Source organism: Paenibacillus sp. lzh-N1, from assembly GCF_002872435.1.
Lineage (GTDB): Bacteria > Bacillota > Bacilli > Paenibacillales > Paenibacillaceae > Paenibacillus > Paenibacillus polymyxa_C.
Genome location: NZ_CP025696.1, coordinates 2,620,515 through 2,735,857 on the forward strand (window position 1 = coordinate 2,620,515; position 115,343 = coordinate 2,735,857).

Annotated in this window: 105 protein-coding genes, 1 pseudogene and 1 riboswitch (2 of these 107 cut by a window edge); of the genes and pseudogenes, 75 read left to right on the top strand and 31 right to left on the bottom strand. The window is 46.7% G+C overall.

The genetic code is table 11. The features are described 5' to 3' along the window. The 3 genes from C0638_RS11785 to C0638_RS11795 form a co-directional block, all read right to left on the bottom strand. Positions 1-63, bottom strand: the 5' portion of a protein-coding gene (locus C0638_RS11785) for an ABC transporter ATP-binding protein (protein ID WP_058711512.1). It extends 615 nt beyond the left edge of the window; 63 of the gene's 678 nt are visible here — the first part of the coding sequence; its start codon is at positions 61-63; its stop codon lies beyond the left edge, outside the window. A gap of 107 nt (positions 64-170) precedes the next feature. Further along, a complete protein-coding gene (locus C0638_RS11790) occupies positions 171-1,091 on the bottom strand; it encodes a sensor histidine kinase (RefSeq protein ID WP_058711511.1) in 921 nt (306 codons plus the stop codon). After that, the gene (locus tag C0638_RS11795; protein ID WP_058711510.1) at positions 1,092-1,769 is read right to left on the bottom strand and encodes a response regulator transcription factor; all 678 of its coding nucleotides are present in this window, start codon (positions 1,767-1,769) and stop codon (positions 1,092-1,094) included. It lies immediately after the preceding gene. Positions 1,770-2,030: 261 nt separating this feature from the next. On the opposite strand from C0638_RS11795, the gene C0638_RS11800 reads away from it, so the two are divergent. Genes C0638_RS11800 through C0638_RS11820 form a run of 5 tightly spaced genes read left to right on the top strand, consistent with a single transcriptional unit; the run spans position 2,031 to position 6,446 of the window. Beyond that, complete coding sequence (locus C0638_RS11800; protein ID WP_058711509.1) at positions 2,031-2,984, top strand: ABC transporter permease; 954 nt, start codon at positions 2,031-2,033, stop codon at positions 2,982-2,984. Next, positions 2,974-3,924 carry an iron chelate uptake ABC transporter family permease subunit gene (locus C0638_RS11805; protein WP_044786281.1) on the top strand — a complete coding sequence of 317 codons (951 nt, stop codon included), beginning with the start codon at positions 2,974-2,976 and terminating at the stop codon, positions 3,922-3,924. Before C0638_RS11800 ends, C0638_RS11805 begins: the two co-directional genes overlap by 11 nt. Beyond that, the gene (locus C0638_RS11810) at positions 3,918-4,676 is read left to right on the top strand and encodes an iron ABC transporter ATP-binding protein (protein ID WP_013373133.1); all 759 of its coding nucleotides are present in this window, start codon (positions 3,918-3,920) and stop codon (positions 4,674-4,676) included. Before C0638_RS11805 ends, C0638_RS11810 begins: the two co-directional genes overlap by 7 nt. 12 nt (positions 4,677-4,688) lie before the next feature. Beyond that, the gene (locus C0638_RS11815; protein WP_058711508.1) at positions 4,689-5,669 is read left to right on the top strand and encodes a siderophore ABC transporter substrate-binding protein; all 981 of its coding nucleotides are present in this window, start codon (positions 4,689-4,691) and stop codon (positions 5,667-5,669) included. A 33-nt stretch (positions 5,670-5,702) separates the two neighbouring features. Then, positions 5,703-6,446: an alpha/beta hydrolase gene (locus tag C0638_RS11820; protein WP_058711507.1), complete on the top strand. Its 744-nt coding sequence runs from the start codon at positions 5,703-5,705 to the stop codon at positions 6,444-6,446. A 99-nt stretch (positions 6,447-6,545) separates the two neighbouring features. Here C0638_RS11820 and C0638_RS11825 read toward each other — a convergent pair whose 3' ends face one another. Beyond that, a complete protein-coding gene (locus tag C0638_RS11825) occupies positions 6,546-7,982 on the bottom strand; it encodes a DUF4179 domain-containing protein (RefSeq protein WP_058711506.1) in 1,437 nt (478 codons plus the stop codon). Then, on the bottom strand, positions 7,975-8,502 hold the full coding sequence (locus C0638_RS11830; RefSeq protein WP_058711505.1) for an RNA polymerase sigma factor: 528 nt from the start codon (positions 8,500-8,502) through the stop codon (positions 7,975-7,977). Before C0638_RS11830 ends, C0638_RS11825 begins: the two co-directional genes overlap by 8 nt. A 219-nt stretch (positions 8,503-8,721) precedes the next feature. Here C0638_RS11830 and C0638_RS11835 point away from each other — a divergent pair, with 219 nt between their 5' ends. Next, the gene (locus C0638_RS11835; RefSeq protein ID WP_058711504.1) at positions 8,722-9,633 is read left to right on the top strand and encodes an aldo/keto reductase; all 912 of its coding nucleotides are present in this window, start codon (positions 8,722-8,724) and stop codon (positions 9,631-9,633) included. 157 nt (positions 9,634-9,790) lie between these two features. After that, the gene (locus tag C0638_RS11840; RefSeq protein ID WP_058711503.1) at positions 9,791-10,117 is read left to right on the top strand and encodes a thioredoxin family protein; all 327 of its coding nucleotides are present in this window, start codon (positions 9,791-9,793) and stop codon (positions 10,115-10,117) included. Positions 10,118-10,243: 126 nt separating this feature from the next. On the opposite strand, the gene bacA is transcribed toward C0638_RS11840, so the two are convergent. Then, entirely contained in the window at positions 10,244-11,041 is a 798-nt protein-coding gene (gene bacA, locus C0638_RS11845; RefSeq protein WP_082689652.1) for an undecaprenyl-diphosphate phosphatase, read from the bottom strand. 128 nt (positions 11,042-11,169) lie between these two features. Continuing rightward, a complete protein-coding gene (locus C0638_RS11850; RefSeq protein WP_102163502.1) occupies positions 11,170-12,534 on the bottom strand; it encodes a hemolysin family protein in 1,365 nt (454 codons plus the stop codon). A gap of 224 nt (positions 12,535-12,758) precedes the next feature. Between C0638_RS11850 and C0638_RS11855 the strand changes: the two genes are divergently transcribed. The 28 genes from C0638_RS11855 to C0638_RS11990 all read left to right on the top strand — a co-directional run bounded on the left by C0638_RS11855 (position 12,759) and on the right by C0638_RS11990 (position 50,545). Further along, positions 12,759-13,559 carry a DUF1836 domain-containing protein gene (locus C0638_RS11855; RefSeq protein WP_040102844.1) on the top strand — a complete coding sequence of 267 codons (801 nt, stop codon included), beginning with the start codon at positions 12,759-12,761 and terminating at the stop codon, positions 13,557-13,559. A gap of 205 nt (positions 13,560-13,764) precedes the next feature. Next, positions 13,765-14,706, top strand: a complete 942-nt coding sequence (locus C0638_RS11860) for a glycosyltransferase family 2 protein (protein WP_016820344.1) — start codon at positions 13,765-13,767, stop codon at positions 14,704-14,706. 39 nt (positions 14,707-14,745) lie between these two features. Beyond that, positions 14,746-15,699 carry a glycosyltransferase family 2 protein gene (locus tag C0638_RS11865; protein WP_102163504.1) on the top strand — a complete coding sequence of 318 codons (954 nt, stop codon included), beginning with the start codon at positions 14,746-14,748 and terminating at the stop codon, positions 15,697-15,699. A gap of 73 nt (positions 15,700-15,772) precedes the next feature. Next, positions 15,773-17,152, top strand: coding sequence for a lipopolysaccharide biosynthesis protein (locus tag C0638_RS11870; RefSeq protein WP_102163506.1), 1,380 nt, complete (start codon positions 15,773-15,775; stop codon positions 17,150-17,152). Further along, entirely contained in the window at positions 17,127-18,101 is a 975-nt protein-coding gene (locus C0638_RS11875; protein WP_040102847.1) for a polysaccharide pyruvyl transferase family protein, read from the top strand. The genes C0638_RS11870 and C0638_RS11875 overlap by 26 nt, the downstream gene beginning before the upstream one ends. Before the next feature lie 287 nt (positions 18,102-18,388). After that, on the top strand, positions 18,389-18,970 hold the full coding sequence (gene def, locus C0638_RS11880) for a peptide deformylase (protein WP_016324730.1): 582 nt from the start codon (positions 18,389-18,391) through the stop codon (positions 18,968-18,970). A 125-nt stretch (positions 18,971-19,095) separates the two neighbouring features. Continuing rightward, on the top strand, positions 19,096-20,886 hold the full coding sequence (locus tag C0638_RS11885) for a cache domain-containing sensor histidine kinase (protein WP_102163508.1): 1,791 nt from the start codon (positions 19,096-19,098) through the stop codon (positions 20,884-20,886). Beyond that, positions 20,879-22,528, top strand: coding sequence for a response regulator transcription factor (locus C0638_RS11890; RefSeq protein ID WP_058711497.1), 1,650 nt, complete (start codon positions 20,879-20,881; stop codon positions 22,526-22,528). Before C0638_RS11885 ends, C0638_RS11890 begins: the two co-directional genes overlap by 8 nt. Before the next feature lie 401 nt (positions 22,529-22,929). Next, entirely contained in the window at positions 22,930-24,336 is a 1,407-nt protein-coding gene (locus C0638_RS11895) for a cytochrome ubiquinol oxidase subunit I (protein WP_025674770.1), read from the top strand. Beyond that, entirely contained in the window at positions 24,323-25,336 is a 1,014-nt protein-coding gene (gene cydB, locus C0638_RS11900) for a cytochrome d ubiquinol oxidase subunit II (protein WP_058711496.1), read from the top strand. Before C0638_RS11895 ends, cydB begins: the two co-directional genes overlap by 14 nt. Continuing rightward, complete coding sequence (gene cydD / locus C0638_RS11905; protein WP_058711495.1) at positions 25,336-27,090, top strand: thiol reductant ABC exporter subunit CydD; 1,755 nt, start codon at positions 25,336-25,338, stop codon at positions 27,088-27,090. The genes cydB and cydD overlap by 1 nt, the downstream gene beginning before the upstream one ends. After that, on the top strand, positions 27,071-28,870 hold the full coding sequence (cydC, locus tag C0638_RS11910) for a thiol reductant ABC exporter subunit CydC (RefSeq protein WP_058711494.1): 1,800 nt from the start codon (positions 27,071-27,073) through the stop codon (positions 28,868-28,870). The genes cydD and cydC overlap by 20 nt, the downstream gene beginning before the upstream one ends. A gap of 145 nt (positions 28,871-29,015) precedes the next feature. Then, entirely contained in the window at positions 29,016-29,432 is a 417-nt protein-coding gene (locus C0638_RS11915; RefSeq protein ID WP_025674777.1) for a cupredoxin domain-containing protein, read from the top strand. A 340-nt stretch (positions 29,433-29,772) separates the two neighbouring features. Beyond that, positions 29,773-30,786: an ABC transporter permease gene (locus tag C0638_RS11920; protein ID WP_058711493.1), complete on the top strand. Its 1,014-nt coding sequence runs from the start codon at positions 29,773-29,775 to the stop codon at positions 30,784-30,786. A 15-nt stretch (positions 30,787-30,801) separates the two neighbouring features. Further along, complete coding sequence (locus tag C0638_RS11925; RefSeq protein WP_058711492.1) at positions 30,802-31,704, top strand: carbohydrate ABC transporter permease; 903 nt, start codon at positions 30,802-30,804, stop codon at positions 31,702-31,704. A 61-nt stretch (positions 31,705-31,765) separates the two neighbouring features. Continuing rightward, entirely contained in the window at positions 31,766-33,460 is a 1,695-nt protein-coding gene (locus C0638_RS11930) for an ABC transporter substrate-binding protein (protein WP_058711491.1), read from the top strand. 104 nt (positions 33,461-33,564) lie between these two features. Next, positions 33,565-36,036, top strand: coding sequence for a glycoside hydrolase family 95 protein (locus tag C0638_RS11935; RefSeq protein ID WP_058711490.1), 2,472 nt, complete (start codon positions 33,565-33,567; stop codon positions 36,034-36,036). Next, positions 36,033-37,379, top strand: a complete 1,347-nt coding sequence (locus C0638_RS11940) for a GH1 family beta-glucosidase (protein ID WP_025674786.1) — start codon at positions 36,033-36,035, stop codon at positions 37,377-37,379. Before C0638_RS11935 ends, C0638_RS11940 begins: the two co-directional genes overlap by 4 nt. Positions 37,380-37,599: 220 nt before the next feature. Beyond that, positions 37,600-37,848 (top strand): hypothetical protein, encoded by a 249-nt coding sequence (locus C0638_RS11945; RefSeq protein ID WP_058711489.1) that lies wholly within the window; start codon positions 37,600-37,602, stop codon positions 37,846-37,848. A gap of 355 nt (positions 37,849-38,203) precedes the next feature. After that, complete coding sequence (cyoA, locus tag C0638_RS11950; protein ID WP_058711488.1) at positions 38,204-39,184, top strand: ubiquinol oxidase subunit II; 981 nt, start codon at positions 38,204-38,206, stop codon at positions 39,182-39,184. Between the two features lie 25 nt (positions 39,185-39,209). Continuing rightward, positions 39,210-41,186, top strand: a complete 1,977-nt coding sequence (locus tag C0638_RS11955) for a cbb3-type cytochrome c oxidase subunit I (RefSeq protein ID WP_013373105.1) — start codon at positions 39,210-39,212, stop codon at positions 41,184-41,186. Then, a complete protein-coding gene (gene cyoC / locus C0638_RS11960) occupies positions 41,186-41,794 on the top strand; it encodes a cytochrome o ubiquinol oxidase subunit III (protein WP_013373104.1) in 609 nt (202 codons plus the stop codon). Before C0638_RS11955 ends, cyoC begins: the two co-directional genes overlap by 1 nt. Beyond that, positions 41,795-42,130, top strand: a complete 336-nt coding sequence (gene cyoD, locus C0638_RS11965) for a cytochrome o ubiquinol oxidase subunit IV (RefSeq protein WP_013373103.1) — start codon at positions 41,795-41,797, stop codon at positions 42,128-42,130. It begins immediately after the preceding gene. Between the two features lie 177 nt (positions 42,131-42,307). Further along, a complete protein-coding gene (locus tag C0638_RS11970; RefSeq protein ID WP_199771169.1) occupies positions 42,308-43,432 on the top strand; it encodes an NADH:flavin oxidoreductase in 1,125 nt (374 codons plus the stop codon). A gap of 101 nt (positions 43,433-43,533) precedes the next feature. Next, complete coding sequence (locus tag C0638_RS11975) at positions 43,534-43,902, top strand: ArsR/SmtB family transcription factor (RefSeq protein ID WP_007432172.1); 369 nt, start codon at positions 43,534-43,536, stop codon at positions 43,900-43,902. Positions 43,903-44,089: 187 nt separating this feature from the next. Continuing rightward, on the top strand, positions 44,090-46,516 hold the full coding sequence (locus C0638_RS11980; RefSeq protein ID WP_058711486.1) for a heavy metal translocating P-type ATPase: 2,427 nt from the start codon (positions 44,090-44,092) through the stop codon (positions 46,514-46,516). 304 nt (positions 46,517-46,820) lie between these two features. Then, the gene (locus tag C0638_RS11985) at positions 46,821-48,257 is read left to right on the top strand and encodes a hypothetical protein (protein ID WP_058711485.1); all 1,437 of its coding nucleotides are present in this window, start codon (positions 46,821-46,823) and stop codon (positions 48,255-48,257) included. Positions 48,258-48,562: 305 nt separating this feature from the next. After that, positions 48,563-50,545, top strand: a complete 1,983-nt coding sequence (locus tag C0638_RS11990; protein WP_058711528.1) for a heavy metal translocating P-type ATPase — start codon at positions 48,563-48,565, stop codon at positions 50,543-50,545. A gap of 160 nt (positions 50,546-50,705) precedes the next feature. On the opposite strand, the gene C0638_RS11995 is transcribed toward C0638_RS11990, so the two are convergent. Further along, positions 50,706-52,229, bottom strand: a complete 1,524-nt coding sequence (locus C0638_RS11995; RefSeq protein ID WP_058711484.1) for a DHA2 family efflux MFS transporter permease subunit — start codon at positions 52,227-52,229, stop codon at positions 50,706-50,708. A 9-nt stretch (positions 52,230-52,238) separates the two neighbouring features. Next, the gene (locus tag C0638_RS12000; RefSeq protein ID WP_058711483.1) at positions 52,239-52,874 is read right to left on the bottom strand and encodes an HlyD family secretion protein; all 636 of its coding nucleotides are present in this window, start codon (positions 52,872-52,874) and stop codon (positions 52,239-52,241) included. A gap of 134 nt (positions 52,875-53,008) precedes the next feature. Here C0638_RS12000 and C0638_RS12005 point away from each other — a divergent pair, with 134 nt between their 5' ends. Together C0638_RS12005 and C0638_RS12010 are read left to right on the top strand one after the other, a co-directional pair. After that, on the top strand, positions 53,009-53,563 hold the full coding sequence (locus tag C0638_RS12005; RefSeq protein WP_058711482.1) for an NAD(P)H-dependent oxidoreductase: 555 nt from the start codon (positions 53,009-53,011) through the stop codon (positions 53,561-53,563). Positions 53,564-53,573: 10 nt separating this feature from the next. Further along, positions 53,574-54,035, top strand: a complete 462-nt coding sequence (locus C0638_RS12010) for a hypothetical protein (RefSeq protein WP_013373095.1) — start codon at positions 53,574-53,576, stop codon at positions 54,033-54,035. An 82-nt stretch (positions 54,036-54,117) separates the two neighbouring features. Here the strand turns inward: C0638_RS12010 and C0638_RS12015 are convergent, their stop codons facing one another. After that, a complete protein-coding gene (locus tag C0638_RS12015; RefSeq protein ID WP_013373094.1) occupies positions 54,118-54,849 on the bottom strand; it encodes a ZIP family metal transporter in 732 nt (243 codons plus the stop codon). A 281-nt stretch (positions 54,850-55,130) separates the two neighbouring features. On the opposite strand from C0638_RS12015, the gene trxB reads away from it, so the two are divergent. Both trxB and C0638_RS12025 read left to right on the top strand, forming a co-directional pair. Continuing rightward, on the top strand, positions 55,131-56,072 hold the full coding sequence (gene trxB / locus C0638_RS12020; RefSeq protein ID WP_016820315.1) for a thioredoxin-disulfide reductase: 942 nt from the start codon (positions 55,131-55,133) through the stop codon (positions 56,070-56,072). Positions 56,073-56,130: 58 nt separating this feature from the next. Next, positions 56,131-56,361 carry a glutaredoxin family protein gene (locus C0638_RS12025; protein ID WP_013373091.1) on the top strand — a complete coding sequence of 77 codons (231 nt, stop codon included), beginning with the start codon at positions 56,131-56,133 and terminating at the stop codon, positions 56,359-56,361. 83 nt (positions 56,362-56,444) lie between these two features. Here the strand turns inward: C0638_RS12025 and C0638_RS12030 are convergent, their stop codons facing one another. Further along, positions 56,445-57,617 (bottom strand): ROK family transcriptional regulator, encoded by a 1,173-nt coding sequence (locus C0638_RS12030; RefSeq protein ID WP_025674804.1) that lies wholly within the window; start codon positions 57,615-57,617, stop codon positions 56,445-56,447. Positions 57,618-57,751: 134 nt separating this feature from the next. On the opposite strand from C0638_RS12030, the gene xylA reads away from it, so the two are divergent. Beyond that, entirely contained in the window at positions 57,752-59,068 is a 1,317-nt protein-coding gene (gene xylA, locus C0638_RS12035) for a xylose isomerase (RefSeq protein WP_013373089.1), read from the top strand. Positions 59,069-59,124: 56 nt separating this feature from the next. Further along, entirely contained in the window at positions 59,125-60,648 is a 1,524-nt protein-coding gene (xylB, locus tag C0638_RS12040; RefSeq protein WP_040102866.1) for a xylulokinase, read from the top strand. 86 nt (positions 60,649-60,734) lie between these two features. Here xylB and C0638_RS12045 read toward each other — a convergent pair whose 3' ends face one another. Genes C0638_RS12045 through C0638_RS12055 form a run of 3 tightly spaced genes read right to left on the bottom strand, consistent with a single transcriptional unit; the run spans position 60,735 to position 63,256 of the window. Further along, positions 60,735-60,911 (bottom strand): FeoB-associated Cys-rich membrane protein, encoded by a 177-nt coding sequence (locus C0638_RS12045; RefSeq protein ID WP_082689609.1) that lies wholly within the window; start codon positions 60,909-60,911, stop codon positions 60,735-60,737. A gap of 36 nt (positions 60,912-60,947) precedes the next feature. Next, positions 60,948-62,957, bottom strand: a complete 2,010-nt coding sequence (gene feoB / locus C0638_RS12050; protein ID WP_058710433.1) for a ferrous iron transport protein B — start codon at positions 62,955-62,957, stop codon at positions 60,948-60,950. Beyond that, positions 62,948-63,256 (bottom strand): FeoA family protein, encoded by a 309-nt coding sequence (locus tag C0638_RS12055; protein WP_230493726.1) that lies wholly within the window; start codon positions 63,254-63,256, stop codon positions 62,948-62,950. Before C0638_RS12055 ends, feoB begins: the two co-directional genes overlap by 10 nt. A gap of 217 nt (positions 63,257-63,473) precedes the next feature. Here C0638_RS12055 and C0638_RS12060 point away from each other — a divergent pair, with 217 nt between their 5' ends. Both C0638_RS12060 and C0638_RS12065 read left to right on the top strand, forming a co-directional pair. After that, positions 63,474-64,601, top strand: coding sequence for a transglutaminase domain-containing protein (locus tag C0638_RS12060; RefSeq protein ID WP_025674823.1), 1,128 nt, complete (start codon positions 63,474-63,476; stop codon positions 64,599-64,601). A gap of 49 nt (positions 64,602-64,650) precedes the next feature. Further along, the gene (locus tag C0638_RS12065; protein WP_040102871.1) at positions 64,651-66,027 is read left to right on the top strand and encodes an MFS transporter; all 1,377 of its coding nucleotides are present in this window, start codon (positions 64,651-64,653) and stop codon (positions 66,025-66,027) included. Between the two features lie 125 nt (positions 66,028-66,152). Here C0638_RS12065 and C0638_RS12070 read toward each other — a convergent pair whose 3' ends face one another. The 4 genes and pseudogenes from C0638_RS12070 to C0638_RS12085 form a co-directional block, all read right to left on the bottom strand. Then, positions 66,153-67,619 (bottom strand): amino acid permease, encoded by a 1,467-nt coding sequence (locus C0638_RS12070; RefSeq protein ID WP_013373076.1) that lies wholly within the window; start codon positions 67,617-67,619, stop codon positions 66,153-66,155. Between the two features lie 134 nt (positions 67,620-67,753). Further along, a riboswitch (Lysine riboswitch) is annotated at positions 67,754-67,956 on the bottom strand. A 120-nt stretch (positions 67,957-68,076) separates the two neighbouring features. Beyond that, positions 68,077-69,210 (bottom strand): virulence factor, encoded by a 1,134-nt coding sequence (locus tag C0638_RS12075; RefSeq protein WP_016324726.1) that lies wholly within the window; start codon positions 69,208-69,210, stop codon positions 68,077-68,079. A 242-nt stretch (positions 69,211-69,452) separates the two neighbouring features. Then, a pseudogene (locus C0638_RS12080) lies at positions 69,453-70,684 on the bottom strand (MFS transporter). An 86-nt stretch (positions 70,685-70,770) separates the two neighbouring features. Then, positions 70,771-71,325 carry a MarR family winged helix-turn-helix transcriptional regulator gene (locus C0638_RS12085; RefSeq protein ID WP_058710434.1) on the bottom strand — a complete coding sequence of 185 codons (555 nt, stop codon included), beginning with the start codon at positions 71,323-71,325 and terminating at the stop codon, positions 70,771-70,773. A gap of 357 nt (positions 71,326-71,682) precedes the next feature. Here C0638_RS12085 and C0638_RS12090 point away from each other — a divergent pair, with 357 nt between their 5' ends. The 4 genes from C0638_RS12090 to C0638_RS12100 all read left to right on the top strand — a co-directional run bounded on the left by C0638_RS12090 (position 71,683) and on the right by C0638_RS12100 (position 75,393). Continuing rightward, positions 71,683-73,029 (top strand): cytochrome ubiquinol oxidase subunit I, encoded by a 1,347-nt coding sequence (locus C0638_RS12090; protein WP_013373071.1) that lies wholly within the window; start codon positions 71,683-71,685, stop codon positions 73,027-73,029. Further along, a complete protein-coding gene (locus tag C0638_RS12095; RefSeq protein ID WP_040102874.1) occupies positions 73,026-74,057 on the top strand; it encodes a cytochrome d ubiquinol oxidase subunit II in 1,032 nt (343 codons plus the stop codon). The genes C0638_RS12090 and C0638_RS12095 overlap by 4 nt, the downstream gene beginning before the upstream one ends. A gap of 6 nt (positions 74,058-74,063) precedes the next feature. After that, entirely contained in the window at positions 74,064-74,174 is a 111-nt protein-coding gene (gene cydS, locus C0638_RS26165) for a cytochrome bd oxidase small subunit CydS family protein (RefSeq protein ID WP_014278118.1), read from the top strand. A 208-nt stretch (positions 74,175-74,382) separates the two neighbouring features. Then, entirely contained in the window at positions 74,383-75,393 is a 1,011-nt protein-coding gene (locus C0638_RS12100; protein WP_025674835.1) for an MBL fold metallo-hydrolase, read from the top strand. 116 nt (positions 75,394-75,509) lie between these two features. Here C0638_RS12100 and isdG read toward each other — a convergent pair whose 3' ends face one another. Genes isdG through C0638_RS12120 form a run of 4 tightly spaced genes read right to left on the bottom strand, consistent with a single transcriptional unit; the run spans position 75,510 to position 78,638 of the window. Beyond that, positions 75,510-75,860, bottom strand: coding sequence for a heme oxygenase (isdG, locus tag C0638_RS12105; RefSeq protein ID WP_025674837.1), 351 nt, complete (start codon positions 75,858-75,860; stop codon positions 75,510-75,512). A 1-nt stretch (position 75,861) separates the two neighbouring features. Next, positions 75,862-76,653, bottom strand: a complete 792-nt coding sequence (locus tag C0638_RS12110; protein WP_013373067.1) for an ABC transporter ATP-binding protein — start codon at positions 76,651-76,653, stop codon at positions 75,862-75,864. Then, a complete protein-coding gene (locus C0638_RS12115) occupies positions 76,650-77,648 on the bottom strand; it encodes a FecCD family ABC transporter permease (RefSeq protein WP_173364590.1) in 999 nt (332 codons plus the stop codon). The genes C0638_RS12110 and C0638_RS12115 overlap by 4 nt, the downstream gene beginning before the upstream one ends. A 9-nt stretch (positions 77,649-77,657) precedes the next feature. After that, positions 77,658-78,638 carry an ABC transporter substrate-binding protein gene (locus tag C0638_RS12120; protein ID WP_013373065.1) on the bottom strand — a complete coding sequence of 327 codons (981 nt, stop codon included), beginning with the start codon at positions 78,636-78,638 and terminating at the stop codon, positions 77,658-77,660. A 398-nt stretch (positions 78,639-79,036) separates the two neighbouring features. On the opposite strand from C0638_RS12120, the gene isdC reads away from it, so the two are divergent. The 8 genes from isdC (at position 79,037) to C0638_RS12165 (ending at position 89,870) form a co-directional block, all read left to right on the top strand. After that, the gene (gene isdC, locus C0638_RS12130) at positions 79,037-79,552 is read left to right on the top strand and encodes a heme uptake protein IsdC (protein ID WP_058712532.1); all 516 of its coding nucleotides are present in this window, start codon (positions 79,037-79,039) and stop codon (positions 79,550-79,552) included. Positions 79,553-79,624: 72 nt separating this feature from the next. Beyond that, entirely contained in the window at positions 79,625-80,092 is a 468-nt protein-coding gene (locus C0638_RS12135; protein ID WP_013373063.1) for an NEAT domain-containing protein, read from the top strand. Positions 80,093-80,124: 32 nt separating this feature from the next. Then, the gene (locus C0638_RS12140) at positions 80,125-80,622 is read left to right on the top strand and encodes an NEAT domain-containing protein (RefSeq protein ID WP_013373062.1); all 498 of its coding nucleotides are present in this window, start codon (positions 80,125-80,127) and stop codon (positions 80,620-80,622) included. 99 nt (positions 80,623-80,721) lie between these two features. Next, the gene (locus C0638_RS12145; protein ID WP_058712533.1) at positions 80,722-85,089 is read left to right on the top strand and encodes an NEAT domain-containing protein; all 4,368 of its coding nucleotides are present in this window, start codon (positions 80,722-80,724) and stop codon (positions 85,087-85,089) included. A 157-nt stretch (positions 85,090-85,246) separates the two neighbouring features. After that, a complete protein-coding gene (gene isdE / locus C0638_RS12150) occupies positions 85,247-86,206 on the top strand; it encodes a heme ABC transporter substrate-binding protein IsdE (protein WP_058712534.1) in 960 nt (319 codons plus the stop codon). A 14-nt stretch (positions 86,207-86,220) separates the two neighbouring features. Then, entirely contained in the window at positions 86,221-87,204 is a 984-nt protein-coding gene (locus tag C0638_RS12155; protein WP_013373059.1) for a FecCD family ABC transporter permease, read from the top strand. Then, positions 87,194-88,027, top strand: coding sequence for an ABC transporter ATP-binding protein (locus C0638_RS12160; protein WP_058712535.1), 834 nt, complete (start codon positions 87,194-87,196; stop codon positions 88,025-88,027). The genes C0638_RS12155 and C0638_RS12160 overlap by 11 nt, the downstream gene beginning before the upstream one ends. A gap of 214 nt (positions 88,028-88,241) precedes the next feature. Beyond that, positions 88,242-89,870 (top strand): ABC-F family ATP-binding cassette domain-containing protein, encoded by a 1,629-nt coding sequence (locus tag C0638_RS12165; protein ID WP_013373057.1) that lies wholly within the window; start codon positions 88,242-88,244, stop codon positions 89,868-89,870. 181 nt (positions 89,871-90,051) lie between these two features. Here C0638_RS12165 and C0638_RS12170 read toward each other — a convergent pair whose 3' ends face one another. Next, on the bottom strand, positions 90,052-90,237 hold the full coding sequence (locus C0638_RS12170; protein WP_007432127.1) for a hypothetical protein: 186 nt from the start codon (positions 90,235-90,237) through the stop codon (positions 90,052-90,054). Positions 90,238-90,713: 476 nt separating this feature from the next. Between C0638_RS12170 and C0638_RS12175 the strand changes: the two genes are divergently transcribed. Then, entirely contained in the window at positions 90,714-91,583 is an 870-nt protein-coding gene (locus C0638_RS12175) for a cation diffusion facilitator family transporter (RefSeq protein ID WP_058712539.1), read from the top strand. A 188-nt stretch (positions 91,584-91,771) separates the two neighbouring features. Next, entirely contained in the window at positions 91,772-92,962 is a 1,191-nt protein-coding gene (locus C0638_RS12180; RefSeq protein WP_102163510.1) for a C40 family peptidase, read from the top strand. Positions 92,963-93,091: 129 nt separating this feature from the next. On the opposite strand, the gene C0638_RS12185 is transcribed toward C0638_RS12180, so the two are convergent. Beyond that, positions 93,092-93,259 carry a DUF1328 domain-containing protein gene (locus C0638_RS12185; RefSeq protein ID WP_013373051.1) on the bottom strand — a complete coding sequence of 56 codons (168 nt, stop codon included), beginning with the start codon at positions 93,257-93,259 and terminating at the stop codon, positions 93,092-93,094. A gap of 261 nt (positions 93,260-93,520) precedes the next feature. On the opposite strand from C0638_RS12185, the gene C0638_RS12190 reads away from it, so the two are divergent. The 11 genes from C0638_RS12190 (at position 93,521) to C0638_RS12240 (ending at position 105,567) form a co-directional block, all read left to right on the top strand. Continuing rightward, on the top strand, positions 93,521-94,042 hold the full coding sequence (locus tag C0638_RS12190; RefSeq protein ID WP_058712537.1) for a DUF948 domain-containing protein: 522 nt from the start codon (positions 93,521-93,523) through the stop codon (positions 94,040-94,042). A 50-nt stretch (positions 94,043-94,092) separates the two neighbouring features. Continuing rightward, positions 94,093-94,611, top strand: coding sequence for a hypothetical protein (locus tag C0638_RS12195; protein WP_058712538.1), 519 nt, complete (start codon positions 94,093-94,095; stop codon positions 94,609-94,611). Positions 94,612-94,708: 97 nt separating this feature from the next. Further along, positions 94,709-95,050 (top strand): YflT domain-containing protein, encoded by a 342-nt coding sequence (locus C0638_RS12200; protein WP_013373048.1) that lies wholly within the window; start codon positions 94,709-94,711, stop codon positions 95,048-95,050. A gap of 235 nt (positions 95,051-95,285) precedes the next feature. Continuing rightward, the gene (locus C0638_RS12205; RefSeq protein ID WP_058712409.1) at positions 95,286-96,470 is read left to right on the top strand and encodes a PP2C family protein-serine/threonine phosphatase; all 1,185 of its coding nucleotides are present in this window, start codon (positions 95,286-95,288) and stop codon (positions 96,468-96,470) included. Beyond that, positions 96,454-100,170 (top strand): response regulator, encoded by a 3,717-nt coding sequence (locus C0638_RS12210; RefSeq protein ID WP_102163512.1) that lies wholly within the window; start codon positions 96,454-96,456, stop codon positions 100,168-100,170. The genes C0638_RS12205 and C0638_RS12210 overlap by 17 nt, the downstream gene beginning before the upstream one ends. An 80-nt stretch (positions 100,171-100,250) precedes the next feature. After that, a complete protein-coding gene (locus tag C0638_RS12215) occupies positions 100,251-101,120 on the top strand; it encodes a CheR family methyltransferase (protein WP_025675409.1) in 870 nt (289 codons plus the stop codon). Between the two features lie 19 nt (positions 101,121-101,139). Then, positions 101,140-102,810, top strand: coding sequence for a response regulator (locus C0638_RS12220; protein ID WP_025675411.1), 1,671 nt, complete (start codon positions 101,140-101,142; stop codon positions 102,808-102,810). A 100-nt stretch (positions 102,811-102,910) separates the two neighbouring features. After that, positions 102,911-103,249, top strand: coding sequence for an STAS domain-containing protein (locus tag C0638_RS12225; RefSeq protein WP_013373043.1), 339 nt, complete (start codon positions 102,911-102,913; stop codon positions 103,247-103,249). Between the two features lie 18 nt (positions 103,250-103,267). Further along, a complete protein-coding gene (gene rsbW / locus C0638_RS12230; RefSeq protein WP_013373042.1) occupies positions 103,268-103,720 on the top strand; it encodes an anti-sigma B factor RsbW in 453 nt (150 codons plus the stop codon). Continuing rightward, positions 103,717-104,490, top strand: coding sequence for a sigma-70 family RNA polymerase sigma factor (locus C0638_RS12235; protein WP_013373041.1), 774 nt, complete (start codon positions 103,717-103,719; stop codon positions 104,488-104,490). The genes rsbW and C0638_RS12235 overlap by 4 nt, the downstream gene beginning before the upstream one ends. Positions 104,491-104,607: 117 nt before the next feature. Next, a complete protein-coding gene (locus C0638_RS12240) occupies positions 104,608-105,567 on the top strand; it encodes a magnesium transporter CorA family protein (RefSeq protein WP_058712411.1) in 960 nt (319 codons plus the stop codon). 113 nt (positions 105,568-105,680) lie between these two features. Here the strand turns inward: C0638_RS12240 and C0638_RS12245 are convergent, their stop codons facing one another. The 4 genes from C0638_RS12245 to C0638_RS12260 form a co-directional block, all read right to left on the bottom strand. Then, positions 105,681-106,151: a DUF5665 domain-containing protein gene (locus C0638_RS12245; protein ID WP_044786240.1), complete on the bottom strand. Its 471-nt coding sequence runs from the start codon at positions 106,149-106,151 to the stop codon at positions 105,681-105,683. A gap of 96 nt (positions 106,152-106,247) precedes the next feature. Next, the gene (locus C0638_RS12250; RefSeq protein WP_013373038.1) at positions 106,248-106,649 is read right to left on the bottom strand and encodes a YtxH domain-containing protein; all 402 of its coding nucleotides are present in this window, start codon (positions 106,647-106,649) and stop codon (positions 106,248-106,250) included. A 42-nt stretch (positions 106,650-106,691) separates the two neighbouring features. After that, positions 106,692-106,949: a GlsB/YeaQ/YmgE family stress response membrane protein gene (locus C0638_RS12255; protein ID WP_013373037.1), complete on the bottom strand. Its 258-nt coding sequence runs from the start codon at positions 106,947-106,949 to the stop codon at positions 106,692-106,694. A 140-nt stretch (positions 106,950-107,089) separates the two neighbouring features. Further along, positions 107,090-107,803: a phosphatase PAP2 family protein gene (locus C0638_RS12260; protein ID WP_058712412.1), complete on the bottom strand. Its 714-nt coding sequence runs from the start codon at positions 107,801-107,803 to the stop codon at positions 107,090-107,092. 231 nt (positions 107,804-108,034) lie between these two features. Between C0638_RS12260 and C0638_RS12265 the strand changes: the two genes are divergently transcribed. Continuing rightward, the gene (locus C0638_RS12265; RefSeq protein WP_058712413.1) at positions 108,035-108,754 is read left to right on the top strand and encodes a pirin family protein; all 720 of its coding nucleotides are present in this window, start codon (positions 108,035-108,037) and stop codon (positions 108,752-108,754) included. A gap of 158 nt (positions 108,755-108,912) precedes the next feature. Here C0638_RS12265 and C0638_RS12270 read toward each other — a convergent pair whose 3' ends face one another. Next, positions 108,913-109,140, bottom strand: a complete 228-nt coding sequence (locus C0638_RS12270; RefSeq protein ID WP_013373034.1) for a DUF1128 domain-containing protein — start codon at positions 109,138-109,140, stop codon at positions 108,913-108,915. Positions 109,141-109,260: 120 nt separating this feature from the next. Between C0638_RS12270 and yyaC the strand changes: the two genes are divergently transcribed. Continuing rightward, positions 109,261-109,854 (top strand): spore protease YyaC, encoded by a 594-nt coding sequence (gene yyaC / locus C0638_RS12275; protein ID WP_013373033.1) that lies wholly within the window; start codon positions 109,261-109,263, stop codon positions 109,852-109,854. A gap of 88 nt (positions 109,855-109,942) precedes the next feature. Beyond that, positions 109,943-110,737, top strand: coding sequence for an alpha/beta fold hydrolase (locus C0638_RS12280; protein WP_013373032.1), 795 nt, complete (start codon positions 109,943-109,945; stop codon positions 110,735-110,737). A 100-nt stretch (positions 110,738-110,837) separates the two neighbouring features. On the opposite strand, the gene C0638_RS12285 is transcribed toward C0638_RS12280, so the two are convergent. Then, entirely contained in the window at positions 110,838-111,404 is a 567-nt protein-coding gene (locus C0638_RS12285; protein WP_058712414.1) for a pyridoxamine 5'-phosphate oxidase family protein, read from the bottom strand. A 399-nt stretch (positions 111,405-111,803) separates the two neighbouring features. On the opposite strand from C0638_RS12285, the gene C0638_RS12290 reads away from it, so the two are divergent. Together C0638_RS12290 and C0638_RS12295 are read left to right on the top strand one after the other, a co-directional pair. Continuing rightward, entirely contained in the window at positions 111,804-112,460 is a 657-nt protein-coding gene (locus C0638_RS12290) for a DUF6483 family protein (RefSeq protein WP_013373030.1), read from the top strand. After that, positions 112,447-113,661 carry a class I SAM-dependent methyltransferase gene (locus C0638_RS12295; protein ID WP_040102893.1) on the top strand — a complete coding sequence of 405 codons (1,215 nt, stop codon included), beginning with the start codon at positions 112,447-112,449 and terminating at the stop codon, positions 113,659-113,661. Before C0638_RS12290 ends, C0638_RS12295 begins: the two co-directional genes overlap by 14 nt. An 80-nt stretch (positions 113,662-113,741) precedes the next feature. On the opposite strand, the gene C0638_RS12300 is transcribed toward C0638_RS12295, so the two are convergent. Next, positions 113,742-114,065: a hypothetical protein gene (locus C0638_RS12300; RefSeq protein WP_013373028.1), complete on the bottom strand. Its 324-nt coding sequence runs from the start codon at positions 114,063-114,065 to the stop codon at positions 113,742-113,744. Positions 114,066-114,210: 145 nt separating this feature from the next. Here C0638_RS12300 and C0638_RS12305 point away from each other — a divergent pair, with 145 nt between their 5' ends. Both C0638_RS12305 and C0638_RS12310 read left to right on the top strand, forming a co-directional pair. Next, positions 114,211-114,825 (top strand): undecaprenyl phosphate transporter UptA, encoded by a 615-nt coding sequence (locus C0638_RS12305; RefSeq protein WP_013373027.1) that lies wholly within the window; start codon positions 114,211-114,213, stop codon positions 114,823-114,825. Position 114,826: 1 nt separating this feature from the next. Beyond that, positions 114,827-115,343: the 5' portion of a thioredoxin family protein gene (locus C0638_RS12310; protein WP_013373026.1), read on the top strand. The gene runs 53 nt beyond the window's last position; the window shows 517 of its 570 coding nt (coding positions 1-517); its start codon is at positions 114,827-114,829; its stop codon lies beyond the right edge, outside the window.

A 115,343-nucleotide genomic window follows, 5' to 3' on the forward strand; every position in this document is an offset into this window, starting at 1 on the left:
ATGAACAGCGGTATCCCCGTTACCATAATACTTCTTCAACTCCTGAGTTTTTAACAGAGTCATTCATTTCTCCTCCATGAAAAATAGTCTGTACACCAATACTTCGCAATACAGACTTTACCATATCAATCTTTCTACAATCTTTCTGAAATCTAACAGTGTTGTAAGAATTACTTGTCTATGGGGAGAAAAATCGAGAAGGTGGAACCACGGCCTCGGCGTGACCATAGTTTGATGTATCCGCCCCCAGCCGAAACAATTTCTCTTGCTAAAAATAGTCCAATCCCGACACCTTCTTGCGAGATTACAGTTTGTGACCGATAGAAGCGCTTGAAAATCTTACTGTGTTCTTCCTCAGCAATCCCAATGCCATTATCAGTAATATCAATTCGGCAGAATAAATCATAAGCACTCACTTTAATGAATATATTCCCGCTAATTTCTGTATATTTGACGGCGTTGTCCAAAATATTATAGATCGCCTCAACCGTCCATTTTAAATCAAAACAGGCCTGGATTTCTTCTTTACTCTCCATAGTAATCGAAATCCCTTTAGCGTTTGCCTTCGGCATAATTTGTTCCAGTGCAGTAGTTAGTAGCTTCTGAACTGACTCCTGCCTTGACGACAATTTAATAATCCCTGTTTCAAGCCGTGATGTTTTTACTAAGGAATGGATCAGGAAATGAAGCTTTTCGGCTTGTGTGGATAAAGCCTTTACACAAGTGGAGCCTTCCGGTGGCAAATCATATTCATTAAGCAGTTGTGAGTAGAGGATGATGTTAGCAATAGGTGTTTTCGTTTGATGCGAGATGTCAGAAATGAGCTCGTTTATTTTATTTTTTTCTGCCAACAAATTTTTCGAGGAAACGGAGCAAATGGAAAGAAATTGCGCAAGCTTGGCCTCTACTGCTGATAAGACGGATTCGTCAAAAACACGCTCTGAAAACTCGCCACTAATTGCAGTTTCAATCATATGATCCATAGTCTTCATTGTTTTATGTACGTTCTTACGATAGAGAAGAATGGTAACCCCGGCTATGAAAAGAGCAGTAATAGCAATTCCAAAACACGCATAATTCAGGGTCGTCATTCATTTCACCGCCCAAGTGTATCCGATACCGTACACAGTCTTAATGTACTGAGGAGAGGAAGGAAGGTCCTCCAGCTTGTCACGTAGCCTTTTTATGGTGACTGACAAGGCATTTTCGCCCACATACTCAGCGCCATCTGTCCAGATGCTGTCTACCAAATGATCACGGGTAATGATCTTCCCACGATGATCAATTAAGAGGCGAAGCAATTTCTGCTCCGTTTTGCTTAGCTCCACAGGTGTACCCTTTTTAGCAAACGCCATCTTATCAAATGAAAAAGAAAAAGCATCTATCTGAATGGTTTCTGCAAGAATACGCTTGTTCTTTTTTAACTGGACGTCTACTCGTGCCCTTAATACCATCAGACTGAAGGGCTTAGTGATATAGTCATCGGCGCCCAATTCCAAACCAGTTACAATATCTGTTTCCATATCATGTGCAGTTAAAATAATGACCGGCAAAGTTGTTGTTTTACGAATATCGGTTAAAAAATCTAGTCCGTTTCCATCTGGCAAATTTAGATCAAGAATCACTAGGTCAAAAGCAGCGCTTGCCAATTGTTCTTTTGAAGTACTAAGGTCATGTGTTTGCACAAATTCGTTGTTAGGTCCTTTAAGAGCGAGAGTAATGCCATTACTCAAAGCTAAATCATCTTCAACGATTAATATGCGGTTCATCTTTTTCCTCCTATATGCTTTCACAACTAAATATAGCTGGACTCACGGGCTCTCTTTCTAGTTTACTGGATTTTGCTCGTATTTGCTCACTGGTTATCGCACGGCTGTTTGGTCATGCTTAAAACAATTCAAAGAATTTGACAGATACAATATCACTGCTATAATTTATCCTAGTTGTTTTTGATAATGATTATCATTATTGGAGGGGAGGACAGGGCCGAAGCTTGGTACGAGTTATTGGACAGGCTCCCTTAGTTAGAGATGAAATTGCGCTATTTAATATTAGCTTTTCTGGTACTGGCCTTCGCCTCGGTGTTCATCGGTGTTCATGATGTGACTCCACTTGATTTGTTCCACTTAACCAACGATCAAGCGCAGGTGCTCCTGATTAGCAGATTTCCACGTTTGATCAGCATCATTATCGCAGGGGCGAGTATGAGTATCTGCGGGCTGATTATGCAGCAGCTTACCCGGAATCGGTTTGTTTCGCCCACCACCGCAGGGACGATGGATGCGGCACGATTAGGTGTGCTGATGGCCATTATGGTGTTTGGAACGGCGGGATTTTGGACGAAGATGCTGACGGCTTTTGGATTTGCTCTAGGGGGAACGCTGATTTTCATGAAGATATTGGATAAAATCCGTTTCAAGGACCCGGTATTTATCCCGCTTGTTGGTCTGATGTTTGGGGGCATTTTAAATTCGGTGACGACTTTTTTTGCCTACAAATATAATCTGATCCAGGGCATTTCTTCGTGGATGCAGGGGGATTTTTCTCTAATCATGAGTGGCCGCTACGAGATGCTGTATCTTAGTGTTCCTTTGGTTGCGTTGGCGTACATATATGCGAATCGTTTTACAATTGCAGGTATGGGTGAGGATTTTGCAGCCAACTTGGGCGTACATTACAAGCGCACCGTCAATGTGGGTTTGGTGATCGTGGCTTTGGTGTCCTCTGTTGTCATCTTAACCGTCGGGACAATTCCCTTTTTGGGGCTGGTTGTACCCAATCTGGTCAGTATGTACATGGGGGATAATCTGAAAAAGAGCCTGGCTCATACAGCGATCTTGGGCGCCGTTTTTGTGCTGTTTTGCGATATTTTGGGACGGGTGATCATTTACCCATATGAAATTTCTGTAGGGCTTACGGTTGGTGTGATCGGGAGCGCGTTGTTCTTGTATTTGCTGCTGAGGAGAAGGGCTTATGAATCCTAAATTAAAAATCGGAATATTAGCCGCTGCCGCGCTTGTGTTGATTGCTGCTTTTGTGTTTATCGATCTTCCGCACACCTGGCATTACGCGTTGCCGCGACGATTGAAAAAGGTCGCAGCTTTCATTCTGACAGGTGGCTCCATTGCTTTTGCGACCGTTATTTTCCAGACGGTTACGAATAATAAGATTTTGACTCCGGGTATTATCGGGCTGGATTCACTGTATATGCTGATTCAGACGACGATTATTTTTGCATTGGGTTCCGTCCCATTGATTTCGACCAGCAAAGAATTAAACTTTTTGCTGTCAGTGGGGATGATGGTGTTGTTCGCGGGATTGCTATACAAGTTAATTTTCCGCAAGGATGGACGGGGTATTTATGTACTTCTGCTGATCGGTCTGGTGTTCGGGACGCTGTTTAACAGTCTGTCTACCTTTATGGAGGTACTGATTGATCCGAACGAATTTGCGAAAATTCAGGACAAGAGCTTCGCCAGCTTTAGTAATGTAAACACCGAACTGTTATGGCTTTCTGTATTCGTGCTTGTGCTCGTATTTGCTTATGCGTGGAGATTTATTAAGTACCTGGACGTGCTGTCGCTCGGACGGGAGCATGCGATTAATTTAGGTCTCCCTTACAGTTATATCATCAAAAGATTGCTGATTATTGTAGCGATTCTCATCTCCATATCTACGGCACTTGTTGGACCGATCACGTTTCTCGGATTAATTGTGGCCAATGTGGCTTATCAGGTGATGAAGACGTATCAGCACCGTTATATTATCCCGGCCTCCATTTGTGTCAGTGTCATTGCGTTGGCAGGATGCCAACTGCTGGCGGAAAGAGTATTCGATTTATCGACAACAGTCAGCGTCATTATTAACTTTATCGGGGGGGTGTACTTCCTGTACCTTTTGCTGCGGGAGAATAAATCATGGTAGAAGTCAAAAACGTAACCAAACGCTACGGGAATAAAAATGTGGTGGAGCAGGTGTCCGTCACTATACCTAAAGGCACCATTACCTCCTTTATTGGACCTAACGGCGCTGGGAAAAGCACCTTGTTGTCGATGATCAGTCGCCTAACAGATAGTGATGAGGGAGAAATCCTCATTGACGGACAGGCCGTGAGCCTGACCAAAAGTGAGGAGCTAGCCCGGAAGATATCCATTTTAAAACAGACCAATGATGTCAACATCCGCTTAACCGTGAAGGAGCTGGTCAGCTTCGGCCGTTTTCCGTATTCCAAGGGCAGATTGAACAGCGAGGATCGCAAAATGGTGGAGCAGTCTATGGCCTACATGGGACTGGAGGATATGAAGGACAAGCATATTGATTTGCTCAGTGGGGGACAGCGGCAGCGGGCGTTTATTGCTATGATTCTGGCACAGGACACGGAATACATACTGCTGGATGAGCCGCTGAACAATTTGGATATGAAGCATTCGGTTCAGATTATGAAGACGCTGCGCAATTTAGTGGATGATCTGGGCAAAACGATTCTGGTGGTGCTTCACGACATTAACTTTGCTTCCTGCTATTCGGACCATATTGTCGGGATGAAGAATGGCAGATTGCTGAAACAAGGAACGGCTGACGAGATGATAGATAGTCAGGTATTAAAGGATTTGTACGATATGGATATTCCGATTCAACAGATCGGTGATCATAAAATTTGTGTGTACTTCACTTAGGGGGAATGTAAAATGAAGAAAAATTTGATGTTATTAACACTGATGCTTGCACTGGTACTGATCGTATCGGCCTGTGGCAAAGCGGCTCCGGCAACACAGGAAGCGACTGGCGATGGCTCCTCAACTGCAACAACGGAATTCAAAACTGTATCGGTCAAACACGCACTGGATGAAAACCCGGTCCAAGTCAAAGTCAATCCGAAGAATGTCGTTGTTTTTGATTTTGGTTCATTGGATACGCTCGATAAGCTGGGCGTAGACGTTGCGGCGGTAGCGCAGCAGGATCTTCCTACGTATTTGAACAAATATAAAGATTCCAAATATGCAAGTGCGGGCACGCTGTTTGAGCCGGATTACGAGAAAATCAGTGATCTCTCTCCTGAACTGATCATCATTGGTGGCAGACAAGCTGATGCATATAAAGAGTTGAGCAAAATTGCACCCACGATTTCGATGGCTGTAGACACCAAGGATTATATCAATTCCTTTAAGAAAAACGTTGAAACGCTGGGGCAAATCTTCGACAAAGAGGAAGCTGCCAAACAGGAACTGGCTGCGATTGATAGCTCCATTAAGGCTGTACATGACAAGGCTGTAGCGAGCAAGGCTAAAGGATTGATCGTACTGACAAATGAAGGAAGCCTGAGTGCATACGGCTCACAATCCCGCTTTGGTATCATTCATGATGCTTTTGGCGTAACTCCTGTAGATCCTGGCATTAAAGTATCGACGCATGGACAAAAGGTTTCTTTTGAATATGTACAGCAAAAAAATCCAGATTATATTTTTGTCGTTGACCGTGGGGCTGTAGTGGTCGAGGAAGGCAAGGAACAGGTTACAGGTAAACAAACCATTGAGAATGAACTGGTGAAGAAAACCAATGCATATAAAAACGGTCATATTGTATACCTGGATCCTAACTACTGGTACCTGTCAGGTAATGGTCTGGAATCCGTATCTGAAATGATCAAGGAAATAGATGCTGCACTGTAATGCATACATTTACATCATGGGGGACTATGTAGGATGAAAGGTCATGTAGATGAAATTTCATTAGATGGGTATCTTGTGCACATCTATACACCTCCCGTATCTGTGAATCATAATGAGCTGTATCCTGTGCTGTATGTACAGGATGGCAGCTCTTTATTTCTAAGCGGGTTGGATGAGCTGGAAAGAGGTTTTTCTACGGGAGAGCTGCCCCGTGTAATGCTGGTGGGCATTCAGCCTGTGAATCGGCTGGATGATTATACGCCTTGGGAGGCAGCTGCTTTAGTAGAGGGAAGACCTGCTTTTGGCGGTGGCGGAGATGCGTATCTGACGTTTGTAGTTACAAAAGTAATGCCATACGTCGAGGCAAAATATCCAGTGCAAACTGGGTTGGAGCATACAGGGATGATTGGTGCTTCGTTGGGTGGACTGATTTCCATGTATGCAGCCTTCCGTTATCAGCATATATTTGGACGTATTGGTTCGATCTCGGGTTCGTATTGGTTTCCCGGTATGATCAATTATATGCAATCTGCATCATTTGCCACTGTAATGGCTGGGACACATCGTGTATACATCTCTGTCGGGACCCGTGAGGGCGAAGGGAAGACGAATGTGCAAAAAGACATGGTACCGTTGACCCTCCAGGCACACGAGGTGCTGCTTGCGCATGGTTTTACGGAACGTGAGGTACGACTGATCAAAGTTGAGGGAGCCGTGCACCACATAGATCACTTTCGGCACCAGTTTCCCCGTGCCGTTAAGTGGTTGCTTGAATAATGTTTTAAGATTGGTTTTTAATCATAAACGCCAAAGGAAGAGATATGGCATCTCGATCCTTTGGCGTTTATTTAGATAGCATTCGGATGAGTGGCTGATTTAACGTATCTGAATTTCCAGAGGCTGCGGAAATCCCCGGGAATGTCCTCCATAATCCACGATCTCAAAAGTAAGTGGCTGCGGATACTGCTCATGGTTTGAGATTACAAATCCGTCCAGGCCGGTACCTGCATCAGCCAGTATATGTCGCTGTCCCCTGCCGTCAATGAACGTATTTGCCATTCGAAAATAGAGGCCGCCTGAGTTTTCCGTAAACTGGTATCTTAAATACAAACGAAGTCGCTGATGTGTCGGATTATTAATATATTGATCGAGTTTAATGTGTTTATCCGGAGATTTAACGATTGTTTTGGTTATCGTATTAAGAGTAATAAATACGCTTTTATCCGGTTTCAATCGAAGGCTACTAATATTGAGCCAAATCTGTTTATGCTCTGAGAAAAAGCTGCTTGTAAAGTAATAGATTTGTCCTTGCTTGGTCGTAATGGTGCGATCGTATTTCAGTAGGTTTTCATAGGATGGATGGGCAGAACGGTTAACTTGGCTGGAAACCAGACTCATAAAAAGATCCGTATCTATAATCTCCCGTCCCCCTGTAGGTTTAAAGCGAATCTCCACATCCGTTCTTAACGGTGTCCTGATGAGCCGCCGCAGCTCGATATGCTGGTCTTCGACGGCAATGTCCCGGTTGAGATCTTTCACTTCGCGCAGTGCAGCATCCGGTCCTGGCTTCAAAGTCAAGGGAATGCTAAAGTGTTCTGCCTGGGGCTTGACAGAAGAACCTTGCCGGGCCTGAGCCTGCCAGACTGCGGACAAGGTTAGTGCGTTGGGGATTTGCCCCGGCTGTTCAAAATCAAAGACCATAACGTTGGAGACCACGGTCTGATCAGGACCAGCCTTGCTGCGGGTATCCCAAGTAAAGGAACCATCTAACGGCTTGCCATCCGAACCAAGCAGCCGTGGTTTGACATTGCTTTGCAGCTGCAAGGGGGATTTGGAGCCTTTATTTTCAGCCGTATATAAAATAATAATCCGCTGGCTATCCGCAGCCATTCCATCAATGGTTACCTTATAATCTCCGGATATAAAGCTTTGTTCTACTGGCCAATAGATATCATGTGCTACTGCTTGCTGAAGCGCGAGTGTAAAGTTGTCCTGCTCACCGAAAAGACGACTTACATAAGTCGGGATTTCATGGTGTCGTTGCACCGGCTTTGTCGCCGTTTGCGGTGTCAGCCAATGCCAGGTTCCCCAGATTCCGCCCCCGATACACAAGGCGAGCAGAACAACGGCTATAATTTTTAGCCTGCCTGCAGGTATGGACCAAAATCCTGTGCCCCGAAGGGGTTTATCTCTATTAGCCCGCTGTATACCACGCCGCATAGCCAGATTCATCGCTTCGGCAGACACTTGTTGGGCAGCTTGTTTGGCCTCCTGTACCTGCTGCTTGAACCACAACTCCTCTTGATCAGCCATGCTGTATTTCACCTCCATGATGGATTTTGTGCCGCAGCTGCTTCAGCCCTTGATGCAGCCAGGTCTTGATGGTTCCTTCTGATCTGCCAAGTACCTTCGCAATTTCGGGTACGGTCATGTCATCGTAATATCTCAGCAGGAGGGCTTGCCGATATTTGGGTTTAAGGCGGCTCAGGGCTTGCTGCATGTCCAGCTTGCTGTCACTTACCATTTCGGCAACCCCTTCCGTGACAAGAACAGGAATCTGGGAACGGCGCCGTTTTTGCCGCTTGAGTTCTTCCATACAGCAGTTCATCAGAATACGGATGATCCATGGAATCAGCGCCGCGGGATCCCTCAATTTGCTGCATTGGGACCATGCACGGTAAGTGGCTTCTTGAAGCATATCCAGTGCATCTGCTTCATTACGCAGGTAGCTGTATGCAATGCCGTAGAGTCGTCGGTTGTGTCTGGTGATCAAGGTGAAAAATGCATCCTCATCCCCTTGGCATGCGGACTCTGCAAGTTCTTTGTCTTCCATGCGGACCTCCCTTTTTTATCTGCCATGTCCGGCCGGTTCATGGGCATCTATAGATAAGGATGGATTGAAGAGCCCAAAACGTTTTATTTTTTTACTGGATGAATTTACCTCCGTACTAATGAGCCGGTTCAAGTTTGGTATGGGCCGCTTGAATACGTATAATAAAGAAATATCCAATATCTGATGTTACATAATAACGAACGTAAGGGGGAGACAACAATGAAGAAAAACCGCCTGGGATCTTCGGATTTGCTGGTAGGTGAGATTGGCTTGGGATGTATGTCGGTCGGTACGGAGGAGCAGCAAGCCGTTTACTTGATTCATGAAGCGTTAGACAGGGGTGTAAATCTGTTGGATACGGCCGATTTGTACCAGCATGGACGCAATGAAGAAATTGTGGGGGCAGCCATCCGTGGACGGCGACAGGATGTTATCCTGGCGACCAAGGTCGGCAATCGGCGTATACCGGGACAGGAGGGCTGGGGATGGGACCCGTCCAAGAAATATATCCTGTCCGCCGTTAAAGAGAGTCTGCGCCGCCTGGGAACGGACTATATCGACCTGTATCAGTTGCACGGAGGGACGATTAACGATCCGATCGATGAAACCATTGAGGCTTTCGAGCAACTGCAGCAGGAGGGTGTCATCCGCTACTATGGTATTTCCTCCATTCGCCCGCATGTTATCCGTGAATATGTGGAACGCTCGAATATCGTTAGTGTTATGAATCAGTATAGTTTACTAGACCGGCGTGCAGAGGAAGAAGTATTGTCTTTGCTGCAGGAGCGGGGAATTAGTGTGATTGCACGTGGACCCGTGGCGAGCGGTGTATTGGCTGACAAGGGGGAAGAAAAGGCAGCGAAGGGATACCTAGACTACGAAGAAGCAGAGCTACTGGACGTGCGCAAGCAATTAAAGGCATTTGCAGGACCGGAGCGTAGTATGGAGCAGACGGCAATCCGTTATAGCCTGTCCCATACGGCTGTCGCTGCTGTGATTCCGGGTGCAAGCTCTTTGGGACAATTGGAGCATAATATTTCTGCAGCAGATATTGTACCGCTAACTGAGCACGAGCGAGAGACGCTACAGCAAATCAGTCGAGCCAATCGTTATGACGCGCAATACCGCTGACCCGAGCCATAGTAGGATAAGTGAAGTATACGCTCGAACATGTACTCATTCCAGTTGCAATATATACAAGAATCATTACAATATAGGAATAAGCCTGATTTATCATTCATATGTGAATGTGAAGATATTATCAATTCACTCTAGGAGGGACCAATAAATGGAACGCATCGAATCTGAGCAGCAATATCAGGATTTAATTAATGGTGACGGTCTAACTGTCGTGAAATTTGATACCAGCTGGTGTCCAGATTGCAAGACGCTGGATAAATTTATGGACGGCATTATGAAGGAGAACGCGGATAAGCGTTTCTTTGCGCTGGATGCCGAGAACTTCCAGCCGATTGCCGAAGAAAATCAAGTACGTGGCATTCCGAGCCTGCTCGTGTTCCGTAATGGCGAGAAAATTGCTCATTTGCACAGCAAATACGCCAAAACGCCAGCTCAAGTTTCGGAATATCTGACTACGCTGGAATCTAAACAGTAATCAGTACGCATGGTAGATCTAGATCAGGATGATCTACCCAAGCAGCGAAATAGCAAAAGGGATATCCAAGGCTGACCTTAAGGCCACTTGGATATCCCTTTTTGGTTGTAGGATACCAAACAATGATTACAAAATAATAAAAAAGAACACAGCTGCCAGCACGAAACGATAGATGGCAAACGTAGTCAAGCTCAAGCGTTTGAGCAGACCGAGGAACGTTTTGATTGCCAGCATACCGACGATAAATGAAGTAATAAAGCCGGCTGCGAACACCGGGAAATCACTCATAGACAGATGATCCATACTTTTAATCATATCAATCCCTGATGCACCCAGCATGACTGGAACAGATACGAGGAATGTAAATTCTGCGGCTGCTGTATGGCTTACACGTGCAAATAGGCCCCCAGACATAGTTGAGCCTGAACGAGAGAAGCCTGGCCACAGAGCTAGGACTTGAAACACACCGATGGTAAAGGCTTGTTTGTACGTGATCTCATCCAACGTATGTGATCTAATAGGCGGATGGAATTTTTCAGCCGCGATCATGAGCAAGCCCCCGATGACCAAACTGTACAAAACCGTTTCAGGACCAAACAAGTATTGCTTGATTACATCACGGAACAGTACACCAATTAATCCCGCAGGGATCATGGCTAAAATAATATGTAACAGGTTTAGACGTGGCTGGGATGAGATTTTGCGTCTGAAATCAAACAGGCTGAGGAACCTGCGCCAGTATAATACAACGACCGCCATCACAGCACCTAATTGTACGATAACCTCAAATGTTTTGACCGTATCATTCTCGGTGTTCAACCCTAGAAGATCAGCCGTAAGAATCATGTGACCCGTCGAAGAGACCGGCAAAAACTCTGTCAGCCCTTCAATAATCCCCATAATAATAGATGATAAAATATCCAATTTATTAGCTCCTCCTTACACGCATGTAGGGCAAACAACCTGAGTCGTTTGCCCTAAAAATATGTCATTTCAGTAGGAGTGAACGCAAGTGCCAAGTGCAGTATGCTGGTCGCTCAGATCACAAAGGTTCACTCCTGGGAAGAAGTGTCCGACTCCATTTCCGAGATCGGGGGTTTGTGGTGTAAAATAATCTCCACCCGACGAATACGATTTTTACCCATTTCACGAATGATAAATTTCACATCATCTTCTATGAATTCCTTGCCCTGTCTCGGTTCCGGAACCCGGCTATACACCCACCCTCCGACAGTATCCACGTCTTCATCGTCCAATGCCAAGCCCGTCAGATCACTCAGATCGGAAAGCATCACTTTACCATCCATCAAATAACTGTTCTCCGTCAGTTTCTCGATTTCCTTCCGTTCATCCTTATCAAATTCGTCCCGGATTTCGCCAACAATCTCCTCCAAAATGTCCTCAATGGTAATCAGACCAGAGGTTCCACCATATTCATCGACCAGGAGAGCGATATGAACCTGCTCCTTCTGCATACGTTTCAGTAGCGTGTTGACGGGAATAACTTCCGGAACGGTCAGGATCGGTTGAATCAGGCTATCGAAAACAAGCTCGGGATTGCGATCATACTCAAGGAATAGCTGCTTGGTATTAATCATACCAATGATCTGATCCTTGCTGTCTGTCGCTACCGGAAAACGGGTATACTGTTCTTCGTGAATAGTCTGCATGTTTTCTTTGAGCGAGCGATTCGTAAACAAGCATACCATATCTGTACGTGGCACCATAATTTCTTTGGCAACGGTCTCGTCAAAAGCGAAGATACGATTCACGTAGCCATATTCGGTGTTATTGATCTTACCACTTTCCACGCTTTCGGACAAAATGATCTGAATTTCTTCCTGAGAGTGCGCTTCTTCATGCTCACTAGCCGGTTGAAGACCAAACAGACGAACCAGGCGATTGGCCGAGCCGTTAAGGAGCCAGATAAACGGATACATAATCCGGTTAAACCACACGATGACTGGAGAGGTTAACAAGCTGACAGCTTCCGCTTTGCGGATCGCCAATGTTTTGGGAGCCAGTTCCCCGATTACCACGTGCAGGTAAGTTACAATGACAAATGAAATAATAAAGGCCAGGATATGTGAAAACTCCCCATTGATGTTGAGCTGTTGAAAGAGAGGCTCCAGCAATTTGACTACAGTCGGTTCACCGAGCCAACCGAGTCCTAACGCTGTAATCGTAATACCAAGCTGACAGGCGGACAGGTAGCCGTCCAGATTATTGACGACTTTTTGTAGCGCCAGTGCGTTTTTACGGTTCTCCACGACCAGCTGATCTACCCGGCTGGAACGGATTTTAATAATCGCAAACTCGGTAGCCACGAAGAAAGCACTAAATAAAATCAACACCGCAAACAAAAATAGACTGACACCTATACCCATATAATTTTCACTCATCCCTTTTTCGTTCAATTTTTTAAGGAACTCTGTTTTGAGTTCACTTGAACTTATTTTAAGAACTTAAAAGAAAATATACAAGGTTCATATGGAATCGTAGCAGGTCACCTACCTCTAATTTACACGAAAAATAAGGCATAATAGAACCCGCACGGCTCATTGCTTCACTTTACAAGCCTAGTTTAAGGGCGTATGATGAGTTCGAATGAACTTGAAATGTAACAAAGGGAGGAAAGCAGATGGAGTCTTTTACCCTCACTCGCCGTGATATGGCCCATTTGCTGCTGGCCATGGAAGGTCGCAGCGATTTGCAGCCTTTGGCTGTTCTCCAAGACGCTTGGAGGCGCACTCATAGCCATCTTGCCCGTTCCGGTAGCACCATGCCGACATTTCTATATACCGAAGTGACGCCTGTGCTGGACAAAATCATCAAGGGCAAGCACAGCGCAGCCTTTTCGCTGCAGGAAATTGTTTCTCTAGGCCAACTGGTGGAATATAGTCATGTCTCACTCGCCTCTATGCAAAATTGGGTCAAACGTGATTTTAAGGAGTTTCTCGGCGCTCCGAAGATCGGCAAAAAATACTCAGTCAACCAGGCAGCCATATTGCTTATCGTGGAAGATTTAAAATCATGTCTTGATTTTGAGTCCATCCGTCAGCTATTTTATATCCTGTTCCAACAGCCTGAAGATGATACGGATGATCTGATTCAGCCGGTCGATTTGTACGCTGCATATTCAACTTTATTTGAAGAACTGGATGCGAACGGAGACCAACTGCTTGATGTGACAGGAGCAGGGTATGCCAAAGACAACGGAAATTCTGCTACAGGACAGAAGCGGCAGGAAGCTGCGACAGAAGAACTGCTGGTACAGGCTGCAGATCAATATACTTGTCGTTTACAGCACTTGACCCCCAACCAGTGTGAAGCAGTGCGTAATACTTTGCTGGTAGCAGCGGTATCGGTGCAAAATAGTTATTTTTTGTCGATGGCGCGTCGGTATGTGAATGCGACATTATTTTTGGATTTTCAAGGATAGATTAGGATTGGCGCAAGAGGCCGATCCTATTTTTTTTGCTCTTTTTTGAGGATTGTCTACCCTTTTGGAGACTGAAAAAGTATACAAAAGAGGTATATACACTCAAACGCTGTCAAAGATACAATAAACATATATAATCCAGCAATTGGAAAAACTTTGAATATCTCTTCCAAAGCATCTGGATACACACACAGGAGGTAATGGCATGTCCGATGTCTCCATCATCATTTGTACCCGCAACCGGATCGAAGACCTGACACGCTGTATACAATCTATTGCTGCACAACAGCAATTGGAGCATACAGCTGTAGAACTGCTGATTGTTGATGACGGCGATATTTCCGACCAACAGATTGAACAGTACCGTCACATGGTATCCGGATTGCCTCAAGGTGTTCTCAAATATTATAAAAAAAGTCGTCCCGGCGTTTGGTTATCCCGCTATGAGGCCTTGTCTCTCGTACGGTATGATATTGTGCTGTATTTTGACGATGATGCTGAACTGGACGATAAACTCTATATCCGGCGCTTGCTCGATACCTACGAACAGGATGAAACGATTGTAGGTGTTGGAGGGATTGCAAAGGGACTACATTCAAGCCGGGCAGGAAAGCTGCTTGGCGTTTTGACTTTTCAGATGTCTTCTTCCCTTGGCAAGCTCTCACCCAGTAGTCTGGCAGGTTCTTTGCTGCGTTGGAGCGAAGCAACTGAGACTTTTGACACTGAATTTTTCCATGGCTGCAATATGTCATTTCGGAGGGATGCGCTTCGGGACATGAAGCCGTATCCGTGGATGACCAGCTATGCGGTGGCTGACGACTTGTACATGTGCCAGTTAGCGAGCCGTTACGGCAAACTGGTGATTAATCCTGACTTAAAAATCATCCATCATGAATCTCCAAGCTCGCGCGATAAGGCGGGCAAAGTAGCCAAGGCGACAGCAATTAACCACTATTATTTTCTTGCCCTGAAAAAGGCGGGATTTATCCAGTATGGAGCTCTTTTATGGACCTTAACCTACTTGATGCTCAAAGAAACGCTGCGCCGTAATTTTAACGCAGCAGATGGATACAAGCAGGGGGTGTTGTTCATTCTGAACCCGCGTAAGCAAAAATATAACGAATATTTAGGCCCGGCGGTTCAGTAATCTGCTTTATACACATTGACAGGATAAAGGGGGAGTATGATGTTAAGCTTGTCCATTGCTCTGTGCACCCGCAATCGGGTTGACGATCTGACCCGATGCATCAATTCAATTGCCATGGGGGGAGCACCAGAGGCATGTGAAACCGAGCTGTGGATTATTGATGACGGAAAACTGCCAAAGCATGTGCTGGAACGTTATGAGCGTCAGTTGGGCAGAGCGGGAATTGCCTACCGATATCATCGTAAGGAGCAACCCGGACTATGGTTATCACGTGTAAAGACGGTGGAGCTTGCCCAAGGTGACATCATTTTGTTCCTTGACGATGATGTTGAGCTGCCGAGCAACTACTTGAATGAGTTAATGCGCACCTATGAGGCGTATCCGCAGGCAGCTGGTGTTGGAGGCATAGCACAGGGAATGAATAACAGTTTCATGGGTACGATTCGCTGCTTGCTTTCGTTCCAGCAATCCTTGTCCAAAGGAAGATTGTCCCTCAGCGGTCAGTCTGGCTCGATGTACAACTGGCATAAGGCCAAGAAGACGTTTAAGACCCAGTTTTTTCATGGTTGTAATATGTCATTTCGCCGTGATGCGATTCTAAGTCTGGAGCCGGTACCTTGGTTGCAAAGCTATAGCGTCGGCGAGGATTTATTACTTTCCCGTATCGCCATGAAAAGCGGTCCATTGTATATTAATCCGGCGCTTACACTGCTTCATCACGAATCGCCATCCTCGCGCGACAATATGGAACAGGTTACTTATATGCGGGTGATGAATCATATTCATCTACTGCGTGACGAGGGGGCTGGGCCGATCGGTTATGCAGCACTATATTGGACGACGTTGTATCAGATTTTGAGGGAAAGACCCAAAAAAAATCATAAAGCCATTCAAGGCTATAGAAGAGCACTGAAAGAGATTTTCTCAAGTACGAAGGAGCCTGTTAGCGGAGGACAGTTGTCTGAGCGCAATTCCAAAAAAACGGTGGGCTGATGGAGGTGCGTCAAAAGACGCGATGTGAGCATAGAGACGAGAGGCTTAATAAGGAACAGGAGTTGGACGTAACATGAGCACATGGACAGCAGCAAGGAAAGTATTCACGGGTGACAGTCTCGCCAAAACGATCATGCGCACGAGCTTTAATAATTTTTTTGTGCTAATCGTCACGACCCTGACTTCCATCCTGACCGCACGTATGCTCGGAGTAGAGGGGAAAGGTGAACTGGCGGCTGTTCTGTTCTGGCCTACGCTGATCGGCAGTGTATTGAGCTTCGGCTTGCCAACATCGTTAATTTATAACCTCAAGAAGAAAACAGGCACGACGGAAGAACTGCTGGCGTTGTCGCTCTGGATTCAGTTGCCTGCCAGTCTGTTGGCGGGAGCGGTGGCCTGGATATGTATGCCGTTGTGGCTGAATGGCTATGGTGCAGACATCATCCAACTGTCGCAGATTTATTGTGCGGCAGCAGTACCGTTAGCGGTGCTTACAGCACTCACGACGGCATTATCGCAAGGACTGGATCGATTTAGCGTATATAACGGCCTGTTGTTTTACTATCCGTTACTGAATTTCATCGGTCTAGTGACCCTGTGGCTGATGGGCTTACTCAATGTGCAACTGGCGGGGGCAGTGAATTTTGCTGCGAGTTTCCTTGCGCTCATGTGGGCGTTCCTCCGTTTGCGCAAGCATATGAATTTGCGCGCATTTCGTCCGTTGACCAGCCGCCAAGTGCTGCGCCCTTATTATAGCTATGGAGCACGGGTGTATGGGATGGAGTTGATGGGGACGCTGTCCACACAAACGGACAAAATCGTCATTGTGGCGCTGCTGTCGCCCAAAGCGTTCGGTCTGTACTCTGTTGTCTACGCCTTGTCCCGTGTGTTCAATGTGGTGCAAAATGCCGTCACTAATGTAACCTTCCCGAAGGTGACAGGGATGGAACACGGCAAAATTGTCGAAACGGTGGGTCGTGCTTTTCGCATTTCTATGGCTGCGATGCTAATCGTCATTGTACCGGCTCTCTTCATTGGACGATACATGCTGGGATTGCTGTACGGTCCCGCTTTTCTGGAAGCGTCGCTAACGTTCTACCTGCTGTCACTGGAATGTATCATTGGTGGTGGCTCATGGATTTTGGCTTCGGCCTTTAACGCACTCGGTCGTCCGGGACTGGTACTGTTCCGGCAAATTGTAGCCTATGCGATCACCGTCGGTCTGTTTTTTATTTGTACACCGATCTTCGGTCTGGACGGCATTGCTATTGCTCTGCTTGTAGGTGCTTGTGTACGGTTGGCGTTCTCGCTGTTCTCGTTCCCCATGTTTTTCAATGTTCCGCTATCCCGGATCATTTTTGATAAAAGTGATATTACATTTGTCTTACAGACTATACAAAAGAAGCGCAGGAAGGGAGAACTGAAAGATGCCGAATTCGCATCCCATGGCTAAACTGAAAAATAAGCTAAGCGTCATTCTCGACGTAGTCCCTCAAGGTTCGAATATTATTTATGTCGATTATCCCGTCTATAATAACGGTGGGGATGTACTGATCATGAAAGGCACCGAAGCGTTCTTTAAGGATAATGATATTCGTGTCCGTGCCCGTTATAGCGCCATGGATATTCCCGATCAGCTTCATATTCCGGGCGACTGGATTATCGTATGCCACGGTGGTGGCAACTTTGGAGACTTATATTCAAATCACCAAAATTTGCGAGAACGCATCGTTCGTGATTTCCCTAACCACCGAATTGTTATCATGCCGCAGACGATCCACTTCCAGTCTGAACAGAAGGCTAATGAGGTGGCTGCCCTGTTTAATGCTCACCCCGATCTACATATGTTTGTGCGGGATACACGCTCTTATCAGTGGGCTAAGGATAAGCTGAACCAGTGCAACATCACATTATGTCCTGATATGGCGCACCAGCTTTGGCCATTAAAGCCAACTACGGAAACCGTGAAGGATGTACTGTACTTCCTGCGTACGGATATTGAAACGGTGGGGGGGCAAAAGAAATTCGATGACGAGGCTGATGCCTCTCACCGTCTGGACTGGGATACTTTATTCACTCCGCTGGAAGTGAAGGGGATCGTCTATTTCCAAAAGTTTTACCGTCTGAATAAGAAAATTGGTGGCCCGTTGCCTACCCGTACATTCTGGTACAAGTACACCGACCATCTCATGAACAAGGCGGTTACGCTGTTCAGTTCATATCGCGAGGTTCGCACTTCACGGCTGCACGGTCACATTCTGGCCTGCCTGCTTGATATGCCGCATGTTGTCATTGACAATTCTTACGGCAAGAATTCGCAATATTATAATACCTGGACACAGCCGAATCCGAAGGCAAAGCTGTTCAGTGAAACACCTGAAGCATTAGAGCAGCCGTCTTAATCGTAAGAAAAGCTAGTTAAAGACCTCCTGAACACTTCATTGGTTTAGGAGGTTTTTGGTTCAGTACTACAAAGAGCATAAGTTTAATTTAATTAGATAAACAATTAAGGTAATGAATATTTTAATGACTTAATCTATAAGAGAGGATATTTTCGCTCTATTTTGACAATTCATTTCATGAATAGATATAATTTATGGGATAAAACTTGCAGAAAAGCGCGGAATTCTCCAGCTTTTGCTGTACATCACATGATCGTATATTTATTTAAATGAATCGAGGCTGACGAATGAGCAATCAATCGATGGACATGCTTCTCACGAAGGATATCGTGCGTGAAGGGGAACCGATTTTGCGCAAAAAGGTTGATCCGGTATGTCTGCCGCTGTCTGAAGAGGATCTTCAACAGATGCAATGGATGCTGGATTATCTGAAAAATAGCCAAAATGAAGAGCTGGCCACCCGCTATGAGCTGCGCCCGGGTGTAGGGCTATCCGCCAACCAGGTTGGGTTAAATAAAAGAATGTGTGCTATTTATTATGAAGACGGAGACCAAACGGTAGAATATGCCCTGTTTAATCCGAAGCTGGTCAGCCACTCTACATCCATGATTTACTTGGAACAGGGGGAGGGATGCTTGTCTGTAGATCGGTATATACCCGGATATGTACCGCGTTACGAGAAGATTCGCATCAAGGCCAATTTGCCGGACGGAACTCAGGAGCTGTTAACGTTTAAGGGTTATGCAGCGATTGTTGTACAGCATGAAATGGACCATCTGGATGGCATTATGTTCTATGACCGTATCAACCCGGAAGATCCGCATAAGCTGCCACAGGGAGTGCATATCGAACCTTTTGTACGTAAATAGTTCGTGATCTGTAAAGTGTGGTGACTCCGTTCACCACCTTTTTATTTTGCAAGAAAATATGGATATAAATGTTGTGAAGCTTTAAACTGAAAACATGTAAGCGCTTATTTCGCGGGAGGGATGGCATGTATCGTGGAGTACGGCATCTGATGAATAATATGCGTATGCGGAATAAGCTGCTCTTCTCCTACGTACTGATTGTCATGATCCCAGTGCTGGTAGTGGGCGGCTGCGTTACTTTTTATTTGCGAGAGCAGGCACTGGACAGTGCGATTGCCCAGACGGTAAATAATGTGGAAAAGATTAAGAGCCAGACAGCAAATTTACTACGTGTGCCAACAGATATTTCAAATGGGCTGATGTTCGATAAAAGACTAAAGGAGATGGCGAACCGTCGTTATCCCGGCATGGTGGAGCTCATGAATGCGTACCATCAATACAAGGATTTTAATGAGTACACCCAACAATATAGAGAGGTTGCTACTATCCGGTTCTATTCGTACAATCCGACGTTGGTCAACAATCTGGAGTTTATTCCTGTGGACTCTAACATTGAGCGGCAGCCATGGTTCCAGGAGGCTTTGAAGGGGACGGCGATTAACTGGATTTACATTCAGGATAAGGAGGATAACCCGGTTAACCGCCTCAGCCTGGTACGACAAATTCCTTTTCCCGAATACAATTCCAAGGGAGTTCTGATGATTGCACTGAGTCAGACCGAGTTGAATCATATGCTAAGCAAGGAGCCCTTTGAAACATTGATTGCGGATCGTAACGGGATTGTGGTCGCAGCTACCCATCCACAGTCGGTAGGTCAGACGTTGACCGATTTACATTTAGGCTTTGATGTCCAGCGTGCAGGTAAGGGGATATATGAAGCAAAAATCAACGGAACGCCCTCGAACATTATTGTGGATGAGCTGCTGCCAACCTCAAGTGTGAGCGGATTGACAATTATTTCGGTGTTTTCCACGGAACATATTGTGCAGGGGGCGAACCGGGTCAGCCTGATTGGTGCATTATGTGTACTAGCGGTACTCATCATGGCGCTGATTCTGATTACCATCATTTCCTGGCTTATTACCAAACGGCTCCAGCGGTTGAGCTATGAGCTGGGTCAAGTAGCTGCGGGTGATTTTCATGTAGTATCCAGTGTGGAGGGAAGGGACGAGATCGGTGATTTATCGCGCCGTTTCAACTACATGGTAAGTAGTATCCGCCAGCTTATGGCACAGGTCTATGAGACGAGTGAGCATAACAATAAGCTTGAATTGGCACAAAAGGATATCAAGCTAAAAATGATGGCAAGCCAAATTAATCCGCATTTTCTGTTTAACGCGTTAGAATCCATTCGAATGAAAGCACATTTGAATGGGGAAGCGGAGATTGCAACGACGGTCCGTTTGCTTGGCAGGCTGATGCGCAGGAATCTGGAGATTGGCAGTGGTAAAACAACCGTATTACAGGAACTGGATATGGTGCGATCCTATTTGCAAATTCAGCAGTTCAGGTTTGGGAATCGTTTGGTCTATGAAGTGAATTTGGAAGAAAGCGCGAAGGACATGTCGATTCCTCCCTTAATCATACAACCGCTAGTGGAAAATGCAGTTATTCATGGCCTAGAAAATAAGGAAGAGCCAGTTACCGTGAAGGTAGATATCACAATAGAACAAAGAGAACTGCACATTAAAGTGGCTGATGATGGAATTGGCATGAAGGAAGAGCAACTGACCCGTTTGTTGGCTCGGATCACGGGTACGGAGGAGCCGGAAGGGAGCAGTATTGGTCTGCGTAATGTTCATCAACGTCTGACATTGATGTATGGTGAACGTTATGGTCTGCATATTGAAAGCGCATTACAGGTAGGAACAACCGTATACTTTTCCATACCAAGGGAGGAAGCGTCGAATGTATAAAGCGATGATTGTAGATGATGAGCCTGCGATTCGTGAAGGACTGTCTTCCATTATTGACTGGGGGGATTGTGGCTTTCGCATCGTCGATACGGCAGAGAACGGACGCGAGGCTCTGGAAAAGTTCGGAGAGCATCGACCGGAACTGGTCATTGTAGATATTCGTATGCCTGGGATGAGTGGATTGGAGGTTATACAAAGCATACGCCAAATGAATGGGGAGCCGTTTCACTTTCTCATTTTAAGCGGATATGCAGACTTTAATTATGCTAGGCAAGCCATGGGATTCGGGGTGGATGGTTATCTGTTGAAGCCGGTTGATGAGGAAGAAATGACGTTAGAGCTGAAACGAGTACGACAAAGCATTGAGAATGAAAAGGGAGATGGAAAGTGGGGGAGTCCATCTCCGCATGAGCGCGATTGGATTGAAGCGCTGTTGTTTCCGGTTCATGCAGTGCACCCTCGGGATGCTGTAGAACCCAGCCATCGTGCATCCAAGCAAGCTGATCACCAAAGCGGCGCTGGAAAGCACGGACAACAGCCAGCGTTACCAGCATTGGACTGGAGTAGCTATCAGGTGATTCTGCTGGATTTGCGTATACCTGACTGGGATCGGCAAGCCCGGCAGTTGGCAGCAAAGCAGCGGCTAGCGGAATTGTGTCGTGATCAGGATAGAGGCATTGTGTTTGAGGCTGGAATATATACGGGCCTACTGCTTCCTGCCATGTTAAAAACGGAGCAAGATGCTGTTCAGTTGCTGGCTGCATGGCGACAGGAACTAAAGCCTTGGGTAAATGAAATCTATGGGGCTGCTGGCGCTCCGGTAGACATTCTTAGCGATATCCCCAGATCTTTTGAGCAGGCGTTACGATTATTGGAGCGTACGTTTTTGTTCCGAGCAGAAAGAGTCATGCTTCCCGAAGACTTACATGAATGGGAGACAGTCCATGCTGAAATGGATGAAGCGTCTGACAGGGCCTCGGATGACCCCATGCGTTATGCAGAAAAGCTGTACTATGCGCTGGATATGGCTAATGGTAAAGCGGCGACCCGTGTCATTAAGGACATGGAAATCCAATTTCCACAGATTTATCGTACAGAATCTGCAATCAAGGCGGCATTCGCTCAGACATTCACACTGGCACTGAACAAGTATGCAGCTGGACAAGAACACAGCCGGACCGTGCTGGAGGAGCACTCTAACCTGATTACCAATGTATATGCTTATTCAACATTGGGCGAGCTGGTGGATCACTCGCTCGAGCATGTGTTGCAGTGGATTGGCCAGACTGATACGGGTGGCAAGGAGATCATCATGAAGCAAATGATTGACTTTATACATGGTCATTATGATGAAAATTTGCGACTGGAGTTACTGGCGGATATGTTCAATTACAATAGTGGGTATTTGGGCAAACTGTTCAAAAGTCATACAGGCGAGGCCTTTAATGCCTACCTGGATAAGGTAAGGATTGAGCGAGCAAGGGAATTGCTTGCACAGGGGATTAAGGTGCACCAAGTGGCGGGCCGCGTGGGATATGCGAATGCAGATTATTTTCATAGTAAATTTAAAAAATATGTTGGTATGTCACCTTCCTCCTACCGTAATCAGACCCAAAAAAACGGAGGAACAGATGGCTGTTGATCGATTTCCTAGGTTTAACGTTATGAAGTCTCTCTTGCAGATGTCGGAGGTATGTCCTTCGAATGAAGAGAGGCTTTTTTTATATGTTGAAAAAGGATGGATCAATAGAAAATGTCACATTCATTATGGGTTTTAAGGCATTTTCATAAAAACGCCATCGTTATGACACAACTTTGACACGATGTTCACATTTTTGATTCTATTTCATTTAAATTTATTCTATATAATGGGGATAATCTGAAGCCCGGTTATGGCAACCATGGCAAGTTAGCTGAGTGGGTCATTTCCTAAAAAAGTGACGGTTTCATATGTAAGAGTGTGAATACAATCACAAATACAAAAGACTTCAGATCACAAACATTAAATCATTGTTAAGGGAAGTACAGGGGAGGAGCAGCATCATGGACGTATTGGATTTGGCACGGTTGCAGTTTGCAACCACTACGATTCTTCATTTTGTTTATGTGCCGATCTCCATTGGATTGTCATTGTTGGTGGCAATTATGGAGACTATGTATGTTATCAAGAAAAAGGATTTGTACAAAAAAATGGCTCAATTCTGGGGGACATTTCTGCTGATTAACTTTGCGCTAGGGGTAGTCACCGGGATTTTGCAGGAGTTCCAGTTCGGAATGAATTGGTCGGACTTTTCCCGTTTTGTCGGTGATGTATTTGGTACACCGCTAGCCATTGAAGCATTGCTCGCATTTTTCCTGGAATCGACCTTTATCGGTCTATGGGTGTTCGGCTGGGAAAGATTATCCAAAACTGTCCATTTAATTTGCATGTGGCTAGTAGCGATCGGTACGATGCTCTCGGCTTTGTGGATTTTGGCTGCCAATTCATTCATGCAACGTCCCGTAGGATATGGGGTTGTAAATGGCCGGGCAGAAATGCAGGATTTTGCTGCCTTGTTAACGAACGAGCAGCTTTTGTGGGAGTATCCTCACACCATTTTTGCTGCCATTGCAACCGGCGCTTTTCTCGTAGCAGGTATTAGTGCTTGGAAGCTAATGCATAAAAAGAATATGGACTTTTTTAAACCTTCTTTTAAATTGAGCATTATTGTTGCATTAATCTGTGCCATTGCTATTCCTTTGTTTGGTCATGGACAGGCTCAATATTTGATCAAAACACAGCCCATGAAGATGGCAGCCAGTGAAGCTCTGTGGGGAGACAGCGGCGATCCGGCGCCTTGGACGGTTATTGCAAATATTGATCCTGATAAGCAGGAAAATACCTTTGAGATTAAGGTTCCGTTTGCACTGAGCTTTCTGTCGTATAGCAAGTTTTCTGGCTCTGTGCCTGGTATGAAGGAACTTCAAGCACAGTATGAAAAGACCTACGGTCCAGGTGATTATATTCCGCCTGTCCGTACGACCTTCTGGAGCTTCCGCATTATGATTGCGGCAGGATGTGCCATGATTGCACTTGCTCTGTACGGAGCTTACCTGAGTTTTCGACAAAAATTGGAGGGCTCACATCGTTGGTTCTTCCGCCTTATGCTGTGGGGGATATCGCTCCCGTTCATTGGGAATACAGCAGGCTGGATCATGACAGAAATGGGACGTCAGCCGTGGACTGTGTTTGGCTTGCTTCAAACGAAAGATTCTGTTTCACCTACCGTTGTAGCAGGAGAAGTGCTGTTCTCCCTGATTGCATTTACGACGCTGTATCTCATTTTAACGGGTGTACTGGCATTCCTGTTTGCTCGCACCGCTCGTAAAGGCCCAGATATTGAGCCGCATCAGCATACAGTCATTCATGATCCATTTGCTCAAGGAGGTGACAGCATTGTCGTTAAATGATTTATGGTTCTTATTGATCGCAGTGTTGTTTACAGGCTTCTTTTTTCTAGAGGGCTTTGATTTTGGCGTGGGGATGGCAACAGGATTAGTGCCGCGTAATGACCAACAAAAACGTTTGATGATCAATACGATTGGTCCATTCTGGGATGCCAACGAAGTGTGGCTGATTACAGCAGCAGGTGCGATGTTTGCCGCCTTTCCGCATTTTTATGCAACGATGTTCAGCGGATATTATCTGGTATTTGTGTTTATTTTGCTAGGTTTGATCTTGCGAGGAGTCTCCTTTGAGTTCCGTGGCAAGGCCGAAGGAAAAGGGTGGACAGGAACGTGGGATACTTGCATTCTGATTGGCAGCTTCCTGCCGCCGATGCTGTTTGGTATGGCCTTTGCGGCTTTGGTGAAAGGTGTACCTATTCAGCAAAACATGGATTTGAAAGCCGGATTTTTGGATGTGTTCAATGGATACACCGTATGGATTGGACTGACAGTGGTCGGAATGTGCCTCATGCACGGGCTGACGTTCATTTCTCTGCGGACGATTGGTGAAGTCAGGGATCGTGCTCGTGTGATCGCGTCCAAATTTCTTCCGGTGTTGGGAATTCTACTTGCTGGTATGGTGGTATGGACTTATTTTGCAACGGATTTATTTGCACGTCGCGGTCCCTTTATGTATGTTGCGGTTGCGGTGGGGATTTTCGCCTATGTGCTGACATGGTATTTCCTGAGGCAGCGCCGCGAAGGATGGGCTTTCGGGATGACAGGTGTCATCATTTTGCTAAGCTTCGTTTCGTTATTCGTTGGCTTGTTCCCAAGATTTATGGTGAGCTCGATCAACAGTGCTTTTGATTTGACGATATATAATGCAAGCTCCAGTCATTACACACTGAAAGCCATGACGATTGTTGCAGCAACGCTTTTACCCTTTGTGTTGGCTTATCAGGCGTGGAGCTATTTTGTTTTCCATAAGCGTCTCAGTGAGAAGGATCATCTGGAATACTAATGGATAAAGCCTGGTTTGAATTAAAGGGCATTCGGCCAGTAATGCTGCTGCTGGCCGCCCTTTCCCTGCTCCAGGGAGCAGCGGTAATTGCACAAGCCATCTTTTTGGCAAAGGCTGTAACGGTTTTGTTTAATAAAAATCCGCTGGTAATGGCTTGGCCATCGCTGGCGTTGTTTTTCGCGGCTTTTGCAGTGAGGCATACGATGATCTGGCTGCAACGCCGGACAGCCGGTCGTTTCGCCGAAGCAGCAGGCGCTTCCTTACGGGAGCGTCTGCTTGCGCGTTTGTTCGAGCGGGGTCCGGGTTTTGCCGCGCAGGAAGGAAGCGGCAAGTTGGTGACGCTAGCGCTGGATGGTGTGGATCGGTTTCGCAATTATTTGGAAATATCCATTCCTCGTATGATAGACATGATGGCTGTAACCTTACTCGTGCTTGTGTATGTTTTCACATTAGATATGATTTCAGGTGTGATTTTGACGACTACGATGCCGATTCTGGTGGGCTTCTTTATTTTACTCGGCTTGGCGGCGCGAAAGCAGGCAGACAAGCAGTGGCGTTCCTATCGTCTGTTATCACATCATTTCACAGATTCGTTGCGTGGCCTACAGACACTAAGGTTTTTGGGACGCAGTCGGGCGCATGGGGAAACCGTAGGGAAGGTCAGCGACCAATACCGTACGGCAACGATGCGTACGCTGCGGGTAGCGTTTCTTTCTTCATTTGCCCTCGATTTTTTCAGTATGCTGTCGGTCGCTTTTGTAGCAGTAGGCTTGGGGCTGCGTCTGATTAGTGGTTCGGTGGGACTGGAGGCAGCGCTTGCGGTGCTTATTCTGGCACCGGAATATTTTATGCCTATACGCCAGTTGGGATCAGACTATCACGCCTCATTGGACGGTAAGGAGGCTTGGGGAGCGATACGCTCCATTCTCGTTGCAGAGGATGAAACGATAGAGCCGAAGACAGCTAATGATAAAGGATTAGACATCACGGGGCAGGACATCCTCAAGCTGTCCGATGTGTGTTTTCTTAATGAAGACGGCTCCGCCCGGCTTGAACATGTGTCTGCAAGTGTTGAACCGCACATGAACATGATTGGCATCGTCGGAGCGAGCGGTGCAGGCAAAACGACATTGCTTAGTCTGCTTGGCGGCTTTTCTGACCCAACTTCAGGTGAGCTGACCCTTAATGGATGCCGATTATCTGCGGATACCAAAGCTGAATGGCAACGGCATATTGCCTATATTCCACAGCATCCTTACTTGTTTAGCGCTACTTTGGCAGATAATATTCGCTTTTATGAACCGGAAGCATCCAACCAGCAGGTAGAGTGGGCGATTGACGCGGTTGGACTGCGTGAACTGGTGAATGGCCTTCCGGGTGGTTTGAATGAGCCTATTGGGGAAGCAGGTCGGACATTGAGTGGAGGGCAGGCGCAGCGGATTGCCTTGGCGCGGGCTTTGCTTAGTAACCGTCCGATCATTTTATTGGACGAGCCTACGGCACATTTGGATATTGAGACAGAATGGGAGTTAAAACAGACCATTTTGTCCGTATTGAAACACAAAAGAATGTTTCTTGCCACCCATCGGCTGCATTGGATGCCGGATATGGACTGTGTCTGGATGATGAATCAAGGCCGTCTGGAAGAGGTAGGTTCCCATCAGCAACTAGTTGCCCAAAAGGGAGAATATTACCGATTGCTGACGGGAATGTCGGAAGGAGGGGACGGACGATATGAGAGCAACAGACAATAGTAGCCAAGGCTGGTTTTTGCCTTATCTGAAACACTATTTTTGGGCCTTTCTAGCAGCGGCTTTTTTGGGTGCACTGTCCATTGGATGTGCAGGCGCGCTGCTCTTTACGTCCGGTCATCTGATTACTCGTTCGGCCTTAAAGCCTGAAAATATATTAATGGTATATGTGCCAATTGTGCTTGTGCGAACGTTTGGTTTTAGTAAAGCCGTCATTCAGTATCTGGAACGCTTGGTAGGCCATGATGCTGCGCTGCGCCTTGTGTCTCGTATGCGGGTACGCTTGTATCGGGCAGTGGAACCGCAGGCGCTGATGATTCGCAGCAAATTTCGTACAGGGGATCTATTGGGATTGCTGGCGGAGGACATTGAGCAGCTTCAAAATATCTATCTGAAGCTGGTTCTGCCTGCGTTATCGGCTTTGCTGATTTATGCAGCAGGCATCTTGGCGCTTGGCTGGATGGACGGCACATTTGCCTTGCTGATGGCGCTATATGGGGGATTTTTGCTGTTCATCGCCCCGGCTATCTCACTTGGGACCTCACTCGCCAAACGGCGTACGTTCAAGCAGGAACGGAGTAAAGCCTATCAGGAACTGACGGATGCTTTGTTTGGCATGAGTGATCTGGTGCTGAGTGGACGGACTGGACATTTCCTTAGCACCTTTACACAACGGCACAAGAGGGCTGCCATGGTGGAAAATTCACTTCGCCGGAACGAGTGGCGTTCTCATTGGATCGCACAATGCCTTGTAGGCGGCGGAATTGTAATTATGACTGTGTGGGCCGGAGGACTGGTAGCACAGAATCGCATTGAAGCCACATGGCTGGCATCCTTTGCCTTAGTAACTTTTCCGTTGCTGGATGCCTTCGTTCGCGCTGGAGAAGCGGTGGTTCATGCGCCGGAGTATCAGGATTCACTTCGACGGCTAAAGGATTCCGAGAAAGATACATCTGCACTTGCAGCACGATCAGATGCAGGACAACCAGCAGCAGACGATGCAGCAGATACTAAAGAAGAACAGGCTACCGCTCAGCGATTAAGCCACGGGGGAGACCTACTGCTGAACAACGTAAGCTTCCGCTATGCGGCAACGCATGAATGGAGTGTGCGTAATATCTCCCTACACGTACCCCAGGGGGGGAAGGTTGCATTGCTTGGCCGCAGTGGTGCGGGCAAGTCTACGCTGCTGAATCTGATTCAGGGAGCATTGCAACCTAATGAAGGGAGCGTCACTGTCGCAGGGGTACCCGTATTTACAGGTGGAGCATACTCCAGTCTGTTTGCGGTGCTAAACCAGCAACCGTATTTGTTTGATACGACGGTAGCCAACAACATTCGTTTAGGACGACCCGACGCTTCACTGAATGAGGTTCGTGCAGTGACGGAGCAGGTAGGGCTTGGAGCCCTGATTGATTCTTTACCGGAGGGTTACGATACAAGAATGCAGGAGACGGGCCTTCGCTTTTCCGGTGGAGAAAGACAGCGCATTGCACTGGCGCGGATTTTGCTGCAAAACCATCCGATTGTTTTGCTGGATGAGCCGACAGTGGGACTTGATCCACTGACGGAGCATGAACTTATGCAGACGATGTTTTGCGTACTGGAAGGCAAAACATTGATCTGGATCACTCATCATCTCACGGGGATGAAGCATATGGACGAGGTGATCTTTATGGAACAAGGCACTATCTCCATGCGAGGCAGTCATGATGAGCTTTGGCGCGATCATGCCCGGTACCGTAATCTGTATAAGATGGATCATCCGGGTCTGGAAAAATAGTGATGATCACCGTGTCGGATAATATGATTCATCTGCTAGAAGCTTTGAAACAAGGTATTTAAAATTTCGATTAACTTTTATATACTGGTTAGAGTTGATGCGTCACATGCTCATGTAGACATTCAACTGGAGGGGGCTGAAAGAAATGAAAACACTCATCTCTAAACATTGGCATTTGATGCTGATTGGTTTTGTAGCCCTGATCATGGGCGGGTTTGTCTTGTTTTATTTTCAGGGGAGCGTGTCGTCGTTTCCGGCCGTTCAACCTAAACAAGCTCAGGAAGAGCCAGATGAAGCCAAATACGAGATTGTGACAGTGGGTGTAAAAGGGGACGGTTTCTATCCTAAAAATATTGAAGTGAAAGCCGGCGTTCCAACAAAGATCAATTTCAAGAAAATGACGTCTTTTACTTGCATTGATGAAGTACAGTCGTTGAAGATCGGAATGGACGTTTACCTGGATCACGAAAATAATTATTTTACCGTCCAGGACTTGAAACCGGGCGTATATGAGTATAATTGTGGCATGTACATGTACTACGGGACGATCACAGTAAAATAAATCAAAAAAAGCTTTCTGGCACATTGATGCCAGAAAGCTTTTTTTCTTTCAAATAGACTTCTCTCAGAGAATTTACATGAGAACGGAGCAGGCGGAATGGTGCTGTACAAGCGATAGCGGTCGCCTTTGTCCCCGGATTTCAACCTTTGTCTGCTTATCCAAGAAATCCGGGGACAACAGCGATGGGAAGCACCATCCGATGCGTAGTGGCTTCAATGTAAATCTTAATCCACTCCCCATATATCTAATTTTGAACTGATTTTTCTCCTAATTCGTCGGGTACCCGCTTCTGAGCCAGCAAAGTATGATAATAGTATCTAGAGATGAGGAGGAGCTTGTTATGGGATCTTCAACTGAAACCGCTTCCAGCGCTGATACTGCGATTCCTGAATCCAATCGGGGAAGACCGCGTAAGGCTCGCGGATCGAAGCCCGAACGCGGTGAAAAAGGCCTGTGGAACAGCGTGAAACAGCAAAAGTATCTTTACTTTATGTCCATTCCTTTCGTCATATGGGTGTTTGTTTTCAGTTATTTTCCACTATGGGGCTGGACAATGGCGTTTCAAAATTATAAACCAGCCAAATCGTTTTGGGATCAAAAGTGGGTAGGGTTGGACAACTTTATTGAGCTTTTTCAGGATGAACGTTTTTATCTGGTATTACGCAATACGCTGGCGATGAGCCTGATGGGTATTGTTTTTGGTTTTGTTGTACCGATCTTTTTTGCAATTCTGCTAAATGAGTTGCGTGGTATGCTGTTCAAGCGAGTTGTACAGACAGTATCCTACCTCCCGCATTTTGTATCATGGGTAGTTGTGGCCGGATTGGTGACGAAAATGCTGTCCATTGACGGAGGAATTGTTAACGATATATTGGTAGCGCTTCATATTGTGGATGAACCGATTCAGTTCATGGCCAAGGGGAGTTGGTTTTGGTACATTGTAACCGCTTCCGACATATGGAAAGAGACGGGTTGGAATACGATTATTTATTTAGCCGCCATCACAGGAATTGACCAGGAGCAGTATGAAGCTTCGCGTGTGGATGGGGCCAGCCGCTGGAGACAGATGTGGCATATTACACTGCCGGGTATCCGCTCGACTATCGCCATTCTGTTTATTATGGCGATCGGGCATCTGGTCAGCAATGGTTTTGAAAAGCAGTTCTTACTTGGCAACAGTCTCGTAACGGATTATTCGGAAGTGCTGGATTTGTATGCACTGAATTACGGGATTAATTTGGGCCGCTTCTCTTACGGGACGGCAATAGGCATTTTCAACTCAATGGTTAGCATTCTATTGTTGTTTACAGCGAACGGTATATTCAAAAAACTGACCAAAGAAAGCATCATGTAGGGAGGGAGAAGCGAAATGACGAATAAGGCATTTAACGCTACACGGTCAGAAAAGCTGTTTGACTTGTTCAACTATATCCTAATGGCTCTGATCGTGGTGTTGACGCTGTACCCGTTTTTGAACGTACTGGCAATTTCCCTGAACAATTCGACGGATACGGTGCGTGGCGGTATTTATATATGGCCGCGCCAGTTTACACTCGAAAATTACAAAACGATTTTCCAATACGATGGCCTGCTTCGGGGTCTGCAGGTATCCATTTTACGTACAGTGGTTGGAACGCTGCTGGGACTCATCTGTGCTTCTATGCTTGCATTTACGCTGAGTCGGGTCGATTTCCGCGCGCGCAAGTTCATATCCACGTTTCTGGCGTTAACGATGTATTTTTCCGGCGGGATGGTGCCTGTGTTTATTTTGATGCGTGATTTGCATTTGCTGGGTTCGTTCTGGGTGTATATTTTTCCGGGGCTGATCAGCGCATTTAACGTTTTTGTCATTCGTTCCTTTATGGATGGTTTGCCATATGCGTTACAGGAGTCTGCCAAGCTGGATGGAGCAAATGACTTTACAATATATTGGAAGGTTATTCTACCGCTGTGCAAGCCTGTACTGGCGACAATTGCTCTTTTTTTAGCGGTAAATCAATGGAACGCATGGTTTGATACGTACTTGTACAACGGAACCGCCGCACAATGGACAACGTTGCAATTTGAGCTGATGAAGATACTGCAAAGTACGCAGCAAGGCGGCGCCAATATGGCGAATAGCAACGATATGGCTAAGCAAATGGCTCAAATTTCGCCAGAGTCGATTAAAATGGCAATCACGATTACCGTCACGCTTCCTATTTTGCTCGTATATCCATTCCTACAAAAGTATTTTGTAGGCGGTATGACACTGGGAGCTGTTAAATCATAACAACAAATCGTTACAGTCCATTCACAACGGTAAAATCCTACAAATGCAGGAGGTCTTGAACATGAAAAAACACTGGTCCAGATTTGCACTGATTCCCTTGCTTGCCGTATCTCTTGCAGCACTCGCAGGTTGCGGTGGAAGCGATAAAGCAGCGAAGGAAGGCTCATCCAGCGGTACAGATCCGATTACGTTTAGCTTTTTCGGAGCAGATACAAGCCCGCAATGGAATGGAATGAAGGATGAAATAGGCAAGGAAATCACCAAGAAAACAGGTGTAACTTTGAACGCGGAATTTGATGTCAGCGGCGGAGGTGGAGATGACCGAATTGCTTTGATGGCAGCAAGTGGTGAATACCCAGACCTGGTCTCTCCTAAAGCAAATATTAACAAGCTTGTGGATGCGGGGGCCATGATTGATCTGACCGATCTGATTAACGATCACGCGCCTAACCTCAAAAAGCTCTACGGTCCCTATATGGATCGGCTGAAATACAGCAATAAAGATCAAGCTATCTATGTTATTCCTACGTATGCAGGTGTTGGACAGGAGAGTTTTGATGCGACGGGAGGATTTGAAATTCAGCATAAGGTGCTTAAGGAGCTGGGATATCCCAAGGTAAGAACCTTACAGGATTTTGAAAACGTACTCAAAACCTATACAGCCAAGCATCCGACGATCAATGGCAAAAAAACGATCCCTCTCACGCTGGATGCGGACGACTGGAGAATTATGATTACCGTAACGAACCCTGCCTTCCAGACGACTGGAGCGCCGGATGATGGTGAATATTTTATTGATCCCAAAACATTTGAAGCCAAGCTTCATTACAAACGTCCGGAAGAAAAGGAATATTTCCGTTGGTTGAACCACATGTACAATGAAGGGCTGCTCGATAAAGATTCGTTTGTACAAAAAAGTGACCAATACAAATCCAAAATTGCCAGCGGCCGTGTCTTGGGTCTGATCGACCAGGAGTGGGGTTATCAGGATGCCGAAAATGCATTAAAAGCGTCAGGTAAGTCTGATGCCAGCTATGCACATTTTCCAGTTACACTTTCGGAGGAATATAAGGATCGTTCCTTTCAGGATACAGGCTTTGCGTCCGGTTATGGTGTAGGAATTACGGAAAGTTGCAAGGACCCGGTGCGGGCTATTAAATTCCTGGATTATTTAGCTTCTGATGAAGGACAGGTGCTTGTGAACTGGGGAATCGAAGGTAAGCACTATGAAATCAAAGATGGCAAACGCGTCATTCCTGCCGATGTATTGGATCAAAAAACGAACAATACAACCAGCTTCAATAAATCCACTGGAATAGACTTGTACACATTAATGAGCGGACACTATGGTGACGGGGTGAAAGACTCTACGGGTAACTACTACACTGCCAAATTCCCTGAACAAATTATCGCGGCTTATTCGAAGCCGGAGAAAGAATCACTTAAAGCGTATGGCGTAAAAACGTGGAAGGAACTGTTTCCAGGAAAAGAAGAATTTGATGTGAAGCCTTGGGGCGCGGCGTATAACATAACGACAGACAATGAATCCAACTATAACGTTACATTCAAAAAAACGACAGACATTATCCGCAAACGGATACCGGAAGCGATATTAGCACCAGCTTCCAATTTTGATACGATATACGACAACATGATTAAAGAACTGGATGCCGCCGGAGCTGTCCAAATGGAACAGCAATATACGCAACTGGTGAAGGACAGAGTGGAGTTATGGAGTGGGAAAGCGTCCAAATAGTAAGTCCATTTATCCAAACTTTGAAATCTCGGAGTGACAGAGCGCATACGCTAGGGCCAATTTGTAGCAGCGCTTTGTCTGCCCCTGATGAGGGAGGGTTTGTCGTGACGAAAAGCGAAAGACCACAGTCCCTGCGGTTATGGTATCGCCAGCCTGCTGAGGTATGGGAAGAAGCATTGCCAGTCGGCAATGGACGGCTGGGAGCTATGGTATTTGGCGGAATCAGGGAGGAGCATTTGCAATTAAACGAGGATACGCTCTGGTCCGGATTCCCCAGGGATGGCGTTCAGTATGATGCATTGCGATATTTAGAACCTGCCAGAAAGCTGATTGCAGATGGAAAATACAAAGAAGCCGAACAACTGATTACTTCAAACATGCTGGGCCGCGATACAGAAGCCTACCAGCCTTTGGGAGATTTGTGGATTACGCAGGAGAACCTAGGGGAGATTGCGCATTATGAACGGGAACTGGATATGCAGACCGGAACGGCAGCGGTCACTTTTCAGAGTGATGGAGTCCGCTATACCCGTAAAGTTATCGCCAGTGCACCCGATGGGGTCATTATGGTGTCACTGACTGCGAGTAAGGTCGGAAAAATCCATGCATCTGTGCGCATCACTACCCCCCATCCTTGTGAGGATGAAGTTGGAGAGGATGCACTTGAGAATTCCTCCAAATGGGCTAGCGATGACGATCCATCCGAGGAACCGACCAGGGACTTTATTACGTTGACTGGACGAGCGCCCAGTCATGTGGAATCTAATTATCACGGCGATCATCCACAGTCTGTCGTTTACGAAAATGATTTGGGGATGGCTTTTGCAGTTCAGGCGAGGGTTATTCCCGAGGGAGGAACCTTAACGACGGGAGATGACGGAGCATTGATCATCTCGGGCGCGGATAAAATCACGGTGTATTTGGCAGCAGCTACCGGATTTCGGGGATTCCAGGCTATGCTGAATAGTGATGCAACGGAGTCAGTAGAAGCATGCAAAGTCACTCTAGACGGAGCGATTTCGCTGGGAAGTGAGCAGGTGCGGCAACGCCATGAGCAGGATCACCGGAAGCTGTTTGACCGTGTTGCATTAGAACTGGGAAGTGACACGCTAACCGACGAGTCCGTTCTCCCGACCGACCTGCGATTAGAACACTATCAGAAAGGTCAGGCAGACCAGGGGCTGGAAGTGCTGTTATTTCAGTATGGACGCTATTTGCTTATGGGCAGTTCACGTCCGGGCAGTCAGCCCGCCAACCTTCAGGGTATCTGGAATGACCGGGTACAGCCGCCGTGGAATAGTAACTATACAACCAATATTAATACACAGATGAATTATTGGCCCGCAGAGGTGTGTAATCTTGCCGAGTGCCATGAGCCATTGCTGCATATGATTGGAGAAGTCGGTCGTACGGGACGTAGGGTCGCTTCCATCCATTATGGGGCTCAAGGATGGACAGCTCACCACAATATAGATGTGTGGAGAAACGCCGGACCGTCAGGTGGCCATGCCAGTTGGGCATTTTGGCCGCTTGGGGGTGTATGGCTGACCGCTCACCTATGGGAACGTTATCTGTTCACCTTGGATACAACCTATTTGGCAGAACAGGCTTATCCGCTTATGAAGGGGGCGGCGGCCTTTTGCCTGGACTGGCTCGTGGAGGGCCCGGATGGTCGGCTCGCAACGTCCCCATCCACATCACCTGAAAATAAATTCATCACTCCCGGCGGCGAGGATTGCAGTATATCCATGGGCTCCACGATGGACATGACGCTGATTCGGGAGCTATTAAGCAACTGTATTCAAGCCGCAGACCTGCTGGAATTAGACGATGAATTCCGCAAGTGCTGCGAAGAGGCACGGGAACGATTAGTCCCCTATCAAATCGGCCGTCACGGTCAGTTACAAGAATGGATGGTCGATTTTGAGGAAGCGGAGCCTGGTCATCGACATGTTTCGCATCTTTACGGGGTTTATCCCGGCCGACAGATCCATATCCGCGATACTCCGGAGCTGGCTGAGGCGGCCCGCATATCGTTACGCCGCCGACTCGATCATGGTGGCGGGCATACCGGGTGGAGCTGTGCCTGGTTGATTAACCTGTACGCCCGGCTGGAAGATGGCGACACTGCGCATCGGTATGTTCGCACGTTGCTGTCGCGATCGACCTACCCTAATTTATTCGACGCTCACCCGCCGTTTCAGATCGACGGTAACTTTGGTGCGACGGCAGGCATCGCAGAAATGCTGCTGCAAAGCCGCCCGGGTGAGCTGACGCTATTGCCTGCCCTGCCATCGGCATGGCCGGAGGGAAGGGTCAGCGGCTTGAAAGGGCGTGGCGGGATTACGGTCAGCATGGAGTGGTCCGGTTCGCGGCTCGTCCGTGCGGAGCTTACCGCATCTGTCCAGACGGGAAGCTGCACGATTCGCAGTGCACACCCGTTTAGCGCAGATGCTCGTCAGGCTCAGCCTGATCCCAAGCACGGAGGATTTATTTTGTCATGGATTTTTACCAAAAAGCAGGAAAAAACGAATGAACATACGATTATAATTGAGGGAGAGGGAGAGACACAATGACTATTTTTCAATTTCCGCAGGACTTTATGTGGGGTACCGCAACAGCCGCCTACCAAATCGAGGGGGCATATCAGGAGGATGGGAGAGGGTTGTCGATCTGGGATACCTTTGCCCATACGCCTGGTAAAGTGTTTAACGGGGATAACGGCAATGTAGCTTGTGATAGCTATCATCGCTACGAAGAAGATATCCGTCTCATGAAGGAACTGGGCATTCGTACATATCGGTTCTCGGTGTCCTGGCCGCGTATATTCCCGAATGGTGACGGTGAAGTCAATCAAGAAGGATTGAACTATTATCATCGCGTTGTTGATTTGTTGAACGACAACGGGATTGAACCGTTTTGTACACTGTATCACTGGGATTTGCCTCAGGCGCTACAGGATGCGGGAGGATGGGGAAATCGTCGTACAATTCAGGCATTTGTCCACTTTGCAGAAACGATGTTCCGCGAGTTTCACGGTAAGATACACCATTGGCTCACATTCAATGAACCTTGGTGCATCGCTTTTTTATCCAATATGTTAGGAGTTCATGCTCCGGGTCTGACGAATCTCCAGACAGCGATTGATGTAGGACATCATCTGCTGGTCGCGCATGGCCTATCTGTACGCCGATTCCGCGAGCTAGGCACCAGTGGCCAGATCGGTATCGCTCCCAATGTCTCCTGGGCTGTTCCTTACAGCACCTCTGAGGAAGATAAAGCGGCTTGTGCGCGCACGATTTCTCTGCATAGTGACTGGTTTCTCCAGCCTATTTATCAAGGCTCGTATCCTCAGTTTTTGGTAGACTGGTTTGCGGAGCAGGGAGCCACCGTACCTATACAAGATGGAGATATGGACATTATCGGTGAACCTATAGATATGATCGGTATCAATTATTATAGTATGTCGGTTAATCGCTTTAATCCGGAAGCAGGCTTTCTTCAATCTGAAGAAATCAATATGGGACTACCTGTAACGGATATCGGCTGGCCGGTGGAGTCACGTGGGCTGTATGAGGTACTACATTATTTGCAAAAATACGGTAACATCGATATATACATCACAGAGAACGGGGCTTGTATCAATGATGAAGTCGTAAACGGAAAGGTGCAGGATGACCGTCGAATTTCGTACATGCAGCAGCATTTGGTACAGGTACACCGGGCAATTCATGACGGCCTTCATGTTAAAGGGTATATGGCCTGGTCACTTATGGACAATTTTGAGTGGGCAGAGGGATATAATATGAGATTTGGCATGATTCATGTCGATTTTCGCACACAGGTCCGCACCCCCAAGGAAAGTTACTATTGGTATCGAAATGTAGTAAGTAATAACTGGCTGGAGACTAGACGCTAAACAAAGAGAAATGATCTGAATATAAAGCGAATTTAGGTCTGCCTCCGCTCCCGTTTGTTTAAATAGGAGGTCCTCTGGGGTAATAATAGCCAAGATGAATTACAGATGGTTCTAGTATGTAGAGACCGGCAGGAATAATAAAATAAAAAATGTGCATACTGAAAAAAATACCTGGCGAGGGCACTTTTTAAACTATTTTAAACTAGAGGGAGTGGAGGGTATGGCTTCGAATTTTAGAAAATCAGGATCAAGGGATAACCAAATGAGCCGCACGGTATCTGTTATTTCTTTGATTGCTTGCATTGTAGGTATTATTCTTATTTTGCTTGATATAGGGAATTTAACCGATCGTAATATCTATTTAATGACAGGCATTGGCGCCTTTGCTGCCGGAATTTTTATTTTTCTAATTGGGAAATCATTTGTCATTGCCCGCAAGAAGGAAGACCAAGAGAACGGACGTCGTTAATACAATCGAAAAATGCTGTACAGAAAACGGATGACGAAAACAACAGCGCGGGGCTTCGAGCAGTGTAGGATGATAACTGTAAGGAGTCCCGATTTTTGCTTTAATATAGCTTTTTTAAGATACTTTAAGATGCACAATTAACGTTTTTATATGTCATTTTTGAATTAAAAAGAAATTTTGAATTTGCAAGAGAAATTTTATTTTTAGAGAGGTTTTTCACAAAAATCGGACAAATAATCGACAATTCTGTTAACAATAAAAAAAGTGGCCGCTTTTCTGCTATCTTATATAAGGGCAACATTACAGGAGTTCGTTAGTCTTGAGTAATTTACTATTTTAAGGAGAGGGGAACAACATGAACAAAAAACCAAAAGCGATTATTGCGTTGGTTTTGACCGTGCTCACGGTAGCATTGCTCATTTGGACGTGTTTTTATGCTGGCGGAAAATACGTTGTTTTCGATCCGAAAGGACCAATTGGGCAAGCACAAAAAGAGCTGATCATTCTTACAACGGCATTGTCTGCGCTTATAATTGTACCGGTTATGATTTTGACTTTCTTCATCGTTTGGCGGTATCGAGATACCCCCACAAACAAGGTGAAGTATCAACCTCACTGGGATGACAGCAAAAAGCTGGAAACCACATGGTGGGCTATTCCGATTATCGTTATCTTTATTATTGCGGTTATCACTGCGAGATATACCTACTTGCTGGAGCCTTCCAAGCCGATTGCAAGTACGCAAAAGCCAGTAACGATTCAAGTAACTTCACTGGACTGGAAATGGCTCTTTATGTACCCGGAGGAAGGTATAGCTACAGTTAACCAAGTTCACATTCCTAAAGGTGTTCCAGTCCGTTTTGAACTGACTGCTGATGCTCCGATGAACTCATTCTGGATTCCGCAATTGGGCGGTCAAATCTACACCATGTCAGGCATGGCTATGAAACTGCATTTGCAGGCCGATCACGAAGGAACTTACTTTGGTTCGGGTGCAAACTTTAGCGGTGAGCATTTTGGACAAATGCGTTTTGATGTAGAAGTCCAGTCGGATGAAGAGTATAAAAACTGGGTCGCTGACATCAAGAAGCAGTCGAAGCCGCTGACGAAAGACGGCTATTTGGCGCTTGCAAAACCAGGTTTGTCCCAGCCTGCTGAGTATTCTTCGATTCCAGACGGCTTGTTCAAAGAGATTGTCAACAAGTATGTAGTGGAAGGCTCTAACCCCCATGCTGGACATGGCGAAGCTACATCCACAGAAGATTCATCCAAGTCCGGCACAGAAGAGCATGCTGCAATGGACATGAGTCATATGAATATGAGCGGACACAATTAAATGATTATAGGGAAGGAGGCCCCCAATGCTTGACAAAATAAAAGAGTTTGCATCCACTTTCTTCGTTACTGGAGACCCGATGATCTATGGAGCGGACGTTTCCATCGCACTAGCAACGATCGGGATCGTGTTTGTGCTCACTTATTTCAAAAAATGGGGCTGGCTTTGGAAAAACTGGTTGACTACGGTTGACCATAAAAAAGTCGGTATTATGTATATTCTTGCGGCCATCTTGATGTTATTCCGCGGAGGCGTGGATGCATTATTGATGCGTATTCAACTTGCTACACCGGATGTGACACTCCTACATCCTGAGCATTACAACCAGATTTTCACAACTCACGGCACAATCATGATCTTGTTTATGGCAATGCCGTTGATGTTTGGTTTGTTTAATATCGCCGTGCCCCTGCAAATTGGTGCGCGCGACGTTGCGTTTCCTTTCCTGAACGCATTGAGCTTCTGGCTTTTCTTTATGGGTGCGATGTTGTTCAACTTGTCCTTCGTTATCGGCGGTTCGCCAGATGCAGGCTGGCTGAGTTATCCACCGCTCTCAGAACTGCAATTTAGTCCTGGCGTCGGTCAGAACTTCTATATCTGGGGTATTCAGATTTCTGGTATAGGTTCATTGGCTACAGGGATCAACTTTATTGTTACCATTATTAAAATGCGCGCACCTGGTATGACTTGGATGAAAATGCCTGTCTTTACGTGGTCCGTATTTTCATCATGTGTTATTATCATTTTCGCGTTTCCGATTCTGACGGTTACTTTAGCATTGCTATTCCTTGACCGCTTCGGAGGAGGACACTTCTTTACCCTTGATTTCGGCGGTAACCCGATGATGTATATCAACTTAATCTGGATGTGGGGTCACCCTGAGGTATACATCGTAGTATTGCCAGCCTTCGGTATTTATTCTGAGGTTATCAGCGTATTCTCCAAAAAGAAATTGTTTGGTTACAAATCCATGGTTTACGCAATGTTCATTATTGCGATCCTGTCCTTCTTCACGTGGGCGCATCACTTCTTCACGATGGGATCAGGCGCAGATGTTAATGCATTCTTTGCGATTTCGACGATGGTTATCGCAATACCGACAGGGGTTAAAGTATTTAACTGGCTGTTCACGATGTACCGGGGTAAACTCGAATTTAAAACTCCGATGATGTGGTCTATTGCATTTATTCCGAACTTCCTGATTGCAGGTTTGACGGGCGTCATGTTGTCTGTAGCGCCTGCGGACTTCCAGTTTCATAACAGTTACTTCCTGATCGCTCACTTTCACTCCGCTCTAATTGGTGGGGTAGTGTTCGGTTACTTGGCAGGTCTGTACTACTGGTGGCCTAAGATGTTCGGTTTCACATTGCCTGAAACGCCTGGTAAATGGGCTTTCTGGTTCTGGAATATTGGTTTCTATGTATGTTTCATTCCGCAATATTCCCTCGGTCTGATGGGTATGACACGTCGTCTGAGCACTTATGGCTGGGATACTGGCTGGCAGCCGCTTAACATGGTGTCAACCGTTGGGGCATTCCTGATGGGGATTGGTTTCTTGTTCCAGGTTCTTCAAATTCTTCTGGGTATCAAAAATTACCGCAAGCTGAAGGATACAACTGGCGACCCTTGGGGCGGTCACACGTTGGAGTGGTCCATTCCTTCACCTGCACCGGAATACAATTTTGCTACCATTCCGCAAGTAGAAGAACGCGATGACTGGTGGGCAGAAAAAGATAAACGTGCAAAAGGTATTTTCAGAAAGCAACCGCCAATTGAAGCGATTCATATGCCGAAAAACTCGGCGATTCCGTTCATTATGTCGGTATTCTTTTTCATCGCAGGTTTCGGGTTCGTATTTGGATGGTCGTTCTTCTATATTCCAGGGCTGATCGGCGTGGCAATTTGTATGATTTGCCGTTCGTTCTTCTCCTATGATGGCGACTACTATATCCCTGCGGATGAAGTAAAACGCACGGAAGCGGCAATAAGGGGGTCTGTATAATGGCACAAGCTGCAGCACATCACAGCCATGATCATGACCACGGGCATCACGATCCGCAAGAATTGAAGATGCTTGGTTTTTGGATCTTCCTCGTAACGGACGTAATCCTGTTCAGTACCTTGTTCGCAACCTTCGTTGTCCTTCGGAACAACACAGCCGGAGGACCAGGTGGCGCAGAGCTGTTTAACATGACGGGCGTTATTATTGAAACGTTCCTCTTGCTCACAAGCAGCTTCACAAGTGGTCTGGCTGTGTTGGCTATGAACAAAGGAAGCATGAAGGGATTAATCAGCTGGTTAATCGTGACAGCGATCCTGGGTCTTGGTTTTATCGGTTTTGAAGTTTACGAGTTTGTTGAAATGGTACATGAAGGTGCCAATTTTGGAACCAGTGCGTTCTTGTCGGCATTCTTCACATTAGTCGGAACACACGGACTTCACGTTTCGTTAGGTCTGGTTTGGATGATTGGACTTATGTTCCAGTTGAAAAAACGCGGACTTACTCCAGAGACGAAGGGCAAAGTTTCGGCATTGAGCTTGTACTGGCACTTTTTGGACGCTGTCTGGATCTTCTTGCTGACAGTTGTCTATTTGATGGGGGTGATGTAGATGGCACAGCATCAATCAGGAGCGGGTTCGCATGGTCATGATGATTCTCACGGTTCAGTGAAATCCTATGTTATCGGGTTTATTCTGTCCATCGTACTGACCATCATTCCTCTCTTCGTGGTTATGAATCATATGTTGAGCCGCACTTCGACCATGGTTGTTATTTTAGCCGCGGCAGTGCTGCAATTTCTGGTTCAGCTTTTCTTCTTCATGCACATCCGTGAAAGCAATGGACCACGTTGGAATGTTATGACTTTGATCTTTGGTGTTGTGATCCTGCTGACTGTCGTTGGCGGTTCTGTATGGATTATGGAATACAACATGGTAGCACACTAATAAGTCACACTAATTTAGATAAGAGGAAGCGGCTCTATGCCGCTTCCTCTTTTTTTGTAAAGAGCCTGCTGGAATTTAAACTGTGGCTTCTTGAACTCAAGTTTGTATGTGTGTAAAATGGAATTGTATAACAGAAGAGTGAAAAAGATAATACTAATGGAGAGTGAGGAAAACGTCATGAACACCGAAATATTGTTTAAACCTTTTAAGATAGGTAACTTATCGCTTCCCAATCGGATGGTTATGGCTCCCATGACACGAAATTTTTCTCCCCAAGGTATTCCAGGACCTGAGGTTGCCGCGTATTATCGTCGTCGTGCAGAAAATGCTGTTGGATTGATTATTACAGAGGGAACGGCTATCAATCATCCCGCCGCTGTGGAGCACACAGGCATCCCTAACTTTTATGGTGAGGGATTGAAAGGATGGGCCAAGGTAGTAGAGGAGGTTCATGCGGCCGGCGGCAAAATTATACCGCAGCTCTGGCATGTGGGTACAGCCCGGAAAATAGGTGCGGATAACCAACCGAATCCCGAGGCATTGCCTGTCGGTCCTTCAGGTATTTCTCCCGCAGGTGAAAAGGTAGTTGAGCCATTGACGGAGGCGGAAATTGCGGATATCATTGCAGCCTTTGCTCAGGCAGCTGCCGATGCCAAGCGGGTGGGGTTTGATGGCATTGAGCTTCATGGAGCACATGGCTATTTAATAGATCAATTTTTCTGGGACAAAACCAATAAGCGTACCGATCAATATGGAGGCGATTTGGTTCAGCGCACCCGGTTTGCGGTCGAGGTCATTGAGGCTTGTCGCCGTGCAGTAGGCCCGGATTTTCCAATTGTACTGCGATTCTCCCAGTGGAAGATGTACCATTATGGAGAAAAGCTGGCACAGACACCGCAGGAACTTGAACAGTTTCTTGCCCCATTGGTACAAGCCGGGGTGGATGTATTCCATTGCTCAAGCCGCCGTTTCTGGGAGCCAGAATTCGAAGGGTCAGATCTAAACCTGGCAGCATGGACCAAAAAGATAACAGGGAAGCCAGTGATTACGGTGGGGTCAATTGGTTTGGAGAAGGCCTTTTTGAGTGATTTGGAAAAAAACAATGATCGTCAGACTGATCATTCCAGTAGTGTAGAGGCCAGATTAGAACAACTCGTGGAGCTAGTAGAACGAGAGGAAGTTGATCTGGTTGCAGTTGGACGGGCATTGCTGGTTGATCCGGCATTTGCAGTAAAATTACGTGATCAACAGATAAAAGAAATAATTCCTTACAATGATGAAGTATTAAAAACGTTGAATTAGGAAAATTTCGGTTACAGGGCAAGCTGTAATATAAGCTATTCGTAAATTCTACGAATTTGCTATAATAGGAGCATCAAGTCGAAATACACGGGGTGAAAAGGATGAATTCTGAAACGGAAGCTTTGGATTGTGAGCCGGCTTGTCACGGTTCAGATCAGGAAATTGAGCGTATAAAATCTTCCCTAGTTGAGGATTCCATCGCATACAAAATGTCGGAGCTGTTTAAAGCGCTAGGTGACCCGACACGGATCAAGCTGATTTATGCCCTGGCTCAAAAGGAACTGTGTGTTCATGATTTAACACAGGTGTTGAACATGGGCCAATCTGCAGTATCCCACCAGCTTCGTTATTTGCGCAACCTGCGTATTGTCAAACGACGCAAGGAAGGCAAGACAGTGTTTTATTCACTGGATGATAATCATGTGGAGCAGATTTTTTTGCAAACCCATCAGCACATATCACATCAATGATTTTTGACAAACCAACAGCAGGGCGCCAAGCAATTGGCGCTCTTTTGGTGTTTGTCCATTGAAGTCGATTTTTTTTCGTTAAAAAGGGCTATGATCATTGACTTTTGCCCCTAAACCTGAATATAATGACCTTAACAAATAATATATGAACAGTTGCTCATATATAGCTAATTGGAGGCCAATTATTATGGATGCTCTAAAAAGAAATGAACGGCATGAATGGGTTTTGGAAGGTCTAGATTGCGCCAACTGTGCTCTAAAGATTGAAAATGGAGTCAGTAAAATAGAAGGGGTCCTTGATTGCTCGGTCAATTTTGTAACAAAAACGTTGACGATGACCACAACTTCGGATCAAAAAGAAGAGGTTTTTCGCCAAACGGAACGGAAGGTCCACAGACTTGAGCCTCATGTTCGGATGGTTGCCAAAAGTGCGGGTGGACGCTTGCGCGAAGACAGTCGAAGTGGCGCTGGTGCAGTAGAGGTAAGCTGCACAGAGGATTGCGCATGCGGTCATGAGCATGATGGTGAAGGACATAATCACAATGATGGAAAGCATGCTGCTCACAGTCATGGTGGTCATAGCCATGAAGCACATGGCGCACACGATGGGCACGACCACGGTAATCATGCACACATGCACCACAATCACCATGCAGTGCACGATCATGGTGAAGCTACCCATGCTCATTCACATTCACACTCGCATGATGATAGTCATGCCGGGCATACGCATGATCATGGTACGGACGGTATGCGCCCCATGATTGCACGTCTGTCCATAGGAGCGGTTATTGCGGCTGTTGCCTGGTGGTTACCTGTCGAAGGTGTGGGCAAGCTGGCTCTATTTTTAGTGGCATATATCATCGTTGGCGGTGATGTTGTCTTGCAGGCTGCACGCAGCTTGGCGCGTGGAATGGCCTTTGATGAGTATTTCTTGATGACGCTGGCTACGGTGGGCGCATTTGCTATTGGGGAATACCCCGAAGGCGTAGCTGTCATGTTCTTTTATCAAATCGGAGAGCTATTCCAAGGCATTGCAGTTAACCGTTCACGTAAGTCCATCAGCGATCTGATGGATATCAGACCAGACTATGCCAACCTGAAGACGGCTGAATCCGTACGAAGGGTGTCTCCAGAAGAGGTCCGTATTGGAGATTTGATAGTGATCAAGCCGGGTGAGAAGATCCCGCTGGACGGTAAGGTTGTAGAAGGCAAGTCGCATGTCGATACCTCGGCGTTGACCGGTGAATCTGTGCCTCGTACCGTTGAGCCGGGAAGCAGTGTGATGAGTGGATTTGTGAACACGAACGGACTTCTGACGGTAGAGGTCAGCAAAGAATTTGGTGAATCTGCGGTCTCTAAAATTTTGGAACTGGTGCAAAATGCGAGTGCCAAAAAAGCGCCGACTGAAAAGTTTATCACGAAATTTTCCAGATATTATACTCCTGTAGTGGTTATTGTAGCGTTATTGCTTGCGGTTGTTCCTCCGCTTGTTGTGCCAGGTGCACAGTTTGCAGATTGGATATATCGTGCGCTTGTTTTCCTCGTTATTTCTTGTCCGTGTGCGCTAGTGGTGTCCATTCCACTGGGCTTCTTTGGCGGAATCGGGGCAGCCTCCCGTTCAGGTGTGCTGATCAAGGGTGGTAATTATCTTGAAGCCCTGAATCATGTGAAATATGCTGTTTTTGATAAAACAGGTACGCTCACCAAAGGTGTTTTCCACGTGACAGGGATTTATCCTGCCGAAGCTTTTACGAAGGAAAGTCTGCTGGAGACTGCTGCATTGGCTGAGATGCACTCCACGCATCCTATCGCAGCTTCTCTGCGTGAAGCTTATGGCAATGAACTTCAAACGGAGCGAGTGCAGCAATATAGCGAAATATCCGGTCACGGGATTCAGGCTCAGATCGATGGGCGCTTGGTATTGGCCGGAAACGCTAAGCTGATGGAGCGGGAGCATATTGCTTTTAATGTGGCGCAGCAAGCAGGACCATTGGATGAAGGAACGGTCGTACATGTGGCTGTAGACGGAACGTATGCCGGGTGTATTCTAATATCGGATGAGGTTAAGGAGGACGCGGCCAAGACGATTGCTTCGCTGAAAAAACTGGGGGTGGTAAAAACCATCATGCTAACAGGTGACAATCGGACAGTTGCCGAAGCTGTAGGACGTCAGTTAGGCCTGGATGAAGTACGGGCAGAACTGTTGCCTCAGCATAAAGCCGAAGCCATTGAGCAGTTGTCTGCAAGTAAAAAAACGAGCGATAAAATCTTGTTTGTAGGCGATGGAATTAATGATACACCTGTACTTGCTTTGGCAGATGTTGGTGTAGCGATGGGTGGTTTGGGCTCAGACGCTGCAATTGAAGCAGCAGATATCGTAATCATGAACGACGAGCCTTCAAGGCTGGTGACGGCGATTCATATTGCTCAACGCACACGCCGTATCGTATGGCAAAACATTATATTTGCGCTAGGTGTCAAAGTAGTATTTCTCTCATTGGGCGCGTTTGGTATTGCTACCATGTGGGAGGCTGTATTTTCCGATGTTGGTGTAACACTGCTAGCTGTATTAAATGTGATGCGTGTGCTGAAGGTTGGTACTGACGAATAAAAAGGGAACCCCCCGTTAACATTGGATGTAGGCATCCTATGAAAACAGGGGGTGTTTCTTTATAGCTGCCTTTTTTGTGCAGACATGTGCTTTCCGCAGTATAGATCTATTTTTCTCATATATAGTAGTTGTGCAGAGATGTATAAATGTGGGGAGGGCCTAATACGTTTAAGGTAGGGACTTAATAAGTAAGGCCCACGTAACATTCGGTTGCTCAGCAATGAGTAAGCGTTTTCTTTATTTGGAGGGGTACTCGAATTCGTGTGTGCCAACTTGCTGACGAAAGAAAGGATGGATTAATGGCATGGAGGCTAAACTGATGCATGTATTCGCAGAGCTGTTGGGTGGCATAAACAGCAGGGATTGCAACGTTCCAGAGCCAGGTAAGGAGTCTGCTGCACGGAGATTGGCTATGGAGACGCTAAGAGCAGGAAGCCATCAAGTATCTGCTGCACAGGAGGAAGATCCATTGAGCTGGCTGGTTGGTTTAGCCGAGCAGGGTGCAATCAGTCGAGCGGAGGCATTGCTGGCTGCAAACCCGGAATTACTTGGAGAATCGATGCTGAATAACGGCAATGATACAGAGCAAGCCATGGACACACTACTAAAATGGAGCGATGAATACAGCGACACCTCCATACGGCTTTATGCTGATGCTCCTGCAAGTATGAGTCGTAAAAGTACAGGAATACGCGATCTTGACGGTTATAGCCTTCTGCATGGTCCATTGTCACTGGCATCCGGCCGCGTGAGGGAATTATGCTATGCCTATTTGGACGCGGCAGAGTCTGGACAAAAGATTCATGCCCTTGCCGGGGAGCCCGATCCCATCCTTGCCCCCGGTTCCCGTGCATCCGAGACGTACACAACATTTAATAAAGCATCTGGTTTGCCTGGATTGTGTGAGCACCTGTCCCGACGAATCATTGGCCTGCTGGAAACAGAGTACGAGGGCTTGTTTGAGTTGCTGGACGGATTGCCGTTGACTATAGCTTTGACTGAGCAGAACAATGCAGTGGGCATTGGAAGTCTGCAAGATATGCAGTTGGAGGCCCTACTGCGTGCAGCGTTGCGAAGCATGCGACAGGGAGGAGAGCCACGGCTGGAGATTATGGTGCGCAATCCTACTGACGTAAACCAGTTCCAGACCATCCGAGACTGGATTGACGGCGTTGCCGAGCAAACGTTATGTGGCCGCCTGCGGTGCGTTCCATATCGGGTAGGTGTACTTTTGACGGTTGATACAAGTTTGGTGCCGAATGCAGGTCAAATAGGGGATGAGGAATCCGCACAGTCGGAGAAGTCGGACAACGCCGATGACATGTCCGAAGTGAGCGCACGACAGACCAAGCAGGCGGCTCAAGCCGCAGATTTGGCACGCTTTGCCGATACGGTCATTTTAGAAGTTTTACCAGCTCCATCTGATGGTATCAGAGCTGGGGATCCGTTGATTCCCTCTGTTGCTGATGGGCATGAGAATGCTAATGAAACGATAAAACGCATAATGGAAGCTGTTCGGCGTGTAAAGCCTGAGGTTCCTATATGGGTGGCGATAGATAAAATTCACTATTTCCTAGATAGGAATTGGATCTGGGAGAACGAGCTAACGGGGGTCATTTGCTCAGACCCAGCAGTTCCTACTGTACGTCTTGCGGCTGCGCGTTGGAGGCTGCAACAGCAAGCCAATCGGCAACACACTTCAGAAACTGCACACACCCATGCGTGGAAGTTTCCACTTTAGCCTGAAGAATTTATGTGATAGAACGCTTTGAAATATTGAGGATACCTGCGTTGTTTACGCGGGTATCTTTTTTATTTAGGCTATTAGCAGTTTACAAGCGGAAAAGAAAGGGTATATAATAAAACAAAAGTTTCTCTAAGACAAAATAATTGTATAGACGCAAAAATGATTATCATTCTCACTGCCAAACATGCTGCTTCGGGCTTCCCGAAGCAGCATGTGCTATTTTAGGGCACTTAACAATGGATATCATTCTCAATGAAATGCAAGTACAAGGAACAAAAAATGGAAAGGAACGTGACATGATGCAAGCAGTTCAACGACTACAAGATACATTGTCTCCCTCTAACCGAGCACTTTCAAAAAACAGTGGCAGCGGACGCCCCGGTCCAAATCGCAAGCCGCAATTTCAGCTCAAAAGCATGCTGAAAAATAAGGAGATGCAGGCTGCTCTAGGCAGTGGAATACTAATGCTGATGGCATGGGGGGTTTCACATTGGTGGCAATGGCTATCCGTCATTCTCTATGTGGTGTCTTATGCCCTTGGAGGCTGGTCCAAAGCCAGAGAAGGGATTGAAACCCTGATCCGAGAACATGATTTGGATGTTAATTTACTCATGATCGCTGCGTCTTTAGGAGCTGCGGCCATTGGCTACTGGAATGAAGGAGCCATGCTGATTTTTATTTTTGCACTCAGCGGTGCGCTGGAGAGCTATACCACGGAGCGTAGTAGTAAGGATATTTCCGAGCTCATGGCGTTGAAGCCGGAAACAGCTTTGCGCTTGTCTCACGAGGGAACAGAAACGGTTGGCATTGAGCAGCTGTTGCCAGGCGACCTGCTGCTGGTTAAGCCGGGCGAACTAATTCCGGCGGACGGTCGAGTCTCCAAAGGTGTGTCGGCAGTGAATCAGGCATCCATTACCGGGGAATCTGTTCCGGTAAACAAGATGGCAGGTGACGAAGTATATGCAGGCACCATCAATGGAGAAGGCGTGCTGTATGTGGAGGTCAGCCAGTCCTCGGAAGATACTTTATTTTCAAAAATTATTCGTATGGTAGAAGAGGCCCGGACTGAAGTTCCCGATTCCCAGCGGTTTATTAAAACATTCGAATCGGTATACGCCCGAATTGTTGTTGCCGTCACGTTGATCGTCATTGTGGGTGCGCCCATTGTATTGGGCTGGACATGGGCAGCGGCGTTTTACAAGGCGATGGTGTTCCTTGTCGTGGCCTCACCTTGTGCGCTGGTTTCATCCATTATGCCGGTAATGCTATCCGCTATTTCCAACCGTGCTCGGCGGGGCATCTTGTTCAAAGGTGGCGCGCATGTGGAGAATATGGCACTGACATCTGTCGTTGCTTTTGACAAAACGGGCACGTTAACGAAGGGCTCACCTGTGGTCACGGATTGGATTATCGCCCCAGATTACGATGCTGATGAGCTATTGCATATTGTCGCGACAATCGAAAGCTATTCCTTACATCCGCTGGCACGAGCGATTGTAGCCAAAGCCGAAGCTGAATTGGGACAGAGAGAGCTTCTCACAGCCGAGCAAGTGCAGGCTCTTACCGGATGGGGAATGGAAGGCATCATAGGTGGGGTGAAATGGAAAATCGGTCGCACGAATGTACTGGATGAACCTGGTCTTCTGGCTGGACCAGAGTGGGTGGAGAGTCGAGCCCGACTGGAAGCCGAGGGCAAAACCGTATCCATCATTCTTGCGGATGATCGGATTGCCGGGATGCTGGCGCTGCGTGACGAGTTGCGTCCACAGGCGCGCGAGTCCGTGAAACGTCTGCAAGCACAGGGTATCCGGGTCGTCATGCTGACCGGAGACCGACCGGAAACGGCTGCCGTGATCGCGGCGCAGGCTGGAGTCGACGCCGTATATGCTGGCTTAATGCCGGAGGACAAAGTCAGTCATATTCGTATGCTGCGAGAGCAATACGGGCATGTCGTTATGGTCGGCGACGGTGTGAATGATGCTCCGGCTTTGACTGCAGCTACTGTAGGGCTGGGCATGGGGATGCATGGCAGCGGAGCAGCACTGGAGGTTGCAGATGTGGTGCTAATGAACGACGGAATCGAGGAGATTGCTCCGACGATAGCACTGGCGCGCAAGGCGCAGCGAGTGGTCAAACAAAATATGATCTTCGCGGTAAGTGTCATTGTGCTGCTGGTGATCAGTAACTTTGTGCAAGATATAGCCCTGCCTTTTGGGGTCATTGGACATGAAGGCAGCACACTCCTAGTCATTTTGAACGGCCTGCGTTTATTGCGCTCATAAGAAAATAATCCAATTCACAAATCACAAGATTACAAACAAGAAGGAGCATTCAACCCTCTTACATCCAAGGGGGGATGAATGCTCCTTCTTTGGCAGTATCAGTCTATTTTGTATGCAAAGCAGGTTCATCTCATATCTTTAATTTGCGACTGCTGTACACCTATCTATGACGCGGTGTAGATCGCCGCAAGAACAGGGAAAACAATAATCCCGCCAGCGCAATCCCGGTTGCAATGATGAAGGCATCATTAATGCCATGGATCGTCGATTCTGTAACAGCGCTTCGGTATACCTGTTGTAGCGCGAGTGCAGAGCCGCTTTCCGCAGAAATACCCGCCGATTGTGCAAGGGTTTGTCCCAGTTGCGATACGCCTTCCGTTACAGAAGCATTCGCTGTGGTAGCGACATTCGCATAATCTGCCATATGAACTGTAGTCCGGCTACTCATTACTGTAATAAGCAAAGCGGTACCGATAGATCCAGCGATTTGCCGTACTGTATTGGACATGGCAGTACCATGACTGCCGAGATGGGCAGGTAGCTGGTTTAGCCCTTCCGTCTGGACGGACATCATCAGCAATGACATTCCGAAGCTGCGAATCGTATAGATGATCATAATATGTCCGTAGGTGGTGGCATCGGTCAGCAAACTGAATTCCCAGGTCGTGACTGCTGTAATGATCAGTCCAATGATCGCCAACGGCCTTGCGCCTATACGGTCAAATACTGCCCCTGATATCGGTGACATCACACCCATCAGCAGTGCACCCGGCAACAGCAGCAGACCGGATTGCAGCGGTGTAAAGCCGCGTATATTTTGTAAATAGATTGGCAGCAGTAGCATCCCGCCGAACATCGTCATGTTGACGGTAGCCCCAACTAAGGTTGATACAGTAAAAATATCATATTTAAACACACGGAACTCCAGCATCGGCTGTATCATATTTAGCTCGCGCACGATAAACAATACAATAAACACAACCCCGGCAGCGAGTGTAAGGATTACCGTATTGCTACTCCAGCCTTTGTCTCCAGCCGAACTAAAGCCATACAACAGGAAGCCAAACCCAAGGGTGGAGAAGATGGTTCCCAACAGGTCAAAGTTCGGTTTCGTTAGCTTGGATACATTTTTGAGCCAGCGTATGGCAAACAGAATATCAATGACCGCCAGCGGAATAACGAGTAAAAATAGCAGCCGCCAGCTGTAATGCTCCACAATATAGCCGGATAAAGTCGGTCCAATCGCCGGGGCAAACATCATGGCGATTCCCATAGTACCCATGGCAGCGCCCCGTTTTTCTGGAGGAAACACAGTCAGGAACACGTTCATGACCACAGGCATGATGATGCCTGCTCCGCTGGCCTGGATAACACGTCCAACCAGCATAGGCGCAAAGCCGGTACTGGCAGCACAGACGACAGACCCGGCAGTAAATAACCCCATCGCGGAGATGAACAGTGCACGTGTTCCGAATGACTCAATCAGAAAAGCAGTGATAGGAATCAAAATTCCGTTTGTCAGCATATATCCGGTGGATAACCATTGAACGGTTGTGGCAGATACATTGAAGTCATTCATCAAGTGTGGAATAGCCACGTTAAGCAGCGTTTGATTCAAAATCGAAATGAAGGCGCCTAGCAGTAGCACGGACAGAATGCGTCCGACGGACATTTTTTGATCCATGACAGCCTCCTACTTATGAACTCTGATCGTTGCACTCATTCCCGGGATAATACCTAGGCCCTTGTAACCTTGAATGGAAATGTTGACAGGCACGACCTGCGTCACCTTGGTATAGTTGGCAGTGGTATTGGAAGTGGGCAGCAGTGAAAAGGTGGATGCGGTTGCCAGACCGATCTTTTCGAGTTTACCGGTCAGGGATGTATCTGGGTAAGCATCAATATACACATCTACGGTCTGGCCTACTTGAAGATCCTGCACAGCCGTTTCGTCTATATTGGCAGTAATCCAAAGATTGTTCAGATCAAATGCTTTCGCTAAAGGTGTGCCCGCCCCGACTATTGAGTTGTTGACTGCGGTTTGCTGTACGATGGTACCGTCAGTCGGGATCGTAACGCTGATCCGGCTTCCGCCTCCCTCTACACTACCAAGCGAGCTGCCAGCGGTATACGTTTTACCAACTTCAGCGTTCCAGCCCGTGAGCTTTCCTCCGCTTGGAGAGGCAACAGTAACTGCTTGTCCGCTTACTTGTGCATTGTCGGTTTTTATGTAGTTGGCGGATTGATTGTAGTAATAGGCGGCGGCTCCACCTCCTGCGAGAATAATGATGATTACGAGCAGATTAACTAATATGGCGCGCGAATTCATATTGTGCATGCCTCCTTAGTGTTTTTGGATGTTCAAAGTATGCGTCAAACGATTCATAATATTCAGATGGATTCTAGGAAAGGTTAAGAGCGTATGCAAAAGGATGATCTTGCTGATAAAGGATGATGCGCATAATGACGACCAGAATCATGATTGTATATGACAGTGAAAATGGACATACCGAACGTCTCGCTCGCTCAATCGCAGAAGGAGCACGCCTGAATCACACAGAAGTGGCGCTAAAGCATGTGAATGAGGCCGATGTGAATGAGCTAGTAAGCGCGGATGCGATCATATGGGGGTGCCCGGGTCATTTTGGTACCATCAGCAGCGGTCTGAAGAGCTGGATTGACAAGCTCGGATATTTGTGGGCGCAGGGCAAGCTGGTGGACAAAATCGGTGCAGTATTTTGCACAACTGCTACCGTTCATGGTGGATTGGAATCAACGCTTTTGAATTTGATTACTCCTATGCTTCATCAAGGCATGATTATTGTAGGCCTGCCCGCTAGCATCACGGAAAATGCGCTCTACGGCTCCTATTACGGTGTAGGGGTAACATGTCCGGTGGAGACAGACCCCGATGGACCGCCCAACCTTCCAACGGGCGATGATCTTTCGTTAGGTCGCTCTTTGGGCAAAAGGGTTGCTGAGATGGCGGGACGGTACCGTAGCGCTGAAAGAGAATAGGAGGCCGCCGATGACCATTGCTTTTATCGCAGTAGCTGTGGTTGCCTTGATCTTTTTGCTGGTATTTAACACAAAGATGACGCGCAAGTCCTCGGCCAAGAATCGCCCCAGCCAAGAGGAATCCCGGCAAAGAAGTAAACGTCCTTATCCTGTGCAAGTGGAACCCAAGGCGCATGAATTAACGGAACATAACGGAGAGATGCCGCCTAAGGATTCCGAAGTTGAAGAACATCGTGCCAAGGAGCATCAGAAGTTGCCTGATATCCAAACGGATATGAAGGTGGAAAAAGATCGCAAGAACATAGAAGGTGCTTACGGGGATCAGGATTATCGTGCAGCTTTGCGTGGTTTTGCTGGAAAGGACGGAGAAAAGGATGGAGGTTCCCCAAGATCCAATGGGAAGAAAGGGACTTCCAAAAGTAAGGACGAACAGTACCGTGAAGCACTGCGTTCCATGAACCAAAAAAAATGAGGTCCCATCATTTGAACATGGCAAAAAGGCTGCTTTTCTGTCTGAATTACAGACAGAAAAGCAGCCTTTTTGTGCTGCGCGGCTATAGCCATTCGGTTAGCCCGATCATCGTAATCAAGCCAAGAATAAAAGAGAATGTGGCGATCCGCTGGTTACCGTCCCCGTGACTTTCGGGAATCAGTTCCTTATAGACAATAAACATCATAGCCCCGGCGGCAAAAGCAAGGCCATACGGCACCAGTCCGTTCACCCAGCTGCTTAAATAAAAGCCGATCAGACTGGTGATGATTTCCACAGCCCCCGTTAGGGTAGCAATGCCCAATGCCTTGAAACGACCGATGTTTTGATTCACAAGGAATAACGCTACAATAAAGCCTTCAGGGGCATTTTGCAGACCGATAGAGAAGGCAATGAGATTGCCTAGATTCTGAGTCTCACTCGCGTAGCTGACCCCAACAGAGAGCCCTTCCGGCAAGTTGTGCAACGTAATAGCTGCAATAATGAGAAAAGATTTGGACTCCAATTGAAAAGTTTTGGAATCCGGGTCCTCCAAATCGGCATGGGGGATATACATTTCCATCACCAGTAATACGAGGCAACCAAGCAAAATTCCCGCAGTCAACACGAACCAATTGGAATGCTGGATCGCTTCTGGAATCAGGTTATACACGGATGCAGAGGTCATAATTCCTGCGGCATAAGCCAGCAGAACATCGCGAAGCCGATGCGTGATATTACGCATAAACAATATAGGTACGGCGCCGAGTCCGGTGGACAGGGCAGAAATTAAGCTACCTACGAAAACGTCATTCATAATCGGGATAATCCCTCCATACCTCATTTATCTTTAAACTTCGCTTCATGAAAACTTCATTTGACTGTTTACAGCTCTTTCCGCATAATGAAATTAGGATTTAGAATCAGTCTAAGTCATAAGAAGCTAGAAAACAAGTGATTCGTTTTTACAACATCCGGGTGTCCACTTTTTGGGATGAGCTTCTGCTGGCACTACTTTTAGAGTATATGCAGCAGCCCAGCGCCCGGTACCGAAAACTCGCTATATAATACTTATGATATTTTAGGAGGAACCAAGATATGTACAAGTCCATTATTATAGGTACCGGCCCTGCCGGTTTGACCGCCGCTATTTACCTGGCACGTGCTAATATGAACCCGCTGGTAATCGAGGGACCACAGCCAGGTGGACAATTAACCACGACTACAGAAGTTGAGAATTTTCCAGGCTTTCCTGAAGGAATCATGGGACCTGATTTGATGGATAATATGCGTAAGCAAGCGGAGCGTTTTGGCGCTGAATTCCGCACAGGCTGGGTGAACAAGGTAGACACAACTGCTCGTCCATTTACGCTGGATGTAGAAGGTTTGGGTGAACTGGTTACCGATACGCTGATTATTTCCACAGGGGCGACTGCCAAATACCTGGGGATACCCGGTGAACAAGATAATATCGGACGCGGCGTGAGCACTTGCGCTACCTGTGACGGGTTCTTCTTCCGCGGCAAAGAAATCGTTGTTATCGGCGGTGGGGACTCTGCACTGGAAGAAGCTAATTTCCTGACTCGCTTTGCTTCCAAAGTAACGTTGGTACATCGTCGTGAAGAATTGAGAGCTTCTAAAATTATGCAGGATCGTGCTCGTGCGAACAGCAAAATTGAATGGGCGCTCAATCGTACTCCTGTCGAAGTAGTTGCAGACGAAAACGGAGTAACTGGCTTGAAAGTGCTAAACAACGCAACAGGTGAAGAGGAAATCATTACAGTGAGCGGCGTATTCGTGGCAATTGGCCATCATCCGAATACAGGCTTCCTCGAAGGACAAATTACAACGGATGCGAACGGTTATATCGTCGTCAATCCGGGTACCTCCGAAACAAACGTGCCTGGCGTATTCGCTTGTGGCGACGTACAGGATACACGCTACAGACAAGCGATTACCGCAGCAGGTAGTGGTTGTATGGCTGCTATGGACAGCGAGAAATACATCGAAAGTCTGGAGCACAGCGCACTTGCCCTGTAATGATATTTGGAAGTATGAATAAATATAATGTAACAAAATAAATGATGAGGTGATATTCATGGAAAAAGCAATAGTTTACACATCTACAAACTGTCCGCATTGCCGTCAAGTAAAAAGCTACCTGGCTGAAAAAGGTGTCGAATACGAAGAACGCAACATTGAAACCAATGAAGCTTTTGCGCAAGAGGTTTGGGATATGGGCATTCGCGCTGTTCCATTGACTTTGATCGGAGAAGAACGTATTTCCGGTATGAACAAAACCAAGTTTGAAAAAGTGTTGAACGCTTAATCCAACCTAACAGCAGATAACGGATTTTGCAAAATCCTAAGCAAAAAAAGCGTACAGGAACCTGGTGTTCCTGTACGCTTTTTTTATAAAGATACACGTACACGCCCGAGAAAAGGAGCTGTTGCCGCATAGGCGGCACCTAGCATCGTCGAACGGCTGCCAAGCGTGGAGAAACGAATCTGTAGTTGCCGGCGGTGATAGGGCAGGGCACGTTCGTCAATCACTTTACGCATACTTTGCTCCAACCAAGGTCTGGCTTCCGCGAGTGGGCCGCCAATGATAAGCATACCAGGGTTGAGGCTGTTCACAATGTTGGTAATACCCACACCCAAATATCGCCCGATTTCACCAAGGACGCTTAATGTACTCACATCACCTTGCTGGGCAAACGGTAATAATCCCGCTGTATTATGTGCGGGCAGCTTCAATGTGGATGCTACATACGCCTTCTCCGAAGCATACAGCTCCCAGCAGCCTCGGCTGCCGCAGGAGCAGAGGCGCCCATTCCAGTCAATGGACATATGTCCGCTCTCGCCCGCGTATCCCCAAGCCCCTTGATACGGCTTGCCATCAATGATAATTCCGGCCCCGATCCCGGAGCCTGCACTGATGTAGACCAGATCCCGCACCAGTTGCCGATGATCGGCGTCCATACCATAGTACAATTCGCCTTGTGCACCGACGTTGGCCTCATTATCCACCACTATGGGAAGACCCAGCTCTGTCTCCAGCTGCTGCCGTAGCGGAACCTCTTCCCAGCCCAGATTGGGTGCGAATAAAACATTTCCGGTTTCATCCACCATCCCTGGTACCCCCAACCCAATGCCGACAATACCGTGAGGGGAGGGAGGGGTGACCTGCATGAGCTTCTGAACGAGCTTACGGATTTGTTCGATGACAAAGTCAGGATCATGCTGGGTTAGAGAAAGGGTAAGCTCTGTTTCAATGGTACCTGCCAGATCGGTCAGAGCGCCCTTGATGTACTGTACACTAACCTCGATACCAAGTACAAAGCCTGCACGGCTGTTGAACAGCAGCATTAAAGGTTTGCGCCCACCGCTGGATTCTCCTAATCCTGTCTCATACACCAATCCATCGGTGATAAGCTCTGCAACCAGGTTGGACACGGTGGCCTTGTTTAATCCGGTTTGACTGGATAACTGTGCCCGGGATAGAGGGGCATGAAGGCGGATGCGCTCCAATACAATGGATTTATTCAGCTTTTTGACAAGCGCCTGATCGCCAGTAACATTCATGGTTATTTCCCTTCCTGTTGATGTAATTCCCGTTATTATATCATAAAAATAAACTTAGTTTAAGCAATAGACAAAGTTTCTTGGCTGTGCTAGAATCATTTTTGTAAACGTTTACTACAAAGGAGGAACTTATAATGGCTTATTTCGAACAAGTATCCAAAATTAACTTTGAGGGCAAGCAATCCGATAATCCTTTTGCGTTCAAATTTTATAATCCTCAGGAAATAGTAGCGGGAAAAACGATGGAGGAGCATTTGCGTTTTAGTATGGCCTATTGGCATACGCTGGTTGCAGGCGGCTCTGATCCTTTTGGAGTAGAGACTGCGGAACGCCCATGGTCCAAGTTTACCGGACTTGATTTGGCGAAGGCACGTGTGGAAGCTGCCTTTGAGCTGCTGGATAAACTGAATTTACCTTATTTCGCCTTCCACGATGTGGATATTGCTCCTGAAGGCGCGTCACTGAAGGAATTTTACAGCAATCTGGATACCATCGTGGATCTGATTGAGGAGCACATGAAGGCTACGGGGAAAAAGCTGCTGTGGAACACGGCGAACATGTTTAGCCATCCACGTTATTTGCATGGAGCTGCGACGACTTGCAATGCAGATGTATACGCACACGCAGCTGCTCAAATTAAAAAAGGACTGGAAGTGGGCAAACGTCTGGGCGCAGATAACTACGTATTCTGGGGAGGCCGTGAAGGCTATGAAACACTGCTGAATACAGATTTGAAGTTGGAACAGGACAATTTGGGACGGATGTTCCATATGGCCGTGGACTACGCGCGTGAAATCGGCTTTGACGCTCAATTCCTGATTGAGCCAAAACCGAAGGAGCCAACCAAGCATCAGTATGATTTTGATGCGGCGACGACGATTGCCTTCCTGCAAAAATATGATCTGGATCAGCATTTCAAGCTTAATCTGGAAGCTAACCATGCCACTTTGGCGGGTCATACTTTTGATCATGAAGTACGTGTAGCACGGGTTAACGGCATGTTGGGTTCCCTGGATGCCAACCAAGGTGATTTGCTGCTGGGCTGGGATACGGACGAATTCCCGGTTGATCTGTATGATGCCACACTAACCATGTATGAAGTACTGCAAAATGAAGGATTAGGCCGTGGCGGTATCAACTTTGATGCCAAGGTGCGCAGAGCATCGTTTGAGCCAGAAGATTTGTTCCTCGCGCACATCGCAGGTATGGATACGTATGCGAAAGGGTTGAAGGTAGCCGCCAAACTGATCGAGGATCGTGTGTTTGAGGACTTTATTGAGAAGCGGTACAGCAGCTTTAAAGAAGGCATTGGAGCAGACATTGTATCCGGAAAAGCAACGCTTGCTTCCCTGGCTGAATATGCTCTGGCGAACGAAGCACCACGCAAAAACGTGTCCGGTCGTCAGGAATATCTGAAAGCAACATTGAATCAATACATTTTGGCTGATTAATGCCGGAATTTATATATGAATAAGGGCCGTACGATCACAGGGAAGGAGGAACTCCAATGCAGGAGAAGCTAAAACAGGAGCTGGAGCGCTATGTCATCGGCGTGGATTTGGGTACTAGTGCGGTCAAAACGGTGCTGGTCAACCGTAAGGGGCAGGTGGCTTATGAAACCTCTCAGTCATATCCTCTTCATCAGCCGAAAGCAGGGTATAGCGAACAGCAGCCTGAAGACTGGGTGCGTGGGACGTTAGCATCGTTGAAAGAGCTTGTAGAGAAGGCCGGAATCTCCGGAACAGATGCTGTGGACGGCATCAGCTTTTCGGGGCAGATGCACGGGCTTGTGCTGACTGACAAGGAAGGCCAAGTGCTTCGTCCAGCTATTCTATGGAATGACACGCGCACAACGGCACAATGCCGCCGTATTGAAGAACAGCTCGGGCCAGCGCTGCTAAGTATCGCGCGCAACCGCGCGCTGGAAGGCTTCACGCTACCCAAGCTGCTGTGGGTGCAGGAGCATGAGCCAGACGTGCTGGCTCGTGCGGCCCATTTTATGCTGCCCAAAGATTATGTGCGCTATTGTCTCACAGGAGAGTTGGCGATGGAGTATTCGGATGCGGCGGGCACGCTGCTGCTAGACATCGCGAACAAGCAGTGGAGCGAAGAGATCGCAGCTGCGTTTGATCTGCCGTTGTCGCTGTTCCCGCCGCTGGTGGAATCCTTTGACCAGACGGGTACACTATTGCCGGAGATTGCGGAGCAGAGTGGGCTTTCGTCTGAAACCAAGGTCTATGCAGGTGGAGCAGACAACGCATGTGGCGCGATTGGTGCCGGCATTTTGAGCGAAGGCCGCACCTTGTGCAGTATCGGCACCTCAGGAGTTGTGCTTTCCTATGAGGAACGCAAGGATATCGACGTTCAGGGACGGGCACATTTTTTTAATCATGGTGAGCAGGATGCTTATTATATTATGGGGGTTACACTCGCGGCCGGATATAGCTTGACCTGGTTTAAGGATACCTTTGCGCCGGAACATTCTTTTGATGCGCTGTTGGAGGATGTAAACTCGATCGAGCCGGGCAGCCGAGGGCTGTTGTTCACGCCTTATATCGTGGGCGAACGTACCCCTCATCCGGATGCAGCTATTCGAGGCAGCTTTATCGGGATGGATGCAGGGCATAAGCTTCCGCATTTTACACGAGCAGTGCTGGAGGGAATTACGTTTTCGCTCAAGGAATCCATTGATATTCTCAGAGGCACGGGCAAAACGGTGAATGAAGTGATTTCCATCGGCGGCGGTGCGCGTAATGAGACATGGCTGCAAATGCAGGCCGATATTTTTAACGCGGATATCGTCAAGCTGGAAAGTGAGCAGGGTCCTGCCTTGGGAGCGGCTATGCTGGCTGCATATGGTAGCGGGTGGTTTGAATCGCTGCAGGCGTGCGCTGAAGCTTTTCTGCGTGAAGCAGCAAGATATACGCCAAATCCGGAACGTGTGGCACAGTATGAAGGCTTATACGAGCTATACCGTGAAGTTTATCTACACACGCGGGAGCTAAGTGAGCAATTGGCGGTCTATCGGTAATACAGTGAACTTTGAACGTAAATGAGAAGCGGCTTCGGGTGTAGGAATCCCCGAAGCCGCTTATTTCATGGATGATAAGTTTTGGATTAAACACTTTTCTTCATTTTTGCATGACCTTTATTCACCGAGCTCACGGCACAGCCTGGGCATGACTTGCTCGATGAACAGCCAGCACAGGCGCCTTGGCGGCTTTTTCGCAAAAATCTTACCAGCACCCACGCACTGTAACCGAGGATCACCAATAAAATAATGATATTGACCATGGAATCCACTTCCTTTTATATACTCTAGGGTCTGACTTAACCCCAACCTAATAATCTGCCACACTGATAGATCAAGACGGCGATGATATATGCCACGGTCAAAGGATAGATCACAGAAAATGCGGTCCAGCGCCAGGAGAGTGTCTCCTTGCGAATAACCGCTACCGTAGCCAGACACGGCACATACAACAGAATGAACACCATAAAGCTAAATGAGGCAAGCGATGTAAAAGCATGACTGACTTGCAGTTCCAATCCCTGCATATCGGGAACATGATAAATGATATTCATCGTTGAGACGATAACCTCTTTGGCCATAAAGCCTGTAAGCAGAGACGCGCCTGCTTGCCAGGTGCCAAAACCAAGAGGGGCCAATAGAGGTGCAAACCATCCTCCAATCGTAGCGAGCAGGCTGTCATCCATTTCTACGCCAAAGCCCTGCGGACCGAAATTGGACAAGAGCCAGATGCCTACAGAGCCTGCAAGAATAATCGTTCCGGCTTTACGGACGAAGCCTTTGACCTTCTCCCATGTGCTGCGAAATAATGTAAGAGCCTGCGGCACCCGATAGGGAGGGAGCTCTACGATAAAGAGGGAGGGCTCACCTGATAAAATAGATACTTTGGAAAAAATTTTGGCAAGTATAAGCGATACGATGATCCCTAACACATACATCAGCATGATAATGCTCGCCGCATGTGACGGGAAAAATACACCTGCAAACAACGCATAGACTGGCAAGCGGGCCGAGCATGACATAAAGGGTACCAGCAACGTTGTAATGAGGCGTTCTCTTGGTTGTTCAATGGTGCGTGCTGCCATAATAGCTGGCACATTACAGCCAAATCCGATGATGAAGGGAATGAAGCTTTTTCCGTTCAAGCCCACGGCTTGCATCAAGCGATCCATGAGTATCGTGACCCGTGCCATATACCCGGAGTCTTCGATTACCGAGATAATCAGAAATAAGATAGCAATTTGAGGCAGAAAAACAAGCACACCCCCGACCCCAGCCACGATGCCGTCCACGACTAGACTTTGCGTAAAAGCGGACGCGTTCAAGTGAACGAGTAATTCAGTAATCCAGCTGCTGAGTGTCCCTGAAAAAAATTCATCCAGCATATCTGAAAGAATGGTACCCGCCCAATCGAAGGTAAACTTAAAGGTAGCGTACATTAACAGTAAAAAGATCGGAATCCCCAAGTACCGATGAGTTAGCAGTGCATCCAGCTTATCAGTCAGGCTGTGCGGTCTGAGTTTGGATGTGTCAACTGCCTTGGTGCACAGCTCAGCAATCCATGCTGTTCTTACAGAACGAATATGTTGAGCAGGGGTGCTGGCATACCCTTCCCTGAGAAGCTCTTCCTCGCAGCGCTGGATGCGTGCAGTTACTTGCTCACGCCGTGTCTCATTCGTCATCCATTCCATGACGACCGGATTGTTTTCCAGACATTGCAGTGCAGCCCAGCGGGGTTGAGGCACAGATGTATGCGGCAGCAAGTTGCAAATATCCGCAATAGCAGCTTCGACGGCAGGGCCGTAATCCAGTTGAAAAGCATTGGATGTATGTCTGACCTCTCGAAGGGAAGCAAGCATTTGCTTACTTCCACTACCTGTACGTGCCACCATCGGAATAATGGGAACGTTCAATTGATCAGCCAACAGTTCCTTGTTCACCCGAAGACCGGTGGCATCGGCTACATCGGTCATGTTTAAGCCAAGTACAAGCGGACGGCCGTATTCCAATAATTGTACGGTCAGATATAGATTGCGCTGGAGCTGGGAAGCATCCACGATGTTAATTAGCGCCGCAGGCGGTTCTTCCAGCAAATAACGGGTTGCGACGCCTTCATCCAGCGACAGAGGGAGTAAAGAGTAGGCACCCGGCAAATCCACCAATACGGCAGACTTGTCACGCAGGATTCCTGTTTTCTTTTCCACAGTGACGCCGGACCAGTTTCCTACTTCTGCATACGTACGAGTCAACTTGTTGAATAATGAGGTTTTTCCTGTATTGGGATTACCGAAAAGAGCGATCATGTCCATGTCGGAACGACCTCCAGTTGCTTCACTTGATTTTGACGGAGGCCGACTAACTGGCCGTTGCATTCAATGACGATCGGGCCGCCCAATAAACTGATCTTTTTTAAGCGTATAATGGAGCCTTCGTTGATGCCCATGTCTGTTAAACGGCGGCGCAATGAGGGGTGAAGAGTGGCAAGAGATTGCAAACGCACAGTCTGACCTAATGGTGTACGAAGGAGTGAGATACATTCTGCCATGGTGCTCAGCCTTTCTGATCTAGAATGAGAATCAATATCATTTACTTCCGATGCCAGTACCATATCATGAGGAGTACTAGATTGCTGTGATAAAATTCTCTGCGAACGACATGTTTATGTATAGCCCTCTCTGTTATATAACAGATTAAGGTGTCGCAACCTGCCTTTAAATGCACTCATACCCGCCTGCAACCGACAAAACTAGAGCGTTTGGGGCAACTGTTTTTATGGTAAGATAGAGCTGTTTACAACTATGCTAAGAAGGGCAGGAACGCTCTGTATGAACAGAAAAATCGGGGTTAGGCTTGTAAAATGTCTGGTTGCAGGTGCAGCGCTGGCTGTGTTGCTGCCGCAGGCTGTAGAGTGGGGCAACAATGTGTATGCGGCGTCGGTCAAGCCGACTCCCTCCGTATCATCGCAGCAGCTTCAAAACAAGCTTTTACAGGCAATGGCTACGCGGAGTGAAACGCTGACCTTTACATATCAAGGGCGAGTGAACGGTCTCAAGCAGCAGTTACAGACAGCCATCCAACAGGCGATGGAGAGCGATCCGTATGTGAATTATACGATCAAAAGCTACGCATTCAGCTATACAGGCACAACCACCTCCGCCCAGGTTACGATTCGTTTAAGCTACCGGGAAACGAAGGAACAGACGGCATATGTGGATAGCACAGTGCAAGCTGTGCTGGGGGATATCATTACGAAGGGAATGACGGATCATGAAAAGGTGAAGGCCATCCATGATTGGATCGTCGTTCGCCTGAAGTATGATGAAGCACAGCAAAAGTACACAGCCTATGATGGTCTGAAAACGGGAAGCACGGTCTGCCAGGGTTATTCGCTGTTGGCTTATAAAATGCTCGAACGAGCAGGGATTACAAATCGGATTGTGGAAGGTAGAGCAGGAGGGCAGTTGCATGCATGGAATCTTGTTTTATTAGATGGCCGATGGTATCACATGGATACGACATGGGATGACCCGACCCCCGATCGCGCGAACGAGGTAAGCACTTCATATTATCTGCTGACGGATTCAGAAATGCGGCGGGATCATTCGTGGGTTAAACAATATCCTCAGGCGAACACATCGTACCGCGAAACCTTATCGGCATTGATAGCTGCCGGAGGAGCAAAGGCTGCCGTGTATCAAAAACTGTACAATAACCTGGAATATCCATTGCAAGACGGCAAGGGACTGGTTAAATCATCAGCTGACATTAAGGAACAGGTTCGGAAGATGATAACTAAGGGAGAAACGTCACTTACTTTTGGCTATCAAGGGACGGAACGAAGTCTTAAGGAGGATTTACAGTCCTTGTATCAACTCGACTTGAAATCCATTTCCTATCAGATTACGGATCTCGGAAGTACCGGCAATCTTCGGGTAACCCTGAAATGGACTTAATTATTCGGCTGTAAAAAAGCCACCTTATCAAAGGAGTATTCTAATTTATATGCACAAGCGTTCCTTTACCTATTTGCTTGGCACGCAGACGATGTCCAATGCGGCCGACATTCTTTACATTATGGCACTTGTGTCGCTGGTTTTTCATGAAACAGACTCGATCTTCTCTTCAGTGCTCGTTCCGTTGCTGCGGATGGGGGCGCAGATGATCAGCGGCTTTTTGGCACCGCTCATTTTGGCCCGATTCCAGCTTCCTTTTATTTTATTCGTTTCCCAGTTTGGACAACTGGCTTTCTTCGCTATTCTGCTGGGACACTTATGGTCAGCGGGCACAGAGCCCGTATGGGTGATTGTGTTCGCGTTGGTGGCAGCCATGTCCTTTCTGGACGGCTGGACTACACCTGCTCGCAATGCACTGATTCCCCGCCTTGCTTCTGGGGAAGGACTCATGCGGGCAAACAGTCTGGTATCGGTCAGTGATCAGACGGTGCAATTAGCAGGGTGGGGGCTTAGTGGTGTGCTCGTAGCTATGCTGGGCTCGGAGAAAACATTGCTGGTGGCTGGCGGTCTGTATATGATAGCACTGATCTTCACCAGCTTGATTCGAGATCCCCTAGAGGGCAAAGCTCATTATTTGCTTCAGCCTGGAACAAGGGTACAAAATGGGGATTCCTTGGCTTCTGAGGTTGTAACCGAGCCGGGACAAGGGCAACATGACTTGCCTCCAGCGCAGTTGGAAGATAAGCTGTATGGTCCGGAATCAGAGAGCCCAGCGGTGCCTCCTAAACGTAAAAAAGAAATACTGCGTGAAGGCTGGAGTCTCATCGGAGCCAGTCACAGACTGAAGGCTCTTATTTTTATGGATATGATTGACCTGCTGGGGGGATCGGTTTGGGTAGGCGCGTTCACGCTTGCCTTCGCTCAGCAGGTCTTGCACAAGAGCGAGGCATGGTGGGGATACATTAATGCGGCGTATTTTGCAGGTGCGATTGGTGGTGGCATCATAGTCCTTGCCTGTGTCAAGCATTTGCAGCGCAGACTGCTGCCCGCTATGCTGGTGGGGATGGCAGGCTACGGGCTGCTGACGGCTTGGTATGCACTGAACACATTACCGCCACTAACGCTGCTTATCGTGCTGTTGATGGGACTACCTGCGGAAATGTCGGTCGTCTCCCGCCGCACGATGATGCAAATGAGTGTGTCGGTACATGATTTGCCCAAGGTGCTGTCCGCCCAGGCTACGCTGACAAGCCTGACGTTTTGTATTTCGCTGCTTTTAATGGGCTGGATTGCAGATCATCTGGGTATCGTTAATTTGTACTTGTTTTCAGCAGTGCTAACGATGATTGCTGTCATATACGGTATTTTTAGTCGTCGTGCCTTATCTATGTCTTTATCAGCTGAAGTAGCTACTTCTTCCAAATAAACAGAAAAAGAAAAAGCCCGTCTCCGGGCATATACAGGGGAACATGCGGATAATGGTCTTGGGACCAGGTGTACCAGCGTGTATTCCCTGATATGTGGAGACGGGCTTTTTAGCACTGTGTTCTATTATTTATCCGAAGACGGATTTGAACTCAAATCACATTCTTTTAGCGGAACGATTTTAGTACGTTTGATCCATTTGTAGCCAAGCCACAGCAGAAGGAACAGCGGCACACTCATATACGTAGCGATCATCGTTTTCCAGTCAATCTCCTGTCCAGTGAAGGCATCCGTCCCTTGCCCGATAATGACAATGATACATAGAGCAAAGGCAAACAACGGTCCGAACGGGAACCAGCGGGCTTTGTAGGGAAGCTCACTCAGACTGTGACCCTGTGCAGTAAAGGCACGGCGGAAACGATAGTGGCTGACGGCAATACCGACCCACGTAATAAATCCGCACATTCCAGAGGCATTGAGCAGCCAGTTATAGACTACACCGTCTCCGTACAAGGAGGCGAGAAAAGCAAGCATACCAACAGCAGTCGTGATCAAAAGTGCATTCATAGGAATGCCACGTCGATTGATACGCCCAAGGAAACGGGGAGCCTTGCCTTCCCGCGCCAAAGCGTACAGTACCCGAGTCGCTGCATACATACCCGAGTTGCCTGCTGACAATACGGAAGTCAAAATAACGGCGTTCATGACCGAGGCAGCAATGGCAAGCCCTGCTTTTTCAAATACGAGCGTGAACGGACTGACTCCGATATCACTGATATCTCCCCGCAGCAGATTCGGATTCGTATATGGAATGATCAAACCAATCACGAGAATCGCGAGAATATAAAAGAACAAGATACGCCAGAAGATTTGACGGATGGCACGTGGCACATTGTCACGCGGATTTTCGCTTTCGCCAGCGGCTACCCCAATCAGCTCGGTTCCCTGAAAGGAAAAGCCCGCAGCCATAAATACGCCCAATACAGCGAAGAATCCACCATGGAACGGGGCATCTCCTACCGTGAAGTTGGCAAAGCCAACCGCAGGACCACCCATGATGCCGAAAATCATCAGCACCCCTACGGCCAAAAAGATAATTACAGTCACAATTTTAATCATCGCAAACCAGTATTCGGATTCACCGTAGCCTTTGACCGTCAACGCATTCAGCAAGAAGATTATGGCGAGAAATAACAGACTCCACCAGGCAGAGTGGCTTTCCGGGAACCAGTATTTGATTAGCACGGTCGCTGCTGCCAATTCGGCAGCAATTGTCACTGCCCAGTTGTACCAGAAGTTCCAGCCCATGGCAAAACCAAAAGCCGGATCGACGAAGCGACCTGCATAGGTATTAAAAGAGCCGGATTCAGGCATAAACGTAGCCAGCTCACCGAGGCTGGTCATTAAGAAGTAGACCATGAGGCCAACTGCTGCATAAGCCAGCAGGGCACCGCCGGGTCCAGCTTCGGCGACCGCGCCTCCACTGGCGAGGAATAGCCCTGTTCCGATAGAGCCGCCGAGGGCGATCATCGTCATATGACGGGCTTTGAGACTTTTACGCAAGGTTGCGTCAGATGTTGCTTTGTGTTGCACGTTCAAACACTCCTTCATGAAATTGTATTTCATGTCAGGGCAAGAGCCAGAAGGAGGGGGAGTATATAAATCAAAAGACCGCAGGGAATACGCCTGCGGTCTTGTCTATGCATTCCGCACCATACCTTCTTCTATAACAAGATAGCTCAACACACGTGTCTGTGTTAGGACATCGCGTGACAGTTCTGCTCCTTTCGGTTAGCAGCCCCAGCATACGGAGTATTTACAAAGAGTCGGCTCCGCATACTTCGGCGGGTGTACCTTTCTACTGGAATCTCAGACGGCTCTTGTCGTCTCCTCCAGTGTACTGATTACATCCGCGACCTCTACCTCATCATAAAACAGGTTGATGAGGTGTATGACATGATATTATATTGTATAGTGAACTATAGTATATCGTACCTGTACACTTTCTGACAATCGACAATTTTTTGGAATCCATTTATTGAATCTTAAATCAGGAGTTCCGCTTGGCCATTTGCTGCCACACCGTACCTGCGGCTTGTTCGCCTGATTCGATGCGCTCCAGTGCCATTTTAGCTTGCAGACTGACCTCAAATTCGGGGTCATCGACGGCCTTCTCCAGCGCATCACGCGCATCCTCGGTTCCAACCTCGTATAGAAAACGGGCTGCACGCCAGCGAACCAGCTTGCTGCTGTCCGACAGGGCTCCGATCATAGCGCTGGTAGCGACGGGATCGCCAATGTCCGACAACGTGTCGCCAGCAGTGCGGCGTACTGCCGCTGAAGGATCGCGCAGCGCCTCGAACAGCAGTTCCATTGCCTCCGGTGAACGAATATCGCCCAGATAGACGACTCCCAGCCGCCGTAGCTGCATTTTGTCGTCATGTAGTGCTTGCCGGATCAACGGCAAATGCTCAGGCGTCGGCTCCAGCCGATCCAGCGCAGCGTAGCGTGTGCGCCAGTCTTCGTGTTGAAGAGCCTGCTTCAGCTCGGCATCGCTCCACTCGCGGCGTTCCTCCACGAATTCGCTGTTGTCCGCGCCGTGGGCAATCGCCTGCTGGATAATTTGTTCCAGCCGATCCTGCGGAAAGGCTGCCTCCAATTCCTGCTCAACCTCGCGGGCAATATCCGGCAGTTCACCGTAACGGACGCCGTAATCACTCAGCTTGCGTTCTTTGATCAGTGTTGCACTTGCCACACGGGTAACGGCTTGCACGAAGCGGTCGGACAAGGAAATTCGTTCCTCCTGCTGTCCTGCCTTAACCCTAATTTGCATGGGAAGACCGCGGAAAAATTGTACAAAAACCTGTGCTTCGCCAAACGCTTCCCCAGAGGTTTCCTCCGGTAAATCCCAGTTTGCGTCAGCACCTTCCTCGCCTAGCTGATCCCGGACTTGGCCCAGAATAGTAGACCAATCCGCATTTCCTTTACGGTCAAGGGCTACAAAATCGGTCGTGTGAAACACGCTTTTGACCCCTTCAATCGCCAGCATACGCCGGATAAATGGGGGAGCGGAACGTTCATTGTCCCGTGTATATGTTCTGCGGATACCTGCTTCCAGTCGCTCATCCAGATGCAGCATCATGGTGTTCGGACTGGGAGTTGGCTCGATAGATGTTATCTTCATAGCTCGGTACAGCCTCCTGTTCAAAAGTTCTCCATATATCATATATAGCTTATCTGTATTGTACCTCATTCTGTGTATGTCTCCAAAGAGAGAGTTTTTATTTACGAAGAAAATACAATGACATATATCACATTATTGATATAAGCATACCTGATGGATATGGAGGTTGTTTGGATAAAAACAGCTATATGGGCCGAACTCAAAAAAGTCACAGGGAAACGGAGTAGGCAGGATGGTGCTGTCTATGCATTCCGCTTCAACGAATCGTTTTGCTTCTGATGGATCAGGAGAGAAGCGATAAATCCCACAGACAGAACTGCCGCCAGCAGCATAAACGTAGTTATCTGATTGCCGCCATTTCCCATCAAACGAATGGAAAGCATAGGTGCTAGACTCGTACCGGCAAACAAAATGAAGGTATACAGTGAGACGGCTATGGCCCTTGCTGTACCGCCGAGCTGGCCAACTATTGCAATAAGTGAAGGGACACTTAGGGCAATGCCGCTAACAAAACATACACTTAATACCACGATAGCCATTAGAGAATGCGTCATTCCCATCAGCGCCAAGCTGAGAATGGAAAGAAGAAGAGCTGTACGTAGTAAAAGGTGAACACCGAATTTCAGGGCCAGTTGTCCGGCGAATGGGGAGAGAAGCATGCCGATGATGCCAGCGGATCTGACGTATAGCATCTGTTTGCTATTCAGGCCAAATTCGGGACTGCCAAGGTAGCTTCCCAAACCGTATACATGCTCACAAAGGACATCAGAAGAACAAAAGCGATTGTGTAGCTTAACCATAAAGGATACGAGCGCAGAACGGTCCCCAACTGGCCGAAGGCTGCCCAAATGCGAACCCCTCGTTGCGGAGAGGGAGCTTTAGGCAGGAAAAAAAGAACGATCAGGAAGGTGATGGCGTACAAAACACCTAGCATCCGAAATACCATATTCCATCCGATCTGTCCACTAATGACAATACTAAATACCTGTCCGGTAATACCTGCCACGAGAAAGCCAGTGCTGATAAAGCCGATAGCTGTTACCCGTTTTTCAGTCGGAAACATATCTACGGCATATGCGAGAGCAACGGGGGAAAAGGTGGCTGCCGCCAAACCCTGAAGCAAGCGTAGTGCAACTAATACGGAATACTGACTGGTTAAGCTGAGGGAAAACGACAGGATCGTCAATGCGAGCAGTCCAGCGACGATAACCTGCTTGCGTCCAAAGCGATCAGACAATCCTCCATAAATAAGACATCCCACCGCAAAGCCTAAGGAAAAGATACTTCCCGGCAGAGCCGCTTCAGCTAGTGTTTTTTCAAATACTTTAGCGAAGAGAGGGACCAAAGGGATCGTTACATATAGGCTGGACATCACGGCAACCGCTGACCAGCATAGGATTACAGTCATCCATACATAAGGGAGAGCAACATTTTCCTTCTGTATAACGCTATCATTTGTTCGTAATTTACTCATCAATAGAACACTCCTTCATCAAATAAGTAGTTTGAGATACAAACAATTAAATATATTAGATAACCTAATTATACGTTTAAAAAAAATTATCTGCCCACCCCCAGTTTATCTTCCATATGATGATGAATTTTTTCTATAATTCGCAAAAAAACGATCTGCTCCTCGGGCTCCAAAATACTTGCTAGGGAAGCACAGGAAGACCAAAATACAGGAAGCACTTGCTGCACAAGGTGAGATCCCGCTTCTGTAATGCGTACATGAATTTTTCGCCGATCTATAGAACTATGTTCTCTGATAATCCAGCCTCGTTGCTCTGTCCAGTCCAGGAGAGATGTAACAGATGCGCGACGAATTCCCAGACGGTCGGCTATCATAGAAGGGCTCATCTGGGCCTGAGATTGGTGCAGTGTCAACAGCAACAATAAATCTAGCTTACTCTCTGTCAGGCCGTAAGCAGCCAGATCCAAATCTATTGCGTCGAGCGTATTATCACTGGTCCATAGCAAGAAGAGACCAATACGGGCAAGTTGCCGATCCGTTTCTGCAAGGGCAGTTTGATCCATTAACTCCAGATAAGGTTCTGGTCCCAGACGAGGAAGAGGCTGCTGGATGGTGTCCCGCTTACTTTGTTTTGGCGGCATAAGTTCACTCTTTTCATATAATTAGGTTATCTAACTATCGCTAATATAACGTATTGCCATGCAAAAGACAATATCTAGCAAGAAATACTGCTACATTCAATACAGAAGCAGGGTTAAAAATCAGTTGAATGAACCAAACTGTGAGTAGGTTACCAAATTGCGCCAATAGATAAGTGAAGGAGGCGTTCCTATGTTCCGCAAGCAGGAAAGAACGCTCATTATTGTATGTATAATAATTGCGGCCATTATGCTATATGCCGTAATTAAAAGCATAGCTCGCTTGACTCCCTAGTTGGTAATCAAGAGTGATTTCGAAGTTTTCCCTATTAAAATGTGAAATGAAGGAGTGAAACCCATTTGTCTTCACTGGACCCTGTATTGCTAAGCCGGATGCTGACCGGGATTACCCTATTTGTTCATATCGTATTTGCATCCATCGGCGTTGGTGTACCTTTAATGATTGCACTTGCAGAATGGCGCGGGCTGCGAACCGGTGATCCGCATTATACACTACTGGCCCGGAGATGGGCGCGAGGGTTTGTCATCACTGTTGCCGTGGGTGTCGTTACAGGCACCTCCATTGGGCTGCAGCTCAGCTTGCTTTGGCCTACCTTTATGCGGGTGGCTGGACAAGCGATTGCACTGCCCCTGTTTTTAGAGACGTTTGCTTTTTTTATCGAAGCAATATTCCTAGGCATCTACTTGTATACTTGGGATCGGTTTAAAAGTAAATATTTTCACTTAATGCTGCTCATCCCGGTAGCGATTGCCTCGTCTGCATCAGCGGTTTTTATTACGACTGTGAACTCGTTCATGAACCAACCTCAAGGCTTTACACTCAAAAATGGAGTCATGACCAATATTCATCCCATCGAGGCTATGCTAAACCCTGCCACGCCGACCAAAGTGTCTCATGTACTGGCTTCCTCGTATACATTGAGCGCAGGGGTGCTGATGGGGCTGGCTGCTTACAGCATGCTGCGGGGGCGTAACCACCCTTATTTTAAAAAGGCGCTGAAGCTGACGGCCACCTGTACCATTGTGTTTGCCATCAGTACAGTGATGATTGGAGACGCATCCGGTAAATTTCTGGCCAAATATCAGCCGGAGAAGCTGGCTGCCGCCGAATGGCATTTTGATACGATGACGCACGCCCCCTTTGTATATGGTGGCTTTATGGATGAAAACGGTGAAATCAAATACGCTCTGAAAGTGCCTTATGCACTTAGTGTGTTGGCCGGAAATTTGCCTAGTACGGAGGTTAAGGGGTTAAATGACTATCCGGTGGAGGAACGTCCGCCGCTGTCTATTCATTATATGTTTGATCTCAAGATCACCACAGGAGTGCTGATTCTCGTCATCCCACTGCTATATCTGATCCGCAAGCGTTTGCCGGGTCGCAAACCCTACCCCAGATGGCTGCTGTTAGCACTCATTCTGGTTGGACCGATGGCGATGGTAGCTATTGAGCTGGGCTGGATGTTTGCGGAGGTCGGCAGACAGCCGTGGATTTTACGCGGATATATGAAGGTGTCCGAAGCAGCAACTACTTCTACAAGTGTTGGGTGGATGCTGGTGTTGTTTGTTATCTTGTATCTGGTGTTGTGCTTCTCGGCCATCAAGGTACTCAGCAAACTATTCCGTAATAAGGATGCCGTGGAAGAGATAAGACAGCTGGGCCTGGAAGGGGCTGAAGGCAAGTGAGCTATGAAATTGTAGGCATCGCCATTTTGTGGACCTTCCTGTTTGGATATTTGCTTGTGGCATCCATTGATTTTGGTGCAGGCTTTTTCAGCTTTTACAGTGTGCTGACAGGCCACCAGAACAAAATCCACAATATCATTCAACGGTATCTGTCTCCAGTATGGGAGGTTACGAACGTATTTCTCATCTTTTTTGTGGTGGGATTGAACGGTTTTTTCCCGGATGCAGCTTATTACTATGGGACGGCGTTACTCGTTCCCGGTAGTATTGCAATCGTGCTGCTCGCGATCCGGGGAGTATATTATGCTTACAATACGTATGGGCATTCGGGTAAAAATAATATCGTCTACATGGCGTTGTATGGTGCGACTGGATTACTGATTCCCGCGGCACTGTCGACGGTCCTTGCTATTTCGGAAGGCGGCATTATTTTGGAAAACAGAACAGGTGTTCATCTCCAATGGGGTCAGCTATTAAGCAACCCTTACACGTGGGCGGTTATTATTCTGGCGCTGGTGAGTGTATTGTATATATCGGCGATGTTTTTGTGCTTTTATGCCAAAAGGGCAGGGGACAAGGTCGCTTTCGAAATTGTACGAGGGTACGCGTTGCTCTGGAGTGCTCCTACGATTTTGGCGAGTTTGTTCGCATTTTTTCAGATTAACAAACAAAATCCGGACCATTTTGCCAATATGCTCAGTATGGCCTGGATGTTTGTCGCATCCTTCATATGCTTTGTAGGGGCAGTCTATCTGGTCTGGCAGCGGCGCCATTTGGGTATCTCCTTCATCCTGGTGATGCTGCAATTTGCATTTGCCTGGTATGGCTATGGCCGGTCACATCTTCCGTATGTTCTGTATCCCTACATTAATGTATATGACAGCTTTACGAACTCTACGATGGCATATGCATTGATTACGGCGTTTGTTGCGGGTCTGCTAGTGCTGATTCCTTCGCTGATCCTGATATTGAGATTGTTCCTGTTCGATGCAAAGTATGTAAGAGGACAAGCGGGAAAGAAAGGGTGAGTTAGAGTGGTTGCTTTCGAGCATTTTACGATCATGTATGAGTCGCCGATCATTATCGTGGTGGCGATTGTGTTTTTGTTTATTTATTCGGCACGCTTTAAAAACCCACAGGACTGACAATAACATGTGGAGCAGGCCTTCTGATAGACCCGGGAGGTCTGTTTTGCTATATTATCGCTGAATTTCCTTTACAGATGTGATTGAATTATACTTTACATATATCAGGATGTTGCATCATTTCATGTTCACATTTGAGTGACAATATATAGTTAAATTGAACCGTTGTGTTTTTGGAGAACGGGTCTGTCAGGGAGGGGGCTGCATCATGCCTAAAGTGCGTTTTAACAATATGGATCATGTAAATACCGATAAAACCATCAAGCAATTCAGACAATGGCGGCAGGAGCGACGCAGCAAAATAAAGGATTATACGTTCGTTGTGCCAAACCATCCCCCGGAGCTGGAGTTTCTGCATCATAATCGGGAAATGGCGACGGCGACATGGGTGGGCCATTCCACCTTTTTTATTCAGTACCTTGGGCTGAATATTGTCACTGATCCGGTGTGGGCAGAGCGTATGGCTTTTGATAAAAGGCTGGCTCCACCCGGCATTCGCATTCAGGATGTGCCACCGCTGGATATCATTCTGCTATCACATTCGCATTATGATCATTTACATTTGGCATCGTTGCGGAAGTTATATCGTGCAGACACATTGATGCTCGTACCCTCGGGGTTAAAGTCGAAAATGATCCGCAAAGGCTTTCGCAACTGCCATGAGCTGCAATGGTGGGAGCATTTTACGGTAGGCGGGGTGCGGATTACATTTGTTCCGGCACAGCACTGGACACGGCGTACGCCGTTTGATACCAATACTTCGCATTGGGGTGGATACGTTCTGCAAAGTGAGCAGCAGGTGATTGGTTCTGCCACGTCTGTTGCAGGCTCAGATGCTCATGCAGAATCCGATTCAACGGAGGCACCTACGTTGTATTTTGTGGGAGATACCGGATATTTCCGTGGGTTTAAAGAGATTGGCGAGCGCTTTGCCATTGATCTGACCTTTATGCCGATTGGCGCGTATGAACCGGAATGGTTCATGACCTCACAGCATGTGACACCTGAAGAGGCGTTGCAGGGCTTTGTGGATTGCGGCGCAGATCAGATGATCCCGATGCATTATGGAGCCTTTAAGCTGGCGGACGATACGCCGAGAGAGGCGCTGGATCGTCTCGAAGTAGAGCGAGAGCGCTTGGGGATTGCAAAGGAACGCATCCATGTACTGGGGCACGGAGAGACGCTGAAAATTGGGCGCCGTTGCTCAACCAGAATCTGAGGGATTCAATAAAATACGTATATAAGAGGATTTTGCAAAAATCCAATAAGCGGCCCAGCGGACAATTAATATTGTCTGCCGAGCCGCTTTTTTTAGTTCTATGCTACCGTTCAGAATTAAACGGCTTCGATCTCACTCGCCAAAGAGGAGTCATTGTTCGCAATGGGGTGACGAACGATTTTAACCTCATAGAACGTGATTTTATTTTCAATAATATAGTCTGGAATTTGACGGTGATTGTGGGATTCGCGGAACGCTTCACTTTTCGTCCAGCCTTGGAAGTTCTCTTTTTCCTTCCAGCGTGTGCTAATCGTTACTTCCTCATAATCCTTCGTGTTTTCCGTTAGCAGCACTTCCAGACCGAGGAAGCCTTCCATCTTTTCAACCTGTCCTTCTTTGTTAAATCTTTCGATGAGCAAATGGGCATTACCTGGTGTGATTTTAGATGTGTTTGTAACGATAACCATATTAAATTCCTCCTGAATGATGTGGTATGGTCGGTATAATAACCGGATAGCCATCCTCAAATTTGATGGTAGCGTTCATTTCATAAATGTCGCGAAGAAAAGCAGACGTCAAAATCTGACGGGGTTCGCCAGCAACGGCGATTCGTCCCCTTTTAAGCGCAATCATATGATGACAATAGGCCGCAGCTTGCTGCAAATCATGCAGTACCATAACAATCGTCAAGCCGGACTCGTGATTAATACGCCGCAGCATATCCATAACTTCAAATTGGTGGGCGATATCCAGAAAAGTGGTCGGTTCATCGAGCAAAAGAATACCCGTTTGTTGGGCCAAGGCCATTGCAATTCGCGCTTTTTGTTGTTCACCTCCCGATAGAGTATGGAACATCCGATCTGCATAGGGCTGGATGCCCGTGATTCCCATGACATGGTCGATAATTTGCTGATCTTGTCTGGTAGGTCGTGTCCTCAAGCCCTTGGCATGAGGAGATCTTCCATAAGCGACCAGCTCACGAACCGTTAATAACGGCAAAATATCCTTCATTTGCGGCAGCATTGTAATCGTCTGAGCCAAATCACGCCGCTTGTATTCCTCCACGGGCTTGCCCAGTATAGAAACCTTGCCCTGATCCTGCTTGAGCAGCCGGGTCAAAATCCGCAAAAGAGTAGACTTGCCTGAGCCGTTGGGACCGACAATGGCGGTGAGCTGGCCAGCGGGCAAGGTAATGTTCACATCGTCCAACTGGAAATATCCGCGTTGTAAGGAGAGATGTTCACCCTGAATGGCTGTCATCCGAAATTCCCCCGTTTCTTGAGCAGGATTAAGAAGAACGGTGCCCCAATGACGGCCAGCAAAATACCGACAGGCAGCTCAATCGGGTCAAACCAAGAGCGTGCGACTGTATCCGCTAGGACAACCAGTGTCCCACCGCCCACAATGGAAAGGGGGAGGAGGAAACGATAATCTTCCCCGATGAGTAGCCTTATAACATGGGGAACGACCAGTCCTACGAACCCGATCAGCCCGGCTACACTGACCGCCGTGCCGGCGAGCAGGGCAGAGAGCAAGATAATGAGCATCCGTTGAAGCTCTACCCGCTGGCCTAGCAGCTGTGCTGAATCGTCGCCCAGCAGCAGCAAATTCGCAGGCTTAATCGCAAACAAAGAGGCGATTAAGCCAATGATAGCGTAAGGAGCCATGAACTCCAGATGATGCCAGCTGCGTCCATTTAACCCGCCAGATAGCCAAGGAAGTACTGCCTGTACGCGGTCGCTGTACATGACCATCACGCCGTTGGTGAGCGCGCCCAACAACGCGTTGATCGCAACGCCAGCCAGCACAATTTTGACAGGGGAAGCCCCTCGGTCCCAAGCCAGTAGGTAAATGACGATCGCACTCAGAAAGGCTCCCAAAAAGGCGGTTACCGGAAGAAGGTAACTAAGCTGTGGAAGCATCACCATCGTAATAACGGCAGCAAGTCCACCTCCAGCCGATACACCAATAATGCCTGGGTCAGCCAATGGATTTTTCATGACGCCTTGAAGAAGTGCTCCTGAAGCTGCGAGACAAGCGCCTACCAATAAACCTACCAATACTCTGGGGAGTCGGAGATCCATTAGGATCGTGCGATATGTGGATTCATCATTATGTAGCAAAACCTGATTGATTTCTTGAAGTGGAATCGAAACCGAACCGTAGGCCAGACCGTACACAGAGACGGCTAGCAATAAGATCGGAAGGATAATCCAGGCGATGGTGCGTCTTCTGGCGCGCTGTAGTTTGTTCATCGCCATCGCCTATTTCGCCGGATACAGCTTTTGGTGCATCAAATCCAGCGCTTTAGTGACCCGTGTCCCTGGATTTGTCCCGAACAAATCTGAAGGTAAAACCTCGACCTGGCTGTTTTGGACTGCCCGGATTCCGTTCCAAGCTGCATTTTCCTGCATTTCTTTTATAAATGCGGCTTTAACCTCTTCCGTATTACCATGGGTCATGATGAAAATGTAGTCAGGGTCAGCCTGTACGATGCGTTCTGTGTTCAACTGCGCATATTGCGGGAAATTTTGCAGGCCCGGAAAATCAGCGGCGATATTGGAACCACCTGCAACTTCCAAAATGTTTCCGCCTAGAGAATTCGGCAGCGCTGCCATGTACGTGGCCGGGGCTCCGTAAACCAGCAACACCTTCGGTTTGGAGGTAGAGGCTGTTTCTTTTTGCAGCTTGGCTACTTGTTGGTCAATTTGTTGGTTCAGCTTTACGGCCCCGTCCTGCTTTTGCAGTAATTGTCCGTACAGCGTAATTTGTGACTGGATATCCTGAACTGAATTAGCCCCAGTCAGCAGCAGCTGTGAACCGACTCCTTCAATGGCTGGGATGTCTTTTTCATTCATAGGATAGTTGCCTAGTACGACATCCGGTTTGAGCATCGTAATTTTCTCCAGATCTACTTCATGAGTGGAACCTATTTGCTGAACGTTTTCAGCAGCAGGTACGACGGAAGGTCCATTGGAGTTGGGCCTCCCCACGGCTGTCCCGCCCAATGCGTAAATAATATCTAGATCGCCATTACTGAGCGCAACGATATGTTGAGGGACCTTTTGAAACGCCAACGTCCGTTTTGAGAAATCAGTAACTTGAATCGTCGCGCCGCTTGTCGTGCTTGAAGTGGTAGATACGGAAGCACTGACTGGTTTGTGATCTGCGGTCGAGGTACCATTACTACATCCGGTAACTGCCAATAAAAGCGCTGCGGATGACCACAACACATAAGATTTCATGTTATTCCTCCTGCAATTTTCAAGTTAAACAATAATGATAATCATTTTCATTTATGTATAAGAGAATGATAATGAATATCACTGAGGATTGTCAATTGAAAAAAGTAAATTTTAAAATAAATTTTGAACTAAAAATAAAAGAGAGTCATTCGAATTATAGAAGAAGGAACTACAAATTTTTATTAAAAAATAGCATATATCAAGGGATTACGTACACACAAATACATATTGACATTTTCGAAAAGTGTAAGATATATTGGTGATGGGTTTACTTGATTTTGCGAAATTATGGAATAGAGAGGTGGGGAGACAAGCTCGAAAAGAGCTATTTTTTTTAAATTATTAATTGAGAATGATAATCAATTAGTTTATTCTCGTGGGGAGGGACTGCTGTCAAAATGAAGAAGGGGTATTCTGCAATTATTGCTGTGTTTCTGCTGGTGAGTGTGCTGAGCTTTTGGCCAACTTCGTCATCTGTAGGAGCCGCTGCGGCTTCTCCAAAATTGGCGGATGGTACATACACGCTCAAATACAATATTCTCAAGGCAGAAAATGATTCAGTGTCCATGGCTAATGATTATTTTGAAAAACCAGCTAAGTTGTATGTAAAGAAAAGTCAAATGACCATGCAAATTAAGCTGAATCATAGCGAATGGACAACCGGGTTTAAAGTGGATTATAAAGGCAAAATCATCGATACCAAAGTCATCCAAAAGGATGCCAAAACCGATACTCGCACCGTGCAATTTCCAATTGCGAGTATCAACAGCCCGTTGATCTCTAAAATTCATGTTACTGTCCCTGCATACAATTACGATCATGACTATACGATCCGCTTCGCTTTTGATTCCAAAAGCATCAAAAAAGTTGCAGCCGTCCAGTCAGCGAAATCAGCCAAATCTTCCAAAAAGTAAATTCAGGCTATCTTTATCGTTCATAAAATCAACATAAATTCAAGCATAAAAAATGAAGGAGTGTGTGTAGATATGAATATGGTAATGAATCGCTTTGAGCAATTTTCTTTCAAGAAGGTATTCGTAGCATTGATCATGACAGCACTTGTTTTTGCACTGATGGCTCCACTCTCTGCTAAAGCAGCAGCAGCCGACGGCACTTATAACGTAGATTATACCGTTCTGAAGGATCAAACCAATGAAACTTCTCGATTAGACAGCTATCTGACAAAGCCTGCTCAGGTTACGGTAGCCAATGGCAAAAATGTCGTTCGTCTGACTGTGAAAAGCAGCAATCTGATTACAGCGTTCAAAGTAGAGCAAAATGGCGTACTGCAAGATGCGACTGTAGTCAGCACAAATACCGCGAACAACACTCGTGTAGTGGAATTCGAAGTAGCTGACCTGAATGCAAAAGTAAATGCTTACGCTGAAATCACAATCCCAGTAGTTAACTACACAGGCAAGTACGATGTACAACTGCAATTCGACGAAATCTAATCCAAAATAAAACGTAAAAGGAGATTGAAAACATGAACATGATTATGAATCGTATGGAGAAGTTGTCTCTGAAAAAAGTAATGCTCACTGTATTGATGGCTGCGCTTGTTTTTGTGGTACTAGCCCCATTCTCAGCTAATCAAGCGAACGCGGCTTTGCCTAATGGAACGTATCAATTGCCTTATACCGTTTTTAAGGATGGAACCACTCAGCCATCTTACATGGATACCAATGGTTATGTGAAAAAACCAGCTACACTGATTGTTACGAATGGTCAATACAAAGTGCGTGTAGCTATTACCAAAAGTGCTTGGGTTACTGAATTTAAAACTCAACAAAACGGTCAGTATGTGAATGCGACTGTGGTCAGCACATCCGGCGATACAAGAATAGTTGAATTCCCGGTAACTAGCTCGTCTCAAAAATTGAATGTCAAACTGCATGTAAGCGTACCTAAAGAATACACTGGCGGTATTCCTTACGATCACGACTATGTTGTTCAGTTCCAATTCGACGACAGCGATATCTAAGGGTTTCTTTTTGAAAATATGATTTTGAATTGAATACTCATTTGGAGCTCAGTTCCAGAGCTCCAAATGAGTATATTTTAAGTAGGGGGATATATCACCTTGAAAAGCCGATTTAACAAATATATTACGACATTCGCTGCTATTCTAATGTTGTTTTCTTTATTTTCACCATACGCAGGAGCAACACCCGAGGATGAATCCACTTCGTCGAATTTGCCTGACTCAAGCACTACAGTGACTAGTGCTACGTATGCTACTTATGAGTATCCGGTAGAACTGCCCGGTCCATATGTTGAGCCTACCCATGCTATAACTACTACTGAAGCGACTTATGCAGATGGAGAATACCTGATTGATTATAAGCCTTTACGAAAGACAATCAGCGGAAGCACCAAGGACTCGAGTTTTAAAACAAACTATACCTATCCTGGAGACTTGATCATTAAAGATGGAAAATACCATTTTTCATTTAAATTTGCGGAGGCTCAAGGACTTTCGAAATTTTTAGTAGAACAAAACGGGGAAACAGTTCCCGCCAAAATAGAAGTAGATTCCGGAAAAGCTTCGGGAACTGTTAGCTTCGATGTTTATGATTTTCATCAAAATGTAAATACAGAGTTTGGATTTAACAGCAGTTCTCCATGGTATGTAGATACCGATCCAGACCGTTCAGTGAAGGAATGGATTGAGTTTGATCCTTCCAGTTTGAGACTTAAAAACTCAACGGAGAATCCAACCGTTCCACCAGTGACACCGCCGGTAACGCCTCCTAGCACAGGAGAAAAATTAGCTGATTTGGACTTTACCCTCTTGAAAGATGGAACAGATGAAAAGTCTATGATGGATGGGTATACAGAGAAACCAGGCTCACTAATAGAGCGTGGAGGTAAACAATATGCCCGGTTTACATTAAAGAATAGCAAGCAAATTGATGGCTTCAAAGTAGAGCAAAATGGAGTGTTAACCGATACCTCTATTGTAAGTGAAGATCAAAATGCGAATACACGAGTTATCGAGTTTGAAGTAAAAGAACTGCCAGCCAAGCTGAACGCATGGGTGAGCATCAACTGGCCTGAGCTTAGCTACGTGCATACTTATAATGTAGATCTTCAGCTGTCTTCTGTACCTGTACCAACAACTTTGGCGGATGGAACGTACGCTATTAACTTTAATACCCTGCACGCAACTAAAGATCAGCCATCAGCCATGGCGCAATATCTGTTGTCTCCAGCGACTTTGACAGTAGCGAAAGGACAAAAAGAAGTTTCTTTCACCATTAAAGACAGCACTACTGTAACAGAATTCAAAACAGAGCAAAACGGGACACTTACGGATGCAGATATTGTAAGTGAGGACAAGACAGTCAATACGCGTGTTGTGAAATTCAAAGTAGCCGATTTGGACGCGATTTTGAATGCACAGGTACATGTGAGTACGACTTATCCAGGTGGGGTTTATGAGATGGATCATAAACTTCGTCTTCAGTTCGATAAAAATAGTATCACAGAAAATGGAACCTCTCCGGAAACAAAATCCAATCTGGACTTCACTCTTTTGAAGGATGGAACGAATGAAAAGTCTATGATGGATGGGTATACAGAGAAACCAGGCACCTTGATTGAACGTAATGGCAAGAAGTATGTCCGTTTTACCTTGAAAAACAGTACGCAAATTGACGGCTTTAAGGTAGAGCAAAACGGAGTATTAACTAATGTTGCTACAGTAAGTGAAGACAAAACTGCAAATACACGAGTTATTGAATTCGAGGTTAAAGAAATACCTGCTAAGTTAAGCGCATGGGTAAGCATCAACTGGCCTGAGCTGGGCTACGTGCATACTTATAATGTAGATCTTCAATTGGCATCTGTGCCCACATCACCTAGCTTGGCGGATGGAACGTATTCTATTAACTTTAACACCCTGCACGCAACCAAAGATCAGCCATCAACCATGGCACAATATCTGTTGTCTCCAGCGACTTTGACGGTATTGAAGGGACAAAAAGAAGTTTCTTTCACCATTAAAGACAGCACTACTGTAACAGAATTCAAAACAGAGCAAAACGGGACACTTACGGATGCAGATATTGTAAGTGAGGATAAGACAGCCAATACGCGTGTTGTGAAATTCAAAGTAGCCGATTTGGATGCAATTTTGAATGCACAAGTGCATGTGAGCACCACCTATCCAGGTGGGGTTTATGAGATGGATCATAAGCTTCGTCTTCAATTTGATAAAAACAGCATTACGAATGCTCCAACCCCGGTTGATCCTGGGACGCCAGGCACACCAGGCACGCCCGGAAAGAATTTAGCTGATGGAACGTATTCGATCAATTTCGATGCGCTGCACGCAACCAAAGATCAAAAATCGGCCATGGCGCAATATTTATTATCTCCGGCCACGCTGACGGTATCAAAAGGCAAGTATGAAGCCTCCTTTACCATCAAAGACAGCACCACCGTGACAGAGTTTAAAACAGAACAAAACGGAACGTTGGCAGATGCAGATATCGTAAGTGAGGACAAGAATGCTAATACACGTGTTGTGAAATTCAAAGTAGCCGATTTGGACGCTATTCTGAATGCACAGGTCCATGTGAGCACCACCTATCCAGGTGGGGTTTATGAGATGAATCATAAGCTTCGTCTTCAATTTGACCGCAGCAGCATTACAGCTAAGGGACCGGATAACGGAACCACAACCCCAGTTGAAAATGGCAGATACAGCATTGATTTCTCCGTACTCAAAAACGGAAGCAATGAAATATCTGTGATGGATGGGTATATGCAAAAGCCAGCTACACTGTTAAAACAGTCTGGTAAAAATATCATTCAAATTAAAATGGACAAGAGCAGCTGGATTAAAACGTTTAAAGTAAATGGTTCTGAAGCTCAGGTGGTTGAACAGTCCACCTCTGCAGACACAAGAACAGTACAATTTGAAGTGCCTAATCTTTCAGATAAAGTTACAGTGAACACGCATGTCATCGTACCTGGATTGGATTTGGGTGGCATCCCTTACGACCACGTATATGATGTGCAGTTCCAATTCGAGCCTGCCACCATTCGCAGCTTTGTGGAGCCTACTTCTTCAGGGGCAGCTGATCCTATCGTTAAATTGGATTTCGACAAGCTTGCCAATGGTAAATATGCATTGAAATTCAGCATTGTGCTGCCAAATGGTGTCACAGGATCTGATTCTCCGGCTCAACGCTTCATCACTAATGAACCAGCGCAATTGGTCGTGGAAGGCGACAAACGGTTTGTAGGTCTGAAGCTGCAAAACAGTAATGAAGTTAAGGCGCTGCGCATTTGGGATAACGCAAGTGGAGGTTATCAGGATGCAGAAGTGACCCGGGAAGATGCAGCAAGTAATACGAAGGACGTTCGTTTCAGTGTGAGTGACTTTAAGAACAACGTAAAAGGTCAACTGGTTGTCTACGAAGCTCCTAAAGTGGCAAGTAGCGCGCCGATGGTTTTCAAGGCGGAGGATCGAGTAGAAAAGGTATATGATTTTGAATTTAAATTCGATACCAGTAATGTATCTTATCACAACGAAACCAAAGCAGACAAAGTAGAACAGGGGAAAAATAACTTAGCCGATGGAGAGTACACTGCGAACTTCCGTGTGCTTGCAAACGGAACGGACAAGGATTCTTTGGTGGCTCCATTTGTACAGAGTCTGGCGAAGTTGATTGTGAAAAATGGTAAGGTCCAGGCCCATGTAACCGTAACGGACAATCAGGCTTTGAAATTATTCCAAACGGACTTTGAGGGCCGTTATGCTAATCCAACGATTGTGGCTTCCGACACAAAAGGGGATACACACACAATTGCCTTCGAAGTACCTGATCTGGATAAAAAGCTGAGTGTGTACACACAGGTATATCTGCCTGAGAAGTACATTTTTAATGAGAAATTCGGCGGACAGATTCAATTTGACCGTGCGTCACTCAAAGGTGAGGGAGTTAATGCAGCTACAACTGCAACCCCTACTGAACCGACAGCAGCTTCTACGGACAAAGCAGCAGAAACGACCACACCGGTAGCTGAAGCAAAACCAGCAGTTGAGCAACCAGTTCAAACGGCTTCCGAGAAGCAATACACAATCAATTACAACGTATTTAAAGACAAAACGAATGAAGCGTCCGTTATGGATGGTTATCTCGATAAACCAGCCACATTGATTGAAAAGGGAGACAAGCGTTATATCCAAGTCTCTTTGAAAAACAGCTCTTGGATGCCAACTCTACAAGTGGAGCAAAACGGTACCCTAAAAGATGTGGAAGTGATCTCCACATCCGGTGATACACGTATCGTCCAATTTGAGGTAGGGGACTTGTCCCAGAAAATCAGTGCTTACACACACGTCATTGTGCCTGGTTTGGTCCTTGGCGGAGTACCATATGATCACTGGTATACGGTTCAGTTCCAATTTGATAAAGCAAGCCTAAAGGTGAAATAACCTCAGGTTATGACATCAATAAAGCCTGAATAACAGCAAAGCTTGTATGCGAGCAAGTCTTGGTGCCCCGGCATCAAGACTTGTCAGCATTTACATACCTGAAAAAATTGGGACTACGCTGTTGCTCTATATTTTGAATTGAGGTGATTGGATTTTCATGAAACAGTATGCAGCTTTGACTCAAAAGAAATCGTTTGTTTTCTATATGTTAATCGGCATTATGATCTTATTGCTGGCCGGATGCTCCGGGGGAGCACAGGCTGGACAGAACCCTAGCGATGGTTCGACTTCAACGGCAGCATCAGATGCAACCGGAAAGTCGTCTAATGATAAAACAGCAACTCCACGTATTGTGGCGACTACAGTAGCCATTTCTGAAATTACGGATGCGCTGGGCTTGGATTTGGCTGGCAAGCCGACAAGCACCAAAGTATTGCCTGATCGTTACAAGGATGTCCCTGATGTGGGAAATCCGATGAGTCCTGATATGGAAAAAGTAATGTCCTTGAAACCTACAGATGTACTGTCGGTGACCACACTCAAATATGATTTGGAGCCCAAGTTTAAGGATCTGAACATCAATGCTGAATTTTTGAATTTTGAAAGCCTTGCGAATATGCAAAAGGAAATTCAAAAGCTGGGAGACCGATTTGATAAAGCTGAAAAGGCGAAAGAGATTAATGGGGCCTTGGATGCCAAAGTTGCTGAGATTCAGCAAAACATCAAAGGCAAGAAGTCTCCTAAAGTACTAATTCTACTGGGTGTTCCGGGAAGCTATCTGGTGGCTACCGAACATTCCTATATTGGAGATCTGGTTAAAATTGCAGGCGGAACAAATGTAGTTCAAGGCGAGAAAGTGGAGTTCATAGCCCATAATACCGAAGCCTTGCAGCAATCCAACCCCGATATCATTTTGCGTGCTGCACACGGGATGCCGGATGAGGTCGTAAAAATGTTCGATGAAGAGTTCAAAACTAACGATATCTGGAAGCATTTCAACGCTGTGAAAAAAGGGCATGTTTATGACCTGCCTGAACCGTTGTTTGGCACCACAGGGAATTTAGCGGCAAGCTCTGCGCTGGATGAGCTGATGAAAATGCTGTATCCTTCGAATTAAAGGAAGCTGATGACATGTCCAAAAAATTATGGAGCCTTATTGTTGTAATTGTCTTACTCGTCGCTGTCATGCTGTATTCAGCGATGACAGGCAGCCTCAAGGTGAATTTGAGCCAGTTGGTGACCGGATTGTGGACAGGTACAGATGATCAGGTGAATGTGGTCAAGGACCTCAGACTACCGAGAATTATCGTAGCTGTGATGGCGGGAGCAGCACTTGCGGTGGCGGGTGTTTTGCTGCAAGCTGTCATGAAAAACCCCCTGGCGGATTCTGGCGTGATCGGCATTTCTTCGGGAGCGGCCTTGGTCTCGCTGATCGCGGTGACCATCTTTCCTGCGCTCTATTTCTGGATGCCGTTCTTTTCATTTATTGGCGGTGCGTTGGCCTGTCTAATGGTCTACGGATTTTCATGGAAATCCGGCTTGCATCCCATTCGCCTTATTCTGATTGGGGTGGCAGTAAACGCCATCTTTTCCGGCCTAGGTCAGTCGTTTAACTATCGGGGCAGTTATGCGGTCACCAGCATTAATCAGGTCACCACCTCAACCTTGTCTATGAAAAAATGGGTAGATGTTGAGGTAATTGTGACCTATGGCGGGATTGGGCTAATTTTAGCCATGCTCGTCTTCTCCTGGTGTAATTTCTTGTCACTTCAAGATAAAACGGCTAAAAATTTGGGTCTTAACGTGACGCGCGCACGACTTTTGATTTCTGTGATTGCAGTGCTGCTTGCAGCAACTGCTACAGCTATCGCAGGGGTGATTGCTTTTATCGGCCTGCTCGTTCCGCATTGTGCCCGCTACCTGGTTGGTTCGGATCATAAGTGGCTGATTCCGTTCTCTGCCTTATGCGGCGGTTTGCTGCTGTTGCTTGCGGATACACTGGGGCGAACGGTGCTTGCTCCCAATGAAATTCCAGCCTCTATTATTATGGCAGTCATTGGCGGACCGTTCCTAATATTCCTGATCAGAAAGGCGGATCGCACCTATGGACATTAAAGATATAACCTTCTCCTATGATCGGAAAACAGACCGTTTACATGCGATCAATGCTGTTATTGAGCGGGGACGAATTACTACGATTATTGGCCCCAATGGATGTGGCAAATCGACACTGCTCAGCGTGATGTCCAACAATGCTGTTCCTCGCATGGGCCAGGTGATTCTGGACGGCAAGGAGATAGCCCACTACAAGCCCAAGGAGCTGGCCCGTCAATTAGCGGTAGTTCATCAGCAGAACGAAGCTCCCTCCGACCTGACAGTAGAAAAACTTGTCAGCTTCGGAAGACTGCCTCATAAGAGCATGTTCACAACCAGCCGAGACGAGGACGAGGAAGCAGTCGAATGGGCTATAGCCTGCACCAATCTGGAGGAACGCAGAACACATACACTGGATCAGCTCTCAGGAGGAGAACGGCAGCGTGTGTGGATTGCGATGGCCTTGGCACAGCGAACGCCGATTTTATTTTTGGATGAGCCGACCACCTATCTGGATATGTATTACCAGCTTGAGATTTTGGAGCTTATTCGGCAGCTCAATCGGGAGCACGGACTGACCATCGTGATGGTCCTGCATGATATTAATCAGGCTATTCGGTATAGCGACGTGATGATCGCTATGAAGGAAGGACGCATAATAGCGAATGGTCCGCCTAAAGAGGTCGTTACATCCGAACTGATTCAGGCAGTCTATGGTGTGAAGGTAGTCATAAGACAGGACGAGGAGGCGGGGATGTATCTTATTCCGATAGGCGTCGGAGCTTCCGAACATTTACAAGTACAGAGAGAGTGTAAGGTATCTGTCCTTGAGTTATCTCATTGAATTTAAAACATAAAAATGGTTCTGGTCGAGGTGTTTGTCAGGTGACAATCGTGAAGACAGAAGCATTTTTTTATTTTATTTATAAAATATTGGATGAGATTCAGAGACAGTTCTGCTTAGACTACGGTTCGAATCCGATCTTTTGTGTGTTATACTATTGCCGTCGGTAATTTTGTGTTTAGCACTTTACTAATGATAAGGATGGTATGCTTATATGATCAGTACAAGCGGCGTAACGCTTCGTTATGGTAAACGCCCACTTTTTGAAGACGTAAATATCAAATTTACTCCTGGGAACTGCTACGGCCTGATTGGGGCGAATGGCGCGGGTAAGTCCACCTTTTTGAAAATTCTTTCCGGTGAAATCGAAGCCAATTCAGGTGAGGTTCACATGACACCGGGCGAACGGATGGCTGTCCTCAAGCAGAACCATTATGAATACGATGAATTTCCGGTTCTGGAAACCGTTATTATGGGTCATACGCGTCTGTATGAAATCATGAAAGAAAAGGATGCACTGTACGCTAAAGCGGAGTTTTCCGAAGCAGACGGTTTGCGTGCTGGTGAATTGGAAGGCGAATTTGCAGAGCTGAACGGTTGGGATGCCGAGCCGGATGCGGCTGCATTGCTGATCGGTCTCGGTATTCCACGCGATCTGCATGACAAAAAAATGGCTGAGATGAGCGGCAACGACAAAGTGCGCGTTCTGTTGGCACAAGCGTTGTTTGGTCGTCCGAACAATTTGCTGCTTGATGAGCCTACCAACCATTTGGACCTCGAATCCATTCAGTGGCTGGAGAACTTCCTGATGGACTATGAAGGCACCGTCATCGTTGTATCCCATGACCGTCACTTCCTGAACAAGGTATGTACGCATATTGCGGATATTGATTTTGGTAAAATCCAGATGTATGTCGGCAATTATGACTTCTGGTACGAATCCAGCCAGCTTGCGCTTACACTGGCTCGCGATGCGAACAAGAAGAAAGAAGAAAAAATCAAAGAACTGCAAGCCTTTATTCAGCGCTTTTCTGCGAATGCTTCCAAGTCCAAACAGGCGACTTCGCGTAAAAAGCAACTGGATAAAATTACGCTGGACGACATCCGTCCATCGAACCGTAAATATCCGTTCATTAACTTCAAGCCTGAGCGTGAAGCGGGCAAACAATTGCTGACTGTAGATAGTGTCAGCAAAACCGTGGAAGGCGAGCAAGTGCTTAACGAGTTCAGTCTGGTTGTGAACAAAGGCGATAAAATTGCTTTTGTAGGTCCAAACGGTCTGCCTAAAACGACGCTCTTCCAGATCTTGATGAACGAACTGGAAGCGGATAAAGGTGAATTTTCCTGGGGGATTACAACGAGCCAAGCGTATTTCCCGAAAGATAACTCCACTTATTTTGAAGGTGTGGATCTGAACCTTGTGGACTGGTTGCGTCAATATTCCAAGGATCAGGATGAAACGTTCCTGCGCGGCTTCTTGGGACGTATGCTTTTCTCAGGCGAAGAAGCGCTTAAGAAAGCAAGTGTACTGTCCGGGGGAGAAAAGGTTCGCTGTATGCTGGCGAAAATGATGTTGAACGGTGCTAACGTACTGCTTCTGGAAGAACCGACCAACCACTTGGATCTGGAGTCCATCACAGCGCTGAACAATGGTCTGATCGACTTTGACGGGACTATTTTGTTCACTTCTCATGACCATCAGTTCATTCAAACCATTGCGAATCGCATCGTGGAAATTACACCAAACGGCGTAATCGACCGTACGATGAGCTATGATGAATACTTGGAAAATGAAGAAATCGCTAAATTACGTGAACGCATGTACCCGGTAGAAATCGGCTAACATCCGAACTGCTAATTTCAGCAAATAGATAAACGAAAGAGGAGCTCCATCAGGCCATTGATATGGCCGGGAGACTCCTCTTTTTTCGTTTTGTGCCATGCCCTTAGCTTAATCGGTTCCGAGAATGAGGTAAGATAGATCTTGCCTGCTCTTCGGTACCCTATATAGCCTATGGGGTGGCTTATGATCCGCCTGTACGACGGCGTTGGTTGTTCGGCTTCTTCGTATTTTGGCTTTTCAGTGTTTTGGTGGAACCGCCTTGAAAGCCGCCCTGCTGTGAAGCGCCGGACTGCTGTTTTTTTTGTGCCAGCTTTTCCCGAATGGCATCTGCGAGATTAATTTTACGTGGTTCGTTAGCATCGCTCATGAATAAATTCCTCCTGTTGCCGCCAGATTCAAGTCAATCATGCTGGATTGAAGAAAAACGCGGCTGTGTCCTCATTTTATACGTTTTTAAAAGAAGGGACAAGGGCAACAATGATAACACATCGCTGGAGTAAGGCAGGAGGGAAAATGTCTGTTTTTTGCATAAAGGAAAAATTGTTTTGTGTAACCTACAGGGATGGTGCCTGGCAATACTTTTTCGTTGTTCCTACAGCGATGTAGAGCGGAAAGACTGTTTCTCTAGACCCACACAAAGTACGTCTGTTATCCTGAAAATAACAGTTATCCAAAGGGAAATTGTTATTTTTAGTAGCAGCTTTGCTGCTTGTTTGAGGAGTAGTGTGAGGGCAGCTGTGCTGCTTATTTTAAAGAATGGTACGACGGCAGCTATGCTGCTATTTTTATTTCTGGGCAGGTCTCTATGCTGCAAACTATCTATTTGAAGGAGTGTCCTCGGTTGTGGTAAATGTCTATGATGAAATACGAAAAGGTGAGCGAGGGGCGTGGGTGAGTATTGCTGCTTATCTCTTGCTGTCCGCCTTAAAGCTGATTAGCGGATATATATTTGCTTCTAGCGCGTTGCTGGCCGATGGATTCAACAATGTCACCGATATTGTGGTGTCGGTTGCTGTATTAATCGGTCTAAGAATCTCCCAGAAACCACCAGATTCCGACCATACCTATGGACATTTTCGGGCCGAAACGATCGCGGCGTTGCTGGCGTCCTTTATTATGGCTGTCGTTGGTTTGCAGGTGCTGATTGACGGAATCGGAAGCATTTTTAAGGGAGGAAAGCAAACACCGGATATTACCTCTGCGGGTGTGGCTGTGATTTGTGCAGTGATTATGTTGGGAGTGTACCTGTACAATAACAGGCTGGCTCGGCAAATCAACAACAAGGCGTTGCTGGCGGCGGCCAAGGATAATCTATCGGATGCACTTGTCAGTGTTGGAGCAGCAGTGGGCATTATCGGGGCACAGTTTGGGCTGCCGTGGTTGGATACTGTTGCGGCGATTGTGGTAGGGTTCATCATTTGTAAAACAGCGTGGGAGATTTTTAGGGATTCCACACATAGCTTGACTGATGGATTTGATGAGCAAGAACTGTCCGACTTACGGAGTACGATTGCTCTTATACCTGGAGTAGAGGGAATTCGTGACGTTAAGGCACGGGTACACGGTAACCATGCGCTGGTGGATGTGGTCATTGAGGTCAATCCGCAGCTCAGTTTGATCGAAGGACATCGGATCAGCGACCGGATTGAGGAACGTCTACAAGAGGTTCATAATACGATGCACGTTCATGTCCATGTAGAACCTAAATTATAGATTAATTATTAAATAATTAGTATAAAAAGTGACTTTAGACCTATACCTAAAATGGTGTACACGCTATCTTTTGTGACGTTTGGATTATATCTCTCTTCCTGCTGCTTTTACTATAATGAAGGCATGTCCGGCTATATTCGTCGGAATTATGCTCTTCAAATTCGTAAAAACAGCCAGGAGGTGCAACATTGAGAAGACGCGTGATGGGAATGCTCATGACGTCAGCCGCGCTGTTGGCAGCAATTCATGTGGCGCCGGGTCAGGTTGACGCAGCGGCATCGACTACAGCATCCGCAGGCCAGAAGGCGGTTATCCAGGCGGCTGTAAAGCTTAGATCTGGCCCTTCCACTACGGGCGATGTAGTCAGCTTTATGAAGCAGGGAGAGGCCGTAACGGTATTGGAGAAAACAAACAACTATTGGTATAAGGTCAAGACTTCTGATGGAGTAACCGGCTACACAAGCAGCTCTGACAAGTACATAAAAGTTGGCGCTACCATCGTCGCTGCTGCTGCCACGTCGCCTGTCAGCCGTAAAACGGAAGCCTCAGAGTCAGCTAAAACTGTTTCAGCTTCAGTTAAAAATGTTTCAACTAAAGAGGCTTCGGCTTCAGTGAATAGTTCTGCCGGTCAAACGAAAGCTACGATTCAAACGTCCGTTCGTTTGCGGGCGGAGGCATCCACTTCTTCCGAGGTTCTGGGCTATATGAACACAGGGGATGTCGTTACGATTACCGATTCAAGCAACGCGTATTGGTTCAAGGTCACCACTGCTGACGGTACAGTAGGCTATGTCAGCTCATCTCCACAATATATTCGTATTGGTGAGGGCGTAGTTGTCCAGCAGGCAGTAGCTTCTGCGGCTGCACCAGCTTCAGATACTACTGCTCTACCTGCGGTAGCCTCTCCTGTATCGACGGTTAGCTTGTCTTCTGGTGATGCAGCGGCTGCAATCGAACAGGTTATTGACACAGGTATGACGTATCTCGGAACACCATATGAATATGGTTCTGATCGCAACAGTACGGCTACTTTTGATTGCTCGGCATTTACTCGCCAAATTTTCCGTCAGGCTGTAGGTATCCAGCTTCCGGCAGATTCTCGTTCACAGGGCGAATGGATCAAGCAGAACAGTCAGCCGAATACGGATATGACTACACTGAAGCGTGGTGATCTGCTCTTTTTTACAAATTATAATGCATCTTCAGGGGCGTACACGTCCTTGGATAATTCCTCCCAAACGATTACGCATGTAGCTGTATACTTGGGAGACAACAAGCTTCTCCATACGTTTTCTGTAGCGGCCGGTGGTGTAAAAGTTACGGATTTCAGCAAGCCTTGGCAGGATCGTTTCCTGTTTGGAGGCAGCGTGATCCAATAAAAACGCCGTTCACTGTTAAAAGTTGCATCAAAAAAGGATGTTCCACAACTCTGTTGACCAGGGTGGGAACATCCTTTTTTGATAAGCATATGATACATAACACTTTTGGGCGTAGCAATCATCCAATGCCTATGAGGCTCGTTTTCTTCCGGTAAAGAGTGAAATAACGAATAACACCAAAAATAGCACAAATAACATTTTGGCGATTGTAGCGGCTACGGAGACGACGATACCAAAAAAACCTAAAATCCCGGCGATCACAGCAAAAACTAAGAATAAAGCCGACCATTTCAGCATGTTCTGTATCCTCCTTTGATTGTATATAATGTGGCATACTCGCGCCCTGATCGAGCGTGGTAGCAGATGACGGTGACTTCTACAGATTAAGCGTGGCTGTGCCATCATTATATGGTGTTTTAAACGGTGCAAGGGCCTGTGAATCATAACGTTTGGAGCACAAGAAGCTACCAGTCTGGACGTTGTTTCGTGTCCGAATGTAGAGGGTAACTATGCAGTAATCATAAACATCATCGTGAAAGACGAAAGAGAGGTTACGCTATGTTAACACAGGTCAGCATTTTTATTATTGCTATCGCATTTGCCGTTCTCGTTATTTACCTTATTAAGACTTTGAAAGCAGCCCAAGGTTCTCTGGATAAGGTGACTCAAACCTTGCAGGAAGTACAAAAGACAGTCGATGAACTGAGTTATGAAGTAAAACAAACGGTTCGACATGCAAATGACATCACCGCAGACGTTGATCATAAATTGAAGCAAGTGGAACCTGTGATGGAGTCGGTTAAAAACCTGGGGGAGGTACTTAGTGAAGTGACGCTGGCCGCTAAGCAGGCTTCAACAGCGTTAATGACACGGCTTCAGAAGTCGCGTAGCACTGCGAGCAGTACTTCCGGAACGGAGAAGGCGATCAAGTCAACGGGATTGAACAGACCTTTGACTGCAACAGAGCGGACGGTTCAGAGCTACAATGCCACTTATGGGGAACCTGCGAGCAAGTCGGCTAAGAACTGGCTGGGTTATGTAGACATCGCTGCTGGGGTGTGGCAGAAAATGCGTCAGTAGTATAGTGCTGAACCGTAAACTATAGGAAATTCATTGAAAGGGTGAGAATTATGATGAAGACATTATTACTAGCCGCTGGTTTGCTCACTCCCTTTTCCGGACAGGATACGGTTCAGCAAACCGTCTCCCCGCAGACAGCGGGGCATATGGTAAGGGCTGTTCAGACGATAACTGCTCCACATGCTGTGCCAACTGATTTCCATACCTTAAATGGCATATCTCTGGATGATACTCGTGCGGATGTATTAAAAAAACTGGGCAAGCCACTTCGAGTCAAGAAGGATAAGCTGCTGCTTTCTACAGAATATCAATATCCGGATGTCGTGGTAGGTATGCGTGATGACGTCGTCTCTTATGTGCATGTAGATCCTGCTGCCGGTCGAATCAAAGTGAATGATAAGTGGCTGCCACTGCAACGGAAAACGCTGGATCAGGCGCTAGGCGGCTCGCAATTTACGGCAGAAGACGGAGAAGTATATGTACGCGGGCAGCGTGCGATCAAAGTGTTTACGGATAAGACGTCTGATAAGCCGAAGTATGTTGAGTTTTTTGATGAAACGGAGTGGTAATTGATTTTTTTTGAGGCGTTACATTATATGGAAGTTTCAAATGGATGAATGAAGTGTAATAGTCAGAGAAGTCAATCCTTAAAGGAGCGTGAGAAACATGAATCAGACCAATCATAAATCTTATGCCAAGGTGGTAGAGAACGGTGTACAAGCCGTTGAAGCTGTGAATGAGTTGCGTAACACGGGCTATCGTTATGAGGATGTGTTCGTGCTCGCTCATGATCAGGATCGGACGGATCGTATCGCCGATACGGTGGCTGCCAAGGAAATCGGGATTAAGGAAGAAGGCGTTTTCGACTCATTAGCGAATTTGTTCCGTTCCCGTGGCGATGAGCTCCGTGCCAAAATCACTTCCTTGGGTTTTACAGATACGGAAGCAGATTTTTATGAAAAAGAATTAGATCAGGGTAAAGTGCTGGTTATTGCGAAAAAAGCGTGATATTTCCAGCTCATCATAGGATCAAACAAGCTTAGATTTGAAAAAGAGGATCTTGGCCGCAGCACAAGTGTTTCGCGGGTCCTCCAAAAACATAGATAAGGAATGGGGCTTCAGCCTCATTCCTTATCTATGTTTTTGGAACGCCTGCTTACGGAAACGCTATTTCCAATCAACAAGGGTGTTGCCCCCTAAGCAGGTATAGTATAATACATGGGTTACAGATAAGGAGAGAGCAATGAGAATTCTAATTGTTGACGATAATCCAACGAATGTCATTATTATTCGTGAAATACTAAAAAAAGAAAATTATCGCGATGTAATCTCTGCCAGCTCGGCCGCAGAAATGCTGGAGCATCTGGGAATCGGCGACCGTACCATTAGTCTCCGGCCCCGTCCTTCGGATATTGATTTGGTGCTGCTGGATATGATGATGCCTGAAATGGACGGCATTGAGGCTTGCAGTATTGTGCAGGAATATGAACATTTAAAAGATATTCCGATTATTATGGTTACCGCTGTAGGCGATTCTAAAAAATTGGCCGAAGCCTTGGATGTGGGAGCCGTCGATTATGTCACGAAGCCGATTAACAAGGTAGAGCTAATGGCTCGTATTCGTTCTGCCTTGCGTCTCAAGCAGGAAAAGGACTGGCATAAGGACCGGGATCAGCGAATCCAGGATGAATTGAAGCTGGCTGCGATGGTGCAGCAGGCGGTGCTGAGTCCTGCCATTCAGGACCCGATGCTGCAAGCGAATGCACTGTACCAGCCTTCCTTTGAACTGGCGGGGGATTTATATTCATGGTATCCGCTAGGGGAAGGGAGATATGCCATCATTTTGCTCGATATGATGGGCCATGGCATTTCTTCTTCTCTGTTTTGCATGTTCATTGCGTCTGTACTCAAGGATACGGTGACCACGTTTGTGGAGCCGGAGAAGGTCATACAAGAGCTGAATCGTCGTTTTAATCAACTGGATTTGGGCAAGCAACTGGTACAGTATTATTTTACGGCGATTTATATGGTGATTGATACTCGTTCACGGCGAATTGACTATGTAAATGCAGGGCATCCTCCTGGCTTGCTGTTCAATCAGGATGGCAGTATAACCAAATTAGACCGTGCGTGTAGCCCGGTCGGATTGTTTGATAAAATTGATGCAGAGATGCACACGATTTATTACGAAGGAACTGGGCATATCGCTTTGTATACAGATGGCTTGCTGGAGGCGGTAGAAGGTGAATATGAGGAACAATTGGATTATCTGACTGCCTGTCTGCGTAAGTATGAGGAATGGAATGAAGAAGCGATGCTGGATGCATTTTTTCGTAATGACGGGGGACCGCAGGATCGCGATGATGATAAGTGCCTGATCTGGATTTCGCTGAAAGAGGGAGAGAGCTTGCATGAAAATCAGAAATAAGCTGCTGATTGGCTTTGGATCGCTTATGGCGATCCTCCTTGTGCTGACGCTAATCAGCTATGACCGGATGGGGAGCCTGAATGAACAGCTGAACCAGGTTTATCAAGAACGATATGTGAAGGTCCGGAAAACAACAGCTATACGCGGACAGGTGAACGATATGGCTAAAGTGATGGCCAATCTAATCTTGAATCCAGGCTCCTCTGTCGGCGAGGCCAAACGCGAGCTCGATGATCTTTCCGCTGCGGGTACTAAAGTGATGGCTAGTCTGCAAACGGATTCCGGAACCAGTGAAGAGCAACAGCAGATTGACCGGGTGGCTGCTGCATGGAAAGACTTCATAAACTACGAAGAGAGACTCATTTCCTTATTGGGGCAAGATCGTATTGAGGAAGCTAATGCTTTCCGTAATAGCACTGGACTGCCTGCTCAAGAGGAGGCAATGAACAGCATTAATACCCTTGCCGTTTTTCAGGATCGGGAAATTGATAACGATATGAAGCAAGCCAATCGGGCCTATGAGGAATCTGTGCAGATTACCACAATCCTGATGGCTGCTGGTCTGATCATGGGCTTACTGGTTATTTTGTGGGTGCTCCCGAGCATTGCCAAAGGTCTAAATACTGTTAACCTCATGATGAGCGGCTTTGGCAAGGGAAAGTACAGGGCTATCAGCCGGATGAGTGTGGCCTCCAAAGATGAAATCGGAGAGGTTGCTCGTGTGTTTCAACAATTGGCTGGCGACCTAGATGAAAAAAGGAAATTCGAGCATTCCGTCCTTCAAACGCAGAAGGATCAAACCTGGCTTAATGCCAATACTGCTCGGTTAACTGAGCTGTTTCGTGGTGTGAATTCACTGGAGCAGGTTGCTCAGATGTTCATTAGTGAGTTTACGCCCATCCTGGGAGGCAGTTACGGAGCCATCTACCTGCAAGGAAAAGATGTAGAAGACCACCGATTCAAGTTGTATGGCTCCTATGCAAAGGTGACTGGCGAAGGCTCGATCAGAGACGTTATCCAAGTGGGCGAAGGTTTGCTTGGACAGTGTGTTCTGGATCGTAAGCCGATCTTGGTTACAGAGGCGCCTGAAGGATACTTGTCCATTGGCTCCGCCTTAGGAGAAAGTAAGCCTGTGGGAATTATGATTTTCCCTATTTTGTTCGAGGATGAATGCATTGGTGCCGTAGAAATAGCGTCACTGGATCGCTTCAGTGATCTGGAAACGAAGCTGTTTGCTCAGCTAATGGAGAGCTTGGGGATCATTTTGAATAACATCAGGGGACGGATGCGGGTTGAGCAATTGCTGCGCGAATCACAAGCACTTACCGAGGAATTGCAATGCCAGTCTGAAGAGCTGCAAACTCAGCAAGAAGAACTCAAGCGTTCCAACGAGAATTTGGAGCAGCAAACAGAGGAGCTTAAGCGTTCCGAGGAATTATTACAGCGTCAGCAGGAAGAATTGGAGCATTTTAATACTGAACTGATTGCCAAAACGAGAGCACTGGAAGAACAGGTTCGAGAAGTGGAAGAAAAGAACGATGAGATCGAACGTGCACGAGCCCAGTTGGAGCAACAGGCGATGCAGCTTGGGATCACAAGCAAATACAAATCCGAGTTTTTGGCCAATATGTCGCATGAACTGCGTACTCCGCTAAATAGCTTGCTCATTCTTTCTCAGCTACTGTCTGAGAACAAGGAAGGCAATCTCAAGCCCAAACAGGTGGAATATGCACAAACCATTTATATGTCAGGCGCGGATTTGTTGAAAATGATTGATGAAATTCTGGATTTATCCAAAGTGGATGCTGGAAAAATGGATATTAATCATGAAACGGTCCATTTGGAGGAGCTGGAGCTGTTTGTTGAACAGAATTTTGCTCCGGTCGCAGCCAAACGTGAGCTTCAACTGCATACCGAAATTGAAGAGAACTTGCCAGATGCCATTATTAGTGACGGTTATCGTCTCAAACAAATTTTACGTAACTTGCTGTCCAATGCGTTCAAGTTCACCACCGAAGGCTCTATTCGTTTCAAGGTATCTCGGGCAAACGGAGAGCAGCTTCCAGATATGTTAGATTCACGAAAATCCTATCTGGCTCTATCTGTACGTGATACAGGCATCGGAATTGCTTCAGACAAAACAGATCTGATTTTCGAAGCCTTTCAGCAGGTAGACGGTACGACTAGCCGGAAATACGGGGGAACAGGGCTGGGGCTGTCGATCAGCCGTGAGCTTTCCAAATTGTTGGGCGGTGCCATTACAGTCGAGTCCGAGCAGGGACAGGGCAGTTGCTTCACACTGTATTTGCCGGAACAAACGCCTACCGAAAAGAATATGGATTCTCATTCGAGAGAGGCGTTTGACAGTACAGATGTACATCCGGATTATGAGGGTGTCGTTGCTTCAGCGGAAGCAGATCTTCCAATGATTATGCCTGCTGAACGCTTACCTGTATATCAGATGCCTGCGAAGAGCGGAGTAGAGGACATACATCCGGGTGATGACCGAAACGAGATTACCCCGCAGGATAAAGTGTTGCTGATTATTGAGGATGATATTAATTTTGCTAATATTTTGTATGACATGGCCCATAGCCGAGGCTTTAAGGCGCTGATCGCTCTCAAGGGAGACGATGGGCTGAACATGGCTCATTCTTATCTGCCGGACGCTATTATATTAGATATTCAGTTACCTGTGATGGATGGCTGGTCCATTTTGGGCGAGCTGAAAGGAAACTCATCGACACGTCATATTCCAGTACATGTGATTTCGGTCATTGATGATGTGAAGCAGGGCTTGATGATGGGCGCGATTGCCTATCTCAAAAAGCCTTCTTCGAAGGAGAGTCTGGATAAGGCATTTTCACACATAAAATCGTATACGGACCAAATGGTAAAACGCCTCCTTGTGGTCGAGGATGACGATAATCAGCGCAAGTCCATTATTGAGCTCATCGACCATGATGATGTGGCCATTACGGCGGTCTCGACAGGTAAAGAAGCACTAAACGAGCTGGCCACCCAGCGGTATGACTGCATGGTACTGGATCTGATGCTCAGTGACATGACAGGCTTTGATTTGCTCGACCGCATTCGGGAAAATGAGCAGCTCACCGATCTGCCGATCATTATTTATACAGGCAAAGATCTGGATAGTAAGGAAGAAACACAACTTCGAAAATATGCAGAGTCTATTATTATTAAGGATGTCAAATCGCCGGAACGACTTTTGGATGAGACTACGTTGTTCCTGCATCGGGTGGAGGCCAATCTTCCTGAGGACAAACGTAAAATTCTGCAAAAGCTTTATAACAAGGAAGAGCTGTTTGAAGGCAAAAAAATATTGTTGGTAGACGATGATATTCGTAATGTATTTGCTTTGTCCAGTGTGCTGGAAAGCTATCGTATGGAGGTTACCTTTGCGGAAAATGGAAGGGAAGCTCTGGAAATGCTCGAACAGACGCCTGATTTTGATCTGGTGCTGATGGATATGATGATGCCGGAAATGGATGGATATGAAGCAATGCGACGGATTCGATTAATGCCGCAATTCGAGAAGTTGCCTATTATTGCCCTGACAGCCAAGGCGATGAAGGATGATCGCTCCAAGTGTATTGAGGCAGGCGCCTCCGATTATGTAAAAAAACCGATTCAAACCGAACAGCTTTTATCATTAATGCGTGTGTGGTTGTATTCGTAATCAAAAAAAATGGGTAATATAAATTGACACTTAATTGAGAGCGATACAGGCAAAACCTATTTAGGAATTGGAGAGAGATTATGACATCGAAGGATATGGCGGATAATGCTGCTAATGAAGTGAAATCGAATGACAATGAGCGGGAAATGATTGAGATTGAGCTGTTGCTGGAAGGTATACATCGGCTGTACGGCTACGATTTTCGCAACTACGCTCTGCCATCGATCAAGCGGCGTATTTATTATCATGCGCAGTCCGAGAACGTAAGCACGATATCAGGACTTCAGGAGAAGGTGCTGCATGATCGCAGCGCCTTCGATAGACTGGTACAGAGTCTTTCTATTCCGGTGACCGAGATGTTTCGCGACCCGGAGCTGTTTCTAAATTTCAGGCGAAAAATCATTCCTATTTTACGAACGTATCCGTATATCCGAATCTGGCATGCAGGTTGCTCCACAGGTGAGGAAGTATATTCTATGGCAATCTTGCTGCATGAGGAAGGCTTATATGACAAGGCCCGTATTTATGCGACGGATATGAATAACCTGTCTTTACAGCAAGCGAAGGAAGGCGTATATGGGATCGACCGAATGAAGCTGTATACCAAAAATTATTTGGAATCTGGGGGCACACAATCGTTCTCTGAATATTATACAGCCAAGTATGATTCGGTGATGTTTCACCCCTTTTTACGAAAAAATATCATTTTTGCTGAGCACAATTTAGCGACAGACCGGTCTTTTAACGAGTTCAATGTTATTTTTTGCCGGAATGTTATGATTTATTTCAACGATGAACTTCGCAACCACGTACATGGGTTGTTTTACGATAGCTTGAGTCATTTTGGTGTGTTGGTGCTTGGGGCCAAGGAATCCATACATTTCACCGATTATAGTGATTCCTACGAGCCGCTGGACCGGGTAGAGAAGATATACCGGAAGATTAAATAGAGATGCTTAGGAGGATTTCATGGGGCTTCATGAACCGATTCATATATTGCTGGTAGATGACAGACCTGAGAACCTGCTCGCTCTTGAGGCAGTGCTGGAGAGTGAACAATATAATTTGGTAAAGGCCACATCTGGGGAAGAAGCGTTGCGATGTCTATTAAAAGATGAATTTGCACTCGTTGTCCTCGATGTGCAAATGCCGGGTATGGATGGAATTGAGACCGCAAAGTTAATCAAGGCCAGAGAGAAGACGAAGGATATTCCGATTATCTTCATTTCAGCTAACAGCAAGGAAGCGGAGCATTTGTTTGCGGGATATTCAGCGGGCGGTATTGATTATATGGTAAAGCCGTTCATCCCTCAAATTCTCAAGTCCAAAATTGAAGGCTTCGTACAAATGTATCTAACAAACAAGCGCTTGAAAACACAGTCCATGCTGCTTCATCAGAAGACGCAGGAGCTGGAAAAGATGAACAGCGAACTGATTGCCGCCAAGGAGGCGGCAGAGATTGCTGCCAATGCCAAAACCGAATTTTTGGCAATGATGAGCCATGAGATTCGCACGCCTATGAACGGTGTCATTGGTATGATTGATCTGCTGATGGAGACAGAGCTGCAAAACGATCAACAGGAATATGCCGATATCATCCGTCGCAGTGCGGACGCGCTGGTCGCAGTCATTAATGATATTCTGGACTTTACCAAGCTGGAGTCAGGCAAGATGGAAGTTGAGGAGTATCCATTTGATTTGGTTTCCTGTATCAAGGAAGTTTTCAGCCTATTTACCGTAGAGGTGAACCGCAAGAATTTGGAACTGGTTTATTTTCTCGATGAACAGATGCCTCCCGTGTTATATGGAGATATGGGTAGACTGCGTCAAGTACTGATTAACTTGGTCTCCAATGCTGTTAAATTTACAGATCAGGGCGGGGTATATGTTTTCGCATCTGTTAAAGAGCGTAGCGACAATGGGCTTACCGTTGAGTTTTCTGTAAAAGATACAGGCATTGGTATTGATCCTGCCAAGGTTGGAAGGCTATTTCATCCCTTTTCCCAACTGGATTCTTCAATGACACGCAAATATGGTGGAACGGGTCTAGGACTTGCTATTTGCAAAACCTTAGTGGATATGATGGGCGGAGATATCCGTGTGGATACAAGTGGAGAACAGGGTGTGGCGTTTCATTTTACAATGAAGCTTGGCGTTGCCAAGGAAAATGAACTGGAGGGGGAGTCCAGCCACGATTGGGAAATTCCACAACAGGAGCCCCCAACCCGTAAACCTGTACTGGTCGTGGATGACCATCCCATCAACCAGAAGCTGATGGTGAATATACTGGATAAGCTCGGTTTGGCTTCAGACGTGGCAGCAGATGGGCAACAGGCGCTTGATATGGTCACTGCGAATCAGGATTACGACTATATCTTTATGGACTTGCAGATGCCTGTAATGGACGGTCTGGAGTGTACGAGTAGAGTACGTGAACAATTGGCGGGAAGATCTCAGCCTGCCATTATCGCTATGACAGCTAACGTCATGGATGGGATTCAGCCCCGATGTATTGAAGCTGGAATGAACGATTATATTAGTAAGCCCGTTAAAATCAGCAGTGTAAAACAGGCGTTGCTCCGGCATTCACCGGACCATTTTCCAATGCAGCCAGGTAAAGACCGAATCAATGAAGCCTAGCTGGTGGTATTTTACAGGTGTATAAAAAGTTATAACGTGATTCAAACACTCGTATATTGGGTTAGTATGTAGGGAAATCTTTTTTTGGGAGAGTAGGCCAATGAATACTAATAAAAATGAGAAGTTCAATGCGATCACAGAAACAGCAGATGGTGTAAATACCGTTTATCTGAGTGGAGAATTGGATCTTTCGGTAGCACCTGATTTTCGTCTGGTCATGGAGCCTTTAGTGGGGGAATCCAGCCAGGATTTGATTGTTAACTTGAGAGACCTTAAATACATTGACAGCACTGGCATTGGTATTTTGTTATCTATTTTAAAAGCAAGGCATGGGATGGAGTCCCGGTTTACGGTTCAAGAGGTACCGCCTCAGATTCAAAAACTGTTTGATATGACCGGTATTGCCAAATTCTTTGCCCCCCAGGAGAATTCCCAATAGGAAAGGAAAGAAAAAGAAATGAATGCTCAAATTCAAAAAGTAGTTCTTAATTTGCCGGCCACAGCTGACTTTGTTGATATTGTAAGATTAAATTTATATGGTATTGCCGCGAAAATGGGATTCTCTTATGAGGATATTGAAGACATGAAAGTGGCCGTATCGGAAGCCTGTAATAACTCTGTTCTCTATGCATATGGTCATGAGGGAGGAGTCGTGGAAGTAACATTCGAATTTGACGAAGCTTCGTTGTCCATTCGTGTCAAAGATGAAGGGGAGAGCTTTGAACGTGTGGAGGACCCGACTCGTATCGCATCCTTGCATGACAAGGAGTTGAATGATGCGCAGATCGGCGGATTGGGCTTTTATCTCATGCAGGCGCTTATGGACGATGTTCATATCTTGAATGAGACAGGAAAAGGCACCGAAGTGGTGTTGGTAAAGCGTCTGACCAGAAGTGAGGAAACAGTATGAATGAAAAGGTAACTCCCCCGGAGTCGATGGATGAAGCCGTTGGTCTAATCTGGGAGTACCAGCAAACCAAAGATAACGAAATTGCTACCGTGCTGATCCGCAAGTATGAGCCCATGGTCAAGATGGCTGCTGGGAAGATATCCCGTAACCGCCCGGACTTATACGAGGATTTATATCAGACCGGTCAGATGGCTTTGATACGTCTGCTCCAGCAATACGATATCAGCTTGGGTATCCCATTTGAGCCGTACGCTATGAAAAGTATGCTGGGACATATGAAAAATTATTTGCGCGACAAATCCTGGTACATACAGGTTCCTCGTCGCATCAAGGAAAAGGGTGCGCTTGTTCAACATGCCATTGATGAGCTGACTGTCAAATTAGAACGCTCACCCAATGTGAACGAGATTGCGGAGTATCTGGACCTTACCGTTGAGGAGACGATCGAGGTGCTTGCTGGCCGTGAGTGCTACCACTATGTTTCACTGGACTCGCCATTATCTCAGGAAGAGAGTGCAGCTACGTTAGGAGAGCTTATTAGCTCAGATGCTAACGATTTTGACACGGTGGAAAAACGGATGGATCTTCAGCAGGCTTTAAGCCAACTGAAAGAGCAGGAACAGAAAGTACTTCTTCTGGCATTTCAGGACGGTCAATCTCAACGTGCGATTGCACAGACGTTGGGCGTATCACAGATGAGCGTTTCCCGTATTCAGAAGCGGGCAACAGAAAAGTTGAAGCAGATTATGTCTAATTCCTCTATTTCATGACAAGATCGCTGAATTCATGGCTTATAATATTTGACGTCCCATCGTAAGGACACGTTATTCCAATTAGGGAAGCGTGTCCTTTTTATAAAGCGGAAAAACAAAGAAAGGATGGAATCCATGACAGCATTTGAACAGATTTCTACCTTTCGTGGAGGATGGGAATGGTGGGACATCTGTGCTGCGGACTGGCAGGATTCAGTCATACAGCACTTGAAGGAGAAGCTCCCAGAAGCCGCAGAGTGGCTGGATAAGGTAGAGGACATTCCATCCAGTTTTATTTCTGTGCGCTTTCCAGATGGCAATCAGCCGTTGATGTGCGGATCGTTGATCTACTCCGTTCAGGAGGAGATCGACAGTCAGCGCAATTGCAACAAGTTTTATTTTCTAGTCCTAGACCAGAAGCTAGTGACCTTAAATCTAGACCAAAATACACGTGAAATTATGCATACCGCGGAGCGCCAAACCATGCTGGAACAGTGTGAGGATGCAGCAGACGGCATGTTCGTATTGGCGAGAGCCGTGCTTCATTATTTTCATACGGGAATGGATAAGTTTGAGATCAACCTGAGAAGACTGGAAGAGGACATGGAGAAAAGGAATGCACGTACGCTGATGGATTCTATATTGAATGCGCGTTTCGAGCTGTTGTATTGGAGTAATATGTTCATCCCTTTTTCAGAGCTGGTCACGGCTTCCCGCGAAGCATATCTGGATAAGCTGGAGGAGAATCGCTTTTTTAAGCAGTTATTGTACCGTGTCACTCGAATGGAGGGACTTTTCCGCCATTATGAAAAGGAAATCGACACACTGATCTCTATTGATGAGGCCATTTCTGCATTTAGGGGCAATGAGATTTCGAAGACGCTCACGATTGTGACCGCTGTATTTATGCCAGCCACTGTAGTGGGGGCTATTTGGGGCATGAACTTTGAAAATCTGCCTTGGATTAAAACAGGCTGGGGTTTTACCTTCGTGATTGTCGTTACTCTGCTAAGTATGGCGGGGATGTACGGCTGGCTGATGATGAAGGGGTGGACAGGAGATTTATTAAAAACGAATAAGCGTAACAAATTGTAGCGGTTGCTTACGGCAGTTACAATGTGCATTCAAAAAACGATCCATCATAACCGGGGGCATTTTAGGAGCTCATTACCGGTTCGATGGATCGTTTTTATATGAGATAGGGACAATTACTTAGTACCTTGGCTCATTTTGATATATCCTAACAATTCGGCGATGAAATCTCCGATGACCGGAAGATTTAACTGCACTAGGAAGCTGAGCAACCAAGCGAGTAAGGCGAGTACGACCACTGTACCCAGTGTAAGGCCGAGACCTCGTGAAATCCCAGCCGTCAGATTGCTGATAATTCTTCTTTTTGTGCTGGAGTAGTTCTCTATAATATCTTTGAATTCTGCTTTTTCCAATGTATCTGCGATTTGATCTAGACGTTTGTTAAGCCGCTTGACCTCATGACGTAGCTCAAAAGGATGTTCATCCACATCAAAATCTCTTTCATGATCATGCTTTTTAACATGAGTAGGTGAGGTCTGCTTGGATGAAACCTCGTCTGGTTGATCTTGTGTCTGCAGGGGGTGAAAGGTTCTCTTGTTGTTCCGGGCAAGATCATCTCCATAGGAGTTTGGTTTGTTCATGGTCATCCCAGCCTTTCTATCATTTAAAAACAGCCAGCTTCTTGCCTGCTGGCTGTTCAGTGTTTGGAGCTTATTATAGTTATAATGAGAATGTGTTCCTATTTATGAATTTGCGTTTAATTGTTTCTGAGTGTCCTTGGCTGCCTGAGCGGTTGCATCCATTACTTCTTTATCCGCTTTGGCTGCTTCATTAGCGACATCCGCAGAGGCTTTAGTTACGCTGGCTACGATGTTGTCTTTACTTTCGGATACCGTTTTGGCTACATCTGCTGTTTTGGTGGAAACGGTTTTAGCCAAATCTGTTGCTTTGCTGCTGACTACGGATGCGACATCCTTGGTTTTATCGGAGACAACAGTCATTTTTTCGGACAGATCGCTACGCAAATCGCGGCCTGGTTTTGGAGCGAACAGCAGGGCTGCCGCAGCACCAATCAAACCTCCAATGAATAAACCCTTTGCAAAACCTGAAGTGCTTGCCATATTTTGATTGTCCATGTTACTCATGATATATCACTCCTTTTATAGAATAAAAAATATATATAAATGTTAGGTAGCCCTTCTTAATAGTTTGGACACAAGTCCGAGCAAGAACACGAACAATGCGGTTCCAAGTATGGCTGGAATGACTGCAAAATCTCCGATGACTGGACCCCAGTCTCCTAGGATCGTAGCACCGAGCCAAGCTCCTACAAATCCAGCAATCATAGAGCCCGCAATGCCGCCAGGCATTTCATGACCTGCTAGTGCATCGCCAATCAATCCGATAATAATAGCCATTACAATACTTAGGACAATTCCCCACACAAGGATCGCCTCCTTTATCTTGAGTTCACACAACGATAATGTTTTTGATGAATCTCTGAGCTTTCGTTATTTCTTCGCCTTGCTTACTTCGTATATAAACGTTGTGACCGTGAGTGAAACAAAAAGCCATCTTAGAGCGCTTATGGACGGGGGAGAGATGAAGGGGAGGAAGGCCACAGACGCGCTTGCCAATAGACCACGGGAACGGTAAATACCAGCCAGATCATACCTGCAATATAGCCGCCTACAATGTCGGTAGGAAAATGAACTCCTAAATATACACGGCTGAGGCCAATCAAGAGAATGAGCAATGCACCAAGAACACACGGAAGGAAGAATGTTCGCTTATGAACCATTCGTTCTATAGCCCAAATGGCAAATATCATTCCGTAAAATCCCATGGAAATCATCGCATGACCGCTGGGGAAACTGTAACCCCCCGCTTCCACCAAATGTTGAAGAGACGGGCGTTCCCGTTGTAAAAATTCTTTTATGATCGTATTTAGCACCCACATCGCGGTAAAGCTGCTTAGGATGGCAAAGGAGTACGCTTTTGAACGGAGATAGACCCAGCACAAGATTGCGGTACCGATTGCTATCAGTAATGATATGCGGAATGAGCCTAACGATGTAATGAAGATGGCGACGGGTAGCAGTTGGTAATGAGCAGCAGCTGTGTCTGGAAAAACAATATCTTGAATGCGCTCATCCCAATATAGAAAAGGAGCTGTGCCAATCCATCTTACTGAATAGGCAATGAGAAGTAAGACAGCGATCATGATCATAGATGCGGATAGACTGCGACGCAAATAGCTTGGTAAGAATCGGAATCGTTGAGGTTTATGGGATAGCATATGTAGTAAATCGCCTCCTTATGGCCGTGATAGATTGATTTTGTGTACTATTAACTTAACGAATAATGAACTGGAGAGCAAAATCAGACAGAGACAATAGGCTGATTGACGCATATAAGTGCGGGGTAAAGGGATCGTATTACAGCGTTTGTAATGCCAGGGCCGGAAGTGGATTAGGAATCACGAAGTAAGGGCTGCTTTACGGAACTGAAATCCATGGAGGTGTTAAGTATGATTAAAATAGTGACATCAGCAGAGAGACATACCTCAAATAAAGAATGGATTCATAGTGAGTTCAGCTTTTCATTTGCAGATTATGAAGATCCGAGCAATGTCCATTTTGGATGTATGCTAGCCCATAATGATAATGAGCTTAAACCGCAGCAAGGGTTCAAAAGACATCCGCATCATGATTTGGAAATCGTCACCTATGTAATTGAAGGTCTTCTGCATCATAGCGACAGCTTGGGCCACGAACAGGATCTAAAAAGCGGCTCGATCCAGGTTATGAGTGCAGGCACCGGGATTGAACATGAGGAGCGAAATCCTGGGGATGAAAAACCGGTTCGCTTTTTGCAAATGTGGTTTCTACCTGAGAGTCCTGGCCTTCAGCCTTCTTATCAGGTACAAAGATTCAAGCATAGTGAACGCCTAAATCGACTTCAGCCTGTAGTGTCTGGTTCAGAGGTGGAGGGAGCGCTATCCATTGCACAGGATATAAATCTGTATCTGAGTAGATTGGAAAAGGGACAGCAGCTTGAATATCCGCAGCAAGAAGAGCGCCGTACTCACATTTATATCATTAGCGGTCATGTTGAAGTTACGTGTCAGGATGGGGAATTTCAGTTAAGACCTGGCGATGCCGCGCGAATTCAAAAAAGCTGTACATTAAAGATACTAGCTACAGGGAATGAGGAAATATCTGAACTGGTATTAGTAGATTTGCCTTGAAGTGTCCATGGGTAAAGGAAGAAGTGTATGAAAATACGTATATGCATCGAAAAAATAAAGCTCGTATCCCTTGTGCGTCTGTTAAGACGACCAGAGGTACGAGCTTTATTTATGGTGACAAACTTAAAATAGCCAAGCTGTCTGTCCTACAAGCTGGTTTAGGAGGACTTACGCAATCTACCCAGTTCGGAGACAATGGCTTCAACCTCTGAAATGCTGAGGTTAGGCTTGCTGATCACCATATCGTAGACATCATGGATGTCCTCGTATTGCTCTAGCGAGAAAGCGGAAGCCTGCATAGCAGCACCACTCGCCATACGAAGCTTGGTTTTAATGCCCTCAATCATATACTCAATGTTGGCATGAGACGGTACAGACAAATCCATCGTTAATGTTCCATCCTTTCATAACAGGGGAAGTTGCCTGTATTGTATCATGTTTTTGTTGTAGAATGTACTGATAGCCAGATTACCGATATACAACTGAATGAAGGAGGATGGACAAAGTTGTCTTTGTATAATCGAGCTTCTACATCCGGTCGCTCACCCTTAGAACCTACTAATGTAGAGAAAACAGATCGCGACGGACTCGCACCGTTTTTCCGAGAAATTCAACATCAGCATGCTATGGATAAGTTGACTTTTGTATGTATCGGTACAGATCGCTCGTCGGGTGACTCACTCGGGCCACTGGTAGGCACCATGCTCAAGGAGCAAGGCTTTCCGAATGTGATTGGCACAATGACGGAGCCTTGTGATGCGGATCATCTGGTTTCATACTTGGAGCGTATTCCCCAAGATCATCATGTGATCGCCATAGATGCTTGTCTTGGACAGCATGGCTCAACGGGAATGTTCCTTGTTGCCCGTGAACCGCTAACCCCTGCGCGATCGGTTGGTCTGTCTCTGCCGTCTGTCGGGCATTATAGCGTTGCAGCGATTGTGAATGAGCGCAGTGCCAAACCGTACTGGACACTCCAGATGACGTCGCTTCACCTGGTCATGACGATGGCTGCATATATTGCAGATGCAGCGGCTTGTGAATTTGGTTTAAAAACAGCTTCGCAAGATTTTCCAGCGGGTTACCGTTTCAGATATTGATGGTCTGCTTAATAATATACATCAGCATGTTCTACTTACTAATATATTCAGAACGAATAGATTATATACAGAGAAGGAAGGGTTCCACATGGAAAAGGTATTATGCGAAGGAACGACGATCTGCTATGCCGAACAAGGAAAAGGAGATCCGATCATTCTATTGCACGGATTTTGCGGAAGCTCCTCCTATTGGGATGAGGTTGTTCCCTTGCTATCCCCAAGCTATCGTTGTATTGTTCCAGACTTGCGTGGACACGGACGCAGCGATGCTCCACTCGGAGCCTATACGATTGATCAAATGGCAGACGATGTGCTTAAACTTCAGGAACAGTTGGACATTCCTCAGGCTGCATGGTTTGGCCACTCCCTAGGAGGCTACTTGGCCCTTTCCGCGGTACAGAGACATGCAGAGCGTCTGACAGCCTTTGGACTGATTCATTCGACGGCTTATGCAGATACGGACGAAGGTAAAGAAAAGCGGAACAAGGCTGTATCCACCATTCAAACGGAAGGGATTACAACCTTTGTAGATGGACTCGTACCAGGATTGTTTGCTCCTGAACATGTGGAGTCGATGCCGAACCAACTACTCAAAGTCAAAGAAATTGGCTACAAAACACCTCCTCAAGGAGCCGTAGGAGCATCACTGGCTATGCGCGAGCGCCCGGACCGTCGGGATGTGCTGTCAGCTTCTGCATTGCCAGCTCTTTTAGTAGCAGGGGAGCAGGATCAGGCGGTTCCTCCAGCACGGACGTTTACAACAGATCGAACCGGGGTAACCCAGGTTACTCTACCGCAGTCTGGACACATGAGCTTGATCGAAGCACCGCAGTTATTAGCGAATGCCATCTTGTCATTTTTAGACCAGAACTTGAAAAAGTAGAGTAAGGTAAGTCTAGAAACCGGAACCTTCTGATGTGGTATTAGAGGGGATCCGGTTTTTTGCTGACTTGTTGCTTCCTATTGGTTAATGTGCAAAATGCCTAAGTCATATTGTTTTTGTTCAAGGCAAACGCCGTCGGCAAACCGTCAATACTCTCTAAATTCTTCTCGTATGCATACTTTTTAAGTGCTTCTTCGCCCATCTGAATCGCCACGTCCTTCAGCTTTTCCCGTTCGGTCGTGTAAGTCATGAAGGGAACTGCAAAACCACATGAATGTTGTACCATATGAACATCAACAACAATGATTTGTCTTGCTCCAGGCAGTGGATTGAAGAGAGGATAGAGCTCATTCCAACGCTTTGTATTGGGCAGTACGACTGTGCCAGTACCAAAGAGCCTTAATACACAGGGCTCGCCTTCAAATGCACAGAACATGATGGTTACCCGTCCGTTCTCTATAATGTGCGCACTTGTCTCGTTGCCACTTCCCGACAAGTCGAGATAGGCTACCTTATGATCTGATAATATACGAAAAGAATCATAGCCCTTGGGGGAAATATTCACATGCCCCGTCTCAGATACAGGTGCTGATCCTACAAAGAAAATATGCTGCCGCTGTATGAACTCCTTATATTCCGGTAGTATCGAACTAAATTGTTTTCCCATACTTCAACATCCTTCCCGTAAAATATTAACTCATAATTTTGTTTCTCAAGAAAATAAATATTATATTTTATTTCGCGAATCAATATGTTAAAAAGATTATTTTTGTTTCTTATGAAACAAAAATAACATGAGACTAACGGAGAATCAATATCAAAATTTCGAATACTTGTATTTGAAGTTGGTTACATGATCGGCTACAAAACACTGTGCTACCCGAATGTTACGTGTTATACGTGATTTTCTGAGTGCCGGATCATTGATGCTATAAATGATTTGTAATTGTGCTAAATGAGTTTACGCCATGTCGGCGGCATTTGGCTTTTAGACAAGGATGTCTTACAATCAGAAGGGACAGGGTTGCTGGGTCTCTAGGCATCAGGATGAAAGGAAGGGAACGGCTTGCTTAGAAAAGATTATTTGCTTAGCATGATGGAAGAATTGACATCAGCAGTGGCATCGGTGCTCGGTCTGAGGCGTGAAAATAAACACGTTGAAGCGCTAAAACAACTAGATGAACTACTTAACAAGCAGTTTCGCCTTCGTTCAGATTTGCTCAGACGATTGCCGCCGGAACAAATTATTGAGCTTTTCCGAATGGGCCCTGGGATGGAAGCGGATGAGCTTCAGCAAGTGGCTCGCATTCTGGAAGAAGAAGCTGTTATATACATGGAGACCAGCAGATTAGACGAGGGCATACGAATTTTAATGAAATCTCTTCATTTATATTTGTACAGCGATCTGAATGGCGCGACTCGTGATCTACAGGTCCTGCCTGAACGAATAGCGTGTATCGTAAAACTGCTTCATGAATATGAACTCTCTCCGGAAACCAGCAAGCTGTTAGCTGTTCATTATGAGCGGGAAAACAGGCTGGACCAAGCCGCAGATGTCTGGTTTGGATTGGCATGGGAGCAGCCGGAGCTGAGATCAGAAGCAGAGACATTTTACAGTCAGTTACTGGATAAGACCGATGCAGAGCTAGAACGGGGTGGAATTTCACGCCAGGAAATCATCGAGGGTTTGTCCGAGATCACCCAATTACATGAAAGAAAGTGAGATGTACCTTTTGGATTCACTGCGCGAACTTGTATACCAATTGACCACGGGAGGATCCCTCATAACAGCAACGCTGAGTCAGCTGCGCAAACGTGAGGATGCTTCTTTTACTAAAGTACAAATCAAACCTGTGGAATTGAAAAACAAACTGCATTACCAGTTTGCCTTTCATTACAGCAACAAAGTCATTCATGAAAATCTGACCCCTGACGAAGCTAATGAGCGCATGACTGCCTTGTTTGAGGACACATTCCGCCAAGGGCTTCTATGTGCCAAGGATGCAGACTACCAGGTGCTAATCAGTAAAAAATATAAAGTATCCATTCTGACAAAGTCACCGAGCAAAAGTAAAGCCGATCTGTCTCATAATCGCAAAAAGCAATATGTGCTTGAGGAAGGAGAGCGTATTCCTTTCCTGATTGAGCTGGGGATTATGAATGAGGACGGTAAGGTACTGGCCCGCAAATACGATAAATTCCGTCAAATCAACCGTTTTCTCGAAATGGTGCAGGATGTATTGCCCAGCCTTCCGGTAGGCCGCCCATTGACGATTGTAGATTTTGGCTGCGGCAAGTCGTATTTGACCTTTGCCTTATATCATTATTTGGCAGTACAGCAAAAACGACCTTTGCAGATTGTCGGTTTGGACTTGAAGGCAGATGTCATTGAAACCTGTAATCTTCTGGCTCAAAAGCTGCAATATCGACAGTTGGAGTTTCTGGTCGGAGATATCGCAGACTACAATGAACTGGAGCAAGTGGATATGGTCGTTACCTTGCATGCATGCGATACAGCAACAGATGCAGCGCTGGAAAAGGCTGTCCGCTGGGGAGCGTCTGTCATTTTATCAGTTCCGTGCTGCCAGCATGAGCTGTTTAGCCAACTGGAAAATCCGGTATTGGAGCCTTTGCTCTCCCATGGCATTTTAAAAGAGCGTTTTTCTGCACTGGCAACGGATGGACTCCGGGCCAAGCTGCTGGATATGATGGGGTATCGGACACAGCTCTTGGAATTTATCGACATGGAGCATACGCCTAAAAATATTCTGATTCGTGCTGTCAAAGGCCAAGCGGGAGAACGGTCCGTTCTGTGGCGTGAGTATACAGCATTTCGGGATTTTATACATGCTGATCCTTATTTGGAACGTGCCTGTGCGGATTTGCTTCCCGAAGGGGCGGGACAGCAGCAGACACACAGCTAAGAATATAGCAAAAGTGGAGCCACTGCAGGGTGGCTCCACTTTTTTGTAGTTTACAGTTCATGGTTGCTGTACGCAAACATCTACCCGCCATAGGCACTTCTAAAAGCGGTGCACAAGACATCACGGTCCACCTTCCACAATGCCGCGAGCTCCTCGCTGACATCTTCGTCCCACCAGTCGCACAGTAGTTTGCGATTACTATGGTTTTCCGCAATCCAGATGAGGTGGCCGACGACCTTGCGGCAATATAGCTCCTCGCCCTGCTTGACCAGATCAGGAGCAATGTGAACAGGCAGACGTTTGCAGGTTCGGTACAGCTCTTTGCTGCATGCGCGGCGGATACCACGAGCCGTGGGTAAACGGGATTGTGGATTGTCATGTTTGGGGAATTTGCCGGGAGGCATATTGTACCCCCTCCTCTCTCTCACAACTTATGCGGGCACAGGAGCTGGGGTCACTGACCGCCCTAATGGAGCGAAGTGGCGACTTGTTCTGCCGCTGTGATACACTAATGAAAATAGAGAAACAGGCAGGGAGTGGGAAGGAAAAATGGACCATATATCTAGTATCATTAATTATTTGTTTGAGATCATTCGCAGTCTTGGGTATTTTGGTATTATGCTAGGCTTGATGGTGGAGGTCATTCCAAGTGAAATTGTCCTCGCTTATGGCGGTTTTTTAGTGTCCTCGGGTCATATTAATTTTTTTGGCGCAGTCGTGTTTGGAACGATTGGCGGGGTGCTGGCCCAGCTGTTTATTTACTGGATCGGACGCTATGGCGGCAGACCCGTATTAGATAAGTATGGTAAATACATACTCATCAAAAAAAGTCATGTTGACCACGCTGAAGCCTGGTTCAATAAATATGGCACAGGGGTCATTTTTACAGCTCGCTTTATCCCTGTTGTTCGTCACGCGATCTCAATCCCTGCCGGGTTGGCTCGAATGAACGTATGGCGCTTTATTATTTTGACGACGCTGGCGATTATACCTTGGTCTGTTTTGTTTATATATTTAGGTATGCTGCTGGGAGACAAGTGGGAGCAAATTGACGAAGTGGCGGCACCTTATATCAAACCCATTTTGCTGGTTGCTCTTGCGCTCTTGATCATTTATTTTGTTATCAAATGGATTGTAGCCAAAAACAAAAAAGGAAGTGTATAACATGAGCCGTACTAACGTATCGCAATATTTCGGCAAGGGCTTGAGTCCTGAACAATTTATGGAGGGCATGGAAAAGAACAAAGAAGCCTTCCGTTCTGGATACGATCAGTTTGTGTGGAGCAGCGAAGAGGATCGGGAGTTTTTTGAAAGCCTGAACCATCGTGATGATCTGCGTGTGCTTATTTTGGCTGCCGACTGGTGTGGGGATGTCGTACGCAATGTGCCAGTTGTGTTCCGCGCGCTGGAGAATAGCGGCATTCCAACCGAAGTATTGATTCTGGAAAATCATCAGGCGCTGATGGACGACTTCCTGACAATGGGCGGACGTGCTGTGCCGATTGTGATTTTTGCGGATACAGGAGGTCATGTACTTGGCCACTGGGGGCCACGCCCTGCACATGTCCAACAAATTATGATCGAATTCAAACGTGAAAATCCAGATCGGGAAGCCGATGACTATCAAGAAAAAATTGCAGTAGCTCGCAAAGAAATGGCTGAAAAATATGGGGAGGGAACCG

What these genes read in the sequence shown, in the direction of transcription:
- cyoC (WP_013373104.1), top strand. Translation starts at nt 41,186, where the DNA reads ATGGCACAAGCTGCAGCACATCACAGCCATGATCATGACCACGGGCAT.
- C0638_RS12160 (WP_058712535.1), top strand. Translation starts at nt 87,194, where the DNA reads ATGGACATTAAAGATATAACCTTCTCCTATGATCGGAAAACAGACCGT.
- C0638_RS12045 (WP_082689609.1), bottom strand. Translation starts at nt 60,911, where the DNA reads ATGGTCAATATCATTATTTTATTGGTGATCCTCGGTTACAGTGCGTGG.
- C0638_RS11890 (WP_058711497.1), top strand. Translation starts at nt 20,879, where the DNA reads ATGTATAAAGCGATGATTGTAGATGATGAGCCTGCGATTCGTGAAGGA.
- cydC (WP_058711494.1), top strand. Translation starts at nt 27,071, where the DNA reads ATGAGAGCAACAGACAATAGTAGCCAAGGCTGGTTTTTGCCTTATCTG.
- cydD (WP_058711495.1), top strand. Translation starts at nt 25,336, where the DNA reads ATGGATAAAGCCTGGTTTGAATTAAAGGGCATTCGGCCAGTAATGCTG.
- C0638_RS12085 (WP_058710434.1), bottom strand. Translation starts at nt 71,325, where the DNA reads ATGCCGCCAAAACAAAGTAAGCGGGACACCATCCAGCAGCCTCTTCCT.
- C0638_RS12245 (WP_044786240.1), bottom strand. Translation starts at nt 106,151, where the DNA reads ATGACCATGAACAAACCAAACTCCTATGGAGATGATCTTGCCCGGAAC.
- C0638_RS11915 (WP_025674777.1), top strand. Translation starts at nt 29,016, where the DNA reads ATGAAAACACTCATCTCTAAACATTGGCATTTGATGCTGATTGGTTTT.
- rsbW (WP_013373042.1), top strand. Translation starts at nt 103,268, where the DNA reads ATGAATGCTCAAATTCAAAAAGTAGTTCTTAATTTGCCGGCCACAGCT.
- C0638_RS11970 (WP_199771169.1), top strand. Translation starts at nt 42,308, where the DNA reads ATGAACACCGAAATATTGTTTAAACCTTTTAAGATAGGTAACTTATCG.
- C0638_RS11875 (WP_040102847.1), top strand. Translation starts at nt 17,127, where the DNA reads ATGCCGAATTCGCATCCCATGGCTAAACTGAAAAATAAGCTAAGCGTC.
- C0638_RS12220 (WP_025675411.1), top strand. Translation starts at nt 101,140, where the DNA reads ATGGGGCTTCATGAACCGATTCATATATTGCTGGTAGATGACAGACCT.
- C0638_RS11820 (WP_058711507.1), top strand. Translation starts at nt 5,703, where the DNA reads ATGAAAGGTCATGTAGATGAAATTTCATTAGATGGGTATCTTGTGCAC.
- C0638_RS11830 (WP_058711505.1), bottom strand. Translation starts at nt 8,502, where the DNA reads ATGGAAGACAAAGAACTTGCAGAGTCCGCATGCCAAGGGGATGAGGAT.
- C0638_RS11925 (WP_058711492.1), top strand. Translation starts at nt 30,802, where the DNA reads ATGACGAATAAGGCATTTAACGCTACACGGTCAGAAAAGCTGTTTGAC.
- C0638_RS12215 (WP_025675409.1), top strand. Translation starts at nt 100,251, where the DNA reads ATGACATCGAAGGATATGGCGGATAATGCTGCTAATGAAGTGAAATCG.
- C0638_RS12100 (WP_025674835.1), top strand. Translation starts at nt 74,383, where the DNA reads ATGCCTAAAGTGCGTTTTAACAATATGGATCATGTAAATACCGATAAA.
- C0638_RS11795 (WP_058711510.1), bottom strand. Translation starts at nt 1,769, where the DNA reads ATGAACCGCATATTAATCGTTGAAGATGATTTAGCTTTGAGTAATGGC.
- C0638_RS12065 (WP_040102871.1), top strand. Translation starts at nt 64,651, where the DNA reads ATGCACAAGCGTTCCTTTACCTATTTGCTTGGCACGCAGACGATGTCC.
- C0638_RS12305 (WP_013373027.1), top strand. Translation starts at nt 114,211, where the DNA reads ATGGACCATATATCTAGTATCATTAATTATTTGTTTGAGATCATTCGC.
- C0638_RS11855 (WP_040102844.1), top strand. Translation starts at nt 12,759, where the DNA reads ATGGAGTCTTTTACCCTCACTCGCCGTGATATGGCCCATTTGCTGCTG.
- cyoD (WP_013373103.1), top strand. Translation starts at nt 41,795, where the DNA reads ATGGCACAGCATCAATCAGGAGCGGGTTCGCATGGTCATGATGATTCT.
- C0638_RS11895 (WP_025674770.1), top strand. Translation starts at nt 22,930, where the DNA reads ATGGACGTATTGGATTTGGCACGGTTGCAGTTTGCAACCACTACGATT.
- C0638_RS12075 (WP_016324726.1), bottom strand. Translation starts at nt 69,210, where the DNA reads ATGAAGATAACATCTATCGAGCCAACTCCCAGTCCGAACACCATGATG.
- C0638_RS11800 (WP_058711509.1), top strand. Translation starts at nt 2,031, where the DNA reads ATGAAATTGCGCTATTTAATATTAGCTTTTCTGGTACTGGCCTTCGCC.
- C0638_RS12190 (WP_058712537.1), top strand. Translation starts at nt 93,521, where the DNA reads ATGTTAACACAGGTCAGCATTTTTATTATTGCTATCGCATTTGCCGTT.
- C0638_RS11945 (WP_058711489.1), top strand. Translation starts at nt 37,600, where the DNA reads ATGGCTTCGAATTTTAGAAAATCAGGATCAAGGGATAACCAAATGAGC.
- C0638_RS12205 (WP_058712409.1), top strand. Translation starts at nt 95,286, where the DNA reads ATGAGAATTCTAATTGTTGACGATAATCCAACGAATGTCATTATTATT.
- C0638_RS12060 (WP_025674823.1), top strand. Translation starts at nt 63,474, where the DNA reads ATGAACAGAAAAATCGGGGTTAGGCTTGTAAAATGTCTGGTTGCAGGT.
- C0638_RS12005 (WP_058711482.1), top strand. Translation starts at nt 53,009, where the DNA reads ATGACGACCAGAATCATGATTGTATATGACAGTGAAAATGGACATACC.
- C0638_RS12210 (WP_102163512.1), top strand. Translation starts at nt 96,454, where the DNA reads ATGAAAATCAGAAATAAGCTGCTGATTGGCTTTGGATCGCTTATGGCG.
- C0638_RS11840 (WP_058711503.1), top strand. Translation starts at nt 9,791, where the DNA reads ATGGAACGCATCGAATCTGAGCAGCAATATCAGGATTTAATTAATGGT.
- C0638_RS11825 (WP_058711506.1), bottom strand. Translation starts at nt 7,982, where the DNA reads ATGGCTGATCAAGAGGAGTTGTGGTTCAAGCAGCAGGTACAGGAGGCC.
- C0638_RS12300 (WP_013373028.1), bottom strand. Translation starts at nt 114,065, where the DNA reads ATGCCTCCCGGCAAATTCCCCAAACATGACAATCCACAATCCCGTTTA.
- C0638_RS11930 (WP_058711491.1), top strand. Translation starts at nt 31,766, where the DNA reads ATGAAAAAACACTGGTCCAGATTTGCACTGATTCCCTTGCTTGCCGTA.
- C0638_RS12250 (WP_013373038.1), bottom strand. Translation starts at nt 106,649, where the DNA reads ATGAGTAACATGGACAATCAAAATATGGCAAGCACTTCAGGTTTTGCA.
- C0638_RS12140 (WP_013373062.1), top strand. Translation starts at nt 80,125, where the DNA reads ATGAACATGATTATGAATCGTATGGAGAAGTTGTCTCTGAAAAAAGTA.
- C0638_RS12280 (WP_013373032.1), top strand. Translation starts at nt 109,943, where the DNA reads ATGGAAAAGGTATTATGCGAAGGAACGACGATCTGCTATGCCGAACAA.
- C0638_RS12170 (WP_007432127.1), bottom strand. Translation starts at nt 90,237, where the DNA reads ATGAGCGATGCTAACGAACCACGTAAAATTAATCTCGCAGATGCCATT.
- feoB (WP_058710433.1), bottom strand. Translation starts at nt 62,957, where the DNA reads ATGGACATGATCGCTCTTTTCGGTAATCCCAATACAGGAAAAACCTCA.
- C0638_RS11975 (WP_007432172.1), top strand. Translation starts at nt 43,534, where the DNA reads ATGAATTCTGAAACGGAAGCTTTGGATTGTGAGCCGGCTTGTCACGGT.
- C0638_RS11835 (WP_058711504.1), top strand. Translation starts at nt 8,722, where the DNA reads ATGAAGAAAAACCGCCTGGGATCTTCGGATTTGCTGGTAGGTGAGATT.
- C0638_RS11990 (WP_058711528.1), top strand. Translation starts at nt 48,563, where the DNA reads ATGCAAGCAGTTCAACGACTACAAGATACATTGTCTCCCTCTAACCGA.
- C0638_RS11955 (WP_013373105.1), top strand. Translation starts at nt 39,210, where the DNA reads ATGCTTGACAAAATAAAAGAGTTTGCATCCACTTTCTTCGTTACTGGA.
- isdC (WP_058712532.1), top strand. Translation starts at nt 79,037, where the DNA reads ATGAAGAAGGGGTATTCTGCAATTATTGCTGTGTTTCTGCTGGTGAGT.
- cyoA (WP_058711488.1), top strand. Translation starts at nt 38,204, where the DNA reads ATGAACAAAAAACCAAAAGCGATTATTGCGTTGGTTTTGACCGTGCTC.
- C0638_RS12010 (WP_013373095.1), top strand. Translation starts at nt 53,574, where the DNA reads ATGACCATTGCTTTTATCGCAGTAGCTGTGGTTGCCTTGATCTTTTTG.
- C0638_RS12115 (WP_173364590.1), bottom strand. Translation starts at nt 77,648, where the DNA reads ATGAACAAACTACAGCGCGCCAGAAGACGCACCATCGCCTGGATTATC.
- isdG (WP_025674837.1), bottom strand. Translation starts at nt 75,860, where the DNA reads ATGGTTATCGTTACAAACACATCTAAAATCACACCAGGTAATGCCCAT.
- C0638_RS12260 (WP_058712412.1), bottom strand. Translation starts at nt 107,803, where the DNA reads ATGCTATCCCATAAACCTCAACGATTCCGATTCTTACCAAGCTATTTG.
- trxB (WP_016820315.1), top strand. Translation starts at nt 55,131, where the DNA reads ATGTACAAGTCCATTATTATAGGTACCGGCCCTGCCGGTTTGACCGCC.
- C0638_RS12055 (WP_230493726.1), bottom strand. Translation starts at nt 63,256, where the DNA reads ATGGTACTGGCATCGGAAGTAAATGATATTGATTCTCATTCTAGATCA.
- C0638_RS12000 (WP_058711483.1), bottom strand. Translation starts at nt 52,874, where the DNA reads ATGAATTCGCGCGCCATATTAGTTAATCTGCTCGTAATCATCATTATT.
- C0638_RS11810 (WP_013373133.1), top strand. Translation starts at nt 3,918, where the DNA reads ATGGTAGAAGTCAAAAACGTAACCAAACGCTACGGGAATAAAAATGTG.
- C0638_RS12285 (WP_058712414.1), bottom strand. Translation starts at nt 111,404, where the DNA reads ATGGGAAAACAATTTAGTTCGATACTACCGGAATATAAGGAGTTCATA.
- C0638_RS11980 (WP_058711486.1), top strand. Translation starts at nt 44,090, where the DNA reads ATGGATGCTCTAAAAAGAAATGAACGGCATGAATGGGTTTTGGAAGGT.
- C0638_RS12110 (WP_013373067.1), bottom strand. Translation starts at nt 76,653, where the DNA reads ATGACAGCCATTCAGGGTGAACATCTCTCCTTACAACGCGGATATTTC.
- xylA (WP_013373089.1), top strand. Translation starts at nt 57,752, where the DNA reads ATGGCTTATTTCGAACAAGTATCCAAAATTAACTTTGAGGGCAAGCAA.
- C0638_RS12120 (WP_013373065.1), bottom strand. Translation starts at nt 78,638, where the DNA reads ATGAAATCTTATGTGTTGTGGTCATCCGCAGCGCTTTTATTGGCAGTT.
- C0638_RS12135 (WP_013373063.1), top strand. Translation starts at nt 79,625, where the DNA reads ATGAATATGGTAATGAATCGCTTTGAGCAATTTTCTTTCAAGAAGGTA.
- C0638_RS12295 (WP_040102893.1), top strand. Translation starts at nt 112,447, where the DNA reads ATGAAAGAAAGTGAGATGTACCTTTTGGATTCACTGCGCGAACTTGTA.
- C0638_RS12185 (WP_013373051.1), bottom strand. Translation starts at nt 93,259, where the DNA reads ATGCTGAAATGGTCGGCTTTATTCTTAGTTTTTGCTGTGATCGCCGGG.
- C0638_RS12200 (WP_013373048.1), top strand. Translation starts at nt 94,709, where the DNA reads ATGAATCAGACCAATCATAAATCTTATGCCAAGGTGGTAGAGAACGGT.
- def (WP_016324730.1), top strand. Translation starts at nt 18,389, where the DNA reads ATGAGCAATCAATCGATGGACATGCTTCTCACGAAGGATATCGTGCGT.
- C0638_RS11885 (WP_102163508.1), top strand. Translation starts at nt 19,096, where the DNA reads ATGTATCGTGGAGTACGGCATCTGATGAATAATATGCGTATGCGGAAT.
- C0638_RS11790 (WP_058711511.1), bottom strand. Translation starts at nt 1,091, where the DNA reads ATGACGACCCTGAATTATGCGTGTTTTGGAATTGCTATTACTGCTCTT.
- C0638_RS12195 (WP_058712538.1), top strand. Translation starts at nt 94,093, where the DNA reads ATGATGAAGACATTATTACTAGCCGCTGGTTTGCTCACTCCCTTTTCC.
- C0638_RS11865 (WP_102163504.1), top strand. Translation starts at nt 14,746, where the DNA reads ATGTTAAGCTTGTCCATTGCTCTGTGCACCCGCAATCGGGTTGACGAT.
- C0638_RS11815 (WP_058711508.1), top strand. Translation starts at nt 4,689, where the DNA reads ATGAAGAAAAATTTGATGTTATTAACACTGATGCTTGCACTGGTACTG.
- C0638_RS11920 (WP_058711493.1), top strand. Translation starts at nt 29,773, where the DNA reads ATGGGATCTTCAACTGAAACCGCTTCCAGCGCTGATACTGCGATTCCT.
- C0638_RS11870 (WP_102163506.1), top strand. Translation starts at nt 15,773, where the DNA reads ATGAGCACATGGACAGCAGCAAGGAAAGTATTCACGGGTGACAGTCTC.
- xylB (WP_040102866.1), top strand. Translation starts at nt 59,125, where the DNA reads ATGCAGGAGAAGCTAAAACAGGAGCTGGAGCGCTATGTCATCGGCGTG.
- C0638_RS12030 (WP_025674804.1), bottom strand. Translation starts at nt 57,617, where the DNA reads ATGAATGTTACTGGCGATCAGGCGCTTGTCAAAAAGCTGAATAAATCC.
- C0638_RS11940 (WP_025674786.1), top strand. Translation starts at nt 36,033, where the DNA reads ATGACTATTTTTCAATTTCCGCAGGACTTTATGTGGGGTACCGCAACA.
- C0638_RS12265 (WP_058712413.1), top strand. Translation starts at nt 108,035, where the DNA reads ATGATTAAAATAGTGACATCAGCAGAGAGACATACCTCAAATAAAGAA.
- C0638_RS12225 (WP_013373043.1), top strand. Translation starts at nt 102,911, where the DNA reads ATGAATACTAATAAAAATGAGAAGTTCAATGCGATCACAGAAACAGCA.
- C0638_RS12270 (WP_013373034.1), bottom strand. Translation starts at nt 109,140, where the DNA reads ATGGATTTGTCTGTACCGTCTCATGCCAACATTGAGTATATGATTGAG.
- C0638_RS11805 (WP_044786281.1), top strand. Translation starts at nt 2,974, where the DNA reads ATGAATCCTAAATTAAAAATCGGAATATTAGCCGCTGCCGCGCTTGTG.
- C0638_RS12240 (WP_058712411.1), top strand. Translation starts at nt 104,608, where the DNA reads ATGACAGCATTTGAACAGATTTCTACCTTTCGTGGAGGATGGGAATGG.
- C0638_RS11860 (WP_016820344.1), top strand. Translation starts at nt 13,765, where the DNA reads ATGTCCGATGTCTCCATCATCATTTGTACCCGCAACCGGATCGAAGAC.
- C0638_RS12165 (WP_013373057.1), top strand. Translation starts at nt 88,242, where the DNA reads ATGATCAGTACAAGCGGCGTAACGCTTCGTTATGGTAAACGCCCACTT.
- isdE (WP_058712534.1), top strand. Translation starts at nt 85,247, where the DNA reads ATGAAACAGTATGCAGCTTTGACTCAAAAGAAATCGTTTGTTTTCTAT.
- C0638_RS11995 (WP_058711484.1), bottom strand. Translation starts at nt 52,229, where the DNA reads ATGGATCAAAAAATGTCCGTCGGACGCATTCTGTCCGTGCTACTGCTA.
- C0638_RS12235 (WP_013373041.1), top strand. Translation starts at nt 103,717, where the DNA reads ATGAATGAAAAGGTAACTCCCCCGGAGTCGATGGATGAAGCCGTTGGT.
- C0638_RS12015 (WP_013373094.1), bottom strand. Translation starts at nt 54,849, where the DNA reads ATGAATGACGTTTTCGTAGGTAGCTTAATTTCTGCCCTGTCCACCGGA.
- C0638_RS11985 (WP_058711485.1), top strand. Translation starts at nt 46,821, where the DNA reads ATGGAGGCTAAACTGATGCATGTATTCGCAGAGCTGTTGGGTGGCATA.
- C0638_RS12155 (WP_013373059.1), top strand. Translation starts at nt 86,221, where the DNA reads ATGTCCAAAAAATTATGGAGCCTTATTGTTGTAATTGTCTTACTCGTC.
- C0638_RS12025 (WP_013373091.1), top strand. Translation starts at nt 56,131, where the DNA reads ATGGAAAAAGCAATAGTTTACACATCTACAAACTGTCCGCATTGCCGT.